This window comes from Streptomyces sp. TLI_185 (genome assembly GCF_003814765.1).
Lineage (GTDB): Bacteria > Actinomycetota > Actinomycetes > Streptomycetales > Streptomycetaceae > Streptomyces.
The window spans coordinates 1828707-1942663 of the sequence record NZ_RKRB01000001.1 but is presented as its reverse complement, the minus strand read 5'-3'; the positions used below and the strand labels follow the sequence as shown (position 1 = coordinate 1942663).

The 113957-nt window shown below is 69.9% G+C and carries 105 protein-coding genes, 3 rRNA genes, 3 pseudogenes and 1 riboswitch (1 of these 112 only partly in view); of the genes and pseudogenes, 72 read left to right on the top strand and 39 right to left on the bottom strand.

The window, feature by feature from the left end:
* Positions 1 to 41 precede the first annotated feature (41 nt).
* The 13 genes from EDD92_RS08785 to EDD92_RS08725 all read left to right on the top strand — a co-directional run bounded on the left by EDD92_RS08785 (position 42) and on the right by EDD92_RS08725 (position 15393).
* Positions 42 to 1567 (top strand): 16S ribosomal RNA (locus tag EDD92_RS08785).
* A 306-nt stretch (positions 1568 to 1873) separates the two neighbouring features.
* Positions 1874 to 4996 (top strand): 23S ribosomal RNA (locus EDD92_RS08780).
* Positions 4997 to 5091: 95 nt separating this feature from the next.
* Positions 5092 to 5208: ribosomal RNA gene (rrf, locus tag EDD92_RS08775) — 5S ribosomal RNA — on the top strand.
* Together the 16S, 23S and 5S rRNA genes form the textbook arrangement of a ribosomal RNA operon.
* Before the next feature lie 108 nt (positions 5209 to 5316).
* Entirely contained in the window at positions 5317 to 5925 is a 609-nt protein-coding gene (locus EDD92_RS08770) for a CDP-alcohol phosphatidyltransferase family protein (protein WP_123963785.1), read from the top strand.
* Between the two features lie 115 nt (positions 5926 to 6040).
* Positions 6041 to 8536, top strand: a complete 2496-nt coding sequence (locus EDD92_RS08765; RefSeq protein WP_123963784.1) for a mannose-1-phosphate guanyltransferase — start codon at positions 6041 to 6043, stop codon at positions 8534 to 8536.
* A 107-nt stretch (positions 8537 to 8643) separates the two neighbouring features.
* A complete protein-coding gene (locus tag EDD92_RS08760; RefSeq protein WP_185123969.1) occupies positions 8644 to 9549 on the top strand; it encodes a DUF881 domain-containing protein in 906 nt (301 codons plus the stop codon).
* Positions 9546 to 9878 (top strand): small basic family protein, encoded by a 333-nt coding sequence (locus EDD92_RS08755; protein ID WP_003988855.1) that lies wholly within the window; start codon positions 9546 to 9548, stop codon positions 9876 to 9878. The genes EDD92_RS08760 and EDD92_RS08755 overlap by 4 nt, the downstream gene beginning before the upstream one ends.
* 5 nt (positions 9879 to 9883) lie before the next feature.
* Positions 9884 to 10735: a DUF881 domain-containing protein gene (locus EDD92_RS08750; RefSeq protein ID WP_123963782.1), complete on the top strand. Its 852-nt coding sequence runs from the start codon at positions 9884 to 9886 to the stop codon at positions 10733 to 10735.
* 61 nt (positions 10736 to 10796) lie between these two features.
* Positions 10797 to 11702, top strand: coding sequence for an FHA domain-containing protein (locus tag EDD92_RS08745; protein ID WP_123963781.1), 906 nt, complete (start codon positions 10797 to 10799; stop codon positions 11700 to 11702).
* Between the two features lie 45 nt (positions 11703 to 11747).
* The gene (locus EDD92_RS08740; RefSeq protein ID WP_123963780.1) at positions 11748 to 12485 is read left to right on the top strand and encodes a MerR family transcriptional regulator; all 738 of its coding nucleotides are present in this window, start codon (positions 11748 to 11750) and stop codon (positions 12483 to 12485) included.
* An 85-nt stretch (positions 12486 to 12570) separates the two neighbouring features.
* Positions 12571 to 13044 (top strand): bifunctional nuclease family protein, encoded by a 474-nt coding sequence (locus EDD92_RS08735; protein WP_004002801.1) that lies wholly within the window; start codon positions 12571 to 12573, stop codon positions 13042 to 13044.
* Between the two features lie 260 nt (positions 13045 to 13304).
* Positions 13305 to 13949 carry a MerR family transcriptional regulator gene (locus tag EDD92_RS08730; protein WP_123963779.1) on the top strand — a complete coding sequence of 215 codons (645 nt, stop codon included), beginning with the start codon at positions 13305 to 13307 and terminating at the stop codon, positions 13947 to 13949.
* 79 nt (positions 13950 to 14028) lie between these two features.
* Positions 14029 to 15393 (top strand): DNA polymerase IV, encoded by a 1365-nt coding sequence (locus EDD92_RS08725; protein WP_123963778.1) that lies wholly within the window; start codon positions 14029 to 14031, stop codon positions 15391 to 15393.
* 52 nt (positions 15394 to 15445) lie between these two features.
* Here EDD92_RS08725 and EDD92_RS08720 read toward each other — a convergent pair whose 3' ends face one another.
* On the bottom strand, positions 15446 to 15823 hold the full coding sequence (locus tag EDD92_RS08720; protein WP_030948175.1) for a PRC-barrel domain-containing protein: 378 nt from the start codon (positions 15821 to 15823) through the stop codon (positions 15446 to 15448).
* Positions 15824 to 15936: 113 nt separating this feature from the next.
* A riboswitch (glycine riboswitch) is annotated at positions 15937 to 16032 on the top strand.
* Between the two features lie 177 nt (positions 16033 to 16209).
* On the opposite strand from EDD92_RS08720, the gene gcvP reads away from it, so the two are divergent.
* Positions 16210 to 19095, top strand: coding sequence for an aminomethyl-transferring glycine dehydrogenase (gene gcvP / locus EDD92_RS08715; protein ID WP_123963777.1), 2886 nt, complete (start codon positions 16210 to 16212; stop codon positions 19093 to 19095).
* Positions 19096 to 19142: 47 nt separating this feature from the next.
* Here the strand turns inward: gcvP and EDD92_RS08710 are convergent, their stop codons facing one another.
* The 3 genes and pseudogenes from EDD92_RS08710 to EDD92_RS08695 form a co-directional block, all read right to left on the bottom strand.
* The gene (locus EDD92_RS08710) at positions 19143 to 19562 is read right to left on the bottom strand and encodes a molybdopterin-binding protein (RefSeq protein ID WP_123970323.1); all 420 of its coding nucleotides are present in this window, start codon (positions 19560 to 19562) and stop codon (positions 19143 to 19145) included.
* 88 nt (positions 19563 to 19650) lie between these two features.
* Positions 19651 to 20464 (bottom strand): annotated as a pseudogene (locus tag EDD92_RS51005) (ATP-binding cassette domain-containing protein); the annotation flags it as partial.
* A gap of 315 nt (positions 20465 to 20779) precedes the next feature.
* Positions 20780 to 21175 (bottom strand): molybdopterin-binding protein, encoded by a 396-nt coding sequence (locus tag EDD92_RS08695; RefSeq protein WP_123963776.1) that lies wholly within the window; start codon positions 21173 to 21175, stop codon positions 20780 to 20782.
* Between the two features lie 104 nt (positions 21176 to 21279).
* Here EDD92_RS08695 and EDD92_RS08690 point away from each other — a divergent pair, with 104 nt between their 5' ends.
* Positions 21280 to 21879, top strand: coding sequence for a DUF1707 domain-containing protein (locus EDD92_RS08690; RefSeq protein ID WP_123963775.1), 600 nt, complete (start codon positions 21280 to 21282; stop codon positions 21877 to 21879).
* A gap of 297 nt (positions 21880 to 22176) precedes the next feature.
* Here the strand turns inward: EDD92_RS08690 and EDD92_RS08685 are convergent, their stop codons facing one another.
* The gene (locus tag EDD92_RS08685) at positions 22177 to 24126 is read right to left on the bottom strand and encodes an APC family permease (protein WP_123963774.1); all 1950 of its coding nucleotides are present in this window, start codon (positions 24124 to 24126) and stop codon (positions 22177 to 22179) included.
* Between the two features lie 348 nt (positions 24127 to 24474).
* Entirely contained in the window at positions 24475 to 26049 is a 1575-nt protein-coding gene (locus EDD92_RS08680) for a Na+/H+ antiporter (RefSeq protein ID WP_123963773.1), read from the bottom strand.
* A gap of 320 nt (positions 26050 to 26369) precedes the next feature.
* Between EDD92_RS08680 and EDD92_RS08675 the strand changes: the two genes are divergently transcribed.
* Positions 26370 to 28184 (top strand): NAD-binding protein, encoded by a 1815-nt coding sequence (locus tag EDD92_RS08675; RefSeq protein WP_260326415.1) that lies wholly within the window; start codon positions 26370 to 26372, stop codon positions 28182 to 28184.
* An 84-nt stretch (positions 28185 to 28268) separates the two neighbouring features.
* Here the strand turns inward: EDD92_RS08675 and EDD92_RS08670 are convergent.
* Positions 28269 to 28484, bottom strand: a pseudogene (locus tag EDD92_RS08670) (GPR1/FUN34/YaaH family transporter); the annotation flags it as partial.
* A 382-nt stretch (positions 28485 to 28866) separates the two neighbouring features.
* Between EDD92_RS08670 and EDD92_RS08665 the strand changes: the two are divergent.
* From EDD92_RS08665 to EDD92_RS08650, 4 genes are read left to right on the top strand one after another with little or no spacing between them, the layout of a single operon-like run.
* Positions 28867 to 30162, top strand: coding sequence for an extracellular solute-binding protein (locus EDD92_RS08665; RefSeq protein WP_123963772.1), 1296 nt, complete (start codon positions 28867 to 28869; stop codon positions 30160 to 30162).
* Positions 30163 to 30168: 6 nt separating this feature from the next.
* The gene (locus EDD92_RS08660) at positions 30169 to 31185 is read left to right on the top strand and encodes a carbohydrate ABC transporter permease (RefSeq protein WP_123963771.1); all 1017 of its coding nucleotides are present in this window, start codon (positions 30169 to 30171) and stop codon (positions 31183 to 31185) included.
* Between the two features lie 53 nt (positions 31186 to 31238).
* Positions 31239 to 32003: a carbohydrate ABC transporter permease gene (locus EDD92_RS08655; protein ID WP_260327292.1), complete on the top strand. Its 765-nt coding sequence runs from the start codon at positions 31239 to 31241 to the stop codon at positions 32001 to 32003.
* Between the two features lie 53 nt (positions 32004 to 32056).
* Positions 32057 to 33109 (top strand): endo-1,4-beta-xylanase, encoded by a 1053-nt coding sequence (locus EDD92_RS08650; RefSeq protein ID WP_123963769.1) that lies wholly within the window; start codon positions 32057 to 32059, stop codon positions 33107 to 33109.
* A gap of 61 nt (positions 33110 to 33170) precedes the next feature.
* On the opposite strand, the gene EDD92_RS08645 is transcribed toward EDD92_RS08650, so the two are convergent.
* From EDD92_RS08645 to EDD92_RS08635, 3 genes are all read right to left on the bottom strand, one after another.
* Entirely contained in the window at positions 33171 to 34217 is a 1047-nt protein-coding gene (locus EDD92_RS08645) for a LacI family DNA-binding transcriptional regulator (RefSeq protein WP_123963768.1), read from the bottom strand.
* Between the two features lie 143 nt (positions 34218 to 34360).
* Positions 34361 to 34567 (bottom strand): DUF5999 family protein, encoded by a 207-nt coding sequence (locus EDD92_RS08640; RefSeq protein WP_123963767.1) that lies wholly within the window; start codon positions 34565 to 34567, stop codon positions 34361 to 34363.
* Positions 34568 to 34952: 385 nt separating this feature from the next.
* Positions 34953 to 35537 carry a hypothetical protein gene (locus tag EDD92_RS08635; RefSeq protein WP_123963766.1) on the bottom strand — a complete coding sequence of 195 codons (585 nt, stop codon included), beginning with the start codon at positions 35535 to 35537 and terminating at the stop codon, positions 34953 to 34955.
* A 553-nt stretch (positions 35538 to 36090) separates the two neighbouring features.
* Here EDD92_RS08635 and EDD92_RS08630 point away from each other — a divergent pair.
* The gene (locus tag EDD92_RS08630; protein WP_123963765.1) at positions 36091 to 37608 is read left to right on the top strand and encodes a glutamate-cysteine ligase family protein; all 1518 of its coding nucleotides are present in this window, start codon (positions 36091 to 36093) and stop codon (positions 37606 to 37608) included.
* A gap of 141 nt (positions 37609 to 37749) precedes the next feature.
* Here the strand turns inward: EDD92_RS08630 and EDD92_RS08625 are convergent, their stop codons facing one another.
* A complete protein-coding gene (locus EDD92_RS08625) occupies positions 37750 to 39513 on the bottom strand; it encodes a substrate-binding and VWA domain-containing protein (RefSeq protein ID WP_123963764.1) in 1764 nt (587 codons plus the stop codon).
* A 186-nt stretch (positions 39514 to 39699) separates the two neighbouring features.
* Between EDD92_RS08625 and EDD92_RS08620 the strand changes: the two genes are divergently transcribed.
* Positions 39700 to 40509: a CPBP family intramembrane glutamic endopeptidase gene (locus EDD92_RS08620; protein ID WP_123963763.1), complete on the top strand. Its 810-nt coding sequence runs from the start codon at positions 39700 to 39702 to the stop codon at positions 40507 to 40509.
* A gap of 122 nt (positions 40510 to 40631) precedes the next feature.
* On the opposite strand, the gene EDD92_RS08615 is transcribed toward EDD92_RS08620, so the two are convergent.
* Complete coding sequence (locus EDD92_RS08615; RefSeq protein ID WP_123963762.1) at positions 40632 to 41441, bottom strand: PhzF family phenazine biosynthesis protein; 810 nt, start codon at positions 41439 to 41441, stop codon at positions 40632 to 40634.
* 143 nt (positions 41442 to 41584) lie between these two features.
* Between EDD92_RS08615 and EDD92_RS08610 the strand changes: the two genes are divergently transcribed.
* On the top strand, positions 41585 to 42370 hold the full coding sequence (locus EDD92_RS08610) for a cyclase family protein (protein ID WP_123963761.1): 786 nt from the start codon (positions 41585 to 41587) through the stop codon (positions 42368 to 42370).
* A complete protein-coding gene (locus EDD92_RS08605) occupies positions 42367 to 44007 on the top strand; it encodes a thiamine pyrophosphate-binding protein (protein WP_123963760.1) in 1641 nt (546 codons plus the stop codon). Before EDD92_RS08610 ends, EDD92_RS08605 begins: the two co-directional genes overlap by 4 nt.
* Positions 44008 to 44113: 106 nt before the next feature.
* Here the strand turns inward: EDD92_RS08605 and EDD92_RS08600 are convergent, their stop codons facing one another.
* Positions 44114 to 45010, bottom strand: coding sequence for an aminoglycoside phosphotransferase family protein (locus EDD92_RS08600; protein ID WP_123963759.1), 897 nt, complete (start codon positions 45008 to 45010; stop codon positions 44114 to 44116).
* 203 nt (positions 45011 to 45213) lie between these two features.
* Between EDD92_RS08600 and EDD92_RS08595 the strand changes: the two genes are divergently transcribed.
* The gene (locus EDD92_RS08595; protein WP_123963758.1) at positions 45214 to 45849 is read left to right on the top strand and encodes a PadR family transcriptional regulator; all 636 of its coding nucleotides are present in this window, start codon (positions 45214 to 45216) and stop codon (positions 45847 to 45849) included.
* A gap of 64 nt (positions 45850 to 45913) precedes the next feature.
* Here EDD92_RS08595 and EDD92_RS08590 read toward each other — a convergent pair whose 3' ends face one another.
* Together EDD92_RS08590 and EDD92_RS49800 are read right to left on the bottom strand one after the other, a co-directional pair.
* Positions 45914 to 46342, bottom strand: coding sequence for an SRPBCC family protein (locus tag EDD92_RS08590; RefSeq protein ID WP_123963757.1), 429 nt, complete (start codon positions 46340 to 46342; stop codon positions 45914 to 45916).
* A gap of 118 nt (positions 46343 to 46460) precedes the next feature.
* A complete protein-coding gene (locus EDD92_RS49800) occupies positions 46461 to 46628 on the bottom strand; it encodes a hypothetical protein (RefSeq protein ID WP_185123968.1) in 168 nt (55 codons plus the stop codon).
* 219 nt (positions 46629 to 46847) lie between these two features.
* On the opposite strand from EDD92_RS49800, the gene EDD92_RS08585 reads away from it, so the two are divergent.
* The 3 genes from EDD92_RS08585 (at position 46848) to EDD92_RS08575 (ending at position 49565) form a co-directional block, all read left to right on the top strand.
* Positions 46848 to 47393 carry a Clp protease N-terminal domain-containing protein gene (locus EDD92_RS08585; protein ID WP_260326413.1) on the top strand — a complete coding sequence of 182 codons (546 nt, stop codon included), beginning with the start codon at positions 46848 to 46850 and terminating at the stop codon, positions 47391 to 47393.
* Between the two features lie 46 nt (positions 47394 to 47439).
* Positions 47440 to 48444, top strand: a complete 1005-nt coding sequence (locus EDD92_RS08580) for a DMT family transporter (RefSeq protein ID WP_123963755.1) — start codon at positions 47440 to 47442, stop codon at positions 48442 to 48444.
* A 173-nt stretch (positions 48445 to 48617) separates the two neighbouring features.
* On the top strand, positions 48618 to 49565 hold the full coding sequence (locus EDD92_RS08575) for a DMT family transporter (RefSeq protein ID WP_123963754.1): 948 nt from the start codon (positions 48618 to 48620) through the stop codon (positions 49563 to 49565).
* 48 nt (positions 49566 to 49613) lie between these two features.
* Here the strand turns inward: EDD92_RS08575 and EDD92_RS08570 are convergent, their stop codons facing one another.
* Positions 49614 to 50300, bottom strand: coding sequence for a pyridoxamine 5'-phosphate oxidase family protein (locus tag EDD92_RS08570; protein ID WP_123963753.1), 687 nt, complete (start codon positions 50298 to 50300; stop codon positions 49614 to 49616).
* A gap of 76 nt (positions 50301 to 50376) precedes the next feature.
* Here EDD92_RS08570 and EDD92_RS08565 point away from each other — a divergent pair, with 76 nt between their 5' ends.
* Both EDD92_RS08565 and EDD92_RS08560 read left to right on the top strand, forming a co-directional pair.
* Entirely contained in the window at positions 50377 to 51708 is a 1332-nt protein-coding gene (locus tag EDD92_RS08565) for an aminotransferase class I/II-fold pyridoxal phosphate-dependent enzyme (RefSeq protein ID WP_123963752.1), read from the top strand.
* Positions 51709 to 51772: 64 nt separating this feature from the next.
* The gene (locus EDD92_RS08560) at positions 51773 to 52675 is read left to right on the top strand and encodes a LysR family transcriptional regulator (protein ID WP_123963751.1); all 903 of its coding nucleotides are present in this window, start codon (positions 51773 to 51775) and stop codon (positions 52673 to 52675) included.
* Between the two features lie 102 nt (positions 52676 to 52777).
* Here the strand turns inward: EDD92_RS08560 and EDD92_RS08555 are convergent, their stop codons facing one another.
* The gene (locus EDD92_RS08555; protein WP_030948271.1) at positions 52778 to 53245 is read right to left on the bottom strand and encodes a pyridoxamine 5'-phosphate oxidase family protein; all 468 of its coding nucleotides are present in this window, start codon (positions 53243 to 53245) and stop codon (positions 52778 to 52780) included.
* A 157-nt stretch (positions 53246 to 53402) separates the two neighbouring features.
* Between EDD92_RS08555 and EDD92_RS08550 the strand changes: the two genes are divergently transcribed.
* Positions 53403 to 54059 (top strand): cysteine hydrolase, encoded by a 657-nt coding sequence (locus tag EDD92_RS08550; protein ID WP_123963750.1) that lies wholly within the window; start codon positions 53403 to 53405, stop codon positions 54057 to 54059.
* On the opposite strand, the gene EDD92_RS08545 is transcribed toward EDD92_RS08550, so the two are convergent.
* Entirely contained in the window at positions 54046 to 54528 is a 483-nt protein-coding gene (locus EDD92_RS08545) for a Rieske (2Fe-2S) protein (RefSeq protein ID WP_123963749.1), read from the bottom strand. The genes EDD92_RS08550 and EDD92_RS08545 overlap by 14 nt on opposite strands.
* Positions 54529 to 54683: 155 nt before the next feature.
* On the opposite strand from EDD92_RS08545, the gene EDD92_RS08540 reads away from it, so the two are divergent.
* From EDD92_RS08540 to EDD92_RS08510, 7 genes are all read left to right on the top strand, one after another.
* Positions 54684 to 55448: a HipA family kinase gene (locus EDD92_RS08540; RefSeq protein WP_123963748.1), complete on the top strand. Its 765-nt coding sequence runs from the start codon at positions 54684 to 54686 to the stop codon at positions 55446 to 55448.
* The gene (locus EDD92_RS08535; RefSeq protein WP_123963747.1) at positions 55445 to 55894 is read left to right on the top strand and encodes a DUF3037 domain-containing protein; all 450 of its coding nucleotides are present in this window, start codon (positions 55445 to 55447) and stop codon (positions 55892 to 55894) included. The genes EDD92_RS08540 and EDD92_RS08535 overlap by 4 nt, the downstream gene beginning before the upstream one ends.
* A gap of 157 nt (positions 55895 to 56051) precedes the next feature.
* The gene (gene fabG, locus EDD92_RS08530) at positions 56052 to 56813 is read left to right on the top strand and encodes a 3-oxoacyl-ACP reductase FabG (protein ID WP_123963746.1); all 762 of its coding nucleotides are present in this window, start codon (positions 56052 to 56054) and stop codon (positions 56811 to 56813) included.
* A gap of 13 nt (positions 56814 to 56826) precedes the next feature.
* Positions 56827 to 57588: an SDR family oxidoreductase gene (locus EDD92_RS08525; protein WP_099927307.1), complete on the top strand. Its 762-nt coding sequence runs from the start codon at positions 56827 to 56829 to the stop codon at positions 57586 to 57588.
* 212 nt (positions 57589 to 57800) lie between these two features.
* Positions 57801 to 59384: an ABC transporter substrate-binding protein gene (locus EDD92_RS08520; protein ID WP_123963745.1), complete on the top strand. Its 1584-nt coding sequence runs from the start codon at positions 57801 to 57803 to the stop codon at positions 59382 to 59384.
* 104 nt (positions 59385 to 59488) lie between these two features.
* Complete coding sequence (gene ung / locus EDD92_RS08515) at positions 59489 to 60172, top strand: uracil-DNA glycosylase (protein WP_030927687.1); 684 nt, start codon at positions 59489 to 59491, stop codon at positions 60170 to 60172.
* A 122-nt stretch (positions 60173 to 60294) separates the two neighbouring features.
* Positions 60295 to 60816, top strand: a complete 522-nt coding sequence (locus tag EDD92_RS08510) for a hypothetical protein (protein WP_123963744.1) — start codon at positions 60295 to 60297, stop codon at positions 60814 to 60816.
* A gap of 27 nt (positions 60817 to 60843) precedes the next feature.
* On the opposite strand, the gene EDD92_RS08505 is transcribed toward EDD92_RS08510, so the two are convergent.
* Positions 60844 to 61314 (bottom strand): hypothetical protein, encoded by a 471-nt coding sequence (locus tag EDD92_RS08505; protein WP_123963743.1) that lies wholly within the window; start codon positions 61312 to 61314, stop codon positions 60844 to 60846.
* Between the two features lie 113 nt (positions 61315 to 61427).
* Positions 61428 to 61940, bottom strand: coding sequence for a DinB family protein (locus EDD92_RS08500; RefSeq protein WP_123963742.1), 513 nt, complete (start codon positions 61938 to 61940; stop codon positions 61428 to 61430).
* Positions 61941 to 62244: 304 nt separating this feature from the next.
* On the opposite strand from EDD92_RS08500, the gene EDD92_RS08495 reads away from it, so the two are divergent.
* A complete protein-coding gene (locus tag EDD92_RS08495; RefSeq protein ID WP_123963741.1) occupies positions 62245 to 63150 on the top strand; it encodes a Gfo/Idh/MocA family protein in 906 nt (301 codons plus the stop codon).
* Here the strand turns inward: EDD92_RS08495 and lnt are convergent.
* Together lnt and EDD92_RS08485 are read right to left on the bottom strand one after the other, a co-directional pair.
* Positions 63074 to 64666 (bottom strand): apolipoprotein N-acyltransferase, encoded by a 1593-nt coding sequence (lnt, locus tag EDD92_RS08490; RefSeq protein WP_123963740.1) that lies wholly within the window; start codon positions 64664 to 64666, stop codon positions 63074 to 63076. The genes EDD92_RS08495 and lnt overlap by 77 nt on opposite strands.
* 70 nt (positions 64667 to 64736) lie before the next feature.
* Positions 64737 to 65222, bottom strand: a complete 486-nt coding sequence (locus tag EDD92_RS08485; protein ID WP_123963739.1) for a nuclear transport factor 2 family protein — start codon at positions 65220 to 65222, stop codon at positions 64737 to 64739.
* 152 nt (positions 65223 to 65374) lie between these two features.
* Here EDD92_RS08485 and EDD92_RS08480 point away from each other — a divergent pair, with 152 nt between their 5' ends.
* Complete coding sequence (locus EDD92_RS08480; protein WP_123963738.1) at positions 65375 to 66355, top strand: MsnO8 family LLM class oxidoreductase; 981 nt, start codon at positions 65375 to 65377, stop codon at positions 66353 to 66355.
* Between the two features lie 27 nt (positions 66356 to 66382).
* Here the strand turns inward: EDD92_RS08480 and EDD92_RS08475 are convergent, their stop codons facing one another.
* Positions 66383 to 66994 (bottom strand): TetR/AcrR family transcriptional regulator, encoded by a 612-nt coding sequence (locus EDD92_RS08475; RefSeq protein ID WP_123970322.1) that lies wholly within the window; start codon positions 66992 to 66994, stop codon positions 66383 to 66385.
* Positions 66995 to 67126: 132 nt separating this feature from the next.
* Here EDD92_RS08475 and EDD92_RS08470 point away from each other — a divergent pair, with 132 nt between their 5' ends.
* Complete coding sequence (locus tag EDD92_RS08470) at positions 67127 to 68044, top strand: alpha/beta fold hydrolase (protein WP_123963737.1); 918 nt, start codon at positions 67127 to 67129, stop codon at positions 68042 to 68044.
* A gap of 10 nt (positions 68045 to 68054) precedes the next feature.
* Here the strand turns inward: EDD92_RS08470 and EDD92_RS08465 are convergent, their stop codons facing one another.
* Entirely contained in the window at positions 68055 to 68234 is a 180-nt protein-coding gene (locus EDD92_RS08465) for a hypothetical protein (RefSeq protein WP_123963736.1), read from the bottom strand.
* A gap of 160 nt (positions 68235 to 68394) precedes the next feature.
* Positions 68395 to 69270 carry an undecaprenyl-diphosphate phosphatase gene (locus EDD92_RS08460; RefSeq protein WP_123963735.1) on the bottom strand — a complete coding sequence of 292 codons (876 nt, stop codon included), beginning with the start codon at positions 69268 to 69270 and terminating at the stop codon, positions 68395 to 68397.
* Positions 69271 to 69533: 263 nt separating this feature from the next.
* Here EDD92_RS08460 and EDD92_RS08455 point away from each other — a divergent pair, with 263 nt between their 5' ends.
* The 3 genes from EDD92_RS08455 to EDD92_RS08445 are packed head-to-tail and all read left to right on the top strand — an operon-like array spanning position 69534 to position 72357.
* Positions 69534 to 70721: a Gfo/Idh/MocA family protein gene (locus tag EDD92_RS08455; protein ID WP_123963734.1), complete on the top strand. Its 1188-nt coding sequence runs from the start codon at positions 69534 to 69536 to the stop codon at positions 70719 to 70721.
* Positions 70718 to 71644: a PmoA family protein gene (locus tag EDD92_RS08450; protein WP_123963733.1), complete on the top strand. Its 927-nt coding sequence runs from the start codon at positions 70718 to 70720 to the stop codon at positions 71642 to 71644. Before EDD92_RS08455 ends, EDD92_RS08450 begins: the two co-directional genes overlap by 4 nt.
* Positions 71638 to 72357 carry a cupin gene (locus EDD92_RS08445; protein ID WP_123963732.1) on the top strand — a complete coding sequence of 240 codons (720 nt, stop codon included), beginning with the start codon at positions 71638 to 71640 and terminating at the stop codon, positions 72355 to 72357. Before EDD92_RS08450 ends, EDD92_RS08445 begins: the two co-directional genes overlap by 7 nt.
* A gap of 19 nt (positions 72358 to 72376) precedes the next feature.
* On the opposite strand, the gene EDD92_RS08440 is transcribed toward EDD92_RS08445, so the two are convergent.
* Positions 72377 to 73000: a DUF4328 domain-containing protein gene (locus EDD92_RS08440; RefSeq protein WP_123963731.1), complete on the bottom strand. Its 624-nt coding sequence runs from the start codon at positions 72998 to 73000 to the stop codon at positions 72377 to 72379.
* Between the two features lie 162 nt (positions 73001 to 73162).
* Complete coding sequence (locus EDD92_RS08435; RefSeq protein ID WP_123963730.1) at positions 73163 to 73633, bottom strand: helix-turn-helix domain-containing protein; 471 nt, start codon at positions 73631 to 73633, stop codon at positions 73163 to 73165.
* 107 nt (positions 73634 to 73740) lie between these two features.
* Here EDD92_RS08435 and EDD92_RS08430 point away from each other — a divergent pair, with 107 nt between their 5' ends.
* Positions 73741 to 74910, top strand: coding sequence for a thiolase family protein (locus tag EDD92_RS08430; protein ID WP_123963729.1), 1170 nt, complete (start codon positions 73741 to 73743; stop codon positions 74908 to 74910).
* A 7-nt stretch (positions 74911 to 74917) separates the two neighbouring features.
* On the opposite strand, the gene EDD92_RS08425 is transcribed toward EDD92_RS08430, so the two are convergent.
* The gene (locus EDD92_RS08425) at positions 74918 to 75688 is read right to left on the bottom strand and encodes a TVP38/TMEM64 family protein (protein WP_123963728.1); all 771 of its coding nucleotides are present in this window, start codon (positions 75686 to 75688) and stop codon (positions 74918 to 74920) included.
* 49 nt (positions 75689 to 75737) lie between these two features.
* Here EDD92_RS08425 and EDD92_RS08420 point away from each other — a divergent pair, with 49 nt between their 5' ends.
* Positions 75738 to 76460, top strand: coding sequence for a DNA alkylation repair protein (locus tag EDD92_RS08420; RefSeq protein WP_123963727.1), 723 nt, complete (start codon positions 75738 to 75740; stop codon positions 76458 to 76460).
* A gap of 6 nt (positions 76461 to 76466) precedes the next feature.
* On the opposite strand, the gene EDD92_RS08415 is transcribed toward EDD92_RS08420, so the two are convergent.
* Positions 76467 to 76871 (bottom strand): DUF3592 domain-containing protein, encoded by a 405-nt coding sequence (locus EDD92_RS08415; protein ID WP_123963726.1) that lies wholly within the window; start codon positions 76869 to 76871, stop codon positions 76467 to 76469.
* Positions 76872 to 77145: 274 nt separating this feature from the next.
* Here EDD92_RS08415 and tuf point away from each other — a divergent pair, with 274 nt between their 5' ends.
* From tuf to EDD92_RS08395, 4 genes are all read left to right on the top strand, one after another.
* Entirely contained in the window at positions 77146 to 78315 is a 1170-nt protein-coding gene (gene tuf, locus EDD92_RS08410; RefSeq protein WP_123963725.1) for an elongation factor Tu, read from the top strand.
* Positions 78316 to 78439: 124 nt separating this feature from the next.
* Positions 78440 to 79279, top strand: a complete 840-nt coding sequence (locus EDD92_RS08405; protein ID WP_123963724.1) for a patatin-like phospholipase family protein — start codon at positions 78440 to 78442, stop codon at positions 79277 to 79279.
* A gap of 54 nt (positions 79280 to 79333) precedes the next feature.
* Positions 79334 to 80179, top strand: coding sequence for a spermidine synthase (locus EDD92_RS08400; protein ID WP_185123967.1), 846 nt, complete (start codon positions 79334 to 79336; stop codon positions 80177 to 80179).
* Positions 80180 to 80317: 138 nt separating this feature from the next.
* The gene (locus EDD92_RS08395) at positions 80318 to 80770 is read left to right on the top strand and encodes a DUF4442 domain-containing protein (RefSeq protein ID WP_185123966.1); all 453 of its coding nucleotides are present in this window, start codon (positions 80318 to 80320) and stop codon (positions 80768 to 80770) included.
* 111 nt (positions 80771 to 80881) lie between these two features.
* Here EDD92_RS08395 and galU read toward each other — a convergent pair whose 3' ends face one another.
* Positions 80882 to 81820, bottom strand: a complete 939-nt coding sequence (galU, locus tag EDD92_RS08390; protein ID WP_260326411.1) for a UTP--glucose-1-phosphate uridylyltransferase GalU — start codon at positions 81818 to 81820, stop codon at positions 80882 to 80884.
* A gap of 361 nt (positions 81821 to 82181) precedes the next feature.
* Between galU and EDD92_RS08385 the strand changes: the two genes are divergently transcribed.
* The 4 genes from EDD92_RS08385 (at position 82182) to EDD92_RS08370 (ending at position 89002) form a co-directional block, all read left to right on the top strand.
* Positions 82182 to 83969, top strand: a complete 1788-nt coding sequence (locus EDD92_RS08385) for a ricin-type beta-trefoil lectin domain protein (protein WP_123963721.1) — start codon at positions 82182 to 82184, stop codon at positions 83967 to 83969.
* Between the two features lie 270 nt (positions 83970 to 84239).
* Positions 84240 to 86705, top strand: a complete 2466-nt coding sequence (locus EDD92_RS08380; RefSeq protein ID WP_123963720.1) for a beta-glucosidase — start codon at positions 84240 to 84242, stop codon at positions 86703 to 86705.
* Positions 86702 to 88261, top strand: coding sequence for a carboxylesterase/lipase family protein (locus EDD92_RS08375; protein WP_260326410.1), 1560 nt, complete (start codon positions 86702 to 86704; stop codon positions 88259 to 88261). The genes EDD92_RS08380 and EDD92_RS08375 overlap by 4 nt, the downstream gene beginning before the upstream one ends.
* A gap of 96 nt (positions 88262 to 88357) precedes the next feature.
* Positions 88358 to 89002: a DedA family protein gene (locus EDD92_RS08370; protein WP_123963719.1), complete on the top strand. Its 645-nt coding sequence runs from the start codon at positions 88358 to 88360 to the stop codon at positions 89000 to 89002.
* 88 nt (positions 89003 to 89090) lie between these two features.
* Here EDD92_RS08370 and EDD92_RS08365 read toward each other — a convergent pair whose 3' ends face one another.
* The 3 genes from EDD92_RS08365 to EDD92_RS08355 all read right to left on the bottom strand — a co-directional run bounded on the left by EDD92_RS08365 (position 89091) and on the right by EDD92_RS08355 (position 91173).
* The gene (locus EDD92_RS08365; RefSeq protein WP_123963718.1) at positions 89091 to 89618 is read right to left on the bottom strand and encodes a gamma carbonic anhydrase family protein; all 528 of its coding nucleotides are present in this window, start codon (positions 89616 to 89618) and stop codon (positions 89091 to 89093) included.
* Between the two features lie 503 nt (positions 89619 to 90121).
* On the bottom strand, positions 90122 to 90565 hold the full coding sequence (locus EDD92_RS08360) for an RDD family protein (RefSeq protein WP_123963717.1): 444 nt from the start codon (positions 90563 to 90565) through the stop codon (positions 90122 to 90124).
* The gene (locus EDD92_RS08355) at positions 90562 to 91173 is read right to left on the bottom strand and encodes a hypothetical protein (protein WP_123963716.1); all 612 of its coding nucleotides are present in this window, start codon (positions 91171 to 91173) and stop codon (positions 90562 to 90564) included. Before EDD92_RS08355 ends, EDD92_RS08360 begins: the two co-directional genes overlap by 4 nt.
* Before the next feature lie 129 nt (positions 91174 to 91302).
* On the opposite strand from EDD92_RS08355, the gene EDD92_RS08350 reads away from it, so the two are divergent.
* Positions 91303 to 92067 (top strand): acyltransferase, encoded by a 765-nt coding sequence (locus EDD92_RS08350; protein WP_123963715.1) that lies wholly within the window; start codon positions 91303 to 91305, stop codon positions 92065 to 92067.
* Between the two features lie 6 nt (positions 92068 to 92073).
* Here EDD92_RS08350 and EDD92_RS08345 read toward each other — a convergent pair whose 3' ends face one another.
* Positions 92074 to 92931: a DMT family transporter gene (locus EDD92_RS08345; RefSeq protein WP_123963714.1), complete on the bottom strand. Its 858-nt coding sequence runs from the start codon at positions 92929 to 92931 to the stop codon at positions 92074 to 92076.
* 115 nt (positions 92932 to 93046) lie between these two features.
* Here EDD92_RS08345 and EDD92_RS08340 point away from each other — a divergent pair, with 115 nt between their 5' ends.
* Positions 93047 to 93619, top strand: a complete 573-nt coding sequence (locus EDD92_RS08340; protein ID WP_123963713.1) for a helix-turn-helix domain-containing protein — start codon at positions 93047 to 93049, stop codon at positions 93617 to 93619.
* Between the two features lie 32 nt (positions 93620 to 93651).
* Positions 93652 to 94206 (top strand): YbaK/EbsC family protein, encoded by a 555-nt coding sequence (locus EDD92_RS08335; protein WP_123963712.1) that lies wholly within the window; start codon positions 93652 to 93654, stop codon positions 94204 to 94206.
* A 160-nt stretch (positions 94207 to 94366) separates the two neighbouring features.
* Here EDD92_RS08335 and EDD92_RS08330 read toward each other — a convergent pair whose 3' ends face one another.
* Positions 94367 to 95446, bottom strand: a complete 1080-nt coding sequence (locus EDD92_RS08330) for a cation diffusion facilitator family transporter (protein ID WP_185123965.1) — start codon at positions 95444 to 95446, stop codon at positions 94367 to 94369.
* 60 nt (positions 95447 to 95506) lie between these two features.
* On the opposite strand from EDD92_RS08330, the gene EDD92_RS08325 reads away from it, so the two are divergent.
* Positions 95507 to 95866, top strand: coding sequence for a metalloregulator ArsR/SmtB family transcription factor (locus EDD92_RS08325; RefSeq protein WP_185123964.1), 360 nt, complete (start codon positions 95507 to 95509; stop codon positions 95864 to 95866).
* A 12-nt stretch (positions 95867 to 95878) separates the two neighbouring features.
* Here the strand turns inward: EDD92_RS08325 and EDD92_RS08320 are convergent, their stop codons facing one another.
* The 3 genes from EDD92_RS08320 to EDD92_RS08310 form a co-directional block, all read right to left on the bottom strand.
* Entirely contained in the window at positions 95879 to 97099 is a 1221-nt protein-coding gene (locus EDD92_RS08320) for a 4-hydroxybenzoate 3-monooxygenase (protein ID WP_123963710.1), read from the bottom strand.
* 79 nt (positions 97100 to 97178) lie between these two features.
* Entirely contained in the window at positions 97179 to 98816 is a 1638-nt protein-coding gene (locus EDD92_RS08315; RefSeq protein WP_123963709.1) for an APC family permease, read from the bottom strand.
* Between the two features lie 269 nt (positions 98817 to 99085).
* Entirely contained in the window at positions 99086 to 99493 is a 408-nt protein-coding gene (locus tag EDD92_RS08310) for a CoA-binding protein (RefSeq protein ID WP_123963708.1), read from the bottom strand.
* Between the two features lie 153 nt (positions 99494 to 99646).
* On the opposite strand from EDD92_RS08310, the gene EDD92_RS08305 reads away from it, so the two are divergent.
* The 5 genes from EDD92_RS08305 to EDD92_RS08285 all read left to right on the top strand — a co-directional run bounded on the left by EDD92_RS08305 (position 99647) and on the right by EDD92_RS08285 (position 102836).
* Positions 99647 to 99979: a DUF190 domain-containing protein gene (locus EDD92_RS08305; protein WP_123963707.1), complete on the top strand. Its 333-nt coding sequence runs from the start codon at positions 99647 to 99649 to the stop codon at positions 99977 to 99979.
* A 160-nt stretch (positions 99980 to 100139) separates the two neighbouring features.
* Entirely contained in the window at positions 100140 to 100904 is a 765-nt protein-coding gene (locus EDD92_RS08300; RefSeq protein WP_123963706.1) for a hypothetical protein, read from the top strand.
* The gene (locus EDD92_RS08295; RefSeq protein WP_123963705.1) at positions 100901 to 101455 is read left to right on the top strand and encodes a histidine phosphatase family protein; all 555 of its coding nucleotides are present in this window, start codon (positions 100901 to 100903) and stop codon (positions 101453 to 101455) included. The genes EDD92_RS08300 and EDD92_RS08295 overlap by 4 nt, the downstream gene beginning before the upstream one ends.
* 25 nt (positions 101456 to 101480) lie before the next feature.
* Positions 101481 to 102107, top strand: coding sequence for a YigZ family protein (locus tag EDD92_RS08290; RefSeq protein ID WP_123963704.1), 627 nt, complete (start codon positions 101481 to 101483; stop codon positions 102105 to 102107).
* A 399-nt stretch (positions 102108 to 102506) separates the two neighbouring features.
* Complete coding sequence (locus tag EDD92_RS08285) at positions 102507 to 102836, top strand: TetR/AcrR family transcriptional regulator (protein WP_260326406.1); 330 nt, start codon at positions 102507 to 102509, stop codon at positions 102834 to 102836.
* Positions 102837 to 102943: 107 nt separating this feature from the next.
* Here the strand turns inward: EDD92_RS08285 and EDD92_RS52100 are convergent.
* Positions 102944 to 102988: pseudogene (locus tag EDD92_RS52100) on the bottom strand (hypothetical protein); the annotation flags it as partial.
* A 482-nt stretch (positions 102989 to 103470) separates the two neighbouring features.
* Here EDD92_RS52100 and EDD92_RS08275 point away from each other — a divergent pair.
* The 9 genes from EDD92_RS08275 to EDD92_RS08235 all read left to right on the top strand — a co-directional run.
* A complete protein-coding gene (locus EDD92_RS08275; protein ID WP_123963703.1) occupies positions 103471 to 104583 on the top strand; it encodes a catalase family protein in 1113 nt (370 codons plus the stop codon).
* A gap of 148 nt (positions 104584 to 104731) precedes the next feature.
* Positions 104732 to 105637 carry a LysR family transcriptional regulator gene (locus tag EDD92_RS08270; RefSeq protein WP_260327291.1) on the top strand — a complete coding sequence of 302 codons (906 nt, stop codon included), beginning with the start codon at positions 104732 to 104734 and terminating at the stop codon, positions 105635 to 105637.
* 110 nt (positions 105638 to 105747) lie between these two features.
* Positions 105748 to 106917: a CaiB/BaiF CoA-transferase family protein gene (locus EDD92_RS08265; protein WP_221268101.1), complete on the top strand. Its 1170-nt coding sequence runs from the start codon at positions 105748 to 105750 to the stop codon at positions 106915 to 106917.
* A 27-nt stretch (positions 106918 to 106944) separates the two neighbouring features.
* Positions 106945 to 107715, top strand: a complete 771-nt coding sequence (locus tag EDD92_RS08260) for a crotonase/enoyl-CoA hydratase family protein (RefSeq protein ID WP_123963701.1) — start codon at positions 106945 to 106947, stop codon at positions 107713 to 107715.
* A gap of 27 nt (positions 107716 to 107742) precedes the next feature.
* On the top strand, positions 107743 to 108507 hold the full coding sequence (locus EDD92_RS08255) for an acetoacetate decarboxylase (RefSeq protein ID WP_123963700.1): 765 nt from the start codon (positions 107743 to 107745) through the stop codon (positions 108505 to 108507).
* A 38-nt stretch (positions 108508 to 108545) separates the two neighbouring features.
* Positions 108546 to 109502 carry a 3-hydroxyacyl-CoA dehydrogenase NAD-binding domain-containing protein gene (locus tag EDD92_RS08250; RefSeq protein WP_123963699.1) on the top strand — a complete coding sequence of 319 codons (957 nt, stop codon included), beginning with the start codon at positions 108546 to 108548 and terminating at the stop codon, positions 109500 to 109502.
* Entirely contained in the window at positions 109499 to 110734 is a 1236-nt protein-coding gene (locus EDD92_RS08245) for an acyl-CoA dehydrogenase family protein (protein WP_123963698.1), read from the top strand. The genes EDD92_RS08250 and EDD92_RS08245 overlap by 4 nt, the downstream gene beginning before the upstream one ends.
* A gap of 443 nt (positions 110735 to 111177) precedes the next feature.
* Positions 111178 to 112647, top strand: coding sequence for a class I adenylate-forming enzyme family protein (locus tag EDD92_RS08240; RefSeq protein WP_123963697.1), 1470 nt, complete (start codon positions 111178 to 111180; stop codon positions 112645 to 112647).
* Positions 112648 to 112666: 19 nt separating this feature from the next.
* Positions 112667 to 113957, top strand: the 5' portion of a protein-coding gene (locus tag EDD92_RS08235) for a DUF3556 domain-containing protein (RefSeq protein ID WP_123963696.1). 452 nt of this gene lie beyond the right edge of the window; 1291 of the gene's 1743 nt are visible here — the first part of the coding sequence; the start codon lies at positions 112667 to 112669; the stop codon falls past the right edge of the window.

Sequence of the window (113957 nt, the reverse complement as noted above, 5' to 3'; positions counted from 1 at the left end):
GTTCCGCTCTCGTGATGTGTGCACCCGATTACGGGTAAACATTCACGGAGAGTTTGATCCTGGCTCAGGACGAACGCTGGCGGCGTGCTTAACACATGCAAGTCGAACGATGAAGCCCTTCGGGGTGGATTAGTGGCGAACGGGTGAGTAACACGTGGGCAATCTGCCCTTCACTCTGGGACAAGCCCTGGAAACGGGGTCTAATACCGGATATGAGCCTGGGAGGCATCTCCCGGGTTGTAAAGCTCCGGCGGTGAAGGATGAGCCCGCGGCCTATCAGCTTGTTGGTGAGGTAACGGCTCACCAAGGCGACGACGGGTAGCCGGCCTGAGAGGGCGACCGGCCACACTGGGACTGAGACACGGCCCAGACTCCTACGGGAGGCAGCAGTGGGGAATATTGCACAATGGGCGAAAGCCTGATGCAGCGACGCCGCGTGAGGGATGACGGCCTTCGGGTTGTAAACCTCTTTCAGCAGGGAAGAAGCGCAAGTGACGGTACCTGCAGAAGAAGCGCCGGCTAACTACGTGCCAGCAGCCGCGGTAATACGTAGGGCGCAAGCGTTGTCCGGAATTATTGGGCGTAAAGAGCTCGTAGGCGGCTTGTCACGTCGGGTGTGAAAGCCCGGGGCTTAACCCCGGGTCTGCATTCGATACGGGCAGGCTAGAGTGTGGTAGGGGAGATCGGAATTCCTGGTGTAGCGGTGAAATGCGCAGATATCAGGAGGAACACCGGTGGCGAAGGCGGATCTCTGGGCCATTACTGACGCTGAGGAGCGAAAGCGTGGGGAGCGAACAGGATTAGATACCCTGGTAGTCCACGCCGTAAACGGTGGGAACTAGGTGTTGGCGACATTCCACGTCGTCGGTGCCGCAGCTAACGCATTAAGTTCCCCGCCTGGGGAGTACGGCCGCAAGGCTAAAACTCAAAGGAATTGACGGGGGCCCGCACAAGCAGCGGAGCATGTGGCTTAATTCGACGCAACGCGAAGAACCTTACCAAGGCTTGACATACACCGGAAACATCCAGAGATGGGTGCCCCCTTGTGGTCGGTGTACAGGTGGTGCATGGCTGTCGTCAGCTCGTGTCGTGAGATGTTGGGTTAAGTCCCGCAACGAGCGCAACCCTTGTCCCGTGTTGCCAGCATGCCCTTCGGGGTGATGGGGACTCACGGGAGACCGCCGGGGTCAACTCGGAGGAAGGTGGGGACGACGTCAAGTCATCATGCCCCTTATGTCTTGGGCTGCACACGTGCTACAATGGCCGGTACAATGAGCTGCGATACCGTGAGGTGGAGCGAATCTCAAAAAGCCGGTCTCAGTTCGGATTGGGGTCTGCAACTCGACCCCATGAAGTCGGAGTTGCTAGTAATCGCAGATCAGCAGTGCTGCGGTGAATACGTTCCCGGGCCTTGTACACACCGCCCGTCACGTCACGAAAGTCGGTAACACCCGAAGCCGGTGGCCCAACCCCTTGTGGGAGGGAGCTGTCGAAGGTGGGACTGGCGATTGGGACGAAGTCGTAACAAGGTAGCCGTACCGGAAGGTGCGGCTGGATCACCTCCTTTCTAAGGAGCATCTAGGCCGCCGGGCATGTCCTGGTGGTCCAGGGCCATTACGTCGGCAAACGTCCGACGGTGGTTGCTCATGGGTGGAACGTTGATTATTCGGCACTTTCAGTCATCTCGGGCTGCCAGTACTGCTCTTCGGAGCGTGGAACGCTGATCACGAGTGGCGGGAGTGCCGGGCACGCTGTTGGGTGTCTGAGGGAATGAACCCCCTCGATGCCGGCCCCAGTGAACTCCAGCTTTTGGTTGGGGGTGATGGGTGGCTGGTCGTTGTTTGAGAACTGCACAGTGGACGCGAGCATCTGTGGCCAAGTTTTTAAGGGCGCACGGTGGATGCCTTGGCACCAGGAACCGATGAAGGACGTGGGAGGCCACGATAGGCCCCGGGGAGTCGTCAACCAGGCTTTGATCCGGGGGTGTCCGAATGGGGAAACCCGGCAGTCGTCATGGGCTGTCACCCTTGCCTGAACACATAGGGCAAGTGGAGGGAACGCGGGGAAGTGAAACATCTCAGTACCCGCAGGAAGAGAAAACAACCGTGATTCCGGGAGTAGTGGCGAGCGAAACCGGATGAGGCCAAACCTACGACGTGTGAGACCCGGCAGGGGTTGCGTCGTGGGGGTTGTGGGATCTCTCTTCTGTCGTCTGCCGGCGACAGGACGAGTCAGAAACCGTTGATGTAGGCGAAGGACATGCGAAAGGTCCGGCGTAGAGGGTAAGACCCCCGTAGTCGAAACGTCAGCGGCTCGTTGGAGAGACACCCAAGTAGCACGGGGCCCGAGAAATCCCGTGTGAATCTGGCGGGACCACCCGCTAAGCCTAAATATTCCCTGGTGACCGATAGCGGATAGTACCGTGAGGGAATGGTGAAAAGTACCGCGGGAGCGGAGTGAAATAGTACCTGAAACCGTGTGCCTACAAGCCGTGGGAGCGTCGGACATCAAGCTTGCTTGGTGTCTCGTGACTGCGTGCCTTTTGAAGAATGAGCCTGCGAGTTTGCGGTGTGTTGCGAGGTTAACCCGGGTGGGGTAGCCGTAGCGAAAGCGAGTCCGAATAGGGCGTTTTAGTAGCACGCTCAAGACCCGAAGCGGAGTGATCTAGCCATGGGCAGGTTGAAGCGGAGGTAAGACTTCGTGGAGGACCGAACCCACCAGGGTTGAAAACCTGGGGGATGACCTGTGGTTAGGGGTGAAAGGCCAATCAAACTCCGTGATAGCTGGTTCTCCCCGAAATGCATTTAGGTGCAGCGTCGTGTGTTTCTTGCCGGAGGTAGAGCACTGGATAGGCGATGGGCCCTACCGGGTTACTGACCTTAGCCAAACTCCGAATGCCGGTAAGTGAGAGCGCGGCAGTGAGACTGTGGGGGATAAGCTCCATGGTCGAGAGGGAAACAGCCCAGAGCATCGACTAAGGCCCCTAAGCGTACGCTAAGTGGGAAAGGATGTGGAGTCGCACAGACAACCAGGAGGTTGGCTTAGAAGCAGCCACCCTTGAAAGAGTGCGTAATAGCTCACTGGTCTAGTGATTCCGCGCCGACAATGTAGCGGGGCTCAAGCGTACCGCCGAAGTCGTGTCATTGCAGTAATACTCCCAACGGAGGCTGTGATGGGTAGGGGAGCGTCGTGTGCCGGGTGAAGCAGCGCCGGAAGGCAGTTGTGGACGGTTCACGAGTGAGAATGCAGGCATGAGTAGCGATTCACACGTGAGAAACGTGTGCGCCGATTGACTAAGGGTTCCTGGGTCAAGCTGATCTGCCCAGGGTAAGTCGGGACCTAAGGCGAGGCCGACAGGCGTAGTCGATGGATAACCGGTTGATATTCCGGTACCCGCTGTGAAGCGTCAAACATCGAACCAGGCGATGCTAAGTCCGTGAAGCCGCCCCGGAGCCTTCGGGCAAAGGGGAGTGGTGGAGCCGACGGACCAGACCTGTAGTAGGTGAGTGATGGGGTGACGCAGGAAGGTAGTCCAGCCCGGGCGGTGGTTGTCCCGGGGTAAGGGTGTAGCCCGAGTGGTAGGCAAATCCGCCACTCATATGGGGTGAGACCTGATGCCGAGCCGATTGTGGTGAAGTGGATGATCCTATGCTGTCGAGAAAAGCCTCTAGCGAGTTTCATGGCGGCCCGTACCCTAAACCGACTCAGGTGGTCAGGTAGAGAATACCGAGGCGTTCGGGTGAACTATGGTTAAGGAACTCGGCAAAATGCCCCCGTAACTTCGGGAGAAGGGGGGCCACACCTGGTGATGGGCTTTACGTCCTGAGCTGGGGGTGGCCGCAGAGACCAGCGAGAAGCGACTGTTTACTAAAAACACAGGTCCGTGCGAAGCCGTAAGGCGATGTATACGGACTGACGCCTGCCCGGTGCTGGAACGTTAAGGGGACCGGTTAGCTCCATTTCGGTGGGGCGAAGCTGAGAACTTAAGCGCCAGTAAACGGCGGTGGTAACTATAACCATCCTAAGGTAGCGAAATTCCTTGTCGGGTAAGTTCCGACCTGCACGAATGGCGTAACGACTTCTCGACTGTCTCAACCATAGGCCCGGTGAAATTGCACTACGAGTAAAGATGCTCGTTTCGCGCAGCAGGACGGAAAGACCCCGGGACCTTTACTACAGTTTGATATTGGTGTTCGGTTCGGCTTGTGTAGGATAGCTGGGAGACTGTGAAGCTTGGACGCCAGTTCAGGTGGAGTCGTCGTTGAAATACCAGTCTGGTCGTGCTGGATGTCTAACCTGGGTCCGTGATCCGGATCAGGGACAGTGTCTGATGGGTAGTTTAACTGGGGCGGTTGCCTCCTAAAGAGTAACGGAGGCGCCCAAAGGTTCCCTCAGCCTGGTTGGCAATCAGGTGTTGAGTGTAAGTGCACAAGGGAGCTTGACTGTGAGACCGACGGGTCGAGCAGGGACGAAAGTCGGGACTAGTGATCCGGCGGTGGCTTGTGGAAGCGCCGTCGCTCAACGGATAAAAGGTACCCCGGGGATAACAGGCTGATCTTCCCCAAGAGTCCATATCGACGGGATGGTTTGGCACCTCGATGTCGGCTCGTCGCATCCTGGGGCTGGAGTCGGTCCCAAGGGTTGGGCTGTTCGCCCATTAAAGCGGTACGCGAGCTGGGTTTAGAACGTCGTGAGACAGTTCGGTCCCTATCCGCTGTGCGCGCAGGAGTCTTGAGAAGGGCTGTCCCTAGTACGAGAGGACCGGGACGGACGAACCTCTGGTGTGCCAGTTGTCCTGCCAAGGGCATGGCTGGTTGGCTACGTTCGGGAGGGATAACCGCTGAAAGCATCTAAGCGGGAAGCCTGCTTCGAGATGAGGACTCCCACCCACTTGATGGGGTAAGGCTCCCAGTAGACGACTGGGTTGATAGGCCGGATCTGGAAGCACCGCAAGGTGTGGAGGTGACCGGTACTAATAGGCCGAGGGCTTGTCCTCAGTTGCTCGCGTCCACTGTGTTGGTTCTGAAACCACGAACGGCCCCGCGTCCGGTCACGGCGTGGTGCGGCAGACGTTCGACAGTTTCATAGTGTTTCGGTGGTTATAGCGTGAGGGAAACGCCCGGTTACATTCCGAACCCGGAAGCTAAGCCTTACAGCGCCGATGGTACTGCAGGGGGGACCCTGTGGGAGAGTAGGACGCCGCCGAACTCCTTTTAGAGCTCTGGCTCCTGGGCAACAGCCCAGGAGCCAGAGCTTTTTTGCGTTGAGGTAAGGTCAGGGGGCATCGTTGGCACGTTTCCCACAGGAGGCCCCCGGGTGGAGGTCCAGGAGACCCGCGTCCAGACGGACCGGGTCCTCACCATCCCCAACATCCTCAGCATGGCGCGTCTCGTCGGCGTGCCGGTCTTTCTGTGGCTGATCCTCAGGCCTGAGTTCGGAGGCCCGAAGAGTGACACGTGGGCACTGCTGGTGCTGGCTCTGAGCGGAGTCAGTGACTACCTGGACGGCAAGCTCGCGCGGCGTTGGAACCAGATCAGTAGTCTCGGCCGGCTGCTCGACCCTGCGGCAGACCGGCTCTACATTCTCTCGACGCTGGTCGGCCTCACCTGGCGCGAGATTCTGCCATTCTGGTTGACCGCTGTACTTCTGGCACGTGAGCTAGTCCTGCTGGTGATGGTGGGCATCCTCCGGCGGCACGGCTATCCGCCGCCGCAGGTGAACTTCCTGGGGAAGGCGGCCACCTTCAACCTGATGTATGCCTTCCCGTTGCTCCTGCTCAGTGACGGAACTGGATGGATCTCGTCACTCGCTGCTATTTTCGGATGGGCGTTCGCTGGATGGGGTACAACGCTCTACTGGTGGGCAGGAGTCCTCTACGTGGTACAAGTCCGCCGCCTCGTTCGTGCGGACGCCATGGCCGATTGAACTCGCCGATTGCTGCGGCCGTAGCGGCTGGATGGCCGTCGGCGGAAAAGTGCGGGACAATCTGGGCGGGTGAAGTCGGCTAGACCGTCGTCTCTTTGAGGAGGACGCTTCCGACATGAAGGCCGTCGTGATGGCCGGAGGTGAAGGCACACGCCTTCGCCCCATGACCTCAAGCATGCCCAAGCCGCTCCTGCCCGTGGCCAACCGCCCGATCATGGAGCATGTGCTACGGCTGCTCAAAAGGCATGGGCTGAACGAGACCGTCGTAACTGTCCAGTTCCTGGCCTCATTGGTCAAGAACTACTTCGGTGACGGCGAAGAGCTCGGAATGGAGCTCTCCTATGCCAATGAGGAGAAGCCACTCGGTACCGCAGGGAGCGTCAAGAACGCGGAAGAGGCGTTGAAGGACGATGCCTTCCTCGTCATCTCCGGTGATGCCCTGACCGACTTCGACCTCACCGAGCTGATCAATTTCCACAAGGAAAAGGGTGCGCTCGTCACTGTCTGTCTGACACGTGTGCCGAATCCGTTGGAGTTCGGTATCACGATCGTCGACGAAGAAGGAAAGGTCGAGCGCTTCCTCGAGAAGCCCACCTGGGGGCAGGTCTTCTCCGACACTGTCAACACGGGCATCTATGTGATGGAGCCCGAGGTCTTCGACTATGTCGAGCCGGATGTGCCCGTGGACTGGTCCGGGGATGTCTTTCCGCAGCTGATGAAGGAAGGCAAGCCGATCTACGGCTATGTCGCGGAGGGGTACTGGGAGGACGTCGGTACGCACGAGAGTTACGTGAAGGCGCAGGCCGATGTCCTGGAGGGCAGGGTCGACGTCGAGATCGACGGCTTCGAGATGTCCCCGGGCGTGTGGGTGGCCGAGGGTGCCGAGGTACATCCCGACGCAGTGCTGCGCGGCCCGCTCTACATCGGCGACTACGCCAAGGTCGAAGCCGGTGCGGAAATTCGTGAGCACACAGTCGTGGGCTCGAACGTCGTTGTGAAGAGCGGTGCGTTTCTGCACAAGGCCGTTGTGCACGACAACGTGTACGTGGGGCAGCACAGCAATCTGCGTGGATGCGTCGTCGGAAAGAACACCGACATCATGCGTGCCGCGCGGATCGAGGACGGCGCGGTCATCGGCGATGAGTGTCTCATCGGTGAAGAATCGATCGTTCAGGGCAATGTGCGGGTCTACCCGTTCAAGACCATCGAGGCCGGCGCCTTCGTCAACACCTCGGTCATCTGGGAGTCCAGGGGCCAGGCGCATCTCTTCGGCGCGCGTGGGGTGTCCGGCATCCTGAACGTGGAGATTACGCCCGAGCTTGCCGTGCGCCTGGCCGGCGCCTATGCGACGACTCTGAAGAAGGGCTCCACCGTCACCACCGCCCGTGACCACTCCCGGGGCGCCCGTGCGCTGAAGCGGGCGGTCATCTCCGCCCTGCAGGCCAGCGCCATCGACGTACGGGACCTGGAGAACGTACCGCTGCCCGTTGCCCGGCAGCAGACGGCGCGGGGCAGCGCCGGCGGGATCATGATCCGGACCACGCCCGGGGTGCCGGACTCCGTGGACATCATGTTCTTCGACGGGAACGGCGCCGATCTGTCGCAGGGCAGCCAGCGAAAGCTGGACCGCGTGTTCGCGCGGCAGGAGTACCGGCGTGCGTTCCCCGGGGAGATCGGCGACCTGCACTTTCCTGCCAGCGTCTTCGACTCGTACACCGGCTCGTTGTTGCGCAACGTCGACACGACCGGGATCACCGAGTCCGGACTGAAGGTCGTCGTCGACGCGTCGAACGGCAGTGCCGGGCTGGTCCTGCCCAGCCTGTTGGGCAAGCTCGGTGTGGACTCGCTGACCATCAATCCCGGGCTCGACGAGTCGCGGCCCACGGAGTCCGCCGATGTGCGGCGCTCGGGGCTGGTGCGGCTCGGTGAGATCGTGGCGTCGTCGCGGGCCGCCTTCGGAGTGCGGTTCGACCCGGTTGGCGAGCGCTTGTCGCTGGTCGACGAGAAGGGGCGGATCGTCGAGGACGACCGCGCGCTGCTGGTCATGCTGGATCTGGTGGCCGCGGAGCGGCGCAGTGGGCGGGTGGCGCTGCCGGTGACCACGACGAGGATCGCCGAACAGGTCGCGGCGTACCACGGGACGCAGGTGGAGTGGACGACGACCTCGCCCGACGATCTGACGAGGGTCGGAGGCGACGATTCGACCATCTTCGGCGGTGACGGCAAGGGCGGCTTCATCGTCCCCGAGTTCAGCAGTGTCTTCGACGGTACGGCGGCCTTCGTACGGCTGATCGGACTGGTGGCGCGGACACAGCTCACACTCAGCCAGATCGATGCCCGGATTCCGCGGGCACACGTCCTCAAGCGGGATCTTGCGACTCCCTGGGCCGTCAAGGGACTTGTGATGCGGCGAGTGGTCGAGGCGGCCGGAGACCGCTTCGTGGACACCACGGACGGCGTGCGGGTGGTGGAGACCGACGGGCGCTGGGTGATGGTGCTGCCCGACCCGGCCGAGGCGGTCACCCATCTGTGGGCGGAGGGGCCGGACGACGCCTCCGCTCAGGCCCTGCTCGACGAGTGGTCGGCGGTCGTGGACAGCGCCGGCCGCTGAAAGACGCAGCACGCGCGCGTGCCGGACAGGTGTCCCCAAGGGGGCCCGTCCGGCACGCCGGTGGGGCCATTCGGAGGTAGTGGTCGCGACATGCGACGATGTGCGGCATGCCGCAGCAGCCCCCCGTTCGGAGCACACCCACGCGCCCCTCGCGTCCGGACGCCTCCATGTCGCTGCTCACCAACGTCATGGACCACAGCCTGGACGACGGCTACGCCGAGGCGGCCGCCAGGAAGAAGGCCGCGGGCGACGGTGGTCTCCCGAAGACCCTTCAGGCCAGGCTCGGCCTGGCCGCCGGGCTGGTGCTCGCGGCTCTCGTCGTGACCGTCGGAGCGGCACAGGCTCGGGTGGCTGCTCCCGTAGTCGCCAAGGAGCGCGAGGAACTGATCAACCGCATCGACCGGGAGACCACGGCGGCGGACAAACTGGAGGGCTCCGTCGACAAGCTGCGCGACGACGTGAGCGCGCGCCAGCGGGAGGCCCTCAAGAAGAGCGGCAGTGGAGATCAGTCGGAGCTGGTGGGGATTTTGTCGGGTGCCGTCGCAGTACACGGCCCGGGCGTGAAACTGGTCGTGAACGACGCCAAGGAAGCCACCAGCGGCGGCAACGGCAACCCGCGCGAGACCTCGGACTTCTCCGACACCGGTCGAGTGCGGGACCGCGACATGCAGCGTGTGGTCAATGGGCTGTGGGCGTCGGGGGCCGAGGCCGTTTCGATCAATGGGCAGCGGTTGACGGCGCTTTCGGCGATCAGGGCCGCGGGGGACGCGATACTGGTCGACAACAAGCCGCTGGTTCCTCCCTATACGGTGCTGGCCGTGGGGAACGGCAAGCAAATGAGCAGCAGGTTCCAGAACAGCGCCGACGGGCTGTATCTGCACGCCCTGCAGGAGACCTACGGCATCCGGACCAGCATCTCCGTGGAGGGCGATCTCCGGCTGCCTGCCGCACCGAGTGTGATCGTACGTACAGCACAGCCGAAGACCGAGAAGACTGAGAAGGGCACATCGTGATCGCCGTACTGGGCCTCGTAGTGGGAGTCGTGGCCGGCCTGTTGGTCCGGCCTGAGGTTCCGGCGGTCGTCGAGCCTTACCTGCCGATCGCCGTCGTCGCGGCGCTCGACGCCGTCTTCGGTGGTCTGCGGGCCATGCTCGACGGGATCTTTGACGACAAGGTCTTCGTGGTGTCGTTCCTGTCCAACGTGGTCGTGGCCGCGTTGATCGTGTTCCTGGGCGACAAGTTGGGTGTGGGCGCCCAGCTGTCCACCGGTGTCGTCGTGGTCCTCGGGATCCGCATCTTCTCCAACGCCGCGGCGATCCGCCGGCACGTGTTCCGGGCGTGAGGCCGATGAGCGACAACGAAGAGACGCCGGAGAACAGGCTGCGCAAGGAACTTCCGGAGGAGGTTCCGGCGACGGAGCCCGATGTGACGGCAGCTCCCGATGTGATGGCAGCTCCCGAGGAGAAGCAGCCCTCTCTCACCGGGCGGCAGCGGCTGGTGAAGGGCCTCTGGCCGCCGCGCGTCACCCGCGCCCAACTCATCGTCGCCGTCCTGCTGTTCGGCCTCGGCTTCGGCCTGGCCGTCCAGGTGGCTTCCAACAGCAACAGCGACAGTGCTCTGCGCGGTGCGCGTCAGGAAGATCTCGTTCGCATCCTGGATGAACTCGACGACCGTACACAGCGTCTTGAGGACGAGAAGCAGGGACTGCAGAAGCAGCGCGACGAGCTGGAGAACAGCTCCGACCAGGCCGAGGAGGCCCGCAAGCAGACCGTCGAGAAGGAGAAGCAACTCGGCATTCTGGCGGGCACGGTGGCCGCGCAGGGGCCCGGCATCACGATGACCATCGAGGACACGAAGGGGACGGTCCAGGCGGACATGCTGCTCGACGCGATCCAGGAGCTGCGTGCGGCAGGGGCGGAGGCGATCCAGGTGAACGACGTGCGTGTCGTCGCCAACACCTACTTCACCGACTCCGGCAAGAGCGTGAGCGTGGACGGGAACAAGATCAACGCTCCCTTTCGTTTCAAGGTCATCGGCAAGCCGGCGGACCTTGAACCGGCGCTCAACATCCCGGGAGGCGTGGTGCAGACTCTTGAGAAGGAGCAGGCCACCGTTGCCGTCGAGCGGTCGAACAAGATCGTCGTGGATGCCTTGCGAGCGGCGAAGCGGCCTGACTACGCTCGGTCGTCCTCCCAGTGAACATGCGGTGCATGGGCGACGTCCGGCGAGGGCATGAGGTTGCGGGGGGTCGGCGCACCGAATGGGTGGTGCGTGGTGGAAACTGTCTGGTGGCTACGGACGTTGTGAGGATGTCCGGGTCGGCCGGTGTATGCAATCAGGGTTCGTCCTGCCCCACGGGCGGGTCTGTTTCGGTCAAGGGGAATCGCCCGTGAAGTTGTTTGCGAAGTTGTTCGGCAAGAGCGCGCGAGAGGGTAGCGACAACGCGACCGCTCGTCATCGCGCACAGCCCGACGCAGAGGGCCAGCGCCCGCTGTTCCGGGACCAGGTCCCTGGTCCGGGTGGTGACATTCCCGGAGGTCAGGGCGCGCCGTCTGTTGACCCTGCGCAGTCCGGCGGCATAGGTTTCGGGCAACCGTCAACCTCAAGTACGGGTGGAGGGTTTTCCCCTATGTCGGCCCTGGTGTGTACGAGGTGCGGTAACCGCAACGCGGAGAACAGCCGCTTCTGCTCCAACTGTGGCGCCCCGCTGCGGGCCGGCGGCGCGGCCGAGCGACCGTCCGAGACGACGTCCACGATCTCGATTTCCGGCATCGAGGCCTACGACGCCGAGGTCACCGGTCAGACGCAGATGCCGGCGCTCTCTCCCGAGGCCCAGGCGGCCGTCGACGCGCTGCCGCTGGGCTCCGCGCTCCTGGTCGTGCGCCGCGGGCCGAACTCGGGCAGCCGCTTCCTGCTGGACGGCGACCTGACCACGGCCGGGCGTCATCCGCAGAGCGACATCTTCCTGGACGACGTGACGGTCTCGCGCCGGCACGTGGAGTTCCGCCGTGGTGCGGACGGCTCGTTCACGGTGGCCGACGTGGGCAGCCTGAACGGCACGTACGTCAACCGCGAGCGGATCGACCAGGTCGCTCTGAACAACGGTGACGAGGTGCAGATCGGAAAGTACCGGCTGGTCTTCTACGCAAGCCAGCGGGGCTACTGACCCTCCCCCCCAGACCCCGTCCGGGGGGACCCCAAGGGAATGTCCATGCTTCGAACACCGAGCGGCGGTGCCGGGCACGGCACCGCCGGCACGGACGGCGGTCTGATGAGCATCGGCACGGTGCTGAACGTGCTGCGCGACGAGTTCCCCGAAGTCACCATCTCCAAGATCCGTTTCCTGGAGTCGGAGGGGCTCATCGAGCCGCAGCGCACCCCGTCGGGCTATCGCAAGTTCAGCGCGGACGACGTCGAGCGCCTCGGCCACGTGCTGAGGATGCAGCGGGACCACTATCTGCCCCTCAAGGTGATCCGCGAGCATCTGGACGCCATGGAGCGCGGTGAGGCCGTCCCGCTGCCCGTCGTGGGACGCCAGCGGGACGGCGAGGCCTTCCTCGAGGCGCCCGAGGGGCCCACCGCGGCTCGGATCGGGCGGGCCGAGCTGCTCGCGGCCGCCGGGATCGGCGAGCAGGAACTCGAGGAGTGGGAGTCGTACGGCCTGGTCGCGCCGCTGCCGGACGGGGCGTACGACGCGGAGACGGTGACCGTGGCGGCGCTCGTCGTGGAGCTCGGGCGGTTCGGGATCGAACCGCGGCACCTGAGGGCCATGAAGGCCGCCGCCGACCGTGAGGCCGGGCTCGTGGACCAGGTGGTGGCCCCGCTGAAGCGCCACCGCAATCCGCAGACCAGGGCGCATGCCCAGGCGCGTACGAAGGAGCTGGCGGCGCTCACGGTGAAGCTGCATGCCGCCCTCGTGCAGACCGCGCTCGGTGTGCGACTGCCCTGACTCCGGCGCGTCCGCGGCGGCCGGATCGGCCTCCCGTTCTCGGCTCGACTACCCAAACGTCCCGGGCAGGTCCTAGGGTTGCTGTGTGAACGAGCTCGATGTCGTAGGTGTCCGGGTCGAAATGCCCTCCAACCAACCGATCGTGCTCCTGCGTGAAGTGGGAGGCGACCGTTACCTCCCCATCTGGATCGGGCCCGGGGAGGCGACTGCCATTGCCTTCGCCCAGCAGGGCATGGCCCCCGCACGACCGCTGACCCACGACCTGTTCAAGGACGTGCTGGAGGCCGTCGGTCAGGAGCTGACCGAAGTACGCATCACGGATCTGCGTGAGGGCGTCTTCTACGCGGAGCTGGTCTTCGCCAGCGGGGTCGAAGTCAGTGCCCGTCCCTCCGACGCCATAGCGCTGGCCCTGCGCACCGGAACGCCGATCTACGGCAGCGACGGCGTGCTCGACGACGCAGGCATCGCGATTCCGGATGAGCAGGAGGACGAGGTGGAGAAGTTCCGCGAGTTCCTCGACCAGATCTCGCCGGAGGACTTCGGGACAAGCAGTCAGTGAGGCGTGGGCGGCCCGGCGGAGTCGGACTCCGCAGCGGGCCGGTTCGCGGCCCGTCACGGCTCGAATGCCGGCAAATGCCAACGGCGAGTGAGAGCGTCCTGCGGCCCCCTCCGAGCGCATTCGGCTAGCCTTTCCCCGCGGTGGGGTGCGGGAAACCACTCTTAGGGTGATTATCACTCGGCGTGCCGAGTGTGGCGATCGTTGACGCACCCCTGGTGACTGCCTACCGTCGAGATGGCAGGTCAAGGACGGAGGTCGGCGTGAGAAGCAGCGGCGACGGTACGGCTGGGGGTGCCCCCGGACGCAGTCTGGGGGAGAGCGGTCCGTACCCGCTTCACGGCAGCGCGGCCGATCACGCTCCGCAGCGACCGACGGCCGTGCCGAGCAGCGGAGGGTCGGCGTCCATGGCGTCCGAGCAGATCGGCTATCGCGGCCCGACGGCCTGCGCGGCCGCCGGCATCACCTACCGGCAACTGGACTACTGGGCCCGTACCGGGCTCGTCGAGCCGAGCGTGCGGCCCGCCTACGGGTCGGGCACGCAGCGGCTGTACAGCTTCCGGGACGTCGTCGTCCTGAAGATCGTCAAGCGGTTCCTGGATACCGGTGTGTCGCTGCAGAACATCCGCACCGCGGTGGTGCACCTGCGTGAGCAGGGCTTCCGGGACCTGGAGCGCATGACGCTGATGAGCGACGGCGCCACGGTCTACGAGTGCACCTCGCCCGACGAGGTCCACGCGCTGCTCCAGGGCGGCCAGGGGATCTTCGGGATCGCCGTCGGTGTGGTGTGGCGGGACGTCGACAGTGCGCTCTCGCAGCTGCACGGCGAGCGGATCGACACCGGCGAGACCCTGGTCGGGCACAACCCGGCGGACGAGCTGGCGCGGCGGCGGAACCGGGCGGTCTGACCGCGTCCCCTGCGGCCTCTCAGAGCGCTTCGGCGGTCTCAGGACGGCATTGTCAGTGGCGTAGGGCAGCATCGGAGATGTGAGAAACGCGCCCACGATCCTGCATCTCGACATGGATGCCTTCTACGCCTCGGCGGAGCAGGCATCCAAGCCGAGTCTGCGCGGGAAGGCCGTGATCGTGGGCGGGCTCGGGCCGCGCGGGGTGGTCGCCACCGCTTCGTACGAGGCGCGGGTCTTCGGGGTGCGGTCGGCTATGCCGATGGCGCAGGCGCGGCGGCTGGCACCGAACGCCGCGTATCTGGTGCCGCGCTTCGGGTTCTACCGGTCGATCAGCGAGCAGGTCATGGAGCTGCTGCACTCGCTGTCGCCGCTGGTGGAGCCGTTGAGCCTGGATGAGGCGTTCGTGGACCTGGAGGCCGGGGAGGCGGCCTGGGACGCCGCGTCGGCGCGGCTGGTGGGGGAGAAGCTGCGCGCCGACATACGGACGGATACGGGCCTGACCGGGTCCGTGGGCCTTGCTGCCTGCAAGATGCTCGCGAAGATCGCCTCCGAGGAGGCCAAGCCGAACGGGCTGGTGCTGATCGAGCCCGGGACCGAGCGGGCCAAGCTCGGACCGATGTCGGTGCGGATGCTGCCAGGGGTGGGGCCGGCCACGGGGGACCATCTGCGGCGGGCCGGCATCACCACGGTCGACGAGATCGCCGAAGCCGGTGAGGACGAACTCGTCCGGCTGCTGGGCAAGGCCCATGGGCACGCGTTGTACGCCATGGCGCTGGCGCACGACGACCGGCCTGTGGTGGCAGAGCGGGAGGCCAAGTCGGTGTCGGTCGAGGACACGTACGACGTGGACATTCACGACCGGGTGAGGGTGGGGCTGGAGGTGCAGCGGCTGGCCGACCGGTGTGTGCGGCGGTTGCGGGGGGCGGGTCTTTCGGGGCGGACCATCGTGCTGAAGGTGCGGCGCTACGACTTCTCGACGCTGACTCGTTCCGAGACACTGCGCGGGCCCACGGACGATCCGGCGGTGGTGCGGGAGGCTGCCGCCCGGCTGCTGGATTCGGTGGACACGACGGGGGGTGTGCGGCTGCTGGGGGTCGGGGTGAGCGGGCTGGCCGACTACACGCAGGAAGATCTGTTCGCGCAGGCGGCGGGGGAAGGCGCGGAACATTCGGCCGACGAGGCGGACGAGGAGCCCGTGGACGAGCAGCAAGTGGTTGTCGAGCGGCGGTGGCCCGCGGGGCACGATGTGCGGCATGCCGAGTTCGGGCACGGGTGGGTGCAGGGAAGTGGGCTCGGGCGGGTGACCGTGCGGTTCGAGACACCGGATTCGGAGCCGGGGCGGGTGCGGACGTTTCGCACCGATGACCCTGAGCTGGAGCCGGCGGATCCGTTGCCGCTGGTGGCGGGGGGACCCGGGGCGCCCGTGCATGGGGTCGGCGCCTGACCCGGGACGGTGCCGGTCCGCGCGGGGGCCGGGCGCGGTGGGGCGGGGTGGGCTAGGCGTCCGCGTCCTCCGTACCCGCGAGCTTGCCGAAGTCGTGGTCCGGGAAGGAGGGGGGAGCGGCGATGTCGAGGCCGTAGTGGTGGTAGAGCTGGAGTTCCTGTTCGGGGGAGAGGTGGCGGCCGACGCCGAAGTCGGGGGCGTCCTTGATGAGGGAACGGTCGAAGGGGACGTGGAGAGTGCCCTCGATCAGTTCGCTGGGCTCCAGAGGTACGAACGCGTCCCGGGAGAACAGGCCGGTCCGTATGGCCGCCCACTCCGGCACACCGGTCGCGTCGTCGAGGTAGACCTCGTCGATGGTGCCGAGCTTGGTGCCGTTGCGGTCGAACGCCTTGCGGCCGATCAGGTTGCGCGGATCGATGTCGGTCTGCACGGGCCCTCCACTTGGTCGCAACTCATTCGTAAGCACTACAAAAGAGCACATTGGAGATGGCGGCCACTCGAAGGATCGGTCGTTGTGCTCGCTGGTAGGCTGACAGCGGCTGCTGACCCCGTGCGGGAGAGTCCTCCAGACACCATCGGAGGCGCCGAAGGAGCAAATCCTCCCCGGAATCTCTCAGGCCCACGTACCGCACGGACGAGGTCACTCTGGAAAGCAGGGCGGGTGTCGACGGCTTCCGCTCTCACCGACGGTGAAAGCCGGACGCCCTCGGGTGATCCGGTGAAGCTCTCAGGTTGAGATGACAGAGGGGGAGGCCGTCCGGGTACCCGCGCCGTGGTGCCCCTCGAAGGTCGTGTCAGACCAGGAGGCCTCCGCAAATGACCGCCCATCGCATTCCGCTCTCCGAGCTCGAACAGGGGATCCCGTTCGAGCAGCGCCATATCGGGCCTGATCACGAGGCACGGGCCAAGATGCTCGCGCACGTCGGATACGGCTCGCTGGACGAGCTCACCGCCGCCGCGGTGCCGGATGTGATCAAGAACTCGGATGCGCTGGAGCTCCCGGGTGCGCGCACCGAGGCCGAGGTGCTGGCCGAGCTGCGGTCGCTCGCCGACCGGAACCAGGTGCTCGATTCCATGATCGGCCTCGGGTACTACGGGACCTTCACCCCGCCCGTCATCCTGCGCAATGTGATGGAGAATCCCGCCTGGTACACGGCCTACACGCCCTACCAGCCCGAGATCTCGCAGGGGCGGCTCGAGGCGCTGCTGAACTTCCAGACCATGGTTGCCGACCTGACCGGGCTGCCCACCTCCGGGGCCTCGCTGCTCGACGAGGGAACGGCCGCCGCCGAGGCCGTTGCGCTGTCCCGGCGCATGGGCAGGAACAAGAAAGGCCTGTTCCTGATCGACGCGGACGTGCTGCCGCAGACCATCGCCGTGATCGAGACCCGTGCCGAGCCGACGGGTGTGGAGGTCGTGGTCGCCGATCTCAGCGACGGCATTCCGGCCGAGGTCGCCGGGCGTGAGATCAACGGTGTGCTCGTCCAGTACCCCGGCGCCTCCGGCGTCGTACGCGACATCAAGCCGCTCATCGACCAGGCGCACGAGCTCGGTGCGCTCGTCACCGTTGCCGCCGACCTGCTCGCGCTGACTCTGCTGAAGTCGCCCGGGGAGCTCGGCGCGGACATAGCGGTCGGGACCACCCAGCGCTTCGGTGTGCCGATGGGCTTCGGCGGGCCGCACGCGGGCTACATGGCGGTGCACGAGAAGTTCGCCCGCAGCCTGCCCGGACGGCTCGTGGGTGTGTCCGTGGATGCCGACGGGCACAAGGCCTACCGGCTCGCGCTGCAGACCCGTGAGCAGCACATCCGGCGGGAGAAGGCCACCAGCAACATCTGCACGGCCCAGGTGCTGCTCGCCGTCATGGCGGGGATGTACGCCGTGTACCACGGGCCGGAGGGGCTCAAGGCGATCGCGCGGCGCACCCACCGGTACGCCACGAACCTTGCCGCGGGGCTCGAGGCCGGTGGGGTCGAGGTCGTGCACGGCTCCTACTTCGACACGCTCACCGTGCGGGTGCCCGGCCGCGCCGGCGCGGTGGTGGCCGCCGCGCGGGAGAACGGCGTCAACCTTCACCTCGTCGACGCCGACCACGTGTCGATCGCCTGTGACGAGACCACCGCCCGGGCCCAACTGGGCGCCGTGTGGACCGCGTTCGGCGTCGAAGGCGACATCGAGGCGCTGGACGCGGCGACCGAGGACTCCCTTCCCGCCGGTCTGCTGCGCACCGACGACTACCTGACCCACCCGGTCTTCCAGCAGCACCGCTCCGAGACCGCGATGCTGCGCTACCTGCGCAGGCTCGCCGACCGTGACTACGCGCTCGACCGGGGCATGATCCCGCTGGGCTCCTGCACCATGAAGCTCAACGCGACCACCGAGATGGAGCCGGTCACCTGGCCCGAGTTCGGGCAGCTGCACCCCTTCGCGCCCGCCGAGCAGGCACAGGGCTACCTCACCCTCATCCGTGAGCTGGAGGAGCGGCTCGCCGAGGTCACCGGCTACGACAAGGTGTCCCTGCAGCCCAACGCCGGATCGCAGGGCGAGCTGGCCGGACTGCTCGCCGTACGCGGATACCACCGGGCCAACGGCGACGAGCAGCGGACCGTGTGTCTGATTCCGTCGTCGGCGCACGGCACGAACGCCGCCAGTGCCGTGATGGCCGGGATGAGGGTCGTCGTCGTGAAGACCGCCGAGGACGGCGAGATCGACGTCGAGGACCTGCGGGCGAAGATCGAGCAGTACCGCGACGAGCTGGCGGTGCTGATGATCACGTACCCCTCCACGCACGGTGTGTTCGAGGAGCATGTCGCCGACATCTGCGCGCAGGTGCACGAGGCCGGCGGGCAGGTGTACGTCGACGGCGCCAACCTCAACGCCCTGGTGGGGCTTGCCAAGCCGGGGCACTTCGGCGGTGACGTCTCGCACCTCAACCTGCACAAGACCTTCTGCATCCCGCACGGCGGCGGCGGTCCGGGTGTCGGGCCGGTCGGTGTACGGGCGCACCTGGCGCCGTATCTGCCGAACCACCCGATGCAGCCGGCCGCAGGACCGGCAACGGGTGTCGGGCCGATCTCTGCGGCTCCCTGGGGTTCCGCGGGCATCCTGCCGATCTCGTGGGCGTACGTCCGGCTCATGGGCGGCGAGGGGCTGAAGCGGGCCACGCAGGTGGCCGTGCTGAGCGCCAACTACATCGCCAAGCGGCTGGAGCCGCACTACCCCGTGCTCTACACCGGTCCGGGCGGGCTCGTCGCGCACGAGTGCATCATCGATCTGCGTCCGCTGACCAAGGCGACCGGCGTGAGCGTCGACGACGTCGCCAAGCGGCTCATCGACTACGGCTTCCACGCGCCGACGATGTCGTTCCCCGTGGCCGGCACGCTGATGATCGAGCCGACCGAGTCCGAGGACCTGATCGAGCTGGACCGGTTCTGCGAGGCGATGATCGCCATCCGTGCGGAGATCGAGAAGGTCGGGGCGGGCGAGTGGCCGGCCGAGGACAACCCGCTCCGCGGTGCGCCGCACACCGCAGCCGCGCTCGGTGGGGAGTGGGAGCACGCGTACTCGCGTGAGGAGGCCGTCTTCCCGGCCGGGGTGTCGGCCGCCGACAAGTACTGGCCGCCGGTGCGCCGGATCGACCAGGCCTTCGGTGACCGGAACCTGGTGTGCTCGTGCCCGCCGCTGGACGCGTACGACGACTGAGGCAGTAGCCGTGGAGGAGGGCCCCGCTTCGGCGGGGCCCTTTCCCGTTACGCCGTCGCGAGTGAGATCTCCGTCGACTTGATCAGGGCTACGACGGGTGTGCCGTTGGTCAGGGCGAGGTCCGTGACGGCGTCCCTGGTGATCGCTGAGGTCAGTTCGCCGCCGTCCACGGCGACCTTCACGGAGGCCATCGCGCCGCCCGTGGTCACCTCGGTGACCGTGCCCGGCAGCTGGTTGCGGATGGACAGGCCCTCGACCGGGGCGGTGGCCAGGGAGACCTCCGTCGACTTCACCAGGGCGCGTACGGCGGTGCCCGAGGCGAGGCCGAGCTCCTCGGCGGACTCGAGGGTGATCGCCGCGGTGATGTCCTGGCCGCCGGTGAGGCGGACCTTGACGGTGGCCATGACCTCGCCCGGGGTGATGGCGGTGACCGTCCCGGGGATCTGGTTGCGGATGCTCAGGCTCATGGGGCTCATGGGGAACGCCTCGCAGGGGGTGGGGGATTGAGGGCTTCGTGTCCGGGTCCACCGTAGCCCCAATGGGGTGTTATGCCGGTTATGCGAGTGTCTGCGTCACCTTGGCTATCGCGCAGACCGTGGCGGCCGGGTGCAGGTCGAGTTCGGTCGCGACGACCGTGGTGAGGTCGGCGGGTTGCGGGCGCTGGAGCCGGGGGGCGGGTCACGGAAGAGGGTGACGGCACTCGGCGGGAACGCCGTGAACGCCGGGCCGAAGAGGATCTCCGTGGCGGTGGTGGTGGGGTCGGCGTCCGGGTGGACGGTTTGGCCTTCCGCCTGGCCCTTGTACAGAGTGAGGCCGACCGGCTGGGCGATGTAGTCGGTGCGGGGTACGGGGGGCGGGCGATGTCGGAGGGGGTGCCCTCCAGGACGACGCGGCCTTCTTCGATGACCACCAGGCGGTCGGCCGGCACCATGGTGTCCAGTGGATCGTGTGTGACGAGGAGAGCGATTCCCTCGAACTCGGCCAGGTGGCGGCGGAGTCGGGCCGTCGGGCCCGTACGTCGGGGCGGGGGTTGGTCGCCAGGGCGCGGGCGAGGGCGACGCGCTGGGGCTGGCTGCCGGAGAGGTGGCGGGGCTTGGTGACGGCGTGGTCGGCGAGGCCCACGCGGGTCAGCCACTCGGCCGCCGCGGTTGGGGACTCGGCCTCGGTGGCGTCCTGGCAGCGGGGCCGAAGCCGCGTTGTCCAGAGCCGTGAGGTGGGGAAAGGGGAAGTGGTCCTGGAAGACGACGCCGAAGGGGCGCGACTCGCGGGGTGTACGGGCCAACTCGGTGCCGTACAGGCGTAGGTGGCCGTCGGTGGTGAGGCCGGCGAGGGTGCGTAAGGCGGTTGTCCGGGAGGAGACCTTGTCGCCGCCGGTGATGCCCGCGGCAAGGCTGCCGCTGCCGCGGAGCTGAAGGCGGCCTTTGTGTTGGGGTGGGCATTCTCGAACTTCTTGCCCTGGGTGGTGAAGCTCTTCTGGAGCGAGGCGGCGGCAAAGACGGTCACGGTGCCGGACAGCTTCGGCGACTGGGACGCCGGTGCGGAGGAGCCCGACGTGGCGGACGAGGAGTCGTCGGAGGAGGAGCAGGCGGTCAGGGCCGGCAGCGCTGCGGATCCTGCACCGGCAGCCTGCCGGGTCCGGCGGGGCGGTGCGCTGGAACGGTGCCGTGGCGGGAGTCGTTCGGGGTCAGGTGCGGTCGATGTGCACGTTGGTCGACTTCACGCGTGCGGTGGCCTCCATTCCGACCTCGAGGCCGAGCTCCTCCACGGCCTCCCGGGTCAGCAGGGAGACCAGGCGGTGCGGGCCTGCCTGGATCTCGACCTGGGCCGCCACGTCGCCGAGTTTGATCGCGGTGACGATGCCGGGGAAGGCGTTGCGGACCGAGGTGTAGGAGGTCTCCTCCTCGGCGCTGCCGGCCTTGGCGAGTTCGACGGAGAAGGCGGCCAGGTCCCGGCCGTCGATGAGCCGTCGGCCGCCCTCGTCGCGATGGGTCGCGACCCGGCCGGCGTCCGCCCAGCGGCGTGCGGTGTCGGGGCTCACGCCGAGCAGTCGTGCTGCCTGGCCGATTGTGTAGCTCTGCATGCGGTCACGATAGGGCGGGGAACGGGCCCTGGTGGACGTGGGGTTGAGCGTTGGGTATAACGCGATATAGCGTCAGTCCGACGTCGGGGATTCGGGGTGTGGGTATGTCGGCTGAGCTTTCACGCAGTGGCGTGGCGTCGCTCGATCTGAGGGCCTCGCATGCGGACCGGGACCGGGTCGTGGAGGTGCTGCGCGTCGCGGCCGGGGACGGTCGGCTGACCGCGGAGGAGCTGGACGAGCGGGTGGAGGCGGCCTTGACCGCCCGTACGCTGGGCGAACTCGCCGTTCTCACGGTGGACCTGCCGGAATCGGCCTCGGAGGTCGCCGGCAAGGACGTCGACCGCATCGAGCAACGGGGCGCCTCCGCCCGGCGCGGTGACGGCTGGGTGGTGCCGCGGCGGCTGGAGATCGACTCGGAGTGGGGCGAGGTGACGCTCGACTTCACCGACGCGGTGATCGCGCACGACACCCTGGACATCGAAGTGGACCTGCGCGGAGGCGCACTGAAGCTGCTGACCCGGCCGGGCGTCGTGGTGGACACAGACTCGCTGGTGCTTGAGTACGGGAGCGTCAAGAACCGTTCGGCGGCCGGTTCGGGCGTGCCTGTGGAACTGCGCGTCGAGATTCACGGCCGTATGAACTTCGGTCAAGTGGTGGTACGTCCGCAGCGGCGCGGATTCCTCACGAGAGTCCCGAAGCCCTGAGCGCCGCCTGGGCGGTCTCGTCGTCGATGCGGTGGCCGAGGCCACGGCGACGAGGGCGTCCGTTCGGACCATGCGGCGGTGAGGCGGGCCGCGTACGGCGAGCCGGCCCGGGTCCGCCGGGGTGTGCCGATGTGCGGCTCCGCCGCGGGGGCTCGATCTGCCTCGATCAGCCGTCGATCGTCTGCCGCGCCGCCGTGGCTGGTCGCGCCCCGCGGCGGAGCCGCACATCGATACAGCCCCGCGCCCCTTCAGGCCTTCAGGGCGCCTCCGCGGCGGAGCTGTACAGGGGAACCTTGTTCAGCCCGTGTGGACGCGTGGCCTGCGGGCCCGGTCCGGTTCCGCCTCGCGCAGGACCTCTCGGGTGACCGGGGCGACCTCGCCCTGGCCGAAGAGGAAGAAGCGCAGGAAGTTGGCGAAGGGGTTTCCCTCGGTCCACTCGAAGTAGATGTGCGGGGTGCACTTGGTGGAGTCTCGGACGTGCAGGAGCAGGGCGGCCAGCGCGTTCGGGATGGAGGAGGACTCCAGGGTCAGTACCCGGTAGCGGTTGTGCAGGACCTCGCCGCGCACCGTCAGGCCCGCTTCGAACTCGGAGGGGTCGAGGACCGTGACCTCGACGAAGACGAAGTCCTCGCCGGGGATGTCGTTGTCGTTCTGGATCTGCTCGATCTTGTCGCGGTACTCGGCCTTGTCTCGTTTGTCGGGCTCGTTGGCGATGAAGCGGATCTTGCGGCTGGACATGTCGCGGATGAAACGTTCCGCCATGTCGTCCAGGGTCACGCTGGTCACGCGCAGCTCGAAGGCGCGGGCGAGCCGGGACAGCAGGGAGACCAGGATGATGCCGGCGATGAAGCAGGCGCCGATCTTGACGCCGTCCGGGCGCTCGACGACGTTGGCCACGGTGACGTAGAGCAGGACCGCCGAGACGGTGGCGAAGCCGATGGTCCAGTTCCGCTGCTGCGCGCGGCGGGCGGCGATGGTCACCGCGATCGCGGCCGAGGACATCAGGACCAGGACGCCGGTGGCGTAGGCGCCGCCCTGGGCGTCGACGTCGGCGTCGAAGATCCAGGTGACCAGGAAGCCGATCAGGGTGAAGACGATCACCATCGGGCGCACGGCACGGGCCCAGTGCGGGGCCATGCCGTAGCGGGGCAGATAGCGGGGCATCAGGTTGAGCAGGCCGGCCATCGCGGAGGCGCCGGCGAACCACAGGATCGCGATGGTCGAGATGTCGTAGACCGTGCCGAAGGCGTTGCCCAGGTATTCGTGCGAGAGGTAGGCGAGGGCGCGTCCGTTGGCCTGGCCGCCCGACTTGAACTCCTTCTCCGGGATCAGCACGGTGGTGATGAAGCTCGTCGCGATCAGGAACACGCTCATGATCAGGGCGGCGGCCGTGAGGAGCTTCTTCGTGTCGCGGATGCGGCCCTTGGGGTTCTCCTCCGTGTCGCCCGGGTCGCCCTGGACGTGCGGCATGACCGCGACGCCGGTCTCGAAGCCGGAGAGGCCGAGCGCCAGTTTGGGGAAGACCAGCAGGGAGACGCCGATCATGGCGAAGATGTTGCCGTGTTCCGTGGTCAGGGCGCTGGTCCAGTCGGTGACCAGGTGGCCCGCGGTGAGGACGTGCCAGAAGCCGACGACCACGACGACCACGTTGAGCCCGAGATAGACCACCACCAGGGCGACCGCGACTCCGATCGCCTCCAGGAAGCCCTTGAGGAACACGGCGCCGAGCAGGGCCACCAGGATCAGGGTGATCAACATCTGCTGGCCGTGCAGGGTGCTCTGCAGATGCGGGTTCTCGACCAGGTGGGTCGACGCGTCCGCCGCCGACAGCGTGATGGTGATCAGGAAGTCGGTGGCGGCGAAACCGAGCAGGGTCAGGACGAACAGCTTGCCCTTCCAGAACGACAACAGCCGCTCCAGCATCGCGATCGAACCTTCGCCGTGCGGGCTCTCCTCGGCCACCCGGCGGTAGACCGGCAGCGCGCCGGCGAGCGTCACGATCACGAGGACGACGGTCGCCACCGGTGACAGCAGGCCGGCGGCCAGGGCGGCGATGCCGGGCTGGTAGCCGAGGGTCGAGAAGTAGTCGACACCGGTCAGGCACATCACGCGGTACCAGCGCTGCCCCTTGTGCGCGGGCTCCGGCTGGGCGTGCGGCGCCTGCTGGACGCCCTTGCCCATGTCGGACAGGCCCTCCAGCATCCAGGCGCGCAGGCGACTGGGAGGCGGGTGCTCGGTCGTGGCCATCGGCGTGCTCCTGATGTGCGGCTCAGCGTGTGGATTCCGGCCATCACGCGGACGGCGGCACCAGCGTAAGCGGAGAGTGACGCATGGGCCCACGGATGAGGCGGGCGACGGCGTCAAGCTTCCGTTAAGACTCGCTGCTCGGCTGGAGCGGCGCCCAGGAAGGGATCTTTTGGAATGGTTAGCGGTTGTTTGGGCCGTCTGAGGGAGGGGGCCCGGCGATCGGGACCGGATACCCAGCGTCATGGCGTGTGTGGAGGTGACGGACATCGATGGCGGCAGTTCGCGAACTCGGCACGGAGGAACGGTCGGTGGTGGGTGGGGCGCTGCCGTGGGCGGGGCCGTCGTGGCTCAGATGTCCGTCAGGCGGGCTTCCTCCAGGTCCAACGACCGCTGCAGCCTCCTGCGCGTCGTGTCGCTGATGGCGTGTTCGTCGTACAGGCGCTGCAGCTCCACTGCCTCGAAGGCGATGACGTCGCGGCGCAGCTGGCGGTAGACCAGGTCGGCGGATTCGCCAGGGGCGCTTTGGCCGGTGGGGTCGGTGAGTCGGTCGCGGGCGTCGTCGAGGCGGGCGGTGAGGCCGCGGCGGAGGCGGTCGAGAACGACCTCGGGGACGGCCTCCAGCTCGGAGAGTTCCTCCAGGCGCCGGATGCCCGCGTCGGCGAGGCGGCAGCGGGCCGCGGCCTCCTCGCGCTCGGTGTGGTCGGGTTCGAGGGCGATGCCGGAGCGGCGGACCACGGGGGCCAGGGTGAAGCCCTGGACCACGAGGGTGACGACCACGACCGAGGTGGTCAGGACCAGTACCAGGGGGCGGTCCGCGAGCGCCGCGCCGCTCTTCGTGGTCTCCGGGATGGAGAGCGCCGCGGCCAGTGGGACCACGCCCCGGGTGCCCGCCCAGGTCAGCACCATCGGGACGCGCCAGTTCATGGGACGGATGCCCCCCTTGCGCTGTACCACCGCCGACAGGGGGGCCAGCCACAGCAGCCGGACGGCGACCAGAGTGCCGGCGACCGCGAGCGCGTACAGCGGCCACGCCCGGTGGCTGTGGGACAGCGCCTGTACCTGGGCGGGCAGAGCCAGACCGATGAGCGAGAACACCACGCTCTCCAGCAGGAACACCACGGTGCCGTACACCGCGTGCAGCTGGAGCCGGATGGGTGCGTTGGTGAGCTTCTCGCCGCGTCCGCCCAGGACCACTCCGGCCACCACGACCGAGGTGACGCCGGAGGTGTGGGCCGCCTCCGCCAGGACGTAGGCGGCGTATGGCGTGACCAGGGCGATCACCGTCTCCAGGACCGGGTCCTCGGTGCGCCGCCGGATGAGTGTGACGACGTGGGCCACGGCCGCGCCGATCAGTGTGCCGCCGCCCGCCAGCACGGCGAACTCGCCGCCCGCCGCGCCCCAGTTCGCCGCCGCGGACGCCACGGCCAGGCTCACCGCGACCCGGAACAGGACCAGCGAGGTGGCGTCGTTGAACAGGCTCTCCGCCTGGACCAGGACCTGGACCCTGGGAGGCAGGGCGAGGCGTCTGCCGAGTGCCGTGACCGCCACCGGGTCGGTGCTGGCCAGGACGGCGCCCAGCACGAACGCCATCCGCCACGACAGGGGCGTCACCAGCGAGGCCACCGCGCCGACCGCCGCCGCCGACGCCAGGACCAGGCCGATCGCGAGGATCCCGACCGGCTTCCACACCGCGCGCAGCTCGCGCCAGGACAAATCCTCAGCGCTCGCGTACAGCAGCGGGGGCAGTACGACCAGGCCGATGATCTCGGGGCTGGTCTCGATCTCGGGGGTGCCCGGCAACAGGGCCACGGCGAGGCCGGCGACGACCAGCAGGGACGGTGCGGGGATGCGCCGACGGTGCGCGAACGTGGCCACCACGGTGGCCAGTACGACCAGTGCGAGTACCGTGCCGACGCTGCGCATGCCTTCCCCCTGGGGCCTTCACGGGAGCCACCGTGGCTCCCGGCCGACCAGACTTCCCGGCACACCGCTTTCACCCTATCCGCCTCGCGCACGTCAAGACAGTGTCAACGCTCTTGACGTGGGCTGTGGCGGTTGACCTGGACCGTGGCGGCTGATTCGGGTCGGTGCGGCGGCGGGGCGGAGGTTGTTGGCATGTTCTTGGCGAAGTCTTGGATCCCGGGCGGCCTCCCGCCGGAACTGCCCTCGCGAGCTGCGGCGTTCTGCCTGATGTGACATCGACTCTCCCCATCGGCATACCCCCCGGCCAGAGATCGCAGCACATGGTGATCTGCGGCGACGACGCTCTCGCGCACCGGCTCGCCGTCGAACTGGACGCCGTGTGTGGCGAGATCGTCACGGTCGTGCTGCCGTCCGCGAGCGACGAGCGCGGCGCGGAGATCGCCGCGCTGCACGACGACCCGCACTCGCCGGTCGAGCTGCACGTCTCCGTCCGCCCCGACGAGCGGGCCCTGCGGACGGCGGGTGTCGAGCGGGCCGCCGCCCTCGCCCTGACCTACCGGGACGACCAGGTCAACATGACCGCGGCGCTGCTCGCCCGGACCATCAACCCCTCGGTGCGGCTGGTCGTCCGTATGTTCAACCGCGAGCGCGGCCGCCATCTGGAGCGGCTGCTGGACCGGGCGGCGGGACTGTGCGACGACCTCGCCCAGGACACCTCCACCACGGTGCTCTCCGATGCCGACACCGCCGTACCGGAGCTGGTGGCGGCCGCCGCTTTGGGCCACGGGCACACCCTCGAGGTCGAGGGCAAGGTGTTCCGCGGTGTCGTACGGCCCGCAGGGTCCCCGCCGAACGTCACCGACCTGGCCACTCTGGCCGTCCTGTCCGGCGCCCACCAGGACGACCCTGCCAGCCAGGACAGCGCGGAGACGCCCGGCGAGGAGGGCACCCAGCTGCTGCCCGACACCCGGACCGCCCACCACCGGCAGTTCACGCACGGCAGGCTGATGCTGGAGGAGGTGACCCACCACGCGTCCGAAGCGACCGCCCGCGCGCGGCGCCTGCACCCCCGACGGTGGCTTCGGGCACGGCTCGCACACCTGCCGTGGAAGGTCTTCCTGTCCCATCAACTCGCGGCCGTCTACGGGGCATTGACGGCGGTGGTCCTCGCGCTGGCGACCGCCACCGCGCTGTTCGCCGACGAGCATCCGTGGTGGAAGAACTTCTATCTGCCGCTGCTGGACATCTTCACCATGGGCGACCCGGCCACCGAGGAGTCGGTGGCCCGACGAGTGCTCCAACTCCTGGCCGGCTTCGTGGGGTTGGCCGTACTCCCGCTCGTGGTCGCCGCGACCATGAACGCCACCGAGGCCTTCCGCACCGCCTCGGCGAGTCATCCGCCCGACGACGGCGTCAACGGCCACATCGTGCTGGTCGGTCTGGGGATGGTCGGCACCCGGGTGCTGGACCGGCTGCGCGCCACCCACCACCAGGTGGTGGCCATCGAACGCGACCCGCAGGCCCGCGGCGTCGCCCTCGCCCGCCGGCTCGGCACTCCGCTGATCCTGGAGGACGCCACGGCCCCCGGTGTGCTCGAACTGGCCCGCGTCCGGCAGAGCGGCTCGCTGCTCGTCCTCACCCGCGACGACGGCCAGAACCTCGACATCGTCATGGCCGTGCGGGAGACCAACCCTGCCGTGCGGGTGGTGACGCGCCTGTACGACGACGCGTTCGCAGCCACCGTGCAGCGCACCCTGCGCGCTTCCTACCCGGACGCCCTCACCCGGAGCAGGAGCGTTTCCGCGCTGGCCGCTCCCTCGTTCGCCGCCGCGATGATGGGCCGCCATGTGCTGGGGGTGATGCCGGTGGAGCGGGGCTCGCTGCTGTTCACCTGCGTGGACGTGGCCGGGCACCCCGAGCTGGAGGGGGCGCTCCGTGCACGAGGCGTTCCGGGAGAACGAATGGCGTGTGCTGGCCGTCGGGACCGCCGCCGGGCCGCTCCCCGCGTCGGAGGCCGAGGGCGGCCTCACCGGGCTGCATCCCGACCGGACGGGCTTCGACTGGCGTCCCGCCCAGGGACGGACCCTGCGGCCGGGCGACCGTGTCGTCCTGGCGACGACGCGGCGCGGCCTTGACATCCTGATGACGGGGGTAGAGCCGCATTCCGCGGACCGGCGGCAGTAACTGCGGCTGAGCGCTGTGCGGTGATGCGCCGTCAGGGTGCCCGCGACGAACTTCGCGTAGGCGGCGTACGCGAGCCGGAGCGCTCCGAAGGAGGAGAAAGCGGTCGCGCCGAAGGTGTTGCCCTTGCGGAACTCCCGCATGCCGGCCAGCAGCTGGGCCGGCCCGCCAAACAGAAGAGTGCGAGGGGGGACGAGGGGGAGGACCACCGCGACCAGGTTCTTGTCGGTGATCAGGTCCGCGTTGAAGACCATCTCCGCTTCCCTCTGTGATCTGGATCACGTGGATGCGTGATTCAGTGCAGGAGTCACGAGTGCCCTTGTGTCCCTTTGGTGGCCGGTGGGCACACGCATCGCCGAACGGTGTGAAGCGGGCACTGAACGGTCCTGGTGGTTTCGTAATGTTCGCCCGTTCCGCCGAATGTTTCGCACCCTGCTTGGTGTGAAGCGCATGTGGTTGAGAGCAACGAGCCGAGATGGCGTGCGCGTTCTCCGCAGATTCACCGTGTACAAGGGGTTGCCACCCTTTGGGAGCTGTCTCTAGGGTGCGGCAACAACGCAGCTTTCTGGATCATCTCCGAAACTTTCGGTCCAGCGGACGGTCGTGGACGCGCCGTCCCTACCCAAGGAGCGCATTATGGGCGACCGGGCACTGTCCCGCCGCGGCTTCCTGGCGGCCTCCGCCGCGGCCGGTCTGGGCATGACGGCACTGAGCGGATGCGGCGGAGACTCGGACGGCGGGTCGTCGGACGGGACGACCACCATCGAGTGGTGGAACATCTCCACCACCGAACCCGCCAAGACCGTATGGGCCGGTCTGGCCAAGAAGTTCGAGGCCCAGAACCCCAAGGTGAAGATAAAGATCGTCCAGCTGGAGAACGACTCCTACAAGTCGAAGATGACGGCGCTGACCGCCTCCGGGAAGCTCCCCGACATCTTCCACACCTGGGGCGGCGGTGTCCTCAAGCAGCAGGTCGACGCCGGGCTCGTCGAGGACCTCTCCGACAAGACCAAGCCGTGGGCCGACGCCCTGCTGCCGGTCGCCAAGAAGCCGTACATCCTCGACGACAAGACGTACGCGATCCCGTTCGACATCGGCATGGTCGGCTTCTGGTACAACAAGGCGCTCTTCAAGCAGGCCGGCATCAGCACGCCCCCGACCACCTGGAACGGCTTCCTCGACGCCGTGCGGAAGCTGAAGGCCAAGGGCATCACGCCGCTCGCCCTCGCCGGCAAGGAGAAGTGGCCCGGCATGTACTACTGGGCCTATCTCTCGATGCGCACCGCGGGCATCGACGCGCTGCAGAAGGCCAGCGACGACAAGGACTTCACCGGCCCCGGGTTCGTCCAGGCGGGGCAGCACCTCAAGGATCTGGTCCAACTCCAGCCGTTCCAGAAGGGGTTCCTCGGCGCCGCCTACTCCACGCCCACCGGAGAGGCCGCGACCGTCGGCAACGGCAAGGCGGCCATGGAGCTGATGGGCCAGTGGGCCCCGAGCGTGCAGGCCGACGCCGGCAAGGGGCTCGGCAAGAACCTCGGCTTCTTCCCGTTCCCCGCGGTCGAGGGCGGAAAGGGCGCCATCACCGAGGTGTTCGGCGGAGGCGGCGGACACGCCCTGCGCAAGGGCGCACCGCAGGCGGCCGTCGACTTCCTGAAGTTCTTCGCCTCCAAGTCCACCGACATGGAACTGGTCAAGAAGACCGGCACCCTCCCGGTCGTCCAGGGCGCGGAGAGTGCCATGTCCGACCCCAACCCCGAAGCCGTACAGGCACAGCTGAAGGCCGCCACCGGCTTCCAGCTCTTCCTCGACCAGGCGTACGCCCCGGCCGTCGGCCAGGAGGTCAACGACAGCGTCGCCGCGCTCATCGCCGGCTCCAAGTCCCCCGAGCAGGTCACGCAGTCGATCACGAAGACCGCGAAGGAAGAGCAGTAGTCGGCGATGACCTCCACGTCCTCCACGTCCTCCACGTTCCTTCCGGACAAGCGGAGCGGCCCGGGCGTCGAACTCCCGCCCCCCGCCGCGGACTTCGCGCGGGGGCGGGCCCGGCGGCGGCTGCTGAACTGGCTCACCGCGGTCGGCTTCCAAGTGCCCGCGCTGGTGCTGTTCATCGGTCTTGTCCTGCTGCCGATGCTGTTCGCGCTGTACGCCGCCTTCTTCCGCTGGGGCGGCTTCGGGATGCCCTCCGACTACGCGGGCACCGACAACTTCACCCGGCTCTTCCAGGACGACGTCTTCCTTGGCGACCTGTGGCGCTGTCTGGTCCTGGTCGTGCTGTCGCTCGTGCTGCAGCTGCCGTTCGCGCTGGCGATGGCCGTGGCGCTCAACCAGCGGCTGCGCGGCCGCGCCGTGTACCGGATGCTGTTCTTCGCGCCGTACGTCCTGTCCGAGGCCATCACCGGCGTGCTGTTCAGCATGGTGTTCGCCCCGGACGACGGGCTCGCCGACCACGTCCTGGGCGCCATCGGCCTGGACGGCCTGGGCGGGGAGTGGTTCGCCGACCCCTCCTACGTCATGGCGACGCTGTTCCTCGTCCTGATGTGGAAGTACTTCGGCTTCCACATGATGCTCTACCTGGCCGGACTCCAGTCCATCCCGGCCGAGTTGACGGAGGCGGCGCTGATCGACGGCGCCGGGCCCTGGCAGCGCTTCCGCAATGTCACCCTGCCGCTGCTCGCGCCCACCCTGCGCATCAGCGTCTTCCTCTCCGTCATCGGGGCGATCCAGCTGTTCGACCTGGTGTGGGTGATCACCCAGGGCGGTCCCGACCACCACTCCGAGACGATGGCCGTGACCATGTTCCAGTTCGGCTTCAAGCGCTACCAGGTCGGCTACGCCAGCGCGATCAGCGTGGTCATGTTCGGCATCTGCCTCGTCTTCGCCCTCGCCTACCAGCGGTTCGTGCTCCGCCGCGACCTCGAAGGGGCCACCACGAACATGAGGGGAGACGGCAAGTGAAGACCCTGCGCAAACTGCCGTTGCACGTCGTCCTCGTCGCCGTCGGCGCGGTCATGATCGTTCCTCTGCTGTACGCCCTGCTGTCCGGCTTCAAGTCCACGGCCGAGCTCTCCCGCAACCCGTTCGGGCTGCCCGAACACTGGCTGACCGGGAACTACACCGACATCCTCGGCGGCGGCGACTTCTGGCGGCTGCTGGGCAACAGCACCCTGGTCGCGGTGGCGACGACCGTGCTGGTGGTCGCGGTGTCCGCGCTTGCGGCCTTCTCCTTCGCGCGGTTCACGTTCCGTGGGCGGGAGGTGCTGTTCACCTTCTTCACGATGGGGCTGATGTTCCCCTTCGCGGTGGCCGCCCTGCCGCTGTTCCTGCTCCTGCGCTATCTCGGCCTGCTGGACAATCCGCTGGGCGTGATCCTCCCGCAGGCCGCGTACGGGCTGCCGATGACCATCATCATCCTGCGCGGCTTCTTCCGGCAGATCCCGGGCGAGCTGGAGGAGGCGGCCACGCTCGACGGGTGCAGCGCCTTCGGGTTCTTCTGGCGGGTGCTGCTGCCGATGGCACGGCCGGCGCTCGGCACGGTCTCGGTCCTCGCCGTCGTCGCCAGTTGGAACAACTTCATGCTTCCGCTGCTGGTGTTCACCGACTCCAAGTGGTGGACGCTGCCCCTTGGCGTCGCGCAGTTCCAGGGCCAGTACTCGGCCGAATACGCGCGCGTCTTCGCCTACCTCGTCCTGGCGATGGTGCCCGCCCTCGCCCTGTACTCGGTCGCCGAGCGCCAGCTCGTCGGCGGCCTCACCGCCGGCGCCACGAAGGGATGACCGCGCGCCCGCGGACGTACGGCCCCGCACCACACACCGTGAGGAGTCGCACCATGCGCAAGACCACCCGTCTCAGACTCGCCGGAGCAGTCGCGGCCGCCCTGGTCGCGGCCGGCATCGCCACCGGCCCCGCGGCCCAGGCGAGCCAGAAGCAGCCGACGCTCGCGGAACTGGCCCAGCGCCACGGCCGCTACTTCGGCAGCGCCACCGACAACCCCGAACTCACCGACACCGCCTACACGGCCATGCTCGGCAGCGAGTTCGACATGATCACCCCCGGCAACGGCATGAAGTGGTACGCCACCGAGCCCCAACAAGGCGTCTTCGACTGGACGAACGGCGACGAGATCGTCAACCTCGCCCTTAAGAACCACCAGCGGATCCGCGCCCACACCCTCGTCTGGCACAGCCAGCTGCCCGACTGGCTCACCGGCCGCGAATGGACGGCGACCGAGCTGCGGGCCGTCCTGAAGAAGCACATCCAGACGGAGGTACGGCACTACCGCGGCAAGGTCTACTCCTGGGACGTCGTCAACGAGGCCTTCAACGAGGACGGCACCTACCGCGACACGATCTGGTACAAGACGCTCGGCCCCGGCTACATCGCCGACGCCCTGCGCTGGGCCCACCAGGCCGACCCGCACGCCAAGCTCTACCTCAACGACTACAACATCGAGGCGGTCGGCCCGAAGAGCGACGCCTACTACCAACTCGCCAAGGGCCTCAAGGCCCGGCACGTCCCACTCGACGGCATCGGCCTCCAGGCCCACCTGGCCCTCCAGTACGGCTATCCGACCAGCCTGGAGGACAACCTGCGCCGTTTCTCGCGGCTGGGTCTCGACACCGCGCTCACCGAGGTCGACGTCAGGATGATCCTTCCCGCGGACACGGAGAAGCTGGCTACTCAGGCGCAGTGGTACCGGAACCTGACCCAGGCGTGCCTGGCGGTGCGGCGATGCGTCGGAATCACCGTCTGGGACTACACCGACAAGTACTCGTGGATTCCGGCGTTCTTCCCGGGAGAGGGCGCCGCGCTCCCGTGGGACGAGCAACTGGCCCCGAAGCCCGCGTACTTCGCGATCAGGGAGGCGCTGGGAGGCAAGTAGGGGATTTCCGGAACGCCCCGGCGGTGCAGTGGGGAGCACCGCCGGGGTCCGGCACCCCCGGTCAGGGCGCCGGGGGTGCCGTGCTCGACCGCACCACCAGCTCCGTGCCCAGCTCCACCCGTGGTGAGGCGGGCTGTTCGCCGCGGGCCAGGCGCAGCACCGTGCGGACAGCCAGCTTGCCCATGTCGGCCAGCGGCTGGCGCACCGTCGTCAGCGGCGGGGCCGACCAGCGGACCTCCGGAAGGTCGTCGAAACCGACCAGGCTCATGTCCTGCGGCACCCGCAGGCCCCGTCGGCGCAGTGCCTCGATCGCGCCGAGTGCCATCTGGTCGCTGGCCGCGAACACGGCCGTGGGCGGTTCGGGCAGGTCGAGGAGGGTGTTGCAGCCGGTGAAGCCGGACTCGGGGTGGAAGTCGCCGGGGACGACGAGGGTTTCGTCGACCGCGAGGCCCGCGCCCTCCAGGGCGGCGCGGTGGCCGTCGAAGCGGGCCCTTGAGCACAGCAGCCTGGGCGGGCCCGCGATGAGGCCGATCCTGCGGTGGCCCAGGGACAGCAGGTGCTCGGTGGCCGCCATGCCGCCCGACCAGTTGGCGGCGCCGATGGTGGGGACGTCCAGGGCGGGGGAGCCCGCCGGGTCGACGACCACCAGCGGGACACCGAGGGCGCGCAACTCCTCGTGCAGGACCGGTTCCAGCGCCGAGGTGACGAGGACGACGCCGTCGGAGGCCCGGGCCCGCAGGTTGCGCATCCATTCGCGGGCGTCGCCGGAGCGGCCGTGGATCGCCGACACCACCGTGCCGACCCCGGCCGTGTGCGCGACCTCCTCGACACCTCGGATGATCTCCACCGCCCAGGGGCTGTCGAGGTCGTTGAAGACCAGGTCGAGCAGGGCGGCGCCGGTCGCGGAGGCGGCGGAGCGCCTGCGGTGGCCGTACCGCAGCAGCAGGTCCTCGACCCGGGCGCGGGTCTGCGGCGAGACGTCGGAGCGGCCGTTGACGACCCGGGACACGGTCGGCACGGAGACCCCGGCCTGCCGGGCGATCTCCGTGATCGTGACCTTGCCGAGGACCTCGGACGGCGCCTCGGCCCCGGCCTCGTCTGCTGCCAATTCCCCACCTCCGTCGACCTGGCCGGCATCGCGCAACTACGCGTAGTGATCGCCGCCGCACATGCGTCGGGGCCGGTTCGCAGGATGACCTTGCGACCGGCCCCTCAAGTCTCCGGGTGGTGTGACGCACCGCCCGGCGCCGCTCAGGCGGCCGTCATCACCTGGCCGGCGGTCGGCGGGCGGTGCGGCGCGATGATCTGGCCGTCGGGCAGGAGCTCACCGGTGTCCTCGAAGAGCAGAACGCCGTTGCACAGCAGGCTCCATCCCTGCTCCGGGTGGTGCGCCACAAGTCGGGCGGATTCCCGGTCGGCGGAGTGGGCTGTCGGACACGGTGGCTGGTGCTGGCACATTGATGGGATCTTTCGCTCTGTCGTGATGTGTGAGATGGCTGTCTTGTCTGTCCCGCGGCTTGAAGCTCCGTTCATGGCCGCCCCCCCGTAGTGATAAGTCGGTCCAGTCCCAGTGTTGCCCCACGGGCGTCAATCCGCAGGGATTTCGCAGCACCGCTTCTCACAGGTTGAGGACGCATCCCCCGCACGGACGGTTCAGTCCAACTGCACTGTCACTTCGGGTGGTTCTCAGTGGCCGGATGGGGCTAGTCCTTCCAGGTCAGGCCACTTTTACGGCTCGTACGAGCAATTAGTTGCTCGTACGAGCGAATTGTCGGCGAAAAAGCGTCGTACCCCGCCGCGGAATTCCGGGGCGGGGTACGAAAGGAGTGGCGACGGGCGGTGGTCAGGCGGGCGAGCCCAGTAGTGGGACGGGAGTCACCCGATGGGTGAGCACCGGGAGCAGTTCGGCGACGCGGTGCGGGCGGTGGGCGGCGATCCCGGGCGGCGCCGGCGCCAGCGGGACGAGCAGGTCCGTGGCGGCGGGGTGGCCGGTCGCGCCGTCCGCGGTGCAGTCGCCGTGCAGCCACAGTGTGAGCATGTACAGGCTGGGTACCGAGAGCAGGCGTGGCTGGTAGGGCTGGCTCATCGTCTCGGCCTGGCGCAGGGCGCGCTCGGTGGAGGCGATGTAGGGGCCTTCGAAGAAGTGCGAGAAGGCCCAGCCGTCGGGGGTCAGCATGGTGTCGGCGGCGGCCACCGAGCGCTCGCCGCAGCGGATCAGGAAGCGCCACCCGGCCAGCCGGGTGGCGGCCGCGCCCGCGGGGCTGAGTTCGTCCAGTACGTGTACGGGCAGCGGGAGTTCGGGTGTGGCGGGGCCCTGGGAGTGCAGCAGCGAGGGAGTTCGGGCCTCGCGGACCGCGGTGGGGGAACCGAGCGCGGTCAGGACGGTGCGAAGGGCGGGCGCGGGAGCCGGGGGGACATGCAGCGGCATGGTGGGTCGCCTCTCATTCGACAGGCACGGTGGCGCGAGGGCGGGGGCGGACGGCGCTGTCTGCTCACGGGGCCAGAGGGACGGGGGCCGGGTCCTGGGAACGAGGCGTGTGGGTGAGGCCTGCCGCACGTCACCTCGACGGCAGGTTCCATGACCGCGGGTGCCGACCCTCTGTCTTGTTCGCGGAGTTTATACGACATGTGTTCAGACGGTGTTTCGTCTAGTCGTTTCCGGTGTACTTGGCAAGGGTGCATCCGGTCTGCGATACGTGGGAATCATCCCGATTCCGGTCCGCTCTTGCGCCGGTGACCTCGGGAAATACCTGGGCAGCGGTCGGCCAATTCTCGTCGGCGTTTTTCACGAGTTCGTCGACGGCCCGAAACTGCGCCGTGCCCCATGCCCGGTGAATGTGCCACCGGTCACGTTCATCAGAGTAGCGGGCGACGTCCCCGCGCGGGGACGTTATCGATCGCCCCGGCTGGGCATCATCCCACGTGACCCCGACATCGGGCGGCCGGATCTTCGGGCCGCCCACTCGAGGAGGGACGCTTCGATGGGGGAGAAGGTCGTGGCAGGGCGGTTCGACCTGTCCGATCGGCAGCACTACCGCGACAAGCTCCGCAGGTGTCTGACGGGGCTGGAGCGACTCCTGGACGAGAAGCGGTTCGATCGCCCGAAGAACCTCATGGGGTTGGAGATCGAACTGAATCTGGCCGGTGGTGACGGCATGCCGAAAATGCTCAATGCACAGGTTCTCGAGCGGATCGCAAGCCGTGATTTCCAAACAGAACTCGCCATGTTCAATCTGGAAGTCAACATAGCCCCACATCGATTGGGCGGGCGAGTATTCGATCGGCTCACGGAGGAACTGAGGACCTCGCTGGCATATGCCCACCGAAAAGCGGGGGAGCTCGACGCGGGAATCGTGATGATCGGCATTCTGCCGACCCTCGACCGGGACGACCTGGTGTCCTCCAACCTTTCCGACGTGGACCGCTACGCCCTGCTCAACGAGCAGATCGTGGCCGCCCGCGGCGAGGACTTCGTCCTCGACATCGACGGCGTGGAGCACCTCACCTGCACCTCGAAGTCCATAGCCCCGGAGGCGGCCTGCACCTCCGTACAACTGCACCTCCAGGTCACCCCGGGCCGCTTCGCCGACGTCTGGAACGCCGCGCAGGCCGTCGCGGCAGCCCAGATCGCCGTAGGCGCCAACTCGCCCTTCCTGTTCGGCCGCGAGCTGTGGCGCGAGTCCAGGCCCCCGCTGTTCCAGCAGTCCACCGACACCCGGCCGCCGGAGCTGCAGGCGCAGGGCGTGCGCCCGCGCACCTGGTTCGGGGAACGCTGGATCACCTCGGCGTACGACCTGTTCGAGGAGAACCTGCGGTTCTTCCCGGCCCTGCTGCCGATCTGCGACGACGAGGACCCTCTGGAGGTCCTCGACGAAGGCGGCGTCCCCAAGCTCGCCGAACTCGTCCTGCACAACGGCACGGTGTACCGGTGGAACCGCCCGGTCTACGGCATCGCCGACGGCGTCCCGCACCTGCGCGTCGAGAACCGCGTCCTGCCCGCCGGGCCCACCGTCACCGACGTCATCGCCAACGCGGCCTTCTACTACGGCCTCGTCCGCGCCCTCGCCGAGGAGTCGCGGCCCGTGTGGACCCGGCTGCCCTTCGAGGCGGCCGCCGCGAACTTCGACGCCGCCTGCAAGCACGGCATCGACGCCCGCCTGGAGTGGCCGCGACGGGGCCGGTACGGCGGCACCATGCAGGTCGACGCGGTGAGCCTCGTACGCGACGAACTGCTCCCGCTCGCCGAGGCGGGCCTGGACGCGTGGGGGGTCGAACCCGCCGACCGGGACCTCTACCTGGGCGTCATCGACGAGCGCTGCCGGCGCCGGGTCAACGGTGCGACCTGGCAGGCGGCGACGTTCCACCGGGCGCTGGAGACGGGGCTCTCGCGGGATGCCGCGCTGGCGGCCACGACCCGGAGGTACAGCGAGCTGATGCAGGCGGGGGAGCCGGTGCATACCTGGCCGGTGGGGCTGCCGGAGCCTGTGCCCTTGGGCTGAGCTGCGCTCAGCGCTCCGCCGGCCTTGCCGATTTTGCGGCTTCGCCGCGGGCGTGATGTGTCGTCCGCGGCGTAGTCGTGGCTGGTCGCGCCCACGCGGCGGAGCCGCACATCGATACAGCCCCGCGCCCCTTTGGGGCGCTTAGTCATCCCCCCTGGATCCCGCCGCCACGATTGCCTTCAACATCACCGACTGGATCTGTGACGGGTTGCTGACCGACTGGCCCGAGCCGCCTGTTGCCTCGGCGATCTGTTGGGCCTCCTGGCGGTCGGCGTCGGGGCCCACGGCGATCATGATGAGGGGTACCGGGCGCGCGGGGTTGGTGAGTTTCTGCAGGTGGGTGATGAGTTCTGAGCGGGAGATGCTGCCGGGGTCCTGGTTGACGCCGTCGGTCAGGACGACCAGCGCGTTGAACTTCCCCTTGACGTAGGACGAGCTCGCCGCCTTGTATGCGGCGAGCGTGGTGTCGTAGAGCCCGGTCGCCCCGTGCGGGACCGGCTGGAGGGCGTTGAAGGCCGCCGAGAGCCGGTCGCGCTGGGTTCCGCCGCCCTTCTGGTCGCCGAGGCGCTCGGTCGGCACCAGGATGCGGTAGTCCTTGGCGCCGTCCAGCTTCGTGGAGAACTCCCACAGGCCGATCTCGTCCTCGGGCGTGAAGGTGGCGAGGGCCTGCAGCAGGGAGCCCTTGGTGACGTCCATGCGGGACTGGCCGGTCCCCGGCACCGGCTGTGACATGGACGAGGAGGCGTCCACGACCGTGGTGAGCCGGGCGCTCTGCACGGTGATCGTCCAGGTGCCGAGGGTCTCCTGGAGCGCGGCGTCCGAGGCCGGCTGGGGCGTGGGCTCGGTGTACGGCTGCGGGCTGCTGCCGCCTGCCTCGGCGACCACCGCCTGAGGCGCCTCCTCGTCGGAGGTGCGGAAGCCGTACTTCTGCAGCAGCCGCAGCTGCGCCGGCTGCCGCAGGTAGTTGATGAACCGCAGCGCGGCCCTGCTCTCGTCGGTCGTCAGCTCGTCGACCGTGGCGAACGGGTAGTCCAGCCGTGGCGAGCCGTCCTTCGGGTAGAACATGTCCACGCTGCCGCCGCTGCCGGCCGAGGAGTTGTACGTGTACGCCGCCTGCTCGGACAGCACCAGCGCCTGGTTCCGCTTCGGGTTGCCCAGCTCGGTGCCCGAGGAGTCACGGGGCAGTGTCTCCACGACCTGGCTGTCGCTGTCGGCGGTGCGCTGCGACAGCGTCTTCATCATGGCCGCGGCCTGGGTGTCGCCGCCCTTGAGCCCGGCGGCGGCCGTGCTGAGCCGGGTGAGGGCGAGCAGCCCGGTGGCGCTGCGCGCGGGGTCGGCCGCGCCCAGCCTGAGCGACTTGTCCTGCATGGCGGTGCCGACCAGGTCGACCCAGCTGTACGTCTTCTTCGGCCACCCCAGCGACTTCGCGGCCGTCGGCACCATCGCGACGCCGATCGGCGTCGAGGCGACCGCACCCACCGGAGTCACGTCGATCGGGCCGTTGTCCGCAGTGACCCGGTCGATCCACAGCTCCGAGTCCGGCACCCACAGCTGCGCGTCCGGCTTCCTGCCGACAGCGAGCGCGTCCGCGACCTTGTGCGAGTCGCGCGCGGTCACCATGACCGCGACACAGCGCCCGTCGGAGGTGATGTTGCTGCGCCGTGCCTGTTGCGCCGCGGCCGTGAGGGCGGGGGCGATGTCCGGCGAGGCGACGAGCCTCAGGCGCACCGGGTCGTCCTGGCAGGAGGAGCCGAACGACAGCAGCCCGCTCTTGACCGCGCCCGCCGCGCCGCCGGCGACAGCGAGGACGAGCACCGTCGCCACGGCCACCGTGCGGCGCCGCGCCCGTGGACGGGGGTCGCTGCCGCCCGCCCCATACTGATCGGGCAAGCTGTGACGTCCCATGACGGTGGTGCCCCTCCCTGTTGAACCTCGTGCCGGACTGCGGCCGTATGGCATGCGAAAGGGGAGGTACGCCCCGTACGGCGTCCGTCCCCCCTGACGGCCAAGCGCACGATCCTCGTAAGTTCTTTCGAGACCCTAGCGGGGTGGCGGTGGGGATGAGGCTGGATTACTCAACTGGAGGCAGGTGTGCAGGCAGAGGCGGGCCCGGTGGCCGATTCCTTTCCGCCGGAACGGCCCTCGCGACGGATTCTCCGTGACGAGACGCTGCTCGTTCTTGGGCTTTCGCTCGGCGCGAGTGGTGTGTCCGCCCTGATCAGCTTTGTCGGATCGGTCACGAAACCAGGAGGGCTCAAGGAGCAGGCGGCCACCCTCAACGCCTCGGCCGCGCCGGGCCGCCCCTGGCTTGATCTGGCCTGGCAGCTGTTCGGGATCACCACGGCCCTGGTGCCCGTCGCGCTCGTCGCACACCTCCTGCTGCGCGAGGGCCAGGGACTGCGCACCATCGGCTTCGACCGCACCCGGCCCTGGCCCGACCTCGGCCGTGGCGCCGGGATCGCGGCGGTGATCGGCAGCACCGGAATCGCCTTCTACCTGGCCGCACGAGGCCTCGGCTTCAACCTCACGGTGGTGCCGGAGGCGTTGCCCGACGTGTGGTGGAAGTACCCCGTGCTGGTCCTCTCGGCGATGCAGAACGCGATCCTCGAAGAGGTCATCGTCGTCGGCTATCTGCTGCGCCGGCTCGGACAGCTGGGCTGGACGCCTGGCACCGCCCTGGTGGCCAGTTCCGTACTGCGCGGCTCGTACCACCTCTACCAGGGCATCGGCGGCTTCGTCGGCAACATGGTGATGGGTGTGGTGTTCGTGTACCTGTACCGGCGCTGGGGGCGGGTGGGTCCCCTGGTGGTGGCGCATTCCCTGCTCGACATCGGGGCGTTCGTGGGGTACGCGCTGCTGGCCGGGAAGGTGGGCTGGCTGCCGACGCCTGCCGGCGGCTGAGCCGCACACCGGGGTGCGAGACGTGACGAAGCCGCGGGACCGGCGGGGGCTGAGCGCGCCCACGCGGCGCAAGCCGCATGTCGATACAGCCCCGCGCCCCTGTCGGGGCGCGATGGAGCCGCCTACACGAGCAGTTCGCCCTCGATCGTCGTGACCGCGCGGCCCGTGAGGAGTGTGCGGTCGCCGCGCAGCTGCGTGCGGACGCGTCCGGAGCGGGGCGAGGCCTGCAGGCCGGTGAGGTCGTTGCGGCCGAGCCGCTCGGACCAGAAGGGGGCGAGGGCCGTGTGGGCGCTGCCGGTGACCGGGTCCTCGTCGATGCCGGCGTTCGGGAAGAAGCAGCGGGAGACGAAGTCGTAGCCCCGGGTGGGGTCCTCGGCGCGGGCGGTGGCGATGATGCCGCGCTCGGAGTAGGCGCCGAGCGCCTTGTGGTCGGGGGTGAGGGCGTGGACCGTCTTCTCGTCGGCGAGTTCGAGGACCAGGTCGCCGACGTTCGGGCCGGTGTCGAACGCGGCGCGCGGCTCGGCGCCCAGCGCTTCGGCGACGCCGTCCGGGACCTCGACCGGCGTGAGCGGCGCCGTCGGGAAGTCCAGGGTGATCGCGCCGTCCTCCTGGGGCGTGGCGATCAGGACGCCGCTGCGGGTGGCGAACCGCACCGAGCCCTCGTGGGCGCCGGTCGTGTGCAGGACATGAGCCGTGGCCAGCGTCGCGTGCCCGCACATGTTGACCTCGGTCGCGGGCGTGAACCAGCGCAGCGCCCAGTCGGCCTCACCGCCCTCGGGCAGCCGGTGCGCGAACGCGGTCTCGGCGTGGTTGACCTCCAGGGCGATCTTCTGGAGCCGGTCGTCGTCGGGGAAGTCGTCGAGGAGCAGGACACCGGCGGGGTTACCGGCGAAGGGGCGGTCGGTGAAGGCGTCGACGATTCGGATTCGCATGGCTTCGACGCTAGGGCGGGGCGGAGCTTCCCACCAAGTCCAATTCAGGGACAGTGGACCGATTTCCGGGCCACACGCCTCTCCGAAACGACCCTTGGCTGACACCCTGTCGTTGACCGTTCAGCCTTGCCCAGGAGGCCGTCATGTCCCAGCCGTCCGTGCTCGCTGCCCTGCTCGCCGGGCTGCAGGGTGGATCGATCGAAGTCGTCGACCTCACGTCGCCGCTGTCGTCGACCACACCGGTGATCCAGCTGCCGCCCCAGTTCGGCCAGACCCAGGTCTTCGAACTGGAGGAGATCAGCCGGTACGACGACCGGGGACCGGCCTGGTACTGGAACAACTTCCGCAGCGGCGAGCACACCGGCACCCACTTCGACGCACCCGTCCACTGGGTCACCGGAAAGGAACTCGCCGACGTCGCCTCGGTTCCGGCGGGCCGGCTGATCGCCCCGGCGGTCGTACTCGACTTCTCCGACCATGCCGCCAAGGACCCCGACTTCCTGGTCGAGGTGGACCACATCAAGGCCTGGGAGGCCGACAACGGGCCCTTGCCCGAAGGGGGTTGGCTGCTGCTGCGCACCGGTTGGGACGCCCGTTCGCAGTCGCAGGAGGCGTTCCTCAACGCCGACGAGAACGGCCCGCACACCCCCGGCCTCTCCGCGGAGTGCGCCCGCTGGGTGGCCGAGGAATCCCCTGTGATCGGCCTCGGCACGGAGACGGTGGGCACGGACGCGGGACGGGCGCACTCCTTCGAGCCGGCCTTCCCCTGCCACTCCTACTTCCTGGGCGCCGACAAGTACGGGCTGACGCAACTGCAGAACCTCGGCTCCCTGCCCCCGACCGGCGCCGTCGTCATCGCGGGACCGCTGCCCATCGTCTCGGGCTCCGGATCCCCCGCACGCGTACTCGCCCTGGTGGAGCGGTCGTGAAGGTCGCCGAAGCCGTCGGGCGTGCCCTGGTCGCGTCGGGGATCGAGCATGTCTTCGGCGTGGTCGGCTCGGGCAACTTCCATCTGACCAACGCCATGACGGCGGCGGGCGCACGGTTCGTCGCCGCACGGCACGAGGGCGGCGCGGCGACCATGGCCGACGCGTACGCCCGCACGAGCGGGGAGGTGGCCGCACTCAGCGTCCACCAGGGCCCCGGCCTGACCAACGCCCTGACCGGCATCACCGAGGCCGCCAAGAGCCGTACACCGCTGCTCGTGCTGGCCGCCGAGGCGACCGCACAGCGGTCCAACTTCCGTATCGACCAAGCCGTGTTGGCGCACTCCGTCGGAGCCGTCACCGCGCGCGTGACGACCGCGCACGACGCGGTCGAACAGGCCCGCGCGGCCCTCCAGCGGGCCCGGCACGAACGGCGCACGGTACTGCTGAACCTGCCGCTGGAGGTGCAGGCCCTCGACGTGCCCGACGCGGCCCTGCTGGACGCCCACCCCATGCCTGTACGAGAACCGGTCGAGCCCTCCGAGGCCGCGGTGGCGGAGCTGGTACGGGTCCTGGAGCGCGCCCGGCGCCCGGTCTTCGTCGCCGGCCGGGGCGCGCGCACCACCGGCAGCCGCGACGCGCTCCTCGCCCTGGCCGACCGGTACGGCGCTCTGCTGGCTACCTCGGCCGTGGCCCGCGGCCTGTTCCACGCGAGCCGCTACTCGCTCGACGTCTCCGGGGGCTTCGCCTCGCCCCTCGCGGTCGAACTGATCCGGGGCGCCGACCTGATCGTCGGCTGGGGCTGCGCGCTGAACATGTGGACCATGCGGCACGGCAGTCTGATCGGCCCGGACGCGACCGTCGTCCAGGTCGACGACGACCCGGAGGCGCTCGGCGCGCACAGGCAGATCACCCTGGGCGTCACGGGTGACGTGGAACGCACGGCGCGACGGTCGTGCGAGGCCGCCGGCGAGAGTCGCGCGGGCTACCGCACGCCCGACGTCGCCGAGGCCCTCGCCGCACGGGTCCGGTGGCGGGACGTGCCGTACGAGGACGAGGGCACCCGCGAGCGGATCGACCCGCGCACGCTGAGCATCGCGCTAGACGACATCCTCCCTGCGGAGCGGGTCGTCGGCGTCGACTCGGGCAACTTCATGGGCTATCCGAGTGCGTATCTCTCGGTGCCGGACCACAACGGCTTCTGCTTCACCCAGGCCTTCCAGTCGATCGGCCTGGGCCTCGCGACCACGATCGGCGCGGCCCTCGCCCAGCCGGGCAGGCTCCCGGTGGCCGCCCTCGGCGACGGCGGCGCGCTGATGAGCGCCGTGGAACTCGACACCGTGCGCCGGCTCGGACTGCCGATGGTGGTCGTCGTCCACAACGACGAGGCCTACGGAGCCGAGGTGCACCACTTCGGCCCCGACGGCTTCCCGCTCGACACGGTCACCTTCCCCGAGACGGACATCGCTGCCATCGCCCGCGGCTACGGCTTCGAGGCGGTCACCGTCCGCACGCCCGCCGACCTCAAGGCGGTGCAGGACTGGGTCGCCGGGCCGCGCTCGGCACCCCTGCTGATCGACGCCAAGGTGACCCGCGAGCACGGTGCCTGGTGGCTGGAGGAGGCGTTCCGCGGCCACTGAGCGCCGCACACCCGCATGGGGCTCGGCTCTGCCCTGGGGCCGGGCCCTGCTCACGCACTGGGGCGGCAAGCGATCGTCTCTGTCTCGGCCTGCGATCGGGGCGACATCACACCATCGACTCCAGAATGCGGTCGAGTGTCCGGCGCCCCATTCTGCTCATCGTCGGATTGCTCTCGACGTAGTACCAGACAACACCCATCGCCTGTTCGAACGCCCATGCCTTGCCGCGCTCCCACTCCAGATCGTCACAGTCCAGTGTCCGCCGGAGCACCTCCCGCGGGCCCGGCTGCAACAGGTGCCAGGCACTGACCAGATCCAGCGCGGGGTCGGCCGGGCCGAAGCCGCCGGTGTCGAGTACGCCGCTGAGCCTGTCTCCCGCGACCAGTACATTGCCGGGAATCAGGTCACCGTGGCTCATCACGTCGGGATCCGTGCGCGGCAACTCCCGGAAGCGGCTCCACACCTGGCGCAGCCGGGGCACGTCGAGCAGCTCCTCACTCTCCTCGAAGCACTTCGCCATCCAATCGTCGTGGTGAGCGAGAACGCCGCCACGATTTTCGCCGCTGAAAAGCCGCCCCCGCGTCTCGGCCTCCCGCAGGGCAGCGATGAAGGCCGCAAGGTCCTCGGCAAAGGCGTCCGACCCACTCGGGTCGGCATCAGAGGCGACCGTTCCCGGCAGCCATGTCTGGATCGACCACGGCATGGGGTAACCCGCTCCAGGCTTTCCCAGGGCGACGGGTTCTGGAGCGGGGAACCGAGACACCTGTGCCAACTCCGCGCTCGCCTGGGCTTCCTGTTCCAGAACCGCCAGCGCCTCGGCGGCATCGGCCGGACGCAGTGGGAAACGCGCAGAGAGGTCGTTCCCGATGCGGAAGATGGCGTTGACCGTCCCGGTCGACGACAGGAGTTGGATCGCCTCGCCGCTCCACTGAGGGAACTGTTCTTGGATCAAGGTCGCCACGATGCCGGTGGTCACGTCCACTTGGTCCTCGTGCATGGTCATTCCCGCGGGCCCTTCCCCCTGGTCCGGTTCGAAACACCGGAAGCGGACCGGATCAACTGAGACGACAGCCAGTCTTCATACGTCAGGGTCCAGATCAACCGGGATTTGCGGCCCCAGGTGTTCCGGGGGGCCTTGTCATCCGAACTGTTCCGATATATCGTTGACCCATCGCGACAGATCAACGATGGAATGGAGTGATTGCGATGCGTTCCCATGGATTCGAACGTGGACACGGTGGACCCGGCCCTCGCGGGCGGGGTGGTTTCGAGGGCCTGCGCGGCGCCTTCGGTCCCTTCGGGCCGGGTGGCCCCGGCGGTGGTCCGGGCGGCTTCGGCTTCGGCGGACCCGGCTTCGGCCCGGGCCCCTGGGGGCCACGAGGGCGCGGCGGACCGAGGGGCAGGGCACGGCGAGGTGACGTACGAGCGTCGATCCTGGCCCTGCTGAAGGACCGGCCCATGCACGGTTACGAGATGATCCAGGAGATCGCCGAGCGCAGCGGCGGGGCGTGGAAGCCCAGCCCCGGTTCGGTGTACCCCACCCTCCAGCTGCTGGAGGACGAGGGCCTGATCACCAGCGCGAGCGAGGGCGGCAAGAAGCTCTTCTCGCTCACTGAGTCCGGCCGCAGCGCGGCAGACGAGGGCCCGGACGCGCCCTGGGAGGAAGCCTCCCGCGGCATCGACTTCGAGGCGCTCGGTGAGATCCGCCAGGCAGGCTTCGGTCTGATGGAGGCCTTCGGCCAGGTCTGGAAGACCGGCAACAAGGAGCAGCGCGAGAAGGCGCTGACGGTCATCAACGAAGCCCGCAAGAAGCTGTATCTGATCCTCGCCGACGAGGACTGACGGTCCTACGGCGACGAAGGCGCCCCGCGGAGCACTCCGCGGGGCGCCTTCCCGTGTCCGGTGGTCAGGACACCAGCCCGGCGAGCTTGCGCAGCGACTCGTTCAACGCGGCGGTCCCCGAGTCCTTCAGCCGGCCCGCCATCAAAGTGACCGCGGCGCCCGTGAATTCGCCGTCGATGCGGACCTTCGTGGCGTCGCCCTCAGGGGTCAGGGTGTAGCGCGTGGCCAGGCTCACGGCCATCGGACCCTTGCCCTGAATGGCGAAGACCCGGGCCGGTTCCAGCTCCGAGATGGTCCACTCGACCTCGGCCGGGAAGCCCATCAGCTTCATGTTCTCCTGGAAGGTCCCGCCCACTTCGAGCGCCGCCGGGCCGCCCTGCGGAAAGCTGGTGTGGGTGGCGTTCCACTCGCCGTACGCGGGCCAGTCCATGAGCTGTGCCCACACCTTCTCGGCGGGCGCCTCGATCCGTGCTTCCGCGTTGATTTCGGGCATGCGACCACCTCTTCGTGTCGGGCTGTGGTGTCGCGGAACGTAGCCGCAGGGCCTGGAACATTCAATACTGATGAACCGTCAGGAAGTGTGTGTGTGTTCCGCCGTGCGCCCTCGGCGGTCAGCCGACCCGGCGGATCAACGCGGCGTCGAAGAGATCGCACGCGCGCGGGAAGGCGCTCTCTTCGTGGCAGTGCCAGGCGTCCCAGAACAGGTCGGCGGGCAGTGCGTCCTCCGGGGCGTACACCCGGTACACGTACTGCTTGCCGTCGACGGCCGGCAGGGACACCAGCCAGCACCTGCTCTCCACGCATTTTCTGGACGTGCGACGGGGCGCTGTGGTTGCGCGCCGGGCGCGCGGCAAGGCGGCGCGCGCCCCTGCGGCCAGAACGGCCAGATCTCATCCGTAAGGAGGAGATTCCCGCCCGCCGGGTCCACTCTCTGTGGGACGCCAAGATGCTCCCCCTCGGGGATGACCGGAGGCGAGGAGGTTGATGGGGTAGGGGTTGTGCAACCCCGTATCCCCCGGCAGTCGGTCGGCGAACAGGTCGTCGGCCCCCGCGTGGACAACGATGCCAGGCTCAGTGCCGAACTGGCAGCGGTGGTCTCCGGTGCCCGCCGCCGGGCGGTGCGCGACGGGGACCGGCAGATCGACACGGCCCATCTGCTGCACTCGCTCCTGGAGCAGGACCCCGAGGTGCGGGCCGTCTTCGACGACGGGCCCGAGATCGCGCGGCTGCTCGGCTACCTGGTGCAGCGCAGTATCGGTTACGGCCTGCGCTGGCAGGGCTCTGTTGAGGACTCCGGCGCCGTGCCCGTGGTCGCGGAGGCCGAGGGCTTCTCGCCGCTGGCCTCGGCCGCGATGGGCCACGCCTGTGAGCGCGCCGCCGCCCGCGGTGCCGAACCGGCGAGCGGCATCGATCTCCTCGCGGCGGTCGTCGTCGACCCGCAGGCACGGGCCGTCGAGGTCCTCGACCGGGCCGGCATCGAAACGGGCGCCGTGCTGACACGCATCGAGAACCGGCTGGCGCGCTCCAGGTGGTCCAGCCGCTGAGACAGGTGTCATCGGGGGTGACGCTCATGTCGTCGCCTGTCATCATGTGCCTGTGCAGACGTCTGACAGCAGCCGGGGCGGCCGCGGCAGGAGTGCCGGGCTCGGTCTCGCCCTCGGGTCCGCGGTCGCCTTCGGAGGATCCGGGGTCGCGGCGAAACCCCTGATCGAGGCAGGCCTCGACCCGCTCCACGTGGTGTGGCTGCGCGTCGCGGGCGCCGCGCTGGTGATGCTGCCGGTCGCCGTGCGCCACCGCGCGCTGCTGCGCCGCCGCCCGGCGCTGCTCGCCGGGTTCGGACTGCTGGCCGTGGCCGGTGTGCAGGCCTGCTACTTCGCCGCGATCTCCCGCATACCCGTCGGCGTCGCGCTGCTCGTCGAGTACCTCGCGCCGGCCCTGGTCCTGGGCTGGGTGCGGTTCGTGCAGCGGCGGCCGGTGACCCGGGCCGCCGCGCTCGGCGTGGTCCTCGCGGCCGGCGGGCTCGCCTGTGTGGTCGAGGTCTGGTCGGGGCTGAGCTTCGACGCCGTCGGCCTGCTGCTCGCACTCGGTGCCGCCTGCTGTCAGGTCGGCTACTTCGTCCTGTCCGACCAGGGCAGCGACGCCGGTGACGACACACCCGACCCGCTCGGCGTCATCGCGTACGGCCTGCTGATCGGCGCCGTCGTCCTGACCGGCGTGGCCCGCCCCTGGACCATGGACTGGTCCGTGCTGACCGGCACCGCACACATGGACGGCACCCCGGTCGCCGCCCTCCTCCTGCTGGCCTGGATCGTCCTGATCGCCACCGTCCTCGCCTACGTCACCGGCGTCCTGTCGGTGCGCCGGCTCTCCCCGCAGGTCGCGGGCGTCGTGGCCTGCCTCGAAGCGGTCGTCGCGACGGTCCTGGCCTGGGTGCTGCTGGGCGAGCACCTGTCGGCGCCGCAGATCGTCGGCGGTGCGGTCGTCCTGGTGGGCGCGTTCATCGCCCAGTCCTCGGCACCCGCCAAGGGATCCCCGGAGCCGGTGGCGAGCGGCGGCCCGGAAAGGGAGTTGTCGTCCCGCGAAAGCGCCGCCTAGGGTGCTGATCATGCATTCGAACGCACTCGTTCTTCCGCCTCCGGCCGCCTGAGGCGGGCCCTCCGGAATCCACGCCCGGCCCGGTGCCGGGCGGAACGGTGCTGCCCGCAGAAGAAGTCCACGGCCCGGTCGATGCCGGGCGGGCCCCTTCCGAAACTTCTGCGGAGACATTGGTGTCGTCGAATGCTGCTTTCGGCCTGCCCGTCGGGCGAGGTCTGTTCTGTCTGATCGTCGCCGGTGCCGCCTGGGGCACCGCGGGCGCGGCCGCCTCCCTGGTCTTCCGGGCCAGTGACATGGGCTACGCCACCCTCTCCTTCTGGCGCTGCGCGGCCGGCCTCGTCCTGCTGCTCGCCGCCCGCCTGCTGCGTCCGCGCGGGCGGACCGCCGTGGGCGAACCTTTCCGTCGCAAGGCGCTGCGGATCGGTGTCACCGGGGTCGGGCTCGCCGTGTTCCAGACGGCCTACTTCGCGGCCGTGTCCGCCACCGGCCTCGCCGTCGCCACCGTCGTCACGCTCGGCACCGGTCCGGTGCTCATCGCGCTGGGCGCCCGGCTGACGATGGGGGAGCGGCTGGGCCGCGGCGGCCTGACCGCCGTCGCCGGGGCCCTGGCGGGGCTGGGAGTGCTCGTCCTCGGCGGCGGCGGAGCGACCGTACGCCTGTCGGGTGTGCTGTTCGCCCTGCTGTCCGCGGCCGGCTACAGCGTGCTGACCCTGCTCACGCGCTGGTGGGGGAGGGACGGTGAGGTCGACGCGTCCACCACGTCGGTGGGGGCGTTCGCGGTCACCAGCCTCTGCCTGCTGCCGTTCGCCCTGGCCGAGGGGATCGTCCCGCACGCGGCCCACCCCGCCCGGACCGTCTGGCTGCTGGCCTACCTCGCCACCGTCCCCACGGCCCTCGCCTACGGCCTCTACTTCGCGGGAGCCGCCGCCGTCCGGTCCGCCACCGTGTCCGTGATCATGCTCCTGGAACCGGTCGGCGCGGCGGTCCTGGCGGTCGCCCTGCTCGGTGAACGGCTCACTCCGGCAACGCTGGCGGGCACGCTGCTGATGCTGGGCTCGGTGGCGGGCCTTGCACTGGCGGAGGCACGCGACGCGGCGGCGGAGGACCCGGTGCTGGTGTGAGGCGGGGGTGCGGGGCCCGGTCACCGGACCCCGCACCCGTCGGAACCGTCACGGCACCGCAAGATAGTCGGGGACCGCGGTGCCGGGCGCCAGGTCGGCGTCGGGCACCGGGGTCTCGTAGCCCTTCCGCAGCGGGACGACGCCGGCCCAGTGCGGCAGGGCCAGGTCCTCGGGCTCGTCGTTCACCCCGCCCGTGCGGAGCTTGGCGGAGACCTCGTTCAGGTCGAGACGGATCACCGCGGTGGCGGCCAGCTCCTTCTTGGTCGCGGGCCGGGAGTCGGCCGCCCGGCCCGGTACGACGTGGTCGACCAGCGCGTCCATTGCCGCCCGCTTCTCCTCGGGGTCCGTCACGTCGTGGGCGATGCCGTGCACCACCACGGACCGGTAGTTGATCGAGTGGTGGAAGGCCGAGCGGGCCAGGATCAGTGCGTCGACATGCGTGACGGTCAGGCACACGGCGAGCCCGGGGTCGGCCTTGCCGGTCATCCGCAGCGGGCGCGAGCCCGTCGAGCCGTGCACATAAAGGCGGTCGCCGACGCGCCCGTACAGCGTGGGCAGCACCACCGGGGCCCCGTCCCTCACGAAGCCCAGATGACAGACGTACCCCTCGTCGAGTATCGCGTGCACCAGCTCCTTGTCGTACGACGCCCGCTCCGCGGCGCGGGTGGGGACGGTGCGGTCGGTCGGCGTGTAGGCGGCGGGCTGCGACGTCGGCTGCTGCTGGGTCCCCTGCATTGCGATCTCCATTGCTGTGGGTGTCGTCCGCTGTCGGTGTTGCGTTGCGGTATTGCACTAGTGCATAATGTTTTTTGTGCTAGGAGGATATCGGATCGAAGGGCGACGTGCAGCAGAGATTGCGGCGAGCGTCGAGCGTGCGGTGGGGTCCGGCGAGCTGGAGCCGGGTCAACTGCTGCCTCCCATGCGGGAGTTGGCGGTCGAGCTGAGCGTGAATCCGAACACGGTCGCGTCCGCATACCGGATTCTGCGGGAGCGCGGGGTCATCGAGACGTCCGGGCGTCGCGGCAGCCGGGTGCGGTCCAAGCCGGCCACGACGGGGCGCGACTACGTCCGGATGGATGTGCCCGCGGGGGTGCGGGACGTGGCGAACGGCAACCCCGACCCGGCGCTGCTGCCCTCGCTGGCGAAGGTTTTCGCGGCGGCGGGCGAGCAGGGCGACCGGGAGCCCGTGCTGTACGGAGATGCCCTGGTCGAACCGGAGCTGGAGCGGATCGCGCGCGCGGACCTGGGGGCCGACGGGGTGCCGGACGGACCGCTGACGGTCGCGTCCGGCTCACTGGACGCCATCGAGCGCGTACTTGCGGCACACCTCAAACCGGGGGACACCGTCGCCGTGGAGGACCCCGGCTGGGGCAGCCTCCTCGACCTCGTCCCGGCACTTGGCCTGCGCACGGCCCCGGTGGGCGTCGACGACGAGGGCCCGCTCTCAGGCGACGTACAGCAGGCCCTGACGGCCGGCGCCCGCGCCCTGATCGTCACGGACCGCGCCCAGAACCCGACCGGCGCCGCGGTGAGCGCCACGCGCGCGCGTGCCCTGCGCGCCGTGCTCCGCGACCACCCGGAGATCCTCCTGATCGAGGACGACCACGGCCACGGCATCGTCGACCTCCCACTGCACCCCCTGGCCGGCATCACCCGGCACTGGGCCTTCGTGCGCTCGGTCGCCAAGGCGTACGGCCCCGACCTGCGCCTCGCCGTCCTCACCGGCGACACGACCACGGTCGACCGGGTGAGCGGCCGGCACCGCCTCGGCCCCGGCTGGGTCAGCCGCCTCATCCAGCGGGCGGTGGTACGGCTGTGGGTCGACGACGCACTGGACACCCGGGCGGTCGCCGCCGCTTACCGCACCCGCCGCGACCTCCTGATCGACGCCCTCGCGCAACGTGGTGTGGAGGCCCACGGCCGCACCGGGCTGAACGTCTGGATCCCCGTCCCCGACGAAACCACCGCCGTGGCCGCCCTCCTCCATGCCGGCTGGGCAGTCGCGCCGGGCGCCCGCTTCCGCATGAGCGCCCCACCGGGCATCCGCATCACGGTCGCGACCCTGGCACCGGAGGAGGTCGGCCTCCTGGCGGACGCGATCGCCAGAGCCTTGGGTCCCTCGCCGACCCGCAACTACGTGTGAGGGGGCGCACCCCACCTCGTAGCATGTCGGGAATGTGTGCGCGACACCTCGTAGCATTGCTTACATGTTGAACCTGGAGCGGCTGCGCACGCTCGACGCCCTCGCCCGGCACGGCTCCGTCAGCGGTGCCGCCGAGGGGCTGCACGTCACGACGTCGGCCGTATCCCAGCAGCTGGCCAAGCTGGAGCGGGAGGTCGGCCAGCAGCTGCTCGCCAAGAACGGGCGCGGAGTGCGGCTCACGGACGCGGGCCGGCTGCTCGCCGAGCACGCGGCCCGCATCCTGTCGCAGGTCGAGCTCGCCCAGTCCGACCTGGAGGCGCACCGCGGGGAGGTGGTGGGGGAGCTGCGGCTGGCGGCGTTCCCGACCGCGGCGCGCGGTCTGTTCCCGGCCGCCCTGTCCCGGCTGCGCAAGGCACATCCCGGCCTGCGCGTCACCTCTCGGGAGACGGAGCCCGAGCCCGCCGTCCTCGCCGTGATGCGCGGCGACTTCGACCTCGCCGTCGTCCTGGACTGGTACAACAGACCGCTGCCCACGCCCGAGGGGCTGGTCAAGGCCGTCCTCCTCGACGACACGGCAGATGTGGCGATGCCGGCCGGGCACCGGTACGCGGAGCGGGCCGAGGTCGACCTGGAGGACTTCGCCGACGACGACTGGATCACCTGGGGCGAGAGCGAGTTCTGCCACGAGTGGCTGATCCACACCCTGCGCTCCAAGGGCATCGAGCCGCGTGTCGCCCACCGCGCCGAGGAACACCCCACTCAACTCGCCCTGGTCGGTGCGGGGTTGGGAGTGTGCGTGGCACCGAGACTCGGCCGTGGACCGCTCCCGGAGGGCGTGCGGGCCGTGCCCGTGCGGCAGTCGGTACGGCGCCAGATCTACGCCGTCTGGCGTGCGGACGCCGACCGCCGCCCGTCGATCCGGGCGGCGGGGGAGGCGCTCCAGGACGCGGGGCGCGAGGTGGGCTGAGCGGGTCGGGCGAAATCCGCTGTCACGCGGCGGAGCCGCATGTCGATACAGCGGCCGTGCCCTGGAGGGCGCGGGGCTCATCGCCGCACATCCCGCGGAGCGCTAGGCAGGGCCCAGCTTGCGGAAGTCCCAGGAGACGATCTTCTCCGGGGTCAGCCGCACCCAGGCGTGCCGGCCGTCGTGCGGCATCTCCTCCAGGTTGAAGTTCTTGCGGGCGAACAGGGTCTCCGGGACGTCGAGTTCGGCGCAGAGTTCCCCGGTGCGGGGGAACTCGCCCACGAACTCCACGGAACCGGACAGCTCGACGCCGCGCAGTTCGTCGTACTCCTCGCCCGTGTCGACCACGATCGCGACCCGTGGATCGCGCCGCAGGTCGGTCCAGCGCTTGCTGCGCACGACGGAGTACAGCCACATCGAGGTGCCGTCCCAGGCGAACCACAACGTGCTGACGTGCGGCGCTCCACCCGCGGACACCGTGGCGACCCGGCAGGTGCGCTGGGTGACGAGGAACTCGTCCAGCTCACCGGGCGTCATCATGATCTTCCGGCCCCGACGCTGAGTGACGGTCATGCGGCCCCCTCTTCTCTCACGTCGTGTCAGAGGAACTCCAGTGATCCTCTGACATCACGTCAGAAAAGGATGGTCAGAAAAGGATGGGTCTTCTTCCGTCCGTACGCAATGGCCGTTACGCTCGCCCGCTCCGGACCGCCGCCGACGAGGGGGAACCGTGCCGTCGTACGAACAGCTCAGCGAACTCCTCGACCCGGCGACCACCGTGCTGCTGACCGTCGAGTGCCAGCAGGGGGTCGTCGGCCCGGACGGCGCGCTGCCCGAACTCGCCCGCGAGGCACGCTCCTCGGGGGCCCTCGCCAATGTCGCGCGGCTGGTGGCGGCCGCGCACGCGAGCGGGATCCAGGTCGTCCACGCGATCGCCGAGCGCCGCCCCGACGGCCGCGGCGCCAACCGCAACGCCCGTCTCTTCCGCGCCGCCGAACGCCTCCCCGTGCAGCAGCTGTCCGGCACGCCGGCGGTGCGCGTCGCCGCCCCGATCCAGGTCACCGAGGAGGACCTCGTCGTACGACGGCTGCACGGACTGTCCCCGGTCCAGGGCACCGACGTCGACGCGCTGCTGCGCAACCTGGGCTGCCGCACGCTGGTCGTGACCGGCGTCTCGGCCAACGTGGCGATCCCCAACGCCGTGTTCGACGCCGTGAACCGCGGCTACACCGCCGTCGTGCCGTCCGACGCCATTGCGGGAGTGCCCTCCGACTACACCCCCGCGATGATCCGCCACACCCTCGCGCTGGTCGCCACGGTCGCGACCACGGACGAGGTGCTGGGCTGCTTCGAACGGCCCCTGCGCAGGCGGATCACGCCAGGGTGATCGAGTCCCCGCTTACGGTGATCTTCTCGGCGGGCAGGGGCTGGGTCGCGGGACTCTTCTTGACACTGCCGTCGGCCACGGAGAACTCGCTCTTGTGGCACGGACAGACGATCACGCCGTTGGCGATCTCGGCCACCGCGCAGCCCTGGTGCGTGCACTTGGACGAGAACGCCTTGTAGGTGCCCGCCGTCGGCTGGGTGACCACCACGCCCTGGTCCTTGAAGATCTTGCCGCCGCCCACCGGGATCTCCGAGGTCTTGGCGAGGACGGTGCCGCCGGAGCCGGACGAGGCGCTTGAGTCGCCGCCGCTCGCGTTGGCGCCCGCCTGGGTGTCCGAGGACGAGGAGCCGGTGGACCCGTCGTCCGATCCGCACGCGGTCAGCGCGACGGCGAGCCCCGTCGCGCCCACCGCCGCCACGACAGTACGGCGGCCGGGTGCCGGAACGGGATGAAGCGGTTCGCTGGTCATGCTGACGTTCCCTTCCATGCAAGCTTCGAAGATCTGTCCAGGGGTACGGTCGCCGAGCAACGGTTGTTCAGACGACGTCGAGAGCTTGACGTGTTCGGGATCAGGGGGAGGTAAGCCAGAGCTGTCGTTTCGCTGTCGGCCAGTAACCTGGGGCGATGCTCAAGGAAGTCATCGCGACCCGCTACATCACGCCCCTGCGGGAGGGTGGATCGCTGCCGGGACTCGTCGAGGCCGACGACTTCGGGACCTACGTCCTGAAGTTCACCGGCGCGGGACAGGGCCGCAAGACACTGGTCGCCGAGGTCGTCTGCGGCGAACTCGCCCGCCGGCTCGGCCTGCGGGTGCCGCGGCTCGTGACGGTCGGCCTCGACCCGGTGCTGGGGCTCGGCGAGCCCGAGCAGCAGGTGCAGGATCTGCTGCGGTCCAGCGGCGGCACCAACCTCGGGATGGACTTCCTCTCCGGCGCCCTCGGCTTCGACCCGCTCGCCTTCGCGGTGAGCCGCGAGGAGGCCGGCCGGATCGTCTGGTTCGACGCCCTGGTGAACAACGTCGACCGCTCCTGGCGCAACCCCAACCTGCTGATGTGGCACGGCGATCTGTGGCTCATCGACCACGGCGCCACCATGATCTGGCACCACAACTGGCCCGGTGCGGAGGCCTCCGCGGGCCGTTCCTACGACGCCTCGGACCATGCCCTCGCCCGCTTCGCGCCCGATCTCGCGGGCGCCGCCACCGAGTTGGCGCCCCGCGTCACCGAGGAGCTCCTCACCGAGGTCACTGCCGAGATCCCGGACGCCTGGCTGGCCGGCGAACCCGGCTTCGACACCCCGGACGACCTGCGGCGGGCCTACGCGCGGCCGCTGCTGGCCCGGGCCGCCGTCGTCCACGAGCGCGTCACCGGAATCGAGGAGGGCAAGTGAGCGAGCGCCACATCCACATGGCCGGCTCGGTGGTCGAGCGGCACATCATCCGCGGTGGGCAGGGCGGCGACCGGGACGTCTTCGAGTACGCCCTGCTGCGCGTCGTTCCGCGTGTGGTGCGCGGCGAGTGCATCAACGCCGGCGTGCTCGTGTACTGCCGCGCGAAGGCCTACGTCGGCGCCCGCACCCACCTCGACGAGGCGCGGCTGCTGGCCCTCGACCCGGCGGCGGACGTGGCCGGCATCCGGGCCGCCCTCGGGGCCGTCGAGCGCGTGTGCGGCGGCGGGGACGCGGCGGGGCAGGCCGCGGGCGACGACGCCGGACGGCGCTTCCGGTGGCTGATTGCGCCGCGTTCCACGGTCGTCCAGCCCGGTCCGGTGCACACTGGGCTCACCGCCGATCCGGCGGCCGAGACGGAGCGCCTGCTCGACCTGCTGGTGAGGTAATGGATCACACCCGCGCCGCGTGCCGTTGACACCGAGTGCCAGGCCTTCTAGCGTCACGTCTGCCGAAGGTACTAAGCGGTCGCTCACCGAGCGGGCGTACTGACGACGGACGTACTTTCAAGCGGGCGTACTTTCTCGAGGGCGAGGAGAAGCAGCAATGTCCACCACTGAGCAGCGGGTCGCTGTGGTCACCGGCGGAGCGCGCGGCATCGGCGCCGCCACCGCCGTACGACTGGCCGCCGAGGGCCGCGCGGTCGCCGTGATCGACCTCGACGAGGCCGCCTGCAAGGACACCGTGGAGAAGATCACCGCGGCGGGCGGCAAGGCCCTCGCGGTCGGCGCGGACGTCTCCGACGAGGCGCAGGTCGAGGCCGCGATCGCGCGCGTCGCCGCGGAGCTGGGCGCCCCCACGATCCTCGTCAACAACGCGGGCGTGCTGCGCGACAACCTGCTGTTCAAGATGAGCGTCTCCGACTGGGACACCGTCATGAACGTTCATCTGCGCGGCGCCTTCCTGATGTCGAAGGCCTGCCAGAAGCACATGGTCGACGCGGGCTTCGGCCGGATCGTCAACCTTTCCTCCTCCTCGGCGCTCGGCAACCGCGGCCAGGTCAACTACTCCGCCGCCAAGGCCGGCCTGCAGGGCTTCACCAAGACCCTCGCCAAGGAGCTCGGCAAGTTCGGCATCACCGCCAACGCCGTCGCCCCCGGCTTCATCGCCACCGACATGACCGCCGCCACCGCCGCGCGCGTGGGCATGGGCTTCGAGGACTTCAAGGCCGCGGCCGCCACCCAGATCCCCGTGGCGCGGGTCGGCGAGCCCGACGACATCGCCAACGCCATCGCCTTCTTCACGGGCGAGGCGGCCGGGTTCGTCTCCGGCCAGGTGCTGTACGTCGCCGGCGGACCGCTCGACTAGGAGAACACGGACCATGACTGAACTGCCCGCCCTCTCCGGCAAGGTCGCCCTCGTCACGGGCGCCAGCCGAGGCATCGGCTACGGCGTCGCCGAGGCGCTCGTCGCCCGCGGCGACCGCGTCGCCATCACCGGACGCAACGAGGACGCCCTCAAGGAGGCCGTCGACAAGCTCGGCGCCGAGCGCGTCATCGGCATCGCCGGCAAGGCGCACGACCTGGAGCACCAGGCCGAGGCCGTCGAGCGCACCATGGAGGCCTTCGGCCGCGTCGACTACCTGGTCAACAACGCCGGTACCAACCCGGTCTTCGGCCCGATCGCCGACCTCGACCTGAACGTGGCCCGCAAGGTCTTCGAGACCAACGTGATCTCCGCGCTCGGCTTCGCGCAGAAGACCTGGCACGCCTGGCAGAAGGACAACGGCGGCGCGATCGTCAACATCGCCTCCGTCGCGGGCCTCGCACCCTCGCCCTTCATCGCTGCGTACGGCGTCAGCAAGGCCGCGCTGATCAACCTGACCCAGCAGCTGGCGCACGAGTTCGCGCCCAAGGTGCGGGTCAACGCGATCGCCCCGGCCGTGGTGAAGACCAAGTTCGCGCAGGCCCTGTACGAGGGCCGGGAGGCGGAGGCGGCCGCCGCCTACCCGCTGGCCCGGCTCGGCGTGCCCTCCGACATCGGCGGCGCCGCCGCGTTCCTCACCTCCGAGCAGTCCGCCTGGGTCACCGGCCAGACGCTCGTCGTCGACGGCGGCATCTTCCTCAACGCCGGCGTCGCCTGACGCAAGCCGCCCCGGCCGTAACGATCGGGTGCACAAGGGTGCCGTTTCCTTGACGGAAACGGCGCCCTTGTCGTCGTACAGGAGGTGCACAGCGGAATGACAACGTCGTCATGAAGAAGCTGATCAAGGCCCCTGTACCGACCGGGTTCAACCCTGGTTGCACTGCGGTATGGTCTGCCGACCCTTGGTACGGCAGATCGAGGAGCGAGCGCGTGTTCAACCGGAACCGAGGCCTGCGGCAAGCGGCAGCCATCGCGTCCATATCGTCGCTGATGGCGGGGTGCGGCGTCCTCTCGTCGGACTCCTCCGACAGCAAGGGCCCCATCGTCGTCGGCACGACCAGCGCGCCCAGCACACTGGATCCCGCCGCCTCCTGGGACCAGTCCTGGGAACTGTTCCGCAACATTTACCAGACGCTGCTCGGCTACCCCTCCGGAGCGACCACACCGCAGCCGGACGCGGCGGACAGCTGCCGCTTCTCCGACAGCTCGAACACGACGTACACATGTGAGCTGCGCGAGGGTCTGAAGTTCTCCAACGGGCACCCGCTCGACGCCAAGGCCGTCAAGTACTCCATCGACCGGATCCTGAAGATCAACGTCAACGGCGGGCCCGCCGGCCTGCTCGGCAGCCTCGACCGGGTGCAGGCGCTGGGCGACCGGGAGGTCGTCTTCCACCTCAACAAGCCCGACGCCACCTTCCCCTTCGTGCTCGCCACCCCCGCCATGTCGATCGTCGACCCCGCGGAGTACCCCGAGAGATCCCTGCGCAAGGACGACGGCATCGACGGCTCCGGGCCGTACACACTCCAGTCGTACGAGGACGGCAGGAAGGCCGAGCTCGTCAAGAACGACAGCTACAAGGGCTACGCCCAGCGCAAGAACGACGCGGTGACCATCCGCTACTTCCAGGACTCGTCCACCATGGTCACCGCGCTGAAGGACAAGCAGGTCGACGTCGCCTTCCGCGGCCTCAACGCGAACGACATCGTCGACCTCCAGCGCCATGACGCGGGCGGGAACCTCCAGCTCATCGAGGGCTCCGGCATCGAGATCAACTACCTGGTGTTCAACCCGAAGGACTCCTGGGCCGGCAAGACCGCCGTCCGCAAGGCGATCGCCCAGCTCGTCGACCGCGGCGCGATCGCACACAAGGTCTACAAGGACACCGTCGAGCCGCTGTACTCCATGGTCCCCAAGGGGCTGACCGGGCACACCACCGACTTCTTCGACGACTTCGGCAACCCCAGCACCTCCAAGGCCCGCAAGATCCTCGCGGACGCCGGCATCACCCGGCGTGTCCCGCTCACCCTCTGGTACACCACCGACCGCTACGGCTCCTCCACCAAGCTGGAGTTCGCGGAGATCAAGCGCCAGCTGGAGGACTCCGGCCTGTTCACGATCACCCTGAAGAGCCGCCCCTGGAAGACCTACGTGAAGGGCTACCAGAACGGCGAGTACCCGGTGTTCGGGCGCGGCTGGTTCCCCGACTTCCCGGACCCGGACAACTTCATCGCGCCGTTCGTCGGCAACCAGAACGCGCTCGGTACGCCCTATCCGGCGCCCGAGATCACCGGGAAGCTGCTGCCCCGCTCCCGCAGCGAGAGCGACCGAGCCAACGTGGTCTCGGACTTCGAGCAGGCCCAGCAGATCCTGGTGAACGACGCACGTCTGCTGCCGCTGTGGCAGGGCAAGCAGTACGTGGCCGCGAGCGAGGACATCTCCGGCGCGGAGCAGGCGCTGGACCCGTCGACGATCATGCTGATGGGGGAGCTGTCCCGCAAGACCAGCTGGTAGACGGTGCACTTCGGTGAGCTCGGGGTCGTTGTCAGTGGTCGCCTGTAGGTTCTGGTCCTGGAAGCGACCGCACCCGGTTTACCGCACATCGTAAGGAAGTTGACGTGACCGACATCGCCATGCTGCCCGAGTCCTGGCGCGGGGTCCTGGGCGACGAGCTGCAGCAGCCCTACTTCAAGGAGCTCACGGAGTTCGTCGAGGAGGAGCGGGCGAAGGGTCCCGTGTACCCGCCGCGCGAGGAGGTCTTCGCCGCGCTGGAGGCCACACCGTACGACCAGGTGAAGGTCCTGGTCCTCGGCCAGGACCCGTACCACGGGGAGGGACAGGGACACGGCCTGTGCTTCTCGGTCCGTCCGGGCGTCAGGACCCCGCCGTCGCTGCGCAACATCTACAAGGAGATGAAGGAGGAGCTCGGCCTGCCCGTCCCGGACAACGGCTATCTGATGCCGTGGGCCCAGCAGGGCGTGCTGCTGCTCAACGCCGTGCTCACCGTGCGCGGCGGCGAGGCCAACTCGCACAAGGGCCGCGGCTGGGAGAAGTTCACCGACGCGGTGATCCGCGCAGTGGCCGACCGGCCCGACCCGGCGGTCTTCGTGCTGTGGGGCAACTACGCGCAGAAGAAGCTGCCGCTGATCGACGAGACCCGGCACGTGGTGGTCAAGGGCGCCCACCCCTCCCCGCTGTCCGCGAAGAAGTTCTTCGGCTCCCGCCCGTTCACGCAGATCAACCAGGCCGTGGCCCTCCAGGGCCACCAGCCGATCGACTGGACCATCCCGAACCTGGGCTGACCACCCCGCCGGGCCGGTTCCGCACCGAATCGGCCCGGTGCCGCCTGACCGGGATTGCCGCGGACGGCGGTTAGCGTCGGTCGGGACAGCCGACCAGCCGGCGAGTGTGTGCGGAGGACGCGGTGGCCAACGGACAGGAGCAGGCGGCGCCGGACGCCGTGATGACGCGGATCGGGCAGGTCGTCATGCTGCATCACGCAGGCGACCGCGAGGAGGCCCGGCACCGCTTCCTCCAGCTGTGGGCGGAGATCGGCGGGGACGGCGACCCGCTGCACCGCTGCACCCTGGCCCACTACATGGCCGACACCCAGGACGACCCCGCGGACGAACTGGCATGGGACCTGCGGGCTTTGACCGCAGCCGAGGAACTCACGGGCGACCGCCTCGGCGAACACCAGGACACCCTCGCGGTCCGCGCCCTCTACCCCTCGCTGCACCTGAACCTGGCGACCGACTATGTGAAGCTCGGCCGCAGCGGCGCCGCCCGCACCCATCTGCGCCATGCCCGTCGCGCGGCCGGGGCACTGGCGGACGACAGCTACGGGGACGGGGTGCGGGCGGCGATCGGGCGGCTGGAACTGCGGCTGGGGGAGGAGAGCCCGGACGGCGACGGACGGTGGGGGCCGCCACGACAGCGGCCGTAGGACCTGTCCTGAGCGGTTACCGCCACCTCAACTCCCGTACGTCTGCTTGCAGATGACCGCCTCCGGACTGTCCGCCCGCCAGCCCCCGTACGTCCGGCCGAGGGCGCACACGTCCGTGTTCTTCGCGTTCTTCGGGACCGGCTCGTACACGTCCGGGACCTCGACGCGCGGCCGCCCATGGTGCCCGGGCTCCGGATGCGGCGGCCGGGGACGGGGCCGCGGATGCGAGTGAGGCGCCGCCGGGTGCCCGGCCGACGGACCCTGCCGCTCGGGTGGCTTGCGCTCCGGCCGCCCGGTCGGGGCGACCCCCTCCAGCGCCTCATGGACCGGCGCCTGCACGATCTGCGGAGTCCCCTGGTCGTCCGGGTACGGCGCCGAGGGCGGGGACGGTGCCGGCGGCGGGCCGGACGCGGGCGGGCGCTGGATCGTCACACAGCCGGCGAGGGCCGAGACGGCCACGGTGACCAGGAGCGTTGCGGTGGTCGTCGTTCGATGCACCCGCGCAACGATGTCGGCTCGGGCGGTCCCGGGGGGCAGCGTATGAGCGAAGGATGCCCCGCGCGGGTGATCTCCCGCCCCGTACGGGGGCCGGGCGCGCGCTCCGGGTGACGTCAGTCGCCCGTGGCACCGTCGATGCGTTCGCGGAGCAGGTCGGCGTGGCCGTTGTGCCGGGCGTACTCCTCGATCATGTGGGTGTGGATCCAGCGCAGGTTGAAGCGCTCACCGGTGCGCCGGTGCCTGCCCTTGGAGGTGTCGTCCAGGGCGAAGCGTGCCGCGTTGCGCCGTGCGGCCTCGATCTCGGCCTGCCAGGTGGCGTACGCCTCCGCCCAGGTGTCGGCCTCGGTGAGGCGGAACTCGCCGTCCGGGTCCTCGTCGCTGTAGTAGATCGGGCCCGCGTCCTCGTCCGCGAGGACCCGGCGGTACCAGGAGCGCTCCACCTCGGCCATGTGCCGCACCAGCCCCATCAGGGACAGTGTGGACGGTTCCACGGAGGCGGTCCTGAGCTGCTCGTCGGTCAGGCCCTCGCACTTCCAGGCGAGGGTCTGGCGGTGGTAGTCCAGCCAGCCGTCCAGCATGGTGCGTTCGTCGGCGGTGGTCGCGGGTTCACGGCGCTCGGTCGTCATGACCGCATCCTTTCCCAACGGATCCGGACCGGCCACGAGTTTTCAGCGGCCTAGCGTGCCGAGCATCCGGTCAGGACCGCCTCGCCGTCCACCCGGCCGCCCGGCTGACCTGTACGACCGCCATCGTGCGCCACGCCGTCAGGACCGCGCGCCTCACCATGACGAGTACCCGGGGCGCGACGGCTGTGCGCAACACCGCGATCGCCGCACTGTCCAAGGAGCGCCGTAGCCGGCCGGCGGCCGCCGCAGCAGCCGTATGCTTCCGGCAGGACCCCGGCAGGCAACCGCTAGAGGAGACCACCCCGTGAAGGTCGGCTGCATCGGACTCGGCGACATCGCGCAGAAGGCCTACCTTCCGGTGCTCGCAGGTCTCCCCGGGATCGAGCTGCACCTGCACACGCGTACGCCCGCGACGCTCGACCGGGTCGGCGACAGCCTCCACCTCCCGGCGGACCACCGTCACACCACCCTGGACGCGTTGCTCGCCCAGGACCTCGACGCCGCCTTCGTGCACGCCCCCACCATCACGCACCCGGAGATCGTGACCCGGCTGCTGGAGGCGGGCGTGCCGACCTACGTCGACAAGCCCCTCGCCTACGAACTCGCCGACTCCGAGAGGCTGGTCGCGCTCGCCGAGGAGCGCGACGTGTCGCTCGCGGTCGGCTTCAACCGGCGCTTCGCACCCGGGTACACGCAGTGCGCCGAGCACCCCCGTGAGCTGATCCTCATGCAGAAGAACCGCATCGGGCTGCCGGAGGAGCCGCGCTCGATGATCCTCGACGACTTCATCCACGTCGTGGACACGCTGCGCTTCCTGGTGCCGGGGCCCGTCGACGACGTGACGGTACGCGCGCGCGTGGAGGGCGGTCTGCTGCACCATGTCGTGCTGCAGCTGGCCGGGGACGGGTTCACCGCGCTGGGGGTGATGAACCGGCTCAGCGGTTCGGCGGAGGAGATCCTCGAGGTGTCCGGGCAGGACACCAAGCGGCAGGTCCTCAACCTTGCCGAGGTGATCGACCACAAGGGCCAGCCGACCGTGCGGCGGCGCGGGGACTGGGTGCCGGTGGCCCGGCAGCGCGGCATCGAACAGGCGGTGCTGGCCTTCCTCGACGCCGTACGGGCGGGGAAGGTGCTCAGCGCCCGGGACGCACTGGCGACTCACGAACTGTGCGAGCGGGTGGTACGTGCGGTTGAGGACCGGGCCGCCTGAGCCGGACCGCCCGGGCGCCCTCGGCCGCGCACCACACGGCGAGGATCAGCAGCGCGGCGTGCACCGGCCAGTCGCCGTAGCGGACGTATGGGGTGGTGCCGTGGGCCAGCGGAATGTCATATACCACTGCCGCGCTGGAGTCCGTCCCCATCCAGGACCCCAGCCGCTGCCCGCTCGCCCCGTACACGGCGGAGACCCCCGTCAGCGTCGCGTGCACCATCGGCCGCCCGGTCTCCGCGGCACGCAGCGCGGCCAGCGAGGCGTGCTGCTCGGGCGCCCAGCTCTGCTGGAACGTCGATGTCGCCGACTGCGCTATCAGCACCTCGGCGCCGTCCTGGGCGAGATGGCGGCTCATGTCGGGGAACGCCGACTCGAAGCAGACCATCGGGCCGATGCGCAGCCCGTGTCCGGCGTTCATCACCACCTGCTCCGAGCCGCGCCTGCGGTCCTCGCCGGCCGCCTTGCCGACGGAGGTCACCCAGCCCAGCACCGAACGGAAGGGGACGTACTCGCCGAAGGGCACGAGCCGCATCTTGTCGTAGCGGTCGCCGGTCAGCCCGTCCGGGCCGACGAGCACCGAACTCTTGTAGATGCCGGGTTTGTCGGAGCGCCGTGCATCCACGTTGACCAGGATGTCGGACCCCGTCTCGCGGGAGCGGGCCGCGATGCGTTTCGCGAGGTCGGGGCGTTGGCCGAGGTCGAAACCGACGCTGCTCTCGCCCCACACGATCAGGTTCGGGTGCTGCGCGGCGAGCTGTCGGGTGAGCTGCTCCTCGCGGTCGAAGCGCTTGCCGGCGCCGTCGATGACGCCCGGCTGTACGACGGCAATCCGCACCCGGCCGTCGACGTCCGGACGCGGTGCCCATGCCCAGGCCGCCGAGGTCGCGGCGGCGGTCGCGACCAGGCCCGCCATGGCCGGAACCCAGACCGCAGTGGTATGTGACATGCCGCTGACCCGCGGCACCACCAGCCCGGCGAAAGCGACATTGACGGCCACCACCAGGAAGCTGAGCAGCCACACCCCGCCGACCGACGCGAGCCGCAGCGCGGGTTCCACCTGCCACTGACTGGAGCCGAGCATGCCCCACGGGCCGCCCAGCCCCTGCCAGGAACGCACGAGCTCCACCATCAGCCAGGCCGACGGCAGCACGACGAGCGCGGCCAGGCCGCGCCCCGGCCCGGGCCCCCCGCCGCCCAGGAAACGCCGCACCAGCCAGCCCCACGGCGCCCACAGCGCCCCCAGCAGCGCGGCGATGAGGAAGATGAACACGTGCAGGCTCGGCAGCAGCCAGTGGTGCACGGCCACCATGTAGCCGAACCCGCCGCACCAGCCGTCGTAGGCCGCGCGCTTCCCGGTGGGCGCGGAGCGGACGAGCGCGATCCAGGGGACCAGCGCGACGCAGGCGAACCACCACAGCGACGGGGCGGGGAACGCGAACACGGGCAGGGCGCCCGCCAGCGCGGCGATCGCCGAGCGCCGCCACGGGGAGGCGAGCCACGGACCAATGGTCTTCATACGGCACCTCCCTACCCGGCGGTGGCTCCAGTGTGCGTGCTTTCGTTGATCGTGGACAGAGGGCCCCGGATCACTCGGTCGCGGGGGCCACACGCGGCTCGGGAAGGCGCCGCCACTTCTCCTCCACGACGACCTCGCGCAGCCGCCAGCCGTCGTACGTCCGCAGCAACCCGAAGGCGTACCGGCCGCCGCACACGAAGTCGGGCGCGGCCGTTCCTCCTCCGTCCGCCGTGAACCGCATCGGGTTCACGTAGTCGGCGCGCACGCGCGCGGTGTCGCCGATGTCCTGCTCCAGCATCCCGAACCGCACCCGCCGGTTGACGATCAGATGCTGCCGCATCGGAAACAGCAGCATGCTCTCGGCAAGCCACGCGGCGACCTGTCCGGCACCTCCCTCGATGCCTCCGGCCGAGCGGTAGTCCGCGCGTCCGTCGGGCGTGAACAGCCCCCGGTACGCCTTCCAGTCACCGTCGTCCACGGCCGCCGCGTAGTCGGTGACCACTTCGTCGACGGCCAGCCGGTCCATCACGGTCGCGAGCTCCACGCGCTGCGTCATCGGCTCAGTGTTGGGCATGGGACGTGCCGGGCCAAGGGGGTGTGCGACGACGACACAACTTCGTTGTCAGCGCCGTCCAACTTCCTTGCCCGCGCCCGCCGTTCGACGTCCGTCGCGTCCGGGTGCCGAACGGCGATTCCTATACTGACCGAATGATCACCATTCCGATCGGCGCGCTCGAAGTGGCCATGGTCCAGTCCGGGGCCAGGGCCGCGGACACGCTACGGGACACCGCCGAGTTCGCCCGGCGCATCGAAGACCTCGGGTACCTGCGGCTCTGGTACGCCGAGCACCACCACTCCCCGGCCATCGGAGCGTTCCCGCCCGTTGTGCTGACCGCGCACGCGGCCGCGCTGACGTCGTCGCTGCGCCTCGGTTCCGGGGGCGTGCTCGCCCCGAACCACGCGCCGATCATGCTGGCGGAGCAGTTCGGCACGCTGGCCGCGCTGCACTCCGGCCGGATCGACGTGGGCATCGGCCGCGGCCCGGGCACGTTCGACGAGCCGACGGCGCGGGCCCTGCGGCGCGGAGCCGGGCCGGCAACGGACGACGAGTACCGGGACGACGTTTCGGCGACTCTGCGTTTCCTGGTGGACGAGGTTGCGCTCGGCCCGCTCCCGGAGCCGTGGCTGCTTGCGTCGAGTACGGCCGGTGCGGCGCTGGCCGCGGAACTCGGACTGCCGATCGCCTTCGCCCATCACATCCGACCGGACAACACCCTCGCCGCACTCGATCACTACCGGGCGCATTTCTCCCCGTCCCGCTGGTGCGAGCGCCCCCGGGTGCTGATCTGCGTGGAAACGGTGTGCGCCGAGACGCAGCAGGAGGCGGCCCGGCTGGCGGGCCCGATGGATGTCGTCAAGGCCGGTCTCCTCAAGGGACGGGGCGACATCCCCTTCCCCACCCCCGAAGGGGCGGCCGCCCACTCGTTCACCGCGGAGGAAGAGCGGGCACTGTCCGGCTTCCGCGCCCAACAGGCCCACGGCGCACCCGACATCGTCGCGAAGCAGCTGGCGGACCTGGTGGAGGTGACCCGCGCGGACGAACTCATGCTGGTGACGCCCGTCTACGCGTTGGCCGCACGCCTGCGGTCGTACGAGCTCGTCAAGGAGCATGTCGCTCCGACCGTGTGAGCCGGGAAGAGCGCCGCCGAACGGTCGTCAACGAGCCGTGTCCTGGAAGATCCGGTCCAGGTGGTGGTGCAGGACTTCGGCGGCAGCCCCTGGACTGCGCTGGCCGACGAGGACGCTGGTGCCGAGCCCCGCGGACATGGCGAGCAGGCTGACCGCCTCCATCCGCGCGTCCACGCCGGGGCGCAGGAGACCCGCCTCCCCGGCCTGCCGGAGGAGCGTGGTCAGGGCCTCCTCTGCGGCATCGGGGTCCTTGATGAAGGGCTGGGCGGCGAGCGCCTCGTCGGTCACGGCCAGAACGGCGTACGAGGTGAAGAGGAGGTGGAACGCGCGGCTCTCCTCGTCGGCCGGCAACGCCGCCATCAGCAGCGCCTCCGCCATCGCCCGCGGGCCCGGACCGTCACCCGCCGCGGCGACCCGGGCGGCGACCCGCTCCCCGAACCTCTCCACCAGCTGCTGCAGGCCGAAGAGCAGCAGCTTCTCCTTGGTCTCGAAGTAGTACTGGACCAGCCGCAGCGACACGTCGGCCTCGGCGGCCACATCGCGCATCCCCACGGCGTGCAGCCCGCGTCGCCCGGCCACCCGGATGAGCGCCTGGGCGATCTCGGTGCGTCGTTGTGCGTGGTCCACACGCTTCGGCATGGCCTCTGCCTCGCCCTCGTCCAGCTGGGCAGCCCGCCGGCCGGGCCACGTCCTCCCCACCATGGTACAGCCGTACCAAATAAATGGTACGGTCGTATCACGAACAGGGGATCGCTTTGGAGGTGGCCATCCGTGCCCGAGACCACGACCCGTGACCGTGCCCGTCCCGATGTCGGGCACTACGTCAACGACGGCCTGCGCGACCGCTACTTCGCTGCGTGCGACGCCCTGTACGCCATGGGCGCGCAGGCGGTCGCGGAGACAGACGTGGAGACCAGCTTCGGTACGACGCACGTCTACCGGTATGGCCCTGGCGACCCGGCGGGCGAGTCCCGCGTCCCGGTCGTCCTCGTGCACGGCGCCGGCAGCTGCTCCGCGATGTGGTACCCGAACACCCCGGCGCTCAGCGCCGAACGGCCCGTCTACGCGATCGACACCCCCGGAGACCCGGGCCGCAGCGTGCAGCGAGAGGCCATTCACCAGCCAGAACGAGCCGCGCAGTGGCTCGACGAGACGCTCGCCGAACTCGGCCTGGACCGCGTCCACCTCGTCGGTTCCTCGTACGGCGGATGGCTCGCCCTGAACCAGGCGCACCGCAGGCCCGAGCGCCTCGCCTCGGTCACCCTGCTCGACCCCGGCGGTCTGGAGAAGGTCGGACTGCGCTTCTTCGTCTGGATCTTCGTGAGCCTGTTCGCCACCTTCGCGCCCAAGGCTCTGCGCCCGCGACTTGCGCGCTGGCTCGAGCAGCCGGTCCTGATCGTGCCGGAACTGCGCTCGATGGTCAGGCTGGGCGTCCGCGCCTATCGCATACGGCGCCCGGCTCCACTGCCTCTGTCCGACGCCGAGCTGTCCGCCGTACGCATCCCGCTCCATCTGGTGCTCGGCAAGCGCAGCCTGCTGGTGCACCCGCGGCGGCAGGTGGAGCGGGTGCCGCGTCTGGTGCCGGGCGCTCGGGCCGAGATCGTCTCAAGCACCGGTCACGGACCGCAGATCGACCATGCGGACAAGGTCAACCGCCTGATGCTGGACTTCATGGACGACGTCGGCTGACGTCTCCCCTTCAGGCCGCCTCGATGACGTCGCTCTGGATCGCCGCCGCCCACTCGACCACCAACAGCTCGTACTCCGCGCGCTCCTGGGCCGACAGAGAACCGCCCGCGCGCATCCACAGCGCACGGATCTGCTCGTTGACCTCGGCGGCGGAACGCACGGAACCAGGGGTTGAGGTATGGGGGGACATGCGCACAAGCCTAGGGGCAAGCACTGACAGTGCGCTACCGGACGGCTACCCATGCCGTATGTCATTGGTCACGGATTTTCGCGGGGTCGCTCGGAGTGGCAACTTCCGTATCGCGGCGGAGCGTTGAGGTCCGCAGTCCCGCCGGAGCGCCGGGCCCTGGTCAGCCCGCCGACTCTGCCGCGTGCGGGCTCAGTGCGCCCGTCGTGACCAGGGCGATGATGACGATGCCGAGCGCGATGCGGTACCAGACGAAGGGCATGAAGCTCTTCGTCGAGATGAACTTCATGAACCAGGCGATGACGGCATACCCGGTCGCGAAGGCGATCACCGTCGCGAACAGCGTCGGTCCCCAGGAGACATGGTCGCTCTCCAGCGCGTCCTTCGTCTCGAACAGGCCCGACGCCAGCACCGCAGGGATCGCGAGGAGGAAGGAGTAGCGGGCCGCGGCCTCGCGCTTGTAGCCCATGAACAGGCCGCCGCTGATGGTGGCACCGGAGCGGGAGACGCCCGGGATGAGGGCTGCCGACTGGCACAGGCCGAAGATCAGGCCGTCCTTCACGCCCAGGTTCTCGAGCGTCTTGCGCTGCTTGGGTGCCCGGTGTCGGCCGCCGGTCTCGTCGCGCGCCGCGAGCCGGTCGGCGATGCCGATGACCACACCGATGACGATCAGCATCGTCGCGGTGATCCGCAGATCGCGGAACGGCCCCTCGATCTGGTCCTTGAACAGCAGGCCGAGCACGCCGATCGGGATCGAGCCGACGATCACCAGCCAGCCCATCTGCGCATCGTGGTTGTCGCGCATCTCCCTGTTCACCAGCGAGCGCGCCCAGGCCGAGATGATCCGCCCGATGTCCCTGCGGAAGTAGATCAGTACGGCGGCCTCCGTGCCGATCTGCGTGATCGCCGTGAAGGCCGCGCCAGGGTCCTTCCAGCCCGAGAAGGCGGCGGTCAGCCGCAGATGCGCGCTGGAGGAGACGGGGAGGAACTCGGTCAGCCCCTGGACGAGTCCGAGGATGAGGGATTCAAGCCAAGACATGGATGTACGGCGTCCAAGTGCTGATCGTGGCAGGCGCGACGGGACGTCACGCCGGCGGGCGTCGTGATCACGGGTGTGCAGGGCAGCCTAACCTCCGGGGCCGACAGGCCCGGCACAGGGGTTTCGGGGGCAGCCGACGGCCTTGGGTTTCGGGTGGTTGACCAGGTGCGGGGGCGGAGCTTACGTTTCTGGGAGGAGAAAGCGCTTGCTGACGCTGCTCCTCCTCGTAGCTCGTCGTTCCCGGAGGAGTGCTGATCAGGTCCATGTCCACGTCCGAGACCCACGCCGGGACGTCCCAGGCCCCCTCTGCCCCGCTGGCCGGCCGGCGCATCAGGGCCGTCGTCATCGGCACCGGCGCCATCGGGCGGGGCTCGCACCTGCCCGCGCTGGCCAGGCTCGCCGAGGAGGGCGAGACGGAGGTCGTCGCCGCCGTCGACATCGATGCCACCGCCGTCGAGGAGTTCTGCCGCTCGACCGGGATCCCGCACGCCTACACCGACCTGGAGCAGATGCTGCGCGAGCAGCGTCCCGACCTGGTGAGCATCTGCACCCCGCCGACGCTGCACCGCGAGCAGACGATCGCCGCCCTGCGGGCCGGGGCGTGGGTGTGGTGCGAGAAGCCGCCGGTGCCGACCCTCGCCGACTACGACGCGGTGGAGGCCGAGGAGGGCAAGGACGGCGGCCCCTACGCGTCGATCGTCTTCCAGCACCGCTTCGGCTCGGGCTCGCGGCACGTACGGCGGCTGCTCGCCGAGCAGGCCATGGGCCGACCGCTCGTCGCGCACTGCCAGACCACCTGGTACCGCGACACGGCCTACTACGCCGTGCCCTGGCGCGGCCGCTGGGCGACGGAGGGCGGCGGCCCCGCCATGGGCCACGGCATCCACCAGATGGACCTCCTGCTGGACCTGCTCGGCCCGTGGCGCGAGGTGCGCGCCATGGCCGGGCGCCTGGTGCACGACGTGGAGACCGAGGACGTCTCGACCGCCCTGATCCGCTTCGAGAGCGGCGCGATGGCAACGGTCGTCAACAGCGTCCTGAGCCCCGACGAGGTCAGCCGCATCCGCATCGACTGTGAGCGTGCCACGGTCGAGCTCACCCACCTCTACGGCCACTCCAACGCGAACTGGCGCATCACCCCGGCCCCCGAAGTGTCCGGCGACGAGGCCGCCGCCTGGCAGGACTTCGGCGCGGACGTGCCCAGCTCGCACCTGGAGCAGCTGCGGGAACTCGTCGCGAGCATGCGCGCGGGGGAGCGCCCGCGCAGCAGCGGCGCGGACGGGCGCACCAGCCTGGAGCTGATCGCCGCGATCTACAAGGCGGCGTTCACGGACACCACCGTCAAGGCCGGCGAGATCGGTCCCGGGGACCCCTTCCACACGGCGATGCACGGCGGAGCGCCCGGCTGGGCACCCGTCGCTCCCGTGGCGGCCGAGGAGGTGTCCGCGTGACCGGGCTGCGTGTCGTGCACGCCCACGGCGAGCGCATCACGATCGCCGAACGGGCGGGCGGCGTCGAGCTGTTGAGCTATGTGTACGCCCCGGAAGCGGCCTGGGAGTCCCCGAAGCCGTACATCCACCCACTGCGCACCCTGGCGGGCGAGGTCGTCACCGACTACCGGCCGAGCGACCACCGCTGGCACAAGGGCCTGCAGCTGACGGCCTCGCACCTGTCGGGCGCCAACCTCTGGGGCGGCAACTCCTACGTCCACGGCGAGGGCTACCTCGAACTGCCCGAGCGCGTCGGCTCGATGGCGCACGTCGCCTTCGACGAGGTGGCGGTTCACGACGACCGCGCAGTGATCGCGGAACGGCTGACCTGGCACCCGTACAGCGGGGAGCTGTGGGCCGACGAGGAGCGTCGTATCGAGGTCCACGACGTCGACGCGGAGTCCGGCTCCTGGGCGCTGACCTGGACCAGCGCCGTCACCAACCGCCGCGACGAGCCGCTCCGCTTCGGCAGCCCGACCACCGCAGGGCGTGAACTGGCGGGTTACACCGGCCTGTTCTGGCGCGGCCCGCGCGCCTTCCGCGACGGCCGGATCATCGGCCCCGACGCCGAGGGCCCCGGCCTGATGGGCGAGCAGTCGCCCTGGCTCGCCTTCTGTGGCGAACACGACGGCAGCGACGGCCACGCGACCCTCGTCTTCGCCCACGCCCCCGAGAACGATCACATGGGCGAGCGAGGCACTCACCCCGCCCACTGGTTCGTACGCAACGAGCCGTTTGCCGCCGTCGCCCCGTCCTGGGCCTTCTACGACGAACTGGAACTCGCCCCCGGCGACACCCTCACCCGCCGCTACCGGATCGTCGTGGCCGACGGATCGTGGGAGCGGGAGGACATCACCAAGTACCTGGAGGCGCATTCGTGGTGAGCACAGGGGAGTTCACGGGACTGCCGGGCGGAGTCGCCGTCTCGCACCTGTCCGTCTACGACTGGCCGGCCGTCGACGGCGTCTGCGGCGGAACTCCCCATATGCACCTGACCTGTTCGGAGGCGTACGTCGTCACCGGCGGCCGGGGTGCCGTGCAGACCCTCATGACGTCCGGGTACGAGGTCACGCCCCTCGTACCCGGCACGGTCGCCTGGTTCACGCCGGGCACCATCCACCGCCTGGTCAACGAGGACGACCTGCGCATCACGGTGCTGATGCAGAACAGCGGCCTGCCTGAGGCGGGCGACGCGGTGCTGACGCTGCCGCCGCGGTACCTGAGCGACGCGGAGACGTACGCCGCCGCGACCAGGATTCCGACGGATGTGCCGGAGGAGGAGCAGGAGCGGTTCGCCCGCACCCGCCGGGACCTCGCCCTGGAGGGCTACCGGGCCCTGCGCGAGGCGGACGGCCCGGAGGCGCTGGCCGCTTTCCACCGCGCCGCCGCGGCACTGGTACGCCCCCGGCTCGCGGAGTGGCGCGAGCGCTGGCGGCGGGGCGCGGAGGCGGCCGCCGCAGCCACGGGAGAGCAGCTCGACCGCTTGGAAAAGGGCGACGCCGGCCATCTCGCGGAGGCCGTCGTCAGGGCCGAACTTCCTTCGGCGTACGGGAAGTTCGGGATGTGCGGACGGCTGGACGTGTACCGCCCCGACTAGGCTGTGTCGCCGTTGCGTCTCACGGCGCTGCAAAAGGTGTGGGTGATGCGGCGCGGAGCGCTGTGCTCTGCAGTCCCGTGATGCGCTGGATCACGAACATCGCGAGGACGGCCGCAGCCAGGTTGAGCGCCTCCGTCACCAGCAGGAGCGGCATCGAGGTCCCGTCCCCGAGTTGGGATGCCATGGCGATCACGGTGTGCCCCGCCCATGCCACCCACCAGACGTTCACCAGGACCTCGTCGCGGCCTTTGTCCGTCGTTCCGAGGCTGCTCGCACGGAGTACGTCGAGTACGAGTCCGCGCGGAACCCACAGGTTGACCACCGGTATCAGCCAGGCCACGACGGCCCACACGCCGGGTTCCGAGGCGGCCCCCGGAGAAAGGACCCGTGCGTTTCGCCGGCAGCGGCTGAACCACACCAGGAAGAGCACGGCCGCCGCGGTCATGAGGTACACGAACACCATCGATCTGAAGCCCGACTTGTTCAGCGACGCGTTCGTGGGGTGCAGATCATGAGCTCTGAGGGCCAGTGCCCGGAAGACGTCCGCGACGGCTGCCGCGGCTATCGCGGCCTGCGCGAAGCGGGCGAGGAGCCATGGTGCGTTCGTGACAGGGCTGCTCGTTGTGCCGACTGGGCTGTTCACAGGGGGAGACCTACTTCTCGCGGGCAGCCCGCACTGTGGCGGCGCAGCGGAGGGAATGGGCGCCTCGGATCATAGATCGGCGCCGGCTCTCGAAGGCCGGGTTTGCCGCAAGGTCAGCAGGCGCCGGGCCGAAGGGCGCCTGACGATCTTGGTTTCTCCGGGTCAGGCCGCCGTCGGCCCCGTCACCGTCCACCCCTCGGCCTGCGGGTGGGCGGTCAGGTCCTCGTGGTGCACCGGCTCGCCGCAGGCCCGGCAGGTGACGACCGGGACCAGCTCGTTGCCGCAGATGTGCTCGACGACCATGGGGAGGTCGACCCCGTTGCGGACGTGGCGGTCGCCCCACTCCTTGAGGGTCATCAGGACCGGTTCCAGCTCCGTCCCCGCCTGCGTGGGCCGGTACTCGAAGCGCTGCGGCCGCTCGCTGTAGACGCGCTTCGTCAGGATTCCGGCGTCCACGAGGCGGCGCAGCCGGGTGGCCAGGACGTCGCGCGGGGCGCCGATGTTGCGGACCAGCTGGTCGAAGCGCCCGTTGCCCAGGCACACCTCCCGCAGGACGAGCAGGGAGTACTTCTCGCCCACCAGCGCCAGGGCGTCGGCGATGGAGCAGGGGCGCGGGTCTTTGGTGGCGGCCATGGCGCCCAGTCTAGGGGAGGGTTTGTTTTTCCAACCTTCAGGACTATGGTGAGTTTGGATTTCCTACTCACCGGTAGTTCCCGTCAATTCGCCGTGGAGGCACGCTCATGCGTGACGCAGTCATCGTCGAAGCCGTACGCACCCCGATCGGCAAGGGCAAGCCGGGCGGCTCCCTCGCGCATGTCCACCCCGTCGAGCTCCTCGCCCACACCTTGCGCACCCTCGTCGACCGCTCCGGCGTCGACCCGGCACTGATCGACGACGTCATCGGCGGCACCGTCGACCAGGTCGGCGAGCAGGCCATGAACACCACCCGCTACGCCGTCCTGTCGGCGGGCTTCCCGGAGACCGTCCCGGCGACCACCGTGGACCGCCAGTGCGGCTCCTCCCAGCAGGCCGTGCACTTCGCCGCGCAGGGCGTCATCTCGGGCGCCTACGACCTCGTCGTCGCCTGTGGCGTCGAGTCGATGAGCCGGGTGCCGATGTGGTCGAACGTGCCGCCCGGCAAGGACCCCTTCGGCCCCGGCGTCGCCGAGCGCTACCCGGAGGGCCTGGTCCCCCAGGGCATCAGCGCCGAACTGATCGCCGCCAAGTGGTCGATCACCCGCGACCAGATGGACGCCTTCGCGGTCTCCTCGCACCACAAGGCCGCCGAGGCCTGGAGCCAGGCGCTCTTCGACGCCGAGGTCGCACCCCTGGAGGGCGTCACGCGAGACGAGTGCGTACGGCCGGGCAGCACCCCGGAGATCCTCGCCGGCCTCCGGCCCGCCTACCACGACCCGGCCTTCGCCGAGCGCTTCCCGCAGATCGAGTGGAACGTCACCGCGGGCAACGCCAGCCCCATCAACGACGGCGCCTCCGCCGTGCTGATCACCTCCAGCGAGACCGCGGCCCGCATCGGCCTGCGCCCGCTCGCCCGGCTGCACAGCTTCGCCGTCACCGGCTCCGACCCGCTGCTGATGCTCACGGGCGTCATACCGGCGACCGAGAAGGTGCTGCGCAGGGCCGGACTGACCCTCGACGACATCGACCTGTTCGAGGTCAACGAGGCGTTCTCGAGCGTCGTCCTGGCCTGGCAGCAGGAGACCGGCGCCGACCTCGCCAAGGTCAACGTGCACGGCGGTGCGATCGCGATCGGCCACCCGCTCGGGGCCAGCGGCACCCGTCTGACGACCACCCTCGTGCACGCCATGCGCGCGCGTGGCGCACGCTACGCCCTGCAGACCATGTGCGAGGCGGGCGGACTGGCCAACGCGATGATCCTGGAAGGCGTGTAGCCGGCCCTCAGCGTCCGCGCAGCTGGTGCCGCTTGCGCCAGGCCACCACTGCGGCCACCAGAGCCGGTACGGCGATACAGGCCATGGCGATCAGGAAGGCGGGGGACGTCGGCGTGGAGGCGCGGGCGCCGGCGACGGCGTATGCGGCGGTGTTCGGCACCGAGCCGAGCGCCGTCGCGAGCACGAACGGCAGCCAGCCCATGCGGGAGACGGCGGCGCAGTAGTTCGCAGCCCAGAACGGCACCCCCGGGAACAGCCGGGCGGCCATCATCGAACGGAACCCGTGCCGGCTGAGCTGCCCGTCCGCCGCCTTCAGCAGCCGGCCCCGCAGCAGCGGGCGCAGCGCGTCCTGCCCGAGCACCCGGCCCAGTCCGAAGGCGACCCCGGCGCCGAGCACCGTGCCCGCCAGGGCCGTCCCGGTACCCAGTTGGGAGCCGAAGAGCGCGCCCGCCCCGAGGTTCAGCAGCGGCCGCGGCACGAACGCCACGGTGCACAGGCCGTAGGCCGCCGCGAACACCATGGCCGCCGCGGCCCCGCCGAGCTGCGGAGGCCAGCCGTGCGCCAGCATGCGCTGCGGCTGGAAGAGCAGCACGGCACCGGCGGCGGCCGCGAGCAGGACGACGAGCAGGGACAGCCGCGACCACGGCGAGAGCAGCACGCGCGTGCAGCGCGCGCCGAGGCTCTGCGGTGGTACGGGTACGGCGACGGCGAGCTCCGTGGCGGCGGCCCGGGGAGGGGCCGTGGCGGTGCCCCCAGAGCGGGTGGTGGCATCGAGCATCCGGTGACACTAACCGACAAATGTGTGTGATCGCCGTATGGTTCGTCCCATGAGCGTCACAGGTGAGGTCACCACGCATGTGCCGTTCAGCACACTCGCCGACACCGTGCTGGAGCGGCTCACCGCCACGTACGCGGCCGCGGCCGACCCGGAGCGCGCCGAGTCCATGCGCGCGTACATGAAGGACGTGGCCCCCTTCCTGGGTCTCACCACGCCCGCGCGCCGGGCCCTGTCCCGCACCGTCGTCGCAGCTCTGCCGCGCCCCGACGAGGGAGACTGCACGGCGATCGCCCTGCGCTGCTGGCAGTTGCCCGAGCGGGAGTACCACTACTTCGCCGTCGACTATCTGCGCCGCCACGCGCGCGTGTGCACCTCCGGCTTCCTGCCGGTGGCCCGGCACCTCGTCGCCACCGTGCCCTGGTGGGACACCGTCGACGCGCTCGCCGCCCACGTGGTGGGTGCGCTGGTCGCGGCCGACCCCCGGCTCACCGCGGACATGGACGCCTGGATCGCCGACGACGACCTGTGGGTCGCCCGCACCGCCCTGCTCCACCAGCTGCGCTACAAGGAACGCACCGACGCCGAGCGGCTCTTCACCTACTGCCTGCGCCAGTCCGGACACCCCGACTTCTTCATCCGCAAGGCCATCGGCTGGTGCCTGCGCGAGTACGCCAAGACCGACCCGGAGGCCGTACGGGCCTTCCTGGCCCGGGAGCGCGGGCGGTTCGCACCGCTGTCGGTCCGGGAGGCCTTGCGGAACATCGGGGCCTAGCCGGGTTTACAGCAGGGCGAGCTGCCAGACGAGGAGCAGCGTGGACAGGACGGCGGTGACGATGGCGCCGCCGAGCGTGGCACCCGGTCCGCCGTAGGGATCCATCGGACTGTAGGGGCTTTCCGGGGAGACGAGAACGGTCATCGAGGAGCCGATCTCGACGGGGCGCCCGAAGCTCGCGTTGGCGATCCCCGCCTCGTAGCGCTTGCCGTGGATGTAGTAGCGCACGACCGGGGTGAGGAAGTACGCGCCCGGCCTGCCGCTCCGGGTGGCCCTGTTGTCGACGACCTCGGCCTGCATCTCGAGCGCCGCGGGTCGAATCTGACGCAGCGTCAGGCCCTGTCGCAGCTCGCGCACCATCGTCACGAGCGACGCCACGAGCAGCCCTGCTGTCACCACCAACCACACCATGGACGCATCTATAGCGCACCGCGGAAAACCATTCGACGCCGGGCAGGGCATCGGCAATGATCGGCGTCATGTTCCGGTACGCCTTCCACCTCGCAGCATCCGCAGTCGCGGATGCCCCGAAGGCTGCCGTTCCCACTCTCGTCGCCGCAGTCGACGGCGCCCGAAGCTGACCCTCTCCGGATCGTCCGGCGGACCCCGCAGGGGGAGGGTCGGCGAGTCCTCGGGGTCCCCATCTCTCTTGATCCTTCCTACGAAGAGGCTTCGAGGTATCGCCATGCCCAAGACGGCATACGTGCGCACCAAACCGCATCTGAACATCGGCACCATGGGCCACGTCGACCACGGCAAGACCACCCTGACCGCCGCCATCACCAAGGTGCTGGCCGAGCGCGGCACCGGAACCTTCGTGCCGTTCGACCGCATCGACCGCGCCCCGGAGGAGGCCGCCCGCGGCATCACCATCAACATCGCGCACGTCGAGTACGAGACCGACACCCGCCACTACGCGCACGTGGACATGCCGGGCCACGCCGACTACGTCAAGAACATGGTCACCGGCGCCGCGCAGCTCGACGGGGCGATCCTCGTCGTCTCCGCGCTCGACGGAATCATGCCGCAGACCGCCGAACACGTCCTGCTCGCCCGCCAGGTGGGCGTGAACCACATCGTCGTGGCCATCAACAAGGCCGACGCGGGCGACGAGGAGCTCACCGACCTGGTGGAGCTGGAGGTCCGCGAGCTGCTCACCGCGCAGGGCTACGGCGGCGACGCCGTGCCCGTCGTGCGGGTCTCCGGGCTGAAGGCCCTGGAGGGCGACCCGCGCTGGACGGCGTCCATCGAGGCGCTGCTCGACGCCGTGGACACGTATGTGCCCATGCCCGAGCGGTACTTGGACGCGCCGTTCCTGATGCCCGTGGAGAACGTGCTGACCATCACCGGCCGTGGGACGGTGGTGACGGGCGCGGTCGAGCGGGGCGTCGTCCGGGTGGGCGACCGCGTCGAAGTGCTCGGCGCCGGTGTCGAGACCGTCGTCACCGGCCTGGAGACCTTCGGCAAGCCCATGGAGGAGGCACAGGCCGGCGACAACGTGGCGCTGTTGCTGCGCGGGGTCCCGCGGGACGCGGTCCGGCGCGGACACGTCGTGGCGGCGCCCGGCAGCGTGGCGCCGAGCCGCCGCTTCTCCGCGCGCGTGTACGTCCTGTCGACACGCGAGGGCGGACGGACGACTGCGGTGTCGACCGGCTACCGGCCGCAGTTCTACATCCGCACCGCGGACGTGGTCGGCGACGTCGACCTCGGCGAGACGGCCCTCGCCCGGCCCGGCGACACCGTGACCATGACGGTCGAACTCGGCCGTGACGTGCCCCTGGAGCCGGGTCTCGGCTTCGCGATCCGCGAGGGCGGCCGCACGGTCGGCGCGGGCACGGTGACGTCGGTCGGCTGAGCCTGCGCGGCGCCCGCCCCCTCGGGGGCGGGCGCCGCACATCCGGCTGTCCGGCGATTGTCAGTGCCGTGCGCAAGACTTGATCGCACACGCAGTCGTGGGTCGCGGAGAAACGGGGGAGACCATGGCGGGCAGGGCTTTGGTGCTCGGCGGCGGGGGCGTCGGCGGGATCGGATGGCTGGCCGGGATGGTGTACGGGCTGTCCGAGGCGGGCGTCGATCTCGGGGACGCCGATGCGGTGTTCGGCACGTCCGCGGGTTCGGCGGTGGCGGCCCAGCTTCTGGCATTGCGCGCACCTCAGGAGCTGTACGAGCGTCAACTGGCCGAACCCGAGGGAGAGATCCCCGCCCGCCTGGGCGCCGGCGTGATCGCCCGCTTCGTCTGGGGCGCGCTCACCTCACGCACACCCGAGGCGTACGGCCGCAAAATGGGCCGGATGGCGCTGCGCGCGCGGACACCCTCCGAAGCGGCCCGCCGGGCAGCCATCGAGAGCCGCCTGGTGTCGCCGAGGTGGCCGGACGGCCCCCTGCGGATCACCGCTGTCGACATTGCCACCGGGACGCTCCGGGTCTTCGACAAGGACAGCGGCGTGCCCTTGACGGATGCCGTCGCCGCGAGCTGCGCGGTGCCGGGCGTGTGGCCGACCTGGCCCATCGAGGGTCGCCGCTGGACGGACGGCGGCGTGTACTCACCGGCCAACGCCCACCTGGCGAGCGGATACGAACGCGTCGTCGTCCTGGCCCCCATAGCCTCGGGCGGCGGCCCCCAGGCCTCGGCGGCCGACCAGGGCAGACGGCTCACCGAGCAGGGGGCCCGGGTCGCGGTCGTGACACCCTCGGCGGCCGCGAAGGACGCGATCGGGCGCAACGCATTGGACCCTGCGGTCCGGGCGGCCTCGGCACGGGCGGGACGCGAACAGGCGAAGGGGCACGCGAGACAGGTGGCGCGGGTCTGGGGCGGCTGAAGCAACGGCCCCGGACGGCACGCCCGCGCCTCCTGCTCCCGGCACAATGGACGCGTGGACGAGCCGATACCCGTGACCCGAGACGTCGATCACGGCACCGCCAAGCTGATGCCCGACGTCGACCGGAAGCGGGCCTGGCTGCTGACGGTCGACGGGGCGCCGCAGTCGTACGTGGACCTGGACGAGCCGACGCACCTGGAGTTCGAGTACGCACGACGGCTCGGGCACGTCCTGGACACCGTCGCGGAAACGGGCAGTCCGCTGGACGTGCTGCACCTCGGCGGGGGCGCGCTCACCCTGCCCCGGTACCTGGCCGCGACCCGGCCCGGCTCGCGACAGGACGTCGTCGAGGCGGACCGTGCACTGCTGGAACTGGTCCTGGAGCACCTGCCGCTCCCGGACGGCTCGGCCGTCGCCCTGCACACCGCCGACGCCCGGACCTGGCTGGAGGCGGCCCCCTCGGACTCGGCGGACGTGCTCGTCGCCGATGTCTTCGGCGGATCGCGCGTCCCGGCACACCTCACCTCCGTCGCCTACGCCCGCGAGGCCGCTCGGGTCCTGCGCGACCGGGGCGTCTACCTGGCCAACCTCGCCGACGCCGCGCCCTTCGCCTTCCTCCGCTCGCAACTCGCCACCTTCGCCACGGAGTTCGAGGAGCTGGTGCTGATCGCCGAACCGGCCGTCCTGCGCGGGCGACGCTTCGGCAACGCCGTGCTCGTCGCCGCACACCACCCCGTCGACACGGCCGCCCTGGCCCGGCTCATGGCAGCCGACGCCTTTCCGGCACGGGTCGAGTACGGGACCGGAGTCCGCGACTTCATCGCGGGCGCGCGCCCGGTGCGCGACGAGGACGCCGTGCCCTCACCCGAGCCCCCCGACGGGGCGTTCGGCATCGGCTGAACCCTCCAGCGGCACTCGGCGGACCCGTCACCAGGGGCCTGGTGCTCCGCCGCGGGTTGCGCACGTCCGGCACGCGTACCACCGCTGCCGAAACGGCCCTCTGGCCAGCGAAGACTACTCGTGGGTAACATGCTCGTCATGAGCGCAGACCAGATGTCGATCGGCGAGATGCTCGCCGCGACGGTGCCGATGGCCCGGACCATGAACCTCCAGTTCCTGGAGACCACGCCGGAGAAGGCCGTGGTGTCCCTGCCGGACCAGGGCGAGTACCACAACCACGTCGGCGGGCCGCACGCCGGCGCGATGTTCACCCTCGGCGAGACCGCCAGCGGGACGATCGTGCTGGCCGCCTTCGGGGAGCAGCTGGCGCGGGCCGTGCCGCTCGCCGTGCGCGCCGAGATCGCATACAAGAAGCTGGCGATGGGAGCCGTCACCGCTACCGCGACCCTCGGCCGCCCGGCGGCCGATGTCGTCGCGGAGCTGGATGCCGGGGGGCGGCCCGAGTTCCCGGTGTCGATCGAGATCCGGCGCGCCGACGGCGCTGTCACCGGTGAGATGACCGTTGTGTGGACGCTGCGTCCCAACGGCTGAGCAGCGGTTGCAGACTGGGCCCGGGGGTGTGTCGCCCCCGGGCCCAGTCTGCGTTCGGTCCGGGGGTCGCGGCCAAGCTGCTGATGTCACAGCCCCCGGGACAGCGCAGGATCAGGCCGCCAGCCGGCGGCGTCCGGTGTCATTGCCTTCCTCCAGTCCGGCGACGAACTCCTTGAGCCAGGCGGTGAATTCGGGGCCGAGGTCGTCGCGGTCGCAGGCGAGGCGGACCACGGTGCGCAGGTAGTCGCCCTTGTCGCCGGTGTCGTAGCGCAGGCCGTCGAAGACGACGCCGTGCACCGTGCCGCCCGCGGCCAGTTCCCGCAGGGCGTCGGTGAGCTGGATCTCGCCACCGCGGCCGGGCGGAGTGCGCTCCAGGGTGTCGAAGACGGCCGGGTCGAGGACGTAGCGGCCGATGACCGCGTAGCTGCTGGGTGCGTCCTGGCGGGACGGCTTCTCGACCAGGCCGGTGACGCGGACCACGCCGTCCTCGCCCGTCGCCTCGACGGCGGCGCAGCCGTAGAGGTGGATCTGCTCCGGCGGGACCTCCATGAGGGCGATGACGCTGCCCGTGTGCCGGTCTCGCACGTCGAGCATGCGGCTGAGGAGGGTTTCGCGGGGGTCGATCAGGTCGTCGCCCAGCAGGACGGCGAAGGGACGGTCGCCGACGTGGCGGCGGGCGCACAGGACGGCGTGGCCGAGGCCGAGCGGCTCGCCCTGGCGGATGTGGTGGATGTTGGCCAGGCGGGCGGGATCGCGCACGGCGTCCAGACGTATCGCGTCGCCCTTGGTGGCGAGCGCCTGTTCCAGCTCGAAGGCGTTGTCGAAGTGGTCCTCGATGGCGCGCTTGTGTCGTCCGGTGACCATGAGGACGTCGTCGAGCCCGGCCGCGGCGGCCTCCTCGACGACGTACTGGATGGCCGGCTTGTCGACGACCGGCAGCATCTCCTTGGGGGTCGCCTTGGTCGCGGGCAGGAAACGGGTGCCGAGGCCGGCGGCGGGGATCACGGCCTTGGTGACCGCACGGGGGGAAGTGGCGTGGGGGTCGATCATGCGGCTCATGCTGGCGCACGCGGATGAGAGTCCGCAGAGAGAAACGTGGGATCCCGCTGTGGGTCCGCCCGGCGGTGGAGGTTTCGTGTACCAAGCGTCCGGAGGTGCACACAACTCCTCGGCCGCCCTACGGTTGTTTCGAATGCGGGTGCGGATACCGCCGGTAACTTATTTGAAGTTGCCGCGTTTTGAACTTTCGTCACTCGAACTCCTTGTTTCCTATGCGCTAATTGTGCGAAAGTGAGCGGCCCTGTAGCGGTCCCAGAACCTGACCCGACATAGGTATGCACCAAAGAGGCGCCTGCTTTCCGATGGACGCGAAATCCGCCTACCGTCCTGCGGCTTGGAAGGAAATGGTTCAGTGCAATCCCCCTACCCCCCACGACCGCCGTACCCGCCGCGTCCCGGATCGGGGCCCGCCGAGTCCGACCGCAACCTCGTCGCGCAGCTGGGTCCGGACACCTCGGGTGCCCGTGCGGGCGCGTTGTTGCTGGCCCGGCACTGGCGCGCGACGTACGACTACGCAGTCATCTGCCTTGCTTCCGGGGAGAGTCCGGCATCCATGGCCGCGGCCGCCGCGTTCCACCGGGTGCTGGGCCGCCCGGGCGGCGGCGCCCTGCGACCGCAACTCCTCATGGCCGTACGGGACACCGTCAAGGAGTGGGCCGCGGACGACGGTATTTCCGTTCTCCTGCCGGAACTCCGCAAACCGACCGGCGGGCGCGGACTGCGTGCCGCACGGTCCGCGACGCCCGAAAGGCGGCAAATCGCCGAGCGGGCATTCCAGGCCCTTCCGGGAGCCTCGCAATGCCTGCTGTGGCACTCGGAGGTCGAAGCCGAACCCATAACCGTACCGGCCGGTCTGTTGGGGGTGGATGCGCCCACCGCGTCGGCCGCACTGGAGCGGGCGCGCGAGCAATTCCGGGTGGGCTGTGTGCGCGCCCATCGGGAACTCGCACCCGGCAAGGAATGCCGCTTCTACAACCGCCTCCTCGACGTCCCGATACGCCGCGGCGGTGCCCTGCTCCCGGATGTCCAGCAGCATCTGACGGGGTGCCGGTACTGCCGGCACGCCGCCGAACAGCTCAGTCATTTCGAGGGCGGCCTGGAGGTGCTGCTCGCGGAGACCGTGCTCGGCTGGGGCGCCCGGCGCTATCTCGACTCCCGCCCCCGCCGCGGCGGAGACCAGGCGTTCACGCCCGGGCGCGGCAGCGCACGACCCGGCGGCGGGCGCCACCGGCCCGACTCGCCGCGCAAGCACACGAAGGCCGTCGTCGTGGGTGTCGGTCTGACGACGCTCGCCCTGCTCGCCACGGTTCTCGTCAGCAAGGGCTGGTCCGACGACAACGCTGTCCGCGACTCCGGCGCCACCTGGGGAGCCCCCACCAGCAGCACTCTGCACCCCTCGCCCCCAGCGGGCGACACCTCGTCGGCCCGCTCCCCCTCGCCCGCCTCCGCGGGCCGGCCTGTCGAGGTCGGACGCGGCAGGCTCCGCAACCCCAAGGCCGGACTCTGCCTCGACGTCCAGGGTGGCAGGCCCAGGTCCGGTGCCGCGGCCGTACTGGCGGCCTGCTCCGCCGCCGGGTCGCAGCAGTGGTCGTACCAGGACGACGGTCTGCTGCGCAGCGACGCAGACCCCACCCTGTGCCTCGACTCCGACGCCGACAAGAAGTCGGTGACCCTGGCCGACTGCGTGGCGCACGCGGGCGAGGCGCGCTACGACCTCACGGTCCGCGGGGAGCTTCTGCTGCGCGGCGGCGAGGGACTGCTCGTCGCACCGGGCAGGGGTGCGGACGTCGTCGTCACCGCACGGGACGGTTCCGGCGGGCAGCGGTGGACGCTTGAAGTCGGCCTTGACGACACCGGCCGCACGGACAAGCAGGGCGGATCGCAGGACACCGGTCGTCCCGCGGACCAGGACTCTCCCGGCGGCGCACCGAAGCCGCCCGGCTCCCGGACCCCGGAGCGGAAGCCGGGAAGCGAGCCCTACGACGGGCGGTACGAGGAGCGGTTCGCCCAGGTCGACAGCGAAACCGGGCCCTCTGCGCCGGCTCCCCTTGACCGGGTGCGCGCGCTCCCGGCCGAAGTGGTGGGCACGGTCACCTCCGTCGTGGGCAGCGCCGAAAAGCTCGAGGCCGTCCTGCACTGATCAACGTGCATACAGGGATGTACAACTCATCTGGGGTCGCCCCGCCGGGGTGGCCCCAGCTTCGTTTCTTGTCGGTATCAGAGTGTTTCTTGTTCGCTTCATTGACACGAGTCACCAGCGGTCATAGTTTTCCCGCCGCGCCCACGATGCCCTACGTGGTGTCAGGTCGGTCCTGAAGCAGACTGCGTTCAGATGCCGAACGCAGTCCGGGACGCCGGGCGTGCCTGCGGTTCACATCGTCGTGCCCGCACACCGAAGGAGTGACGGCCCATGACCGACACTGTCTCGCGGAGATCTGCACTGCGTCTGCTGGGCGGCGCGATCGCCGTCGCCACGGCGGCCACCACCGGTCTCACGCCCCCCGCGCACGCACTGGACAGACCTGAGGCGGGGGCCGGCTCCCGCGTCGAAGGCCTGATCGGCAAGCTCACCCTCGACGAGAAGATCTCCCTCCTGCACGGCGCCACCGACGCGAAGTCCCTCGGCCAGGCGGGCTACGTCCCCGCGGTCGAACGCCTCGGCATCCCCCACCTCCGCCTCGCCGACGGCCCCGCCGGCGTCCGCGTCACCCGGCACGCCACCGCCCTGCCCGCCCCCGTCCTGCTGGCCTCCGCCTTCGACCCGGACCTGGCCCGCCGCTACGGACAGGTCATCGGACGCGAGGGCCGCGCCCTCGGCCAGGACGTCCTGCTCTCCCCGATGGTCAACCTGATCCGCACCCCGTACGCGGGCCGCAACTTCGAGACCTTCAGCGAGGACCCGCTGCTCGCCTCCGGCATGGTCGCCGCCGAGATCGGGGGCATCCAGGGCGAGGGCCTCATCGCCACCGTCAAGCACTACGCGATGAACAACCAGGAGAAGGACCGCATGTCGATCGATGTGCGGATCGACGAGCAGACCATGCACGAGATCGAACTGCGCGGCTTCGAGGCGGCCGTCGGCGCCGGCGTCGGCGCGGTGATGGGCGCCTACAACAAGGTCAACGGCACGTTCTCCTGCGAGAACAAGACCCTGCTCACGGACATCCTGCGCGACCGGTGGGGCTTCGACGGCTGGGTGATGACCGACTGGTTCGCCGCGCACAGCACCGTCGAGGCGATCACCGCGGGCCTCGACATGGAGATGCCCGACGGCACCCACTTCGGCACGGCGCTCAAGTCGGCCGTGCAGAACGGCAGCGTGCCCGAGCGCTATGTCGACCGTTCCGTGCGCCGCATCCTCACCGTCATGGACCGGTTCGGCCTGCTCGACGGCAGCGCACCACCACGCCCGGGCCGTGACGCACCGGCGGGCGCCGCCGTGGCCCTGGAGGTCGCCAAGGCCGGCGCGACCCTCCTGCGCAACGAGCACCACACGCTCCCGCTGGCCCGCGGCGGCACCGTCGCGGTGATCGGCCCGACCGGCACCCTGCCCTTCGTCAGCGGCGGCGGCAGCGCGCACGTCGTTCCGGATCACGCCGACAGCCCGCTGGACGCCATCAAGTCGCGTGCGGGGAAGGCCACTTACTCCCTCGGCGAGGATCTGTTCGGCAAGCCGGTCCCGGCGTCCGCGCTGAGCCCCGCCTTCGACAGCGAGGGGCAGGGGGTCGACGCCGGCAAGGTGTGGACGTACGACGGAACGCTCACCGTCCCCGAGGCCGACGAGTGGACCTTCGTCCTGCACTTCTCGTCCGCGCCCACGGCCCGCCCCAAGGTCCTCCTCGACGGCACGGAACTGTTCCCGCAGGCCTCCGGATACGGCGAGTTCTTCACGGGCGGCCTGGTCTCGGCCGCCCCCGACGGGCTGTCCGTGCGCCGCAAGACCCTCACCCTCGCCAAGGGTGCCCACACCCTGAAGATCACCGCGCAGGGAGGGGCCGACGGTCTGCTGTTCCGGCTGCGGCGCAGCACCGGCGCGACCCGCGCACAGGACGTCGCCGAGGCCGTCAAGGCCGCCCGCGCCGCCCGGGACGTCGTCCTCTTCGCCTATGAGGACGCCACCGAGGGCCAGGACCGCACCACGATCGCCCTTCCCGGCCACCAACAGCAACTGATCGAGGCCGTGACGGGGGCCAACCCGCGCACCACGGTCGTCCTCAACACCTCGTCCGCGACCACGATGCCCTGGCTGCGGCGCACCGGCGCCGTGCTCCAGATGTACTACCCGGGACAGGAGGGCGCGGCCGCCACCGCAGCCGTCCTGTACGGCGAGTGCGACCCCGGCGGCCGCCTCACCCAGTCGTTCCCGGTCGACGACGACCATCACCCCGTCGCAGGCGACCCGCGCCGCTACCCGGGCGTGGACGGCACCGAGGAGTACTCCGAAGGCATCCACGCCGGCTACCGGTGGTACGACGCCGAAGGAGTGCGGCCGCTGTTCCCCTTCGGGCACGGACTGTCGTACACCTCCTTCTCGTACGAGGACCTGCGGGCCCGCCCGACGCGAGCCGGTATCGAGGTCTCCTTCACCGTCCGCAACACCGGCCGGCGCGGCGGCGTCGCCGTGCCGCAGGTGTATGTCGGGCCCTCGCCGGACCTCCGACTCGACCAGGCCGTACGGGTGTTGGGCGGTTACCGGCGGTTGGCCCTGCGGGCGGGGGAGCGGCGGCGGATCGCCGTGGAAGTCACCGCGCGCACATTGTCCTCATGGGACCCGAAGCGTCACGATTGGGTGCTCGGGACCGGCCGGCGCACCGTGTGGGTCGGGGCGTCCTCGCGTGATCTGCGGTTGCGTACGAACGTGGAGGTGGGCACGTGATACGACGCATCGTCATCGGCCTGACGGCCCTCGCGGCGGCCCTCGTCGCACCCGTCCCGGCGGCCCAGGCCGCACCGTCGGGCGGCAAGTCGGTCGTCCGCACCGACGCGGGTCTCGTGCGCGGCGAAACCACCAGCGAGGGGCGGCAGTTCCTCGGCATCCCGTACGCCGAGCCGCCGGTCGGCAGGCTCCGCTGGCGCGAGCCGCACGCCGTGCGGCCCTGGCAAGGGGTGCGGTCCGCACGGGACTTCGGCAACAAGTGCGTACAGAACTCCAGTTGGGACCCCGGCTACGACCAGCCCTCGTACACCGAGGACTGTCTCGACCTCAATGTGTACGTCCCCGAGGGCTCCGCCAAACGCTCGGTCCTGGTCTGGTTCCACGGCGGCGGACTGACCGCCGGCGCCGGTCAGGACGTCGTCCCGGACACCTTCGCACGGAAGACCGGAACGGTCGTCGTGACCGTCAACTACCGTCTCGGTGCGATGGGTTTCCTCGCCACGTCCGGTCTCGACGGCGAGACGCACGACGGGGTCTCCGGCAACTTCGGCATGCTCGACCAGCAGGCCGCGCTGCGCTGGGTGCGGGCCAACATCGGCCGCTTCGGCGGCGATCCGGGCCGCGTCACCATCGCGGGCGAGTCGGCCGGCGGCCGCTCGGTCTGCACCCAGCTGGCCTCACCGACGGCCAGGGGCCTGTTCCGCGCGGGCATCATCGAGAGCGGCGCCTACGACGACTGCACCGCACGTACCCACCAGGACGCGGTGTCCGAGGGAGCCGACTTCGCCAAGAAGCTCGGCTGCACCACCGTGGCGTGCCTGCGCGGCAAGTCCGCCCGCGAGGTCCTCGAGGCCCAGGCCGACTTCGACTGGAACCCGGTGGTCGGGGGCGTTTTCCTGCCGGTGCAGCCCGAACAGGCCGTCGCGAAGGGGACCGCGGCCCGGGTGCCGGTGATCAACGGCTCGAACAAGGACGAGGGCCGACTGTTCGCCTTCTCCTCGTTCGACCTGAACGGCACACCGCTCACGGCCGAGCAGTACCCGGCGGCCATGCGCAAGGACTTCGGCGAGCAGGCGCTGCAGCGCTATCCGCTGTCGGCGTACCCGACGCCGACCATCGCGTACGCCACCGCACTGGGCGACGTGCTGTTCAGCTGTCCGGCGCTGCGGCTCGACGGGCTGCTCGCCACCCGCGGCCCGGTCTACTCGTACGAGTTCGCCGACCGCACCTCCCCGCCCTTCGCCTCCCTGCGCAACCTGCACACGGACTTCGACTTCGGCGCGACGCACGTCAACGAGGTCCAGTACCTCTTCAAGCACTTCGGACTGGAAAGCCCGCTGAACGCCGAGCAGAAGGTGCTGTCGCGGCAGATGGTCCAGTACTGGGGATCCTTCGTACGGGACGGTGTGCCACGGGCCGCGGGGCAGCCTCCGATGCCCTCCGGCCCGGGCGTGCTCCTCTCCCTCAAGACCGCCTCCAAGGGTGGAAACACTCTGAGCACCTCGGTCCACCAGGATCACCAGTGCGATCTGTGGGACGGCGCCTCGGCAGGCTGACCCGGTAGGCTTCCCGGCGTGCGCCCCCGTGCGGCGCACGCCGGGAACACCGGGAATGCAGGCAGGCAAAGGGTTACGAAACGGGAGGAACCGGCGTTGCACGTCCAGGAGTGGCTCGACACGGTGCCCGCGGCAGCCGTCTACGCCGTGGTGGCACTGGTCATCGGTCTGGAGAGCCTGGGCATTCCGCTGCCGGGCGAGATCATCCTGGTCTCGGCCGCACTCCTCTCCTCCCAGCACTCCGGCATCAACCCGATCGTGCTCGGCGCGTGCGCGACCGCCGGCGCCGTCATCGGTGACTCCATCGGCTACGCCATCGGCCGCAAGGGCGGACGCCCACTGCTCGCCTGGCTGGGCAGGAAGTTCCCCAGGCACTTCAGCGAGGGCCACGTCGCCACCGCCGAGAAGTCCTTCGAGAAGTGGGGCATGTGGGCGGTCTTCTTCGGCCGCTTCGTCGCCCTCCTGCGCATCTTCGCGGGCCCCCTCGCGGGCGTCCTCCACATGCCGTACTGGAAGTTCCTGACCGCCAACGTCCTCGGCGGCATCTGCTGGGCGGGCGGCACGACGGCGGTCATCTACTACGTGGGCGTCGTCGCCGAGGACTGGCTGAAGCGGTTCTCGTACCTGGGCTTGGTGGCGGCGGTGCTGGTCGGCGTGGCGTCGATGCTGATCGTGAAGCGCAAGGCGAAGAAGGCGCAGGCGGCACAGCAAGAGCCGGAACCGGTACCCGCCGGGGACTGACGCCCTTGAGGGGCGCGGGGCTGTAGCACCATACGGCTCCGCCGCGTGGGCGGGAGCAGCCCCCACAAACCCGCGCCCGCCACGCGACCTACTCGTGCACTACGCGATGCGCCTTCGCCAGCTCCGCATACATCGTGCCGTTCAGCGTGACCCCCTGAAGCTCCTCCTCCGTGAGCTCCCGCTTCACTTTCGCCGGCACTCCCGCGACCAGTGACCCGGGCGGCACCTGCATCCCCTGCGGTACCAGGGCCTGCGCGGCAACAAGCGACCCCGCCCCGATCACGGCGCCGTTCAGAACAGTCGCCCCCATCCCGATGAGGCAGTCGTCTCCGACGGTGGCCCCATGCACCACCGCGTTGTGCCCCACCGACACCCGCTCACCGATGCTGACAGGAAACCCCGGGTCGGCATGGAGCGTGCAGTTGTCCTGGATATTGGCCTGAGCCCCCACGAAGATCCGCTCGACGTCCCCCCGCAGCACCGCCCCGTACCAGACACTCGCCCCGGCCTCCAGCGTCACGTCCCCGATCACGGACGCCGTGGGCGCCACGAAGGCCTCCCCGTCGATCTTCGGTTCCCGACCGCCGATACCTGTGATCAACGCCTTCTGCGTCATCGCCCTCTCCTCGTCGTCGACACAGAACGCACCGTAGGCGATGACACCCTGCTGCCGGGCGCCGGGCCCGCGCGCCACCCCCTGCGGCGAGTCGCGGGCGGCCGGGACGTGGCCATGAGGATGCCGACGCCCGGGCCCACGATCTGCCGGAGAGGAGCGCGGAGGGTACCGCCAGGATGACAGTGCCCTGCGGGACCGGCAGCGTGGTCAGGACGACACCCGCGACGACGTCCTTGACCAGCCATTCGCGCCGGTACGCCGACAGCGTGCGCAGCCCCGGCGGGACGTAATGGCCTCCGGTGTCTGCCATCGCGGGCCTCCTGCGGTCGTCTCAGCCCTCTCCGTCCTCGGTGGGCCGCCGGGCGCGGCCCTTCTTGTACGACTCCTACACGGCCCGCACGCGCCCGTCGTCACCTCGCAAGGGTGATTACGGGCCTCGTCCGGTGCCCGCGGAGGCCACCGTCCTGCGGCACGACGCCGGACGCCACAGTGCAGGCCGTCCGTCAGAACCGGTGGTACCGCACAGCGCTGGCCATGACGACGTCCTGGACCGAGGCGTGGCGTCGGCTGAACGGAATCCAGAGCAGACCCACGGGGAGAGCGACGCAGAACACGGCCCGCAGCAGGGCGCGGGGGATGCCGAGCAGCCGCCCGGTGCGGCCGGTGACCTGCAGGCCCAGCAGCCAGTCGCCGAGGGTGCCGCCGGTCGACGCCCAGCTCACGCCCAGATAGAGCACGGCGACAGCCCAGCCGAGCACCCCCGTCCGCCAGCCGGACAGGTCCGGCATACGGAACGGCGGCCCGGCGACGAGCAGCCGGAGACCCCCGTACGCGAACTGCACCGCGAGTCCGATGCCGGCCACCACGATCGCGTCGACCAGCGCTGCGAGACATCGCGACACCACTCCCGCGGTGTCGCCCCCGGAGCGCTGGTCCCCGTGCGTCATGGTGGCTGCCCGTGCCCGTCGGAGTGTGCCGGGGCGACGCCGGGTCTGTGCAGCAGCCGGTCGGCGACGCGGTTCACCATCCGGTCTGCCCGCACGGTGCGCAGCCGCAGCGCGTCGACCGTCTCCTCGGCCATCCCGCCGCTGGTGTTCCGGACGATCCGGCCCAGGTCGATCTGCTCCAGCACCGCCCTGGTGAGCGCGACCAGGTCGATCCTGGCGATCACGGTGTCGAGGTCCAGCCGAGCGGCGATCCGGTCGACGTCGATGCGCGCCGCGATCCGGTCCACGTCCAGCCGGGCCGCGATCTCGTCCGCGTCCACTCGGGCCACCACCCGGTTCACGTCCACGCGGTCGGCGATGCGGTCCACGTCGACCCGGTCCGCGATCAGGTCGATGTCGACGCGCCGCACGACCCGCATCACGTCCATCCGGTCGGCGATCCGGTCGACGTCGATACGGGCGGCCAGGCCATCGAGGTCGAGTCGGTCCACGACAGCGGTTGTGCCCGCGCGGACGACACGGTCGACGAACGAGCCGGCGGTCCCCAGTGCATATCGCGTCAGCCGTCCGCTGACGTCGAAGGGATCCACCAAGCTGCGCCAGGTCATACCACCATCGCACCACGGCTTCGGCGTCTTCGCCTCATCCCTCACGGGTGATTCGCGTGCGCTCGGGTGGGGTGAAGATCACAGCCTCCGCACCTCATCGGCGCCCCGCACGCTGAGTACGGTGACTCCGTGCCGAAGAGCAAGAACACGTTCTCATCCTGGCGGCGAAGCCTCGCGCAGCGCGCCGTCCACGCGGGCTGGGCCTGGGTGCAGCGCACGGGCTCGGTGACGGCCGAGCGCCCCGGCCGCTTCCGCTTCGGCTCGATCGGCGAAGCCACCCGGCTCGCCTTCCCGCTCGGCACCGTCTTCGGCGAAGCCTGGATCCACATCGGCTCCCACTGCATCGTCGGCGAGCAGGTCACCCTCACCGCGGGGCTGATGCCCGACCTGGATCTCGGCCCCGACCCGATCCTGCGCATCGGCGACGGTGTCGTGCTGGGCCGCGGCAGCCATGTCATCGCCGACACGACGGTGACCATCGGCAGCGACTGCTACTTCGGGCCGTATGTGTATGTGACGTCCACGAACCACTCGTACGACGATCCGCACGAGCCCATCGGCAAGCAGTGGCCGCGCATGGAGCCGGTGGAGATCGGGCCGGGCTGCTGGATCGGCACCGGTGCGGTGATCCTGCCGGGCGCGCGGATCGGGCGGAACGTGGTCGTGGCCGCCGGTGCCGTGGTCCGGGGTCTCGTGCCCGACCATGCCGTGGTGGCGGGGGCGCCCGCCCGTGTCGTACGCCGCTGGACGGCCGCCGAGGGCTGGCAGCCGCCGCTCAGGACGCCCGCCCCCGTGCCGATTCCCGACGGCGTCACGCCCGACCAGCTGCGGGCCCTCTCGGAGCTGGACGAGGAGACCGTGGCGAGGCTGGCCGAACTGGAGCCGGAGTCCTAGGCCGGCCTAGCCCGTCGCCAGGAGCACTGTGCCCACCAGCGCGAGGCCCGCGCCCGCCGCCTGGATACCGCGGAGGCGCTCCCTGAGGAGGCCGCGTGCGGCGAGTGCGGTCACCACCGGGTAGAGCGAGGCGAGGACGGCGGCCACGGTGATCGGGCCGTGCTGGGCGGCGACCGAGTAGGTGCCGTTCGCCGCGACGTCCGCGAGGCCGACGAAGGCGAGGGCCGGGAGGGACGTCCAGGGGAAGCCGCCGGCCGGGAGGGCCTCGCCGCCCCGCTTCACGGAGGCGTAGAGCGCGATGCCGCCCGTGGTCACGCTCGTCAGGCGCTGGACGAAGAGGGCGAGGAAGAGGCCGGTGACGGTCGTGGATGCCTCGGTGATCAGTGCGAACACCGTGCCGAAGCCGAGGGCCGCGACGAGGGTGAGGAGGATGGCCTGACGCTGCACCGGGGCGCCCCTGAGCTGCGGTCCGCCCGCGAGCACGACTCCGGTGACAGCGACCGCGATGCCCGCGACCTGCGTCAGACCGGGGCGTTCGCCGAGGACGAGGCCCACGCCCACCGGGACCGCCACGCTCAGGGTCGCGAGCGGGGAGACGACGCCCATCGGCCCGAGGGCCAGGGCCTTGTAGAAGGAGAACAGGGCGACCGGGCCCACCAGCCCGGCGGCGAAGGCGAACCACAGTCGGGGACCGGCTTCGCTCCAGTCGCCCGTGGCCACCACGATCGCCCCGAGCACGGCCGCGGCGATCCCCTGCGAGACGACGACCACCGTGAGCGCCGGCGTGCGCCGGGTCAGCAGTCCGCCGCCGAAGTCGGCAAGGCCCCAGAGCAGGCTGGTGGCCAGGGCGAAGAATGCTGTCACGGGTCGCCTCGCAGTACAGTTCGGTGAACGATCGGGTGCACAACACCGTAGTTCAGTGAAGTGAACCCTGTCATCCAGAATATTGACCGCGCAGTACGTGGATATTGGACGGAACGTGTCGGACCTCGATCTGCTGACCCAGTCCCTGGCCCGCAACGTCAAGCGCTGGCGAGGCGAGCGGGGCTTCACCCTGGACGCGCTCGCCGCCCGCGCCGGGGTCAGCCGCGGCATGCTCATCCAGATCGAGCAGGCCCGCACCAACCCGAGCATCGGCACCGTCGTCAAGATCGGCGACGCGCTCGGCATCAGCGTCACCACGCTGCTCGATTACGAGCAGGGGCCGAAGGTGCGGGTCGTCCCCGCCGAACAGGTGGTACGGCTGTGGCACACCGACGCGGGAAGTTACAGCCGGCTGCTCGCCGGTACCGAGGCGCCGGGACCGCTGGAGATGTGGGACTGGCGGCTGATGCCGGGCGACAGCAGCGCCTCGGACCCGCATCCCGCCGGCACGGTGGAGATCGCCCATGTGACGGCGGGTGAGCTGACCCTCACGGTGGAGGGCGCGGAGTACCGCGTCCCGGCCGGCGCGAGCGTCACCTTCGAGGCCAACGCCCCGCACAGCTACGGCAATCAAGGCGATGTGCCGATGGAGCTCGTGCTGGCGGTCTCCGTCCCGCCCGTGCACTGAGCCGGCCCGGGACGTCCTGTTAACGTGCGGCCATGCGCCCGCCCATCGGACACTTCGACACCGCGACCCCTGCCCCCGACGCCCTCGGCGAACTGATCCACCCGGTCGCCGAAGCCGTACGCCACTGGAGCGGCAGCGTCCCCGCCGACCAGATCGTCTACGTCGACACGGACCCGCAGTGGGCCGACACCGCCGTCTTCGTGGAGCACTACGGGCAGGAACTGCTCGAGCAGTCGGCGAACTGCGTGGTGGTGGTCGGCAAGCGGGGCGGGGAGACGACACTCGCCGCGTGCCTCGTGCTCTCCACCACCCGGGTCGACGTCAACGGCGTCGTCCGCCGCCAACTCGGCGCCCGCAAGGCCTCGTTCGCGTCCATGGACACCGCTACGGGGGAGACCGGCATGGAGTACGGCGGCATCACCCCGATCGGACTCCCGGACGGCTGGCCGGTGCTGGTGGACCCGGCCGTCGCCGACCTCCCCTACGTCCTGGTCGGTAGCGGCCGCCGCCGCGGCAAGCTGCTGGTCCCGGGCAAGGCGTTCGCGGAACTGCCGGGCGCGGTGGTGCTGGAGGGGCTCGGCGTCTGAGCGGAGTGCTTCGGTTCGGGAGCACCCCGAAGGGGCGCGGGACGGTGCAGATGTGCGGCTCCACCGCGCAGGCGCGGCCGGCCACGATGGCGCCGCAGACGATCGACGCCGCATCCCGCCCCCCCGGCGAAGCCGCACATCGACGCAGCCGGCGCAGCGCTCAACGCGCCGCGTGATGTGCCAGGGCCAGGTGCGGGTCCTCCTGGCCGGGTGCCGGTGCCGGATCGGCGTGCACCAGGGCCGCCGTCAGTCTCGGTACGGCGTGCAGCAGGGCGTGTTCCGCCTCGACCGCGATGGCGTGCGCCCTACGTACGGTCGCCTCGCCGTCGACCACCACCGCGACCTCGGCGCGCAGCCGGTGCCCGATCCAGCGCAGCCGCAGCTCACCGACCTCCCGTACGCCCGGCACCTCGCGCAGCGCCCCCTCGGCCCGGTCGACCAGCTCCGGGTCGACGGCGTCCATCACCCGCCGGAACACCTCGCGCGCCGCATCCCGCAGCACCAGCGCGATCGCCGCGGTGATCGCCAGCCCCACGAGCGGGTCCGCGAGTTGCCACCCCAGCGCCGAGCCACCGGCACCCAGCAGCACGGCCAGTGACGTGAACCCGTCCGTACGGGCATGCAGTCCGTCGGCGACCAGCGCGGCCGAGCCGATCTCCCGGCCCACCCGGATCCGGTAGCGGGCCACCCACTCGTTCCCGGCGAAGCCGACCACCGCGGCCACCGCCACCGCAGGTATCTGCGCGACGGGACGCGGATCGAGCAGTCGGTCCACCGCCGCCCAGGCCGCGAACGCTGCCGACGCGGCGATCGTCAGCACGATCGCCATCCCCGCAAGGTCCTCGGCCCGGCCGTAGCCGTAGGTGAAGCGGCGCGTGGCCGCCCGTCGGCCCAGCACGAAAGCGATCCCCAGCGGTACGGCGGTCAGCGCGTCGGCGGCGTTGTGCACCGTGTCGCCGAGCAGGGCCACCGAGCCGGACATGACCACGACCACGGCCTGCGCCACGGCCGTCGCCCCGAGGACGGCCAGCGAGACCCACAGTGCACGCATCCCTCGGGCCGAGGACTCCAGCGCGGAGTCGAGCTTGTCGGCGGTCTCGTGGGAGTGCGGGGTGAGCAGGTGGCCGAGGCGGTGTTTGAGGCCGGTGGGGCGGTGGTCGTGCGAGTGCTCGTGGTGGTCATGGTGCCGGTGGTGCCCGTGGTCGTGGTGCTCGTCTTGGTGATCGTGCTGGCCGCTCACGTAGGCCCCTTCCGGTGCGCGGTGGTGGACGCGGGACGCCCACGGGACCATTATGTGCGTATGAGCGCACGCATGCACCTATCAACTGCGCACGATGCGCACCCGCGCACCCCGGGCGAGGAACAGTTCGCACTCGCCGCCGAGCTCCTCGCCCTGCTGGGCGACCGCACCCGCCTCGCGCTGCTGCATGCCCTGACCGGCGGCGAGGCCGACGTCACGACCCTCACGGAGGCGGGCGGGGCGGCCCGGCCCGCGGTCAGCCAGCACCTGGCGCGGCTGCGGCTGGCGGGCCTGGTGAACACGCGCAAGGAGGGCCGCAGGGTCATCTACTCACTGCGGGACGGGCATCTGCGGCGGCTCGTGGACGAGGCGCTGAAGGTGGCGGACCACCGGCTCAGCGATCAGCCGCTGCACGACTGAGGATCACGGAATTCAGGACGCGGAGCTCTTGCCGAGGTACTGCTCCGCGAACGCCGCGGCGGCTGCCGGGGATTCGAAGAGGCGGCGCAGCCGGGCCAGCGTCGTGCCCGCGCGGTAGGCGTCGCCCGACGACGCGCCGTGGTACACCTCCGACAGCCACTGTGAGAACTCCTGGTAGTCCCACACACGTCCGAGGCAGGCCGCGGAGTAGCCGTCGAGGCCGCGGGCGTCCCCCTTGGCGAGGTACGCGATGAGCCCGTCGGCGAGCAGGAAGGCGTCGTGCAGGGCCAGGTTCATGCCCTTGGCCGCGATGGGCGCGGTGAGATGGGCTGCGTCCCCGGCCAGGAAGAGACGGCCGAACACCATGGGTTCGACCACGTAGTTGTGCATGTCGAGGACGCGTTTCTCGATCAGCCGTCCCTCTGTGAGCGGCGGCCGGTCGGCGGCGCCGAGCCGCTCCTGCAGTTCGGCCCAGACGCGTTCCTCCGGCCAGTTTTCCGGGTCGTCGCCCGGCGGGCACTCCAGGTAGTAGCGGGTGACCTCGGGGCTGCGGGCCATGTGCCCGGCGAAGCCGTTCGGATGGATGCCGAACACCACGCAGTCGCTGGACGGCGGCGCCTGAGCCAGCAGCGCCAGCCAGCCGATGCCGTAGTCGTGCCGGGCGATCCGGGCCTGCTGCGGAAGCACGGTCCGCGTCACCCCGCGTGCTCCGTCGCAGCCCGCCACGAAGTCGCACGTCACGAGCGTGCGTCGGCCGGTCTCGGGGTCGAGGTACGACACCGCCGGCCGGTCCGTGTCCAGACCGTGCAACTGCACGTCCCGCACGCCGAACCGGATGGCGCCGCCGCGCACGTCGGCGTACTCGCGCACCAGGTCCGTCACCAGCAGCGGCTGCGGATAGACGAAGTGGTGATGTCCCGTCAGGTCGGTGTAGGAGAACCGGTGCCGTTGCCCCTCGACGCGGAACTCGCACTCGGTGTGCAGCTGCGCCCGCTCCAGCAGATTGTCCGCGAGGCCCCGTTCCTGGAGCCCGCGCACGGCCCACTCCTCCAGCACACCGGCCCGTGGCCGCTGCTCGATGAACTCGCGCGTCTCGGCCTCCAGCACCAGACAGTCGACCGACGCGGCCCGCAGGATGTTCCCGATGGTGAGACCGGCGGGCCCGGCGCCCACGATCACCACCGGAAAGCGTTGTGGAGACGGGGAGTTGGGGTGGGGGGCGGTGGAAGTCACCCGAGCATTATGACGGTGGCCCGTCAGCCACGGCAGGGGAGCCGCGGCCGACGGGCCGGGTCGGGGGAGGGGTGGTCGGTCAGTGCGCGGGGGCGTCGGTGACGACGACTTCCTCGATGCTGCGCTCGATGTCCTCACGCTTGGAGGAGGTCGCCCGGGCCCAGTAGTAGATGACCAGGGAGAAGACGGCGATGACCAGAATGTCCCACCACAGACCGATGTTGCCCGAGCCGCCGAAGCCGCCCTCGGCGGAGATGACGCCCATGCCCAGGAGATAGACCGGCAGCCACTGGGCGGCCTTGAAGTCCATCCGGGGCGCGTCGGGCTGGTTGGTGGAGTTGGCCCACCAGGCGTAGCTGCCGAGGAGCAGGTAGCCGAGGACGATCGCCAGCCCGAGCCGCCACAGGGTGTCCCAGCCGGCCCAGTAGATGATCAGGTTGGCCACCACGAACGACACCGGCGAGATCACCTTGCCACCGGGCAGCCGGTACGGCCGCTCATGGTTCGGCAGCTTGTCGGCGAAGACGCCGTACGCCAGCGGCGCGCCCGCGTACATCAGGACGCTCGCCGAGGTGATGAAGCCGACCAGCTTGTGCCAGCTGGGGAAGGGCAGGAAGCAGATCACGCCGGTGACGAAGGACATGATGAGGCCGAACCACGGCACACCGCGCGCGTCGGTCTTCGTGAAGATCTTCGGCGCGTAGCCGTTCTTCGCCAGGCCGTAGGAGACGCGGGAGGTGGCGGTGGTGTAGATCAGGCCGGTGCCGCCGGGGGAGATGATCGCGTCCAGGTAGAGGACGACGGCCAGCCAGCCGAGGCCCACCAGGGTCGCCAGGCCGGCCCATGGGCCGCTGTCGCCGCTGAAGTGGAGGTTGGCCCAGCCGTGCGCGAAGCTGCTGTGCGGCAGGGCGGCGATGAACACGATCTGGAGCAGGACGTAGATGACGGCGCCGATCGCGACCGAACCGAGCGTGGCGCGCGGCAGGTCCCGCTTGGGGTTGCGGCTCTCGCCCGCCAGTTGGATGGCCTGTTCGAAGCCGAGAAGCGCGAAGATGATGCCGCTGGTGCTGATCGCGGCGAGCACGCCCTTGGCGCCGAACGGCGCGAAGCCCTCGGAGTGGAAGTTGGCCGGGTGGAAGTGGAGTGCGGCCATGATGAAGATCGCGCCCAGCGGGACGGCGATCTTCCACCAGGTCGCGGCGCTGTTGGTGTGCGCCAGCGCCCGTACGCCGAAGAAGTTCACACCGACGAAGAGGGCCATGAGCAGGACCGCCACCACCAGACCGCTGGCGGTCAGAGTCTTGTCGGCGTGCTGAAGGCCCTGTGCCCAGGACCAGTGACCGGCGTAACCGATCATGGCCTCGACCTCGATCGGGGCCACGGTCGCGGCCTGCAGCCAGGAGAACCAGCCGAAGGACATGCCGGCCAGTCCGCCGAACGCGTAGTGCGGATAACGGGCCGTGCCGCCCGCCACCGGGAACATGCCGCCCAGCTCGGCGTGCACCAACGCCAGGAGCACGATCGCGACCGCGCCGATCACCCACGAGATGATCGCCGCCGGGCCGGCCTGGATGACCGCGTCGTGGGCTCCGTAGAGCCATCCCGAACCGATGATGGAACCGACGGAGGCCCACATCAGACCGATCAGTCCGACGTCACGCCTGAGGCCACCGGGACCCCTGGCCTCCTCCACGGAGGTCTGCTCGACGCTCACCATATTTTCAGCGACCTCTCACCAATTGAATACATGTTTTCAGTGCGTGCGACGTCGCAGATTAGGAAACATCAGGGGTCGAGCAGAAGACCCATGGTGAAGTTTTGACCAACGGCCGGGAGCTTCCTGGACAGCCCTTCAGGGGCTCTGTACGCAGCAGAAACCGGTGTGGCCACTGGAACTGGCCACAGAATCGGCGGTGGAGGCGGCCCCCAGGGAGCAGTTGCAGTGTGACCAGTGGCACATGTGGGAGCGCGTCGGCCCCAACAGGTTCAGCCGAGCAGCGGTATCTCAATGGCGGGGCAGCGGTCCATCACCATGTCGACGCCGGCCGCGCGCGTACGGTCGTACGCCGCCTCGTCGATCACGCCGAGCTGGAACCAGACGGCCTTGGCGCCCTTGGCGACCGCCTCGTCGGCGACCGGTCCGGCGAGGTCGCTGTTGACGAAGACGTCGACGACGTCCACGTCGAAGGGGATGTCGGCGAGGGAGGCGTACCCCTGCTCGCCGTGCACCGTCTCCGCCTTGGGGTGGACGGGCACGATGCGCTTGCCGAAGCGCTGCAGCACCTGGGCGACGCCGTATGCCGCCCGCCCCCGGTTCGACGAAAGGCCCACCACCGCCCAGGTGTCGCCGGACTCGGTGAGGATCTTGCGGACCGTTGCCTCGTCGCCGTACACCGCGGCCTCCCTGCCCCTCGCGAACCCGTTCCCGTGACCGACAACGGCCGGGCACGCGCGATGATTCCCCGGTTTCTGCCGCGCCCTGAACGCCTGTTCGGCAGGCCGTCGGCGCAGTACCGTCTGGACAGTCCGCACGGCAGGGGGTGGCCGATGCCCGGCAACGACATGCTCGCCGCACGCCTGACCATCCACCTCGACGCCGCCGTGTTGTGGCACCACAGGCCTGCCTACGCCGAACTCGTGCACCGGGCGCACCGTGAGGGCCTCATCGGAGCGAGCGTCTTCCACGGCGTCACCGGGTTCGGCGCCGGCGACCCCAAGCAGTCACCCCTCGCACCGAAGGGGCCGTGCGCCGTGGTCATCGTCGACGAGGAGCCCCGGCTGCGGGACTTCCTGCCGCAGGTGGCGGACGTCCTGGGGGAGACGTCGGCAGTGGCGGTGCTCGACCGGGTACGGATCCATACGCCGTGGGCGCGGGAGTGAGCCTGCTTGGCGCATGGGTGAGAGGCGTGAGCCGGTGGAGAACGGCTCTGCACGCGCGCGTACCTCACGTCCGTTCGGGGGCGGCGGCACGCGCACGTGCCCGACACGCATCCGCGCTCACCTGGTTGAATCCCATCGCCGTGTCCGGAATTCGCGCCGGATGCCTGCGCGCGGCCGTCCGCCCGCCTACGCTCAGCCCGTGCTGCGCATCACCGACGCCCGAACCGGCGAGTCCGTCGACGCCGCCCCGGCCCGCCGGGGACTGACCCGGGTAGAAGCCCATGTGCCGGATTTCCACACCGGCGCCCTGCGGGTGCTGCTGGTCGCCGACCTCCTCGTGCGGGCCCTGGAACTCGGCGGCACCCCGGTGTGGGGCGTGCTGACCGCTGAACGGGGGCAGGCCGAGCTGCGGGCCGGAGCGGCTGCGCTCGGCATCCGCCCCTTCGAGGACCGGCGGGACGTCGGTCCAGGACTGGGCGAGGCCCAGGTCCTGCACGTCGTGGGGGAGGGCGGCGCGACACCCGACGGCGTCCGGGTCGCCGTCGCCCCCGTCGACTCGGAGACATCCGGTACCACGGAGGGCGCCGACCCGGCCGCCCTGCGCCTGGCCCTGGTCTCCCGGCGCCGCAGCACGCCCCTGCGGCTCGACGCGGCCGCCCTGACCGAGGCCCGCGAAACCCTCGCACGCTGGCGCCGCGCGGTCGCCGCCTGGGCGCAGCAGCCGTCACGGCCCATTCCCGACGAGGCGCGCGCCCGCCTCCGTACCGCCTGGGAGGACGACTTGGACGTCCCCACGGTGCTGGATGTGCTGACCTGGGTGGAGACCGAGTCCGAGTTCCCGGACGGCGCCCGCTTCGAGACGTACGCCTATGCGGACCGGCTGCTCGGCCTGGATCTCACCCGCGACCTCGGATCCCCGGCGTGATCGCGCGCGCGGGAGCCGGCCCGCTTCGCCGCCTGGTGGTGCTGCGGCACGCCAAGTCGGCCTGGCCGGCGGACGTCCCCGATCACGAACGCCCGCTCGCGCCGCGCGGCCGCCGGGACGCGCCGGCCGCCGGGCGTGCCCTCGCCGAGGCCGACTGCCTGCCGGACCTCGCCCTGTGCTCCACCGCCGTACGCGCGCGCCAGACCTGGGAACTGGCCTCGGCCGAGTGGGGCACACCGCCGCCGGTACGCCGTGACCCGCGGTTGTACGCCGCCGACGTGTCCGACCTGCTGACCGCCGTGCACGAGGTGCCCGCCGAGGTCGAGACGCTGCTCCTGGTCGGGCACAACCCCGGCCTGGAGGAACTCGTCCTGGAACTGGCGGGGGACAGCCTCGACGACGCCCTGGACGAGGTACGGGTGAAGTTCCCGACCTCGGCGATCGCGGTACTGGCCTGGCACGGAACCGCCTGGGACGCGCTCGCCCCCGGCACGGCACTGCTGACGAGCATGCTCGTGCCGCGGGGCAAGAAGGGTGGCGGGAAGAAGTAGCGTGGGCGGCGCATAGGCTGGCCGGATGCAGGACGAGTACCGCACGGTCGCCCACGCGGGCGTGCACGAGACCGAGGTCAACCGCTCCCGCTTCCTGTGCGCCCTGGCGCCGGCGGCCACCGAGCAGGAGGCCCAGGACTTCATCGCCGCCGTGCGCAAGGAGCACGCGGACGCCACCCACAACTGTTGGGCCTACGTCATCGGTGCCGACGCCTCGATCCAGAAGGCCAGCGACGACGGCGAACCGGGCGGCACCGCGGGCGTCCCCATGCTCCAGATGCTGCTGCGCCGCGACATGCGGTACGTCGTCGCCGTCGTCACCCGCTACTACGGCGGCGTCAAGCTCGGCGCGGGCGGACTCATCAGGGCGTACGGCGGCGCGGTCGGCGAGGCCCTGGACACACTGGGCACCCGTACGCGCCGCAGGTTCCGGCTGGCCACGGTGACCGTCGACCACCAGCGCGCCGGCAAGGTCCAGAACGACCTGCACTCGACGGGACGCGAGGTGCGCGATGTGCGCTACGGGGAGGCCGTCACCATCGAGGTCGGCCTGCCGGACTCCGACGTCGCCGCCTTCCGGGCCTGGCTCGCCGACGTGACCGCCGGGACGGCCGGGTTCGAACTGGGCGGGGAGGCCTACGGGGACGTGTGAGCATCGGTACGAAAAGGGCGCAACGGACCGGCGTGGGGCGGCTCATGACGGGCCGATACGAGAGTAAGCGACCGTGATGTCAGACCCGGGCGTTGGGGTCGGGGATCATGAGGCTGCTGCACAAATTTCCGGGGCGCTGCTTATCGTGAGTATGTCGATCTTGGCAAATGCGCAGGTCAGGGCATTGTGGGTTCGCCCAGAGAAGCTCGTAGGTGATGCCGGTGCTGGTTTCGTGCTGACCTGTGGGCGCCCCTCGTCGTCCCTGGTGACCTGTCCCGTGCTGGTTCTGTGCTGGGTCCTGCGAGGTTCGTGTCGATGGCGGCGGAGAGCGCTCTGACGTTCTGAATCTCTTACGGACCTGTCACGGAGCCGGCCTGTGTTTCCTCTGCAGTCGGCCGTGTGACGCAGGCACCGGCCCAGGACCGCGGCGCACGGTCCCGGGACGCGGTACTCGACACCGCCGGTGAACTGATGGCGCGGTACGGCTGCGCCGCCACCTCCATCTCGATGATCTCCGCCGCGTGCGATCTGCCCGTCAGCTCCTTCTACTGGCACTTCGGCAGCAAGGACGGGATCTGCGTCGCGGTGCTGGAGCGGGCCAGGACCACGCTGCTTGCGCCCCTGCCCCCGGCCGAGGTTCCGGGGATCGACGTCGATGAGCGCCTGGACACCTTCCTCGCCGAGGTCGGCTCAAGTCGCCTGTGGTGGCGTCGGGATGGGATCCGATGAGTATCCGGGGGTCGGGTGGGATCGTCAGCCGGTAGCGGCCGGGAGGCAGCGACCGTGCTGCCCGGCCGGGAGTTGGCGGCCATCACCGCGGCGCGCAGGCTGCACGCTCCCGACGCGATACGGCACCGGCCGTCCGACGGATCTGTGTCCACCGCGTCGGAGGTGGTGTCCACCGTGAACTACGCCGACGCGGCGGGCGCGGGCATGGCGGCGGCCGCGGTGGGTACGGCGAGGGGCGCCGCCGTGACGAGGACGAGGGCAGTCAGTGCCGCCGGAGTTGCTCGGTCTCTCGTGCGATGCACTCCTCTCGGAGAGGAATCTGGGCGTACGAGGACTCGGCTGGTGCGAGGACTTGCCGGCTGGTGCGCGATGCGCGGCTGGGGCGAGGCACGCGACCGACACGGACTGGCCGGGTCGTGTCCGCCCGGGTTCTGGAGCGAGCGTTCCATTCAGAGAGGCCTGCGTCTACCGGCGGGTAGACAGATGACCGAATGGAGGCGGTCTGGAGGCGATCCGCTCCGTCCGGCATGGTTGCGACGGCCTCGCGTGTGATTCATCACAGCCAGTTACATTGTGCACAATTGAATTGCTGTCTACCGTCTGGGTTGGACATCATCCACAGGGAGGCAGCACCATGAATCCCGTCCGCTACGAGGACTACCGCCCCGCCGAACGCCTGACGTACCAGCAGGAATTGGACGACGTCGTCGCGCAGGTCGAGCGGCGCACCCGCTCCTCGGTCGAGCGCGAGGCCGTCGGCCGCGCCGTCCGCACCGCCCATGGAAAGACGTACGGCCTCCTCAAGGCCACCGTCACGATCGGTGACAATCCGGGCTTCCACGGCCAGGGCATCTTCGCCCGGCCCGCCGTGTACGACGCCGTGGTCCGCTACTCCAACGGCCTGGGCCATCAGCGCCCCGACCATCAGCTGGGCGCAGCGTGCGGGATGGGCATCAAGCTGTTCGGGGTTCCAGGCCCCTCACTGCTGGACGACGAACGAGACAGCGGCACCTTCGACCTCAACCTCATCAACAACGAGGTCTTCTTCGCGAACACCGCCTACGACTACATGGTCATCGAGGAGCTGTTCGCGGAGCTGCCCGAGGCGTTGGTGAACCCGGCCCGCCGCAAGACCTGGATGGGGGAGTTCCTCACCCGCCGGGGCACGCTCACCGACCCCGACAACTGGCTGTGGGACGAGCTGTTCGCCATGCTGTCGTTCACCACCGTCCCGCGCCGGAACCTGTTGTCGTACACCTACAACAGCATGGGCGCCTTCCGGCACGGCGAGCACATCGCCAAGATCCGTACCGTGCCGACGGCCCACTCGCTGGCCTCCCTCACGCACCAGATCGTGGACGTGCACGCGGACAACGAGGCCTTCCGTCGCACCCTGGTCGCCGAGGCGGCGGAGCGGGAGCACTCCTTTGAGCTCCAGGTGCAGCTCAACACCGATCCGGCCCGCATGCCGGTGGACAACACCTCCGTGAAGTGGCCCGAGGAGCTGTCGCCCTGGGTGACGGTCGCCCGGGTGGACCTCCCGCGCCAGGACATCGGCGGGGACGACAACCTCGTGGCCGCCGACTCCACGTCGATCACACCGTGGCGCTCGCGCGAGGAGCACCGGCCCCTCGGCGAGATCCAGCGGGTCCGGCAGGAGGTCTACCGACGCTCCTCCGTCGAACGGCACCGCATCAACGGACAAGAGCGCCGCGAACCGTCCGGCAGCGCGGAGCTGCTCGGCTGAGGCGCAGCCGCGAGCCCCTGCCGGGACGGCCGGCCCGCTCGTCGCGGCACGGCCCCCGTGACGGTCGGGTCCGGAGTGGCAAGGAGCGCCGTCTTCGGCGCCCTTGCCGCCAGGGGCAGTTGACCTCGGTAGGGTGGCGGTCGTGGACATGCTGCACCTGCGTTACTTCGTCGCCGTGGCCGAAGAACTCAACTTCTCGCAGGCGGCACGCAGACTGCACATGGCAGCCTCCCCGCTGAGCCAGCGGATCAAGGATCTGGAACGCGAGCTCGGCCACGAGCTGTTCGAGCGCACCACCCACCGGGTCGACCTGACACCGGCGGGCGCCGCCCTGCTGCCGATGGCGCGCGACATCCTCGAGCGGGTCAACGCCATCCCGTGGCGGCTGGGCGAGGCGGTACGCCCGCGGCTGGACCGGCTGTTCATCGGGATGCCCGCCGGAGTGCACCCGCTGCTGCGGGAACGGGTGCTGATGCTGGAGGACGCCTGTCGGGAGGTGTGCGAGCTCAAGCGCTGGCCCGGCACATCGGCGGACCTGGCGGACGCGGTGCACGACGGACGGCTGGCGATGGCGCTGGCCCGGCTGCCGGTCTCCGACCCGGCGCTGGAGATCATCGAGGTGATGCACGAGCGGCTGGGGGCTGCGGTGCCGGCCGACCAGTTCGCGGGGCGGGAGTCGGTCACCCTCGAAGAGCTGGCCGATCTGTCCTATGTGGCGGTCCCGTACGACGCCACCCCCGCCTATTTCGAGGAAATCGACGCCCGACTGAATTCGATGGGCGTGAAGAAAAGAATCCGCATCAACATGGCGGATTATGCGGGCACCTCGGAATTGATTTCCTCGGGGATCGCTTTCTCGATGACCATGCTCTCGCCGGAGAGTCCGATGCACCTGTACCGGCTGGACAACGTGGCCGTACTGCCCGTGGACGGCTTCCAACCCGACCTGCCCACAGGGCTGTTGTTCCGCAAGGATCGGGCGGATGACGGCGGCGACCTGAGTGGCATCGCCGCCCGCGCGCGACAGATCTTCAGCGAGGTCATGGCCGTCTGACCGCTGCGGTCATACCCGTCTTCGCCAGTTGATCATTCCCTCTGAACTCGTTCACGCATAACGTCGGCGGTAGAAACATTCGCCATGAAATTACTGCGTGAACTGGAGTGATGATGGACATCACGGCCGCCGGCCCCACCGGACCGTTGGACGGAGTACGGGTGATCGATCTGTCCACGGTGGTGATGGGGCCCTATGCGACGCAGATCCTGGGCGACCTCGGTGCCGATGTCATCAAGATCGAGTCGCCGTCCGACACGGTACGGGTGGGCCCCTACCGCACCACGCCCGGCATGACCCCGCTCAACCTCAACGTCAACCGCAACAAGCGCAGCGTGGCGTTGAACCTGAAGGACGACACCGACCGGGCACGGGCCCTGGAACTGATCGACAGCGCCGACGTACTGGTCACCAACATGCGCCCTGGCGCGCTCGCCCGCCTCGGCCTCGGTCACGCCGACATCGCCGCCCGCAACCCGGGCCTGGTCTACGCCCACGCCCAGGGTTTTCGCAGCGACTCCGACCGGGCCGGCAACGCCGCCTACGACGAGACGGTGCAGGCCGCTTCCGGCCTGGTGGACGTGGCCAACCGAGCGCTGGGCACCCCGGCGTACCTGCCGACGATCATCGGCGACAAGGTCTGCGCGCTGACCATCGTCTACACGGTGCTCGCCGCGCTCGTCCACCGCTCCCGCACCGGCACCGGCCAGTACATCGAGATCCCGATGACCGACACGCTCATCGCCTTCAACCTCGTCGAGCACCTGGCGGGCCATGTCTTCGAGCCGCCGGAGGGCCCCACCGGGTTCCCGCTGTCGATGAAGCGGGGCCACCGCGCGGTACCCACCAAGGACGGCCTCGCCTGCGTCATCCCGTACAACCCGCAGAACTTCCGGGACTTCTTCCTCGCCGCCGGCCGCGCCGACCTCGCCACGGACCCGCGCGTCAACGGCGGGTCCATCGCCGACGACGACGTCGACGCGCTGATGGAACTGGTGGGGGAGTGCTCGCCGAGCCTGACCACCGAGGAGTGGGCATCGGTCTGCGCCAAGCACAGCATCCCGATGGCACCCGTGCTCGAACTCGACCGGGCCGCCGAGGACCCCTATGTGCGGGGCGGCCGGCTGCTCGACGTGGTCGACCACCCCAGCGAGGGCGCCATCCGCTCGATCGGCATCCCGGTGCGGTTCTCCGCCACCCCGGGATCAGTGCGCAGGCCCGCCCCGCTGCCCGGCCAGCACACCGACGAGGTCTTCCGGGAACTCACCGCCGACCGCTGACCCACCGTCACCCAAGGGACACACACCATGTACAGCACCACCGAGGTGCGGACCGAGAGCATCGGTTCCACCCTGCTCATCACCATCGACCGGCCCAAGGCGCGTAACGCGGTCGACGCGGCCGTCGCCGCCGGACTGTCCGCTGCACTGGACCACCTGGAGGCGGACCCCGCTCTGCGGGTCGGCGTACTCACCGGCGCCCAGGGCACGTTCAGTGCCGGGATGGACCTCAAGGCCGCGCTGGCCGGCGAGTCCCCCGAGATCCCGGGGCGCGGCTTCGGCGGTCTCACCCAGGCCCGCACGACCAAGCCGCTGATCGCCGCCGTAGAGGGCTGGGCCATGGGAGGCGGCTTCGAACTGGCCCTCGGCTGCGACCTGATCGTGGCCGCCGACGACGCCCGCTTCGGCCTCCCGGAAGTCAACCGCGGGCTGATCGCGGCGGGCGGCGGAGTGATCCGGCTGCCCAAGCGCATCCCGTACCACCTGGCGATGGAACTGCTGCTGACCGGCGAGCCCATCTCCGGCGAACGCGCCGGACACCTCGGCATCGCCAACCATGTGGTCTCGGCCGGAGAGACCGTCGCCACCGCAATGCGACTGGCCGAGCGGATCGCACAGAACGCCCCCCTGGCCCTGGCCGCCGTCAAGGAACTCGTCCGCACCGCCGACGGCGCCCCACAGGAGGCGGCGTTCGCCGCGCAGACGCAGGTGATGGCCGCTCTCGCCGCCTCCGCCGACGTACGCGAGGGCATGACCGCCTTCACCGAACGCCGCCCCCCGGTCTGGCAGGGCCGGTAGGACCAGGACCCCGAGGGAGAACACACCATGAACCAGCAGGACGTGCCCCGGCACATCGCGACGCCGCTGGCCAACCCGGCCTATCCACCGGTCGTGCCGCGCTTCACCAACCGCGAGTACCTCAACATCGTCTACCGCACCGACTACGAGGCACTGCGCGCCGTCGTACCCGAACCGCTGGAGATCGACGAGCCGTTGGTGCGCTTCGAGGTCATGCGCATGGGCGACGTCAGCGGCTACGGGCCGTACACCGAGTCGGGCCAGGCCATCCCGGTCCGCCACGAGGGCGAGCGGGGCGAGTATCTGCACGCCATGTACCTGGACAACCTTCCGGCCATCACGTCCGGCCGTGAGGCCAGTGCCTATCCGAAGACGGCCGGGTCGCCCGCCCTGTACGTCGACCACGGTGCGCTGGTCGGGGTCCTCGACGTCGGCACCCTGCGGGTGGCGACCGCGACGATGGGCTACAAGCACTACGAGTTGTCGGTCGAGGAGGCCGTGGCGCAGGTCGGTGTGCCGACCTACATGCTCAAGCTGGTCCCGGGGTTCGACGGGGCGCCGCAGGTCGCGCAGTTGGTGCGCACCGAGATCACCGACATCACCGTGAAGGGCGCCTGGACCGGCCCCGCCCGGCTGGAGCTGTTCGCGCACGCCCTGGCACCGCTGGCCGATCTACCGGTCCGCGAGATCGTCTCCGCCAGCCACATCCTGACCGATCTGACCCTGGCGCCGGTCAAGCCCGTCCATGACTACCTGGCCCACCCAGCCGACCCCGCCCGCTTCGCGCGGTGAGCACGACCAAGGCCACGGACGCAGAGAGAAGACATGTGATGACCAAGCCCTTCACCACCGCCGCGGTCGTCGGCGCCGGCACGATCGGTCTGTCCTGGGCCGCGCTCTTCGCCGGCCACGGGATGCGGGTACGGATCACCGACCCGCGGCCGGACCTGGCCGACGCGGTCGCCGAGGCACTCGATCAGGCCGCCGGCCATCTGTCCGCACAGGGCCTGGACGTGAGCGGCCTCGCCGAGCGGGTGCACATCGCCGAGGACCTCGCCGACGCGGTGCGCGACGCCGACGTCGTGCAGGAGAACGGCCCGGAGAACGTCCCCTTCAAGCGGAAGCTGTTCAGCGACCTGGTCGCCGCCGCCCCCGCGCACGCGCTGCTGCTCAGCTCCTCCTCGGCGATCCCGTCGACTGCGTTCACCGACACCATCGAGGACGCCGGCCGCGTCCTGATCGGCCACCCCTTCAACCCGCCGCACCTGATCCCGCTGGTGGAGGTGGTGCCAGGAGAGCGCACCTCCGAGGAGAGCGTGGCGCGGGCCGTGGAGTTCTACCGCTTCGTCGGCCGCGTTCCCGTCGTAGAACGCAAGGAGATCCCCGGGTTCGTCGGCAACCGCCTGCAGAACGCCCTCAGCCGGGAGGCGATCTACCTCGTCGAGCAGGGCGTCGTCAGCCCGGCGGAACTGGACACCGTGATGGTGAACTCCCTCGGGCTGCGCTGGGCGACGGTGGGGCCGTTCCTCGGTGCGCACCTCGGCGGCGGCCCCGGAGGCTACCGGCACATGGCCGAGCACATCGGCGTGTCGATGCAGAAGATGTGGGACTCGCTCGGCCGCCCCGAGCAGAGCCCCGACCAGACCGAACGACTCGTCGCGGCCGTCGAGGACGCCTACGGCTCCCGCTCCTACGCCGACCTCAGCCGGGAACGCGACGCCCGGCAGATCGCCGTGCTGTCCGCCCGCGACAGCGCCACCAGCATGAAGAAGGAGACCCGCTCATGACCGCCGTACTGCCCGAAAAGGGTTCCAGGAAGGCTTCCGACATCGCTTCCGCCGACGACCGTTTGGCCGCGGACTTCTACGACGTCGAGTCGCTGCTGCCGCCGCACGAGCGGGAACTGCTGCTGCGTGCCCGGGCGTTCATGCGCAGCGAGGTCAAGCCGCTGGTCAACGAGTACTGGGCCAAGGGGGAGTTCCCCCGCGAACTCATCGGCAAATTCGGCGAACTCGGACTCGCCGGTGTCCCCTACGAGGGCTACGGCGATCCCGCACCGGCCGGGAGCAACCTGCTGGTCGGCATGCTGTCGATGGAATACACCCGCACCGACGCCTCCAGCGCCACCTTCTTCGGCGTGCACAGCGGTCTGGCGATGTACAGCATCTACCGGGGCGGCGACCAGGAGCAGCGGGACCGCTGGCTGCCGGCGATGGCCGCGCTGGACACCATCGGCGCCTTCGCGATGACCGAACCGCTCGGCGGCTCCGACGTCGCCGGAGGCATGCGGACCACCGCCCGCTGGGACGGCGAGAACTGGGTGCTCAACGGCGCGAAGCGGTGGATCGGCAACGCGACCTTCGCCGACCTGGTGGTGGTCTGGGCCCGTGACGAGGCGGACGACAAGGTCAAGGGCTTCGTGGTGGAGAAGGGCACCCCGGGATTCTCCCCGGTCAGGATCGAGAACAAGATCGCGTTCAGGATCGTGGAGAACGCCGAGATCACTCTGACCGACGTCAAGGTGCCCGAAGCCAACCGGCTGCAACGCATCGACTCCTTCCGCGACGTGGCGGAGATCCTCCGCGCCACCCGCAGCGGGGTCGCCTGGCAGGCCCTCGGGGTGATGATCGGCGCCTACGAGCTGGCGCTGGACTACGCCAAGCAGCGCCGCCAGTTCGGCCGCCCGATCGCCCGGTTCCAGATGGTGCAGGACCTGCTGGTCAAGAGCCTCGGCAACATCACCGCCTGCTGGGGCATGTTGGTCCAGCTCGCCCGGCTGCAGGACGCGGGCGTCTTCCGCGACGAGCACTCCTCCTTGGCGAAGGCTTTCGTCACCTCACGGATGCGCGAAGTGGTGGGGTGGTGCCGGGAGATCTTCGGCGGCAACGGCATCGTCCTCGACTACGACATCGCCCGGTTCTTCGCCGACGCCGAGGCGATCTACTCCTTCGAGGGCACCCGCGAGATGAACACCCTCATCGTCGGCAAGGCCGTCACCGGCGAGAGCGCCTTCGTCTGACAGCCTCTCCCACAGCGCCGCGCCGGCTCCGAGTGCAGTGTTCCTCGGGGTCGGCGCGGACCAGTGTGCACACGCTGCCACGGCCGGAAGCGCACTCGTGTCGGCCCGGCCGGGCGGGTTTTGTGCTCGTACTGCTTCGGCCCCGGAGTTGCGCTCGTACGTGCCCGGCCACGTTCCGCCGGTCCCCGGGAGCCCCGCTCGGGTCGCCTCGGCCGGAGCGGAGCGCCTCGACGCCGGCGCGCGTACGCGCGTACCGGGGCCGCCCGAAACCCTGCCTGTGCGCAGCGCACAAGTGCCGCGCCCAGCATCGTCGCCCGCGCCCATGGGCCCGGAGCACCGCCGATTCGTACCGTCTCTCCTCACGCACCGGACATCCGTCCCGCCTTCCCCGGGACGCGCACCCCGTCCGGCCGACGTCCGTCGACGCACTTCGAGGAGCCGACATGCACATCGCGGAACTGCCAGACCTGCGGGCCCGGCAGGACACGGACGGTCCCTGCATCACTGACGATGTGTCAACTCTCGACAACACGGCGTTCCTTCGCCGGATCCGGCAAGCTGCGGCGGCCCTGCGGTCGCGCGGCCTCGGACGCGGCGACGTGGTCGCGCTGCTGCTGCCCAACACGGTGGACTTCGTCGTCGTACTGTTCGCCGCCTGGCGACTCGGCGCGGCGGTGACCCCGGTCAACCCGGCGCTGACCGAGCCCGAGGTGCGTTACCAGCTCGGCGACGCGGATGCCACCGTGGTGGTCACCGCCGAGCCGTCGCCGCTCACCGGGGCGGTCACGGTGGCCGAGTTGGCCGCCGGGCCCGAAGACACGGCCGCACCGGAGACGGACGCGGACGCGCTCGCCCTGCTGATCTACACCAGCGGCAGCACCGGGCGCCCCAAGGGCGTGATGCTCGACCACGCCAACCTCGCCGCCATGGCGGGGATGATGATCGGCGCCGCCCGGCTGTCCGAGACCGACCACAGCCTGCTGATCCTGCCGTTGTTCCACGTCAACGGCATCGTGGTCGGCGTGCTGTCCCCGCTGCTGGCCGGCGGACAGGTCACGGTGGCCGGACGGTTCCGGGCCGAGACCTTCTTCGACCAGGTCGCCACGGTCCGCCCGACCTGCTTCTCCGCGGTCCCGGCGATCTACTCGATGCTCACCGAACTGCCCGACCGGACACTGCCCGACACGTCCTCGGTGCGCTTCGCCGCTTGTGGTGCGGCCCCGATGCCCGCCGCCCTCATCGAGCGGTTCGAGCGCCGCTACCGCATCCCGATCCTGGAGGGCTACGGCCTGTCCGAGGGCACCTGCGCCTCCACCACCAACCCGCTCGACGGCCCGCGCAAGCCGGGCACGGTCGGACTGCCGCTGCCCGGCCAGCAGGTCGCCGTGATGGATCCGCAGGGCCGGATCATGCCGGCCGGAGTGACCGGTGAGGTGGTCGTGCGCGGGCCCAATGTGATGCGTGGCTATCTGGGCCGCCCGGAGGAGACCGCCCGCACCGTGGTGGGCGGCTGGCTGCACACGGGCGATGTCGGCCGTCTCGACGAGGACGGCTATCTGGTCCTGGTCGACCGCATCAAGGACATGATCATCCGGGGTGGGGAGAACATCTACCCCAAGGAGATCGAGACCGTCCTCGGCGACCATCCCGATGTCCTCGAAGCCGCCGTGGTGGGCGCCGCCGACGAGCGGCTCGGCGAGGTACCGGTGGCCTTCGTGGCCCTGCGCACGGACGCGACCGCAGACCCCGGCGACCTGCTGGAACACTGCCGGACCCGGCTGGCCAGGTTCAAGGTGCCCACCGGGATCACCCTCGTCGACCGGCTGCCGAGGAATCCCGTCGGCAAGACGGACAAGCCCGCACTGAGGGCCAGGACCGCCGACGTCACCACCGCCTTCACCACGGCCGGCTGAGCGGGAACGGGAGGCAGTCATGGGGTTCCTCGCACCGGACACGGCGGACATCGACGTACAGCAGTGGCGCACCCGCCCCTACCACCAACGCATCAGGCCGCTGGCCCAGCACTGGGCCCTGCACGGCTTCGGCACCCCCGGCATCGTGCACCTGCTGTACCTGGTGAAGATCACCGCGTACGCCCTCGGCGGCATCGCGGTCGTCTCCGCGACCCCCGGCGTCGGCGGCATCACGGACTTCGGTTCCTGGTGGGCGGAGCCGATCGTCTATCAGAAACTCGTCGTCTGGACGCTGTTGTACGAGATCCTCGGCCTCGGCTGCGGCTCGGGCCCGCTCAGCTCACACTTCCTGCCGCCGGTCGGCGCCTTCCTGCACTGGCTGCGCCCGGGCACCGTGCGGCTGCCTCCGTGGCCGGGCAGGATCCCGTTCACCTCCGGGACGCGACGTACGGCCGCGGATGTGACTCTGTACGCCGCGCTGTTGGGAGCGGCGGTGTGGCTGCTGTGCTCCCCCGGCGATGCGGGCGCGGGCGGCGTGCCGGCGCCTTGGCGCGTGGCCGTGCTCGCGGTGCTGCTCGCGCTGCTCGGGCTGCGTGACAAGACCGTGTTCCTCGCCGCCCGCGCGGAGCACTACGGGCTGACGCTGCTGGTCTTCCTCTTCCCGGTGAGCGACCAGAGCGCCGCGCTGAAACTGGTCATGCTCGCCCTGTGGTGGGGCGCCGCGTCCTCCAAGCTCAACCGCCACTTCCCGTTCGTGGTGGCGGTGATGATCAGCAACAGCCCGCTGCGCCCGGCCTGGTTCAAGCGCCGCCTGTACCGCAACTACCCCGACGATCTCAGGCCGTCCGCCCTCGCCGCCGCGGCCGCGCACGGCGGCACGGTCGTCGAGTACGTGGTGCCCCTGATCCTGGTGCTGTCCCACGGCGGGATCGTCACCACGATCGCCTTGACCGTGATGATCGTCTTCCATCTGCACATCATGTCGACGTTCCCGATGGGCGTGCCGCTGGAGTGGAACGTCTTCTTCATCTACTCCGCGCTCGTCCTCTTCGGCCACGACGCCGCTGTCGGCGCCTTCGCCCTGCACTCCCCGCTTCTGGCCGCGGTGCTGGTACTGAGCCTTGTGGTGGTCCCGGTGCTCGGCCACGTCCGCCCCGACCTGGTGTCGTTCCTGCCCTCGATGCGCTACTACGCCGGCAACTGGGCCACCAGCCTGTGGTGCTTCCGCAAGGGCACCGAGCACCGGCTCAACGAGTACATCGTCAAAGCGTCCGCTCTGCCCGTCGACCAGCTCACCCGCCTGTACGGCA

Excerpts from the sequence above, each read along its gene's own strand:
- EDD92_RS08765 (WP_123963784.1), top strand. The coding sequence starts at position 6,041 with ATGAAGGCCGTCGTGATGGCCGGAGGTGAAGGCACACGCCTTCGCCCC.
- EDD92_RS08760 (WP_185123969.1), top strand. The coding sequence starts at position 8,644 with ATGCCGCAGCAGCCCCCCGTTCGGAGCACACCCACGCGCCCCTCGCGT.
- EDD92_RS08750 (WP_123963782.1), top strand. The coding sequence starts at position 9,884 with ATGAGCGACAACGAAGAGACGCCGGAGAACAGGCTGCGCAAGGAACTT.
- EDD92_RS08745 (WP_123963781.1), top strand. The coding sequence starts at position 10,797 with ATGGGTGGTGCGTGGTGGAAACTGTCTGGTGGCTACGGACGTTGTGAG.
- EDD92_RS08740 (WP_123963780.1), top strand. The coding sequence starts at position 11,748 with ATGCTTCGAACACCGAGCGGCGGTGCCGGGCACGGCACCGCCGGCACG.
- gcvP (WP_123963777.1), top strand. The coding sequence starts at position 16,210 with ATGACCGCCCATCGCATTCCGCTCTCCGAGCTCGAACAGGGGATCCCG.
- EDD92_RS08710 (WP_123970323.1), bottom strand. The coding sequence starts at position 19,562 with ATGAGCCTGAGCATCCGCAACCAGATCCCCGGGACGGTCACCGCCATC.
- EDD92_RS08695 (WP_123963776.1), bottom strand. The coding sequence starts at position 21,175 with ATGCAGAGCTACACAATCGGCCAGGCAGCACGACTGCTCGGCGTGAGC.
- EDD92_RS08690 (WP_123963775.1), top strand. The coding sequence starts at position 21,280 with ATGTCGGCTGAGCTTTCACGCAGTGGCGTGGCGTCGCTCGATCTGAGG.
- EDD92_RS08685 (WP_123963774.1), bottom strand. The coding sequence starts at position 24,126 with ATGGCCACGACCGAGCACCCGCCTCCCAGTCGCCTGCGCGCCTGGATG.
- EDD92_RS08680 (WP_123963773.1), bottom strand. The coding sequence starts at position 26,049 with ATGCGCAGCGTCGGCACGGTACTCGCACTGGTCGTACTGGCCACCGTG.
- EDD92_RS08675 (WP_260326415.1), top strand. The coding sequence starts at position 26,370 with ATGGTGATCTGCGGCGACGACGCTCTCGCGCACCGGCTCGCCGTCGAA.
- EDD92_RS08665 (WP_123963772.1), top strand. The coding sequence starts at position 28,867 with ATGGGCGACCGGGCACTGTCCCGCCGCGGCTTCCTGGCGGCCTCCGCC.
- EDD92_RS08660 (WP_123963771.1), top strand. The coding sequence starts at position 30,169 with ATGACCTCCACGTCCTCCACGTCCTCCACGTTCCTTCCGGACAAGCGG.
- EDD92_RS08655 (WP_260327292.1), top strand. The coding sequence starts at position 31,239 with ATGATCGTTCCTCTGCTGTACGCCCTGCTGTCCGGCTTCAAGTCCACG.
- EDD92_RS08650 (WP_123963769.1), top strand. The coding sequence starts at position 32,057 with ATGCGCAAGACCACCCGTCTCAGACTCGCCGGAGCAGTCGCGGCCGCC.
- EDD92_RS08640 (WP_123963767.1), bottom strand. The coding sequence starts at position 34,567 with ATGTGCCAGCACCAGCCACCGTGTCCGACAGCCCACTCCGCCGACCGG.
- EDD92_RS08635 (WP_123963766.1), bottom strand. The coding sequence starts at position 35,537 with ATGCCGCTGCATGTCCCCCCGGCTCCCGCGCCCGCCCTTCGCACCGTC.
- EDD92_RS08630 (WP_123963765.1), top strand. The coding sequence starts at position 36,091 with ATGGGGGAGAAGGTCGTGGCAGGGCGGTTCGACCTGTCCGATCGGCAG.
- EDD92_RS08625 (WP_123963764.1), bottom strand. The coding sequence starts at position 39,513 with ATGGGACGTCACAGCTTGCCCGATCAGTATGGGGCGGGCGGCAGCGAC.
- EDD92_RS08615 (WP_123963762.1), bottom strand. The coding sequence starts at position 41,441 with ATGCGAATCCGAATCGTCGACGCCTTCACCGACCGCCCCTTCGCCGGT.
- EDD92_RS08610 (WP_123963761.1), top strand. The coding sequence starts at position 41,585 with ATGTCCCAGCCGTCCGTGCTCGCTGCCCTGCTCGCCGGGCTGCAGGGT.
- EDD92_RS08600 (WP_123963759.1), bottom strand. The coding sequence starts at position 45,010 with ATGACCATGCACGAGGACCAAGTGGACGTGACCACCGGCATCGTGGCG.
- EDD92_RS08595 (WP_123963758.1), top strand. The coding sequence starts at position 45,214 with ATGCGTTCCCATGGATTCGAACGTGGACACGGTGGACCCGGCCCTCGC.
- EDD92_RS08590 (WP_123963757.1), bottom strand. The coding sequence starts at position 46,342 with ATGCCCGAAATCAACGCGGAAGCACGGATCGAGGCGCCCGCCGAGAAG.
- EDD92_RS08570 (WP_123963753.1), bottom strand. The coding sequence starts at position 50,300 with ATGCAGGGGACCCAGCAGCAGCCGACGTCGCAGCCCGCCGCCTACACG.
- EDD92_RS08560 (WP_123963751.1), top strand. The coding sequence starts at position 51,773 with ATGTTGAACCTGGAGCGGCTGCGCACGCTCGACGCCCTCGCCCGGCAC.
- EDD92_RS08555 (WP_030948271.1), bottom strand. The coding sequence starts at position 53,245 with ATGACCGTCACTCAGCGTCGGGGCCGGAAGATCATGATGACGCCCGGT.
- EDD92_RS08545 (WP_123963749.1), bottom strand. The coding sequence starts at position 54,528 with ATGACCAGCGAACCGCTTCATCCCGTTCCGGCACCCGGCCGCCGTACT.
- EDD92_RS08540 (WP_123963748.1), top strand. The coding sequence starts at position 54,684 with ATGCTCAAGGAAGTCATCGCGACCCGCTACATCACGCCCCTGCGGGAG.
- fabG (WP_123963746.1), top strand. The coding sequence starts at position 56,052 with ATGTCCACCACTGAGCAGCGGGTCGCTGTGGTCACCGGCGGAGCGCGC.
- EDD92_RS08525 (WP_099927307.1), top strand. The coding sequence starts at position 56,827 with ATGACTGAACTGCCCGCCCTCTCCGGCAAGGTCGCCCTCGTCACGGGC.
- EDD92_RS08500 (WP_123963742.1), bottom strand. The coding sequence starts at position 61,940 with ATGACGACCGAGCGCCGTGAACCCGCGACCACCGCCGACGAACGCACC.
- lnt (WP_123963740.1), bottom strand. The coding sequence starts at position 64,666 with ATGAAGACCATTGGTCCGTGGCTCGCCTCCCCGTGGCGGCGCTCGGCG.
- EDD92_RS08485 (WP_123963739.1), bottom strand. The coding sequence starts at position 65,222 with ATGACGCAGCGCGTGGAGCTCGCGACCGTGATGGACCGGCTGGCCGTC.
- EDD92_RS08480 (WP_123963738.1), top strand. The coding sequence starts at position 65,375 with ATGATCACCATTCCGATCGGCGCGCTCGAAGTGGCCATGGTCCAGTCC.
- EDD92_RS08475 (WP_123970322.1), bottom strand. The coding sequence starts at position 66,994 with ATGCCGAAGCGTGTGGACCACGCACAACGACGCACCGAGATCGCCCAG.
- EDD92_RS08465 (WP_123963736.1), bottom strand. The coding sequence starts at position 68,234 with ATGTCCCCCCATACCTCAACCCCTGGTTCCGTGCGTTCCGCCGCCGAG.
- EDD92_RS08460 (WP_123963735.1), bottom strand. The coding sequence starts at position 69,270 with ATGTCTTGGCTTGAATCCCTCATCCTCGGACTCGTCCAGGGGCTGACC.
- EDD92_RS08455 (WP_123963734.1), top strand. The coding sequence starts at position 69,534 with ATGTCCACGTCCGAGACCCACGCCGGGACGTCCCAGGCCCCCTCTGCC.
- EDD92_RS08435 (WP_123963730.1), bottom strand. The coding sequence starts at position 73,633 with ATGGCCGCCACCAAAGACCCGCGCCCCTGCTCCATCGCCGACGCCCTG.
- EDD92_RS08430 (WP_123963729.1), top strand. The coding sequence starts at position 73,741 with ATGCGTGACGCAGTCATCGTCGAAGCCGTACGCACCCCGATCGGCAAG.
- EDD92_RS08425 (WP_123963728.1), bottom strand. The coding sequence starts at position 75,688 with ATGCTCGATGCCACCACCCGCTCTGGGGGCACCGCCACGGCCCCTCCC.
- EDD92_RS08420 (WP_123963727.1), top strand. The coding sequence starts at position 75,738 with ATGAGCGTCACAGGTGAGGTCACCACGCATGTGCCGTTCAGCACACTC.
- EDD92_RS08415 (WP_123963726.1), bottom strand. The coding sequence starts at position 76,871 with ATGGTGTGGTTGGTGGTGACAGCAGGGCTGCTCGTGGCGTCGCTCGTG.
- tuf (WP_123963725.1), top strand. The coding sequence starts at position 77,146 with ATGCCCAAGACGGCATACGTGCGCACCAAACCGCATCTGAACATCGGC.
- EDD92_RS08405 (WP_123963724.1), top strand. The coding sequence starts at position 78,440 with ATGGCGGGCAGGGCTTTGGTGCTCGGCGGCGGGGGCGTCGGCGGGATC.
- EDD92_RS08395 (WP_185123966.1), top strand. The coding sequence starts at position 80,318 with ATGAGCGCAGACCAGATGTCGATCGGCGAGATGCTCGCCGCGACGGTG.
- galU (WP_260326411.1), bottom strand. The coding sequence starts at position 81,820 with ATGATCGACCCCCACGCCACTTCCCCCCGTGCGGTCACCAAGGCCGTG.
- EDD92_RS08380 (WP_123963720.1), top strand. The coding sequence starts at position 84,240 with ATGACCGACACTGTCTCGCGGAGATCTGCACTGCGTCTGCTGGGCGGC.
- EDD92_RS08365 (WP_123963718.1), bottom strand. The coding sequence starts at position 89,618 with ATGACGCAGAAGGCGTTGATCACAGGTATCGGCGGTCGGGAACCGAAG.
- EDD92_RS08360 (WP_123963717.1), bottom strand. The coding sequence starts at position 90,565 with ATGACGCACGGGGACCAGCGCTCCGGGGGCGACACCGCGGGAGTGGTG.
- EDD92_RS08355 (WP_123963716.1), bottom strand. The coding sequence starts at position 91,173 with ATGACCTGGCGCAGCTTGGTGGATCCCTTCGACGTCAGCGGACGGCTG.
- EDD92_RS08335 (WP_123963712.1), top strand. The coding sequence starts at position 93,652 with ATGCGCCCGCCCATCGGACACTTCGACACCGCGACCCCTGCCCCCGAC.
- EDD92_RS08325 (WP_185123964.1), top strand. The coding sequence starts at position 95,507 with ATGAGCGCACGCATGCACCTATCAACTGCGCACGATGCGCACCCGCGC.
- EDD92_RS08315 (WP_123963709.1), bottom strand. The coding sequence starts at position 98,816 with ATGGTGAGCGTCGAGCAGACCTCCGTGGAGGAGGCCAGGGGTCCCGGT.
- EDD92_RS08305 (WP_123963707.1), top strand. The coding sequence starts at position 99,647 with ATGCCCGGCAACGACATGCTCGCCGCACGCCTGACCATCCACCTCGAC.
- EDD92_RS08300 (WP_123963706.1), top strand. The coding sequence starts at position 100,140 with ATGCCTGCGCGCGGCCGTCCGCCCGCCTACGCTCAGCCCGTGCTGCGC.
- EDD92_RS08290 (WP_123963704.1), top strand. The coding sequence starts at position 101,481 with ATGCAGGACGAGTACCGCACGGTCGCCCACGCGGGCGTGCACGAGACC.
- EDD92_RS08275 (WP_123963703.1), top strand. The coding sequence starts at position 103,471 with ATGAATCCCGTCCGCTACGAGGACTACCGCCCCGCCGAACGCCTGACG.
- EDD92_RS08270 (WP_260327291.1), top strand. The coding sequence starts at position 104,732 with ATGCTGCACCTGCGTTACTTCGTCGCCGTGGCCGAAGAACTCAACTTC.
- EDD92_RS08265 (WP_221268101.1), top strand. The coding sequence starts at position 105,748 with ATGATGGACATCACGGCCGCCGGCCCCACCGGACCGTTGGACGGAGTA.
- EDD92_RS08260 (WP_123963701.1), top strand. The coding sequence starts at position 106,945 with ATGTACAGCACCACCGAGGTGCGGACCGAGAGCATCGGTTCCACCCTG.
- EDD92_RS08255 (WP_123963700.1), top strand. The coding sequence starts at position 107,743 with ATGAACCAGCAGGACGTGCCCCGGCACATCGCGACGCCGCTGGCCAAC.
- EDD92_RS08250 (WP_123963699.1), top strand. The coding sequence starts at position 108,546 with ATGACCAAGCCCTTCACCACCGCCGCGGTCGTCGGCGCCGGCACGATC.
- EDD92_RS08245 (WP_123963698.1), top strand. The coding sequence starts at position 109,499 with ATGACCGCCGTACTGCCCGAAAAGGGTTCCAGGAAGGCTTCCGACATC.
- EDD92_RS08240 (WP_123963697.1), top strand. The coding sequence starts at position 111,178 with ATGCACATCGCGGAACTGCCAGACCTGCGGGCCCGGCAGGACACGGAC.